This is a genomic window from Shinella yambaruensis (assembly GCF_022899355.1).
Lineage (GTDB): Bacteria > Pseudomonadota > Alphaproteobacteria > Rhizobiales > Rhizobiaceae > Shinella > Shinella yambaruensis.
The window spans coordinates 404,383-515,587 of sequence record NZ_JALJCK010000001.1 but is presented as its reverse complement, the minus strand read 5'-3'; the positions used below and the strand labels follow the sequence as shown (position 1 = coordinate 515,587).

General features: G+C 64.0%; 116 protein-coding genes and 1 tRNA gene (1 of these 117 cut by a window edge). 75 read left to right on the top strand and 42 right to left on the bottom strand.

Annotated features, from left to right (window positions below; translation table 11 throughout):
• A protein-coding gene (locus MUU56_RS02580) for a class II aldolase/adducin family protein (RefSeq protein WP_244765753.1) crosses the window boundary here: on the top strand, positions 1-556 show its 3' portion. Its footprint begins 149 nt before the window's first position; 556 of the gene's 705 nt are visible here — the last part of the coding sequence; its start codon lies off the left edge, out of view; it ends in the stop codon at positions 554-556.
• A 93-nt stretch (positions 557-649) separates the two neighbouring features.
• Entirely contained in the window at positions 650-1,570 is a 921-nt protein-coding gene (locus MUU56_RS02575; protein WP_244765752.1) for a LysR family transcriptional regulator, read from the top strand.
• Positions 1,571-1,708: 138 nt separating this feature from the next.
• Here the strand turns inward: MUU56_RS02575 and MUU56_RS02570 are convergent, their stop codons facing one another.
• On the bottom strand, positions 1,709-3,490 hold the full coding sequence (locus tag MUU56_RS02570) for a PHA/PHB synthase family protein (RefSeq protein ID WP_263193958.1): 1,782 nt from the start codon (positions 3,488-3,490) through the stop codon (positions 1,709-1,711).
• Positions 3,491-3,724: 234 nt separating this feature from the next.
• On the opposite strand from MUU56_RS02570, the gene MUU56_RS02565 reads away from it, so the two are divergent.
• Both MUU56_RS02565 and ftsH read left to right on the top strand, forming a co-directional pair.
• Positions 3,725-3,910, top strand: a complete 186-nt coding sequence (locus tag MUU56_RS02565; RefSeq protein WP_244765751.1) for a hypothetical protein — start codon at positions 3,725-3,727, stop codon at positions 3,908-3,910.
• 67 nt (positions 3,911-3,977) lie between these two features.
• A complete protein-coding gene (gene ftsH / locus MUU56_RS02560; RefSeq protein ID WP_244765750.1) occupies positions 3,978-5,834 on the top strand; it encodes an ATP-dependent zinc metalloprotease FtsH in 1,857 nt (618 codons plus the stop codon).
• Between the two features lie 302 nt (positions 5,835-6,136).
• Here ftsH and MUU56_RS02555 read toward each other — a convergent pair whose 3' ends face one another.
• The 3 genes from MUU56_RS02555 to betI form a co-directional block, all read right to left on the bottom strand.
• Positions 6,137-7,198 carry a TlpA family protein disulfide reductase gene (locus MUU56_RS02555; RefSeq protein ID WP_244765749.1) on the bottom strand — a complete coding sequence of 354 codons (1,062 nt, stop codon included), beginning with the start codon at positions 7,196-7,198 and terminating at the stop codon, positions 6,137-6,139.
• Between the two features lie 176 nt (positions 7,199-7,374).
• Complete coding sequence (locus tag MUU56_RS02550; RefSeq protein WP_244765748.1) at positions 7,375-7,614, bottom strand: BrnA antitoxin family protein; 240 nt, start codon at positions 7,612-7,614, stop codon at positions 7,375-7,377.
• Positions 7,615-7,616: 2 nt separating this feature from the next.
• Positions 7,617-8,279: a transcriptional regulator BetI gene (gene betI, locus MUU56_RS02545; protein WP_244765747.1), complete on the bottom strand. Its 663-nt coding sequence runs from the start codon at positions 8,277-8,279 to the stop codon at positions 7,617-7,619.
• Positions 8,280-8,383: 104 nt separating this feature from the next.
• On the opposite strand from betI, the gene choX reads away from it, so the two are divergent.
• The 3 genes from choX (at position 8,384) to MUU56_RS02530 (ending at position 11,569) form a co-directional block, all read left to right on the top strand.
• Positions 8,384-9,334: a choline ABC transporter substrate-binding protein gene (gene choX, locus MUU56_RS02540; RefSeq protein ID WP_244765746.1), complete on the top strand. Its 951-nt coding sequence runs from the start codon at positions 8,384-8,386 to the stop codon at positions 9,332-9,334.
• Positions 9,335-9,342: 8 nt separating this feature from the next.
• Positions 9,343-10,353, top strand: coding sequence for an alcohol dehydrogenase catalytic domain-containing protein (locus tag MUU56_RS02535; protein WP_244765745.1), 1,011 nt, complete (start codon positions 9,343-9,345; stop codon positions 10,351-10,353).
• A gap of 193 nt (positions 10,354-10,546) precedes the next feature.
• The gene (locus MUU56_RS02530) at positions 10,547-11,569 is read left to right on the top strand and encodes a winged helix-turn-helix transcriptional regulator (protein ID WP_244765744.1); all 1,023 of its coding nucleotides are present in this window, start codon (positions 10,547-10,549) and stop codon (positions 11,567-11,569) included.
• Here MUU56_RS02530 and MUU56_RS02525 read toward each other — a convergent pair.
• The 4 genes from MUU56_RS02525 to MUU56_RS02510 are packed head-to-tail and all read right to left on the bottom strand — an operon-like array spanning position 11,559 to position 16,105.
• Positions 11,559-13,952, bottom strand: coding sequence for a xanthine dehydrogenase family protein molybdopterin-binding subunit (locus tag MUU56_RS02525; RefSeq protein ID WP_244765743.1), 2,394 nt, complete (start codon positions 13,950-13,952; stop codon positions 11,559-11,561). The genes MUU56_RS02530 and MUU56_RS02525 overlap by 11 nt on opposite strands.
• A complete protein-coding gene (locus MUU56_RS02520; protein WP_244765742.1) occupies positions 13,949-14,707 on the bottom strand; it encodes an N-acyl homoserine lactonase family protein in 759 nt (252 codons plus the stop codon). The genes MUU56_RS02525 and MUU56_RS02520 overlap by 4 nt, the downstream gene beginning before the upstream one ends.
• Positions 14,704-15,189: a (2Fe-2S)-binding protein gene (locus tag MUU56_RS02515; protein WP_244765741.1), complete on the bottom strand. Its 486-nt coding sequence runs from the start codon at positions 15,187-15,189 to the stop codon at positions 14,704-14,706. Before MUU56_RS02515 ends, MUU56_RS02520 begins: the two co-directional genes overlap by 4 nt.
• Positions 15,182-16,105 carry an FAD binding domain-containing protein gene (locus MUU56_RS02510; RefSeq protein ID WP_317633296.1) on the bottom strand — a complete coding sequence of 308 codons (924 nt, stop codon included), beginning with the start codon at positions 16,103-16,105 and terminating at the stop codon, positions 15,182-15,184. The genes MUU56_RS02515 and MUU56_RS02510 overlap by 8 nt, the downstream gene beginning before the upstream one ends.
• Positions 16,106-16,282: 177 nt before the next feature.
• Between MUU56_RS02510 and MUU56_RS02505 the strand changes: the two genes are divergently transcribed.
• A complete protein-coding gene (locus MUU56_RS02505) occupies positions 16,283-17,077 on the top strand; it encodes an SRPBCC family protein (protein WP_244765740.1) in 795 nt (264 codons plus the stop codon).
• Between the two features lie 59 nt (positions 17,078-17,136).
• On the opposite strand, the gene MUU56_RS02500 is transcribed toward MUU56_RS02505, so the two are convergent.
• The 4 genes from MUU56_RS02500 to MUU56_RS02485 are packed head-to-tail and all read right to left on the bottom strand — an operon-like array spanning position 17,137 to position 20,573.
• Entirely contained in the window at positions 17,137-18,108 is a 972-nt protein-coding gene (locus tag MUU56_RS02500) for a branched-chain amino acid ABC transporter permease (protein WP_244765739.1), read from the bottom strand.
• Between the two features lie 2 nt (positions 18,109-18,110).
• Entirely contained in the window at positions 18,111-18,998 is an 888-nt protein-coding gene (locus MUU56_RS02495) for a branched-chain amino acid ABC transporter permease (RefSeq protein ID WP_244765738.1), read from the bottom strand.
• Between the two features lie 35 nt (positions 18,999-19,033).
• Complete coding sequence (locus MUU56_RS02490; protein WP_244765737.1) at positions 19,034-19,741, bottom strand: ABC transporter ATP-binding protein; 708 nt, start codon at positions 19,739-19,741, stop codon at positions 19,034-19,036.
• On the bottom strand, positions 19,734-20,573 hold the full coding sequence (locus MUU56_RS02485; RefSeq protein ID WP_244765736.1) for an ABC transporter ATP-binding protein: 840 nt from the start codon (positions 20,571-20,573) through the stop codon (positions 19,734-19,736). Before MUU56_RS02485 ends, MUU56_RS02490 begins: the two co-directional genes overlap by 8 nt.
• Positions 20,574-20,760: 187 nt before the next feature.
• On the opposite strand from MUU56_RS02485, the gene MUU56_RS02480 reads away from it, so the two are divergent.
• The 6 genes from MUU56_RS02480 (at position 20,761) to MUU56_RS02455 (ending at position 26,798) form a co-directional block, all read left to right on the top strand.
• A complete protein-coding gene (locus tag MUU56_RS02480) occupies positions 20,761-21,969 on the top strand; it encodes an ABC transporter substrate-binding protein (RefSeq protein WP_244765735.1) in 1,209 nt (402 codons plus the stop codon).
• A gap of 57 nt (positions 21,970-22,026) precedes the next feature.
• Positions 22,027-22,794 carry an enoyl-CoA hydratase-related protein gene (locus tag MUU56_RS02475; protein WP_244765734.1) on the top strand — a complete coding sequence of 256 codons (768 nt, stop codon included), beginning with the start codon at positions 22,027-22,029 and terminating at the stop codon, positions 22,792-22,794.
• Positions 22,795-22,871: 77 nt separating this feature from the next.
• Positions 22,872-23,627, top strand: a complete 756-nt coding sequence (locus tag MUU56_RS02470) for an SDR family NAD(P)-dependent oxidoreductase (protein ID WP_244765733.1) — start codon at positions 22,872-22,874, stop codon at positions 23,625-23,627.
• 22 nt (positions 23,628-23,649) lie between these two features.
• On the top strand, positions 23,650-25,176 hold the full coding sequence (locus MUU56_RS02465) for a class I adenylate-forming enzyme family protein (protein ID WP_244765732.1): 1,527 nt from the start codon (positions 23,650-23,652) through the stop codon (positions 25,174-25,176).
• Positions 25,177-25,200: 24 nt separating this feature from the next.
• Entirely contained in the window at positions 25,201-26,361 is a 1,161-nt protein-coding gene (locus MUU56_RS02460) for an iron-containing alcohol dehydrogenase (protein WP_244765731.1), read from the top strand.
• The gene (locus MUU56_RS02455) at positions 26,361-26,798 is read left to right on the top strand and encodes an acyl-CoA thioesterase (protein ID WP_244765730.1); all 438 of its coding nucleotides are present in this window, start codon (positions 26,361-26,363) and stop codon (positions 26,796-26,798) included. The genes MUU56_RS02460 and MUU56_RS02455 overlap by 1 nt, the downstream gene beginning before the upstream one ends.
• A gap of 124 nt (positions 26,799-26,922) precedes the next feature.
• On the opposite strand, the gene MUU56_RS02450 is transcribed toward MUU56_RS02455, so the two are convergent.
• From MUU56_RS02450 to MUU56_RS02400, 11 genes are all read right to left on the bottom strand, one after another.
• Positions 26,923-27,648, bottom strand: a complete 726-nt coding sequence (locus MUU56_RS02450) for an SDR family oxidoreductase (protein ID WP_244765997.1) — start codon at positions 27,646-27,648, stop codon at positions 26,923-26,925.
• Positions 27,645-28,715 (bottom strand): carbohydrate kinase family protein, encoded by a 1,071-nt coding sequence (locus tag MUU56_RS02445; RefSeq protein ID WP_244765729.1) that lies wholly within the window; start codon positions 28,713-28,715, stop codon positions 27,645-27,647. Before MUU56_RS02445 ends, MUU56_RS02450 begins: the two co-directional genes overlap by 4 nt.
• Positions 28,716-28,733: 18 nt before the next feature.
• Complete coding sequence (locus MUU56_RS02440) at positions 28,734-29,459, bottom strand: SDR family oxidoreductase (RefSeq protein ID WP_244765728.1); 726 nt, start codon at positions 29,457-29,459, stop codon at positions 28,734-28,736.
• Positions 29,460-29,470: 11 nt separating this feature from the next.
• Positions 29,471-30,241: an SDR family NAD(P)-dependent oxidoreductase gene (locus MUU56_RS02435; protein WP_244765727.1), complete on the bottom strand. Its 771-nt coding sequence runs from the start codon at positions 30,239-30,241 to the stop codon at positions 29,471-29,473.
• A gap of 13 nt (positions 30,242-30,254) precedes the next feature.
• Positions 30,255-31,316 carry an ABC transporter ATP-binding protein gene (locus tag MUU56_RS02430; protein ID WP_244765726.1) on the bottom strand — a complete coding sequence of 354 codons (1,062 nt, stop codon included), beginning with the start codon at positions 31,314-31,316 and terminating at the stop codon, positions 30,255-30,257.
• Positions 31,317-31,325: 9 nt separating this feature from the next.
• On the bottom strand, positions 31,326-32,369 hold the full coding sequence (locus tag MUU56_RS02425; RefSeq protein WP_244765725.1) for an NAD(P)-dependent alcohol dehydrogenase: 1,044 nt from the start codon (positions 32,367-32,369) through the stop codon (positions 31,326-31,328).
• A gap of 32 nt (positions 32,370-32,401) precedes the next feature.
• The gene (locus tag MUU56_RS02420; protein ID WP_244765724.1) at positions 32,402-32,638 is read right to left on the bottom strand and encodes a DUF2160 family membrane protein; all 237 of its coding nucleotides are present in this window, start codon (positions 32,636-32,638) and stop codon (positions 32,402-32,404) included.
• A gap of 3 nt (positions 32,639-32,641) precedes the next feature.
• On the bottom strand, positions 32,642-33,478 hold the full coding sequence (locus MUU56_RS02415) for a carbohydrate ABC transporter permease (RefSeq protein ID WP_244765996.1): 837 nt from the start codon (positions 33,476-33,478) through the stop codon (positions 32,642-32,644).
• Positions 33,478-34,359, bottom strand: coding sequence for a carbohydrate ABC transporter permease (locus tag MUU56_RS02410; RefSeq protein ID WP_244765723.1), 882 nt, complete (start codon positions 34,357-34,359; stop codon positions 33,478-33,480). Before MUU56_RS02410 ends, MUU56_RS02415 begins: the two co-directional genes overlap by 1 nt.
• A 107-nt stretch (positions 34,360-34,466) precedes the next feature.
• The gene (locus MUU56_RS02405; protein ID WP_244765722.1) at positions 34,467-35,900 is read right to left on the bottom strand and encodes an extracellular solute-binding protein; all 1,434 of its coding nucleotides are present in this window, start codon (positions 35,898-35,900) and stop codon (positions 34,467-34,469) included.
• A 231-nt stretch (positions 35,901-36,131) separates the two neighbouring features.
• Positions 36,132-37,088, bottom strand: a complete 957-nt coding sequence (locus MUU56_RS02400; protein ID WP_244765721.1) for a helix-turn-helix domain-containing protein — start codon at positions 37,086-37,088, stop codon at positions 36,132-36,134.
• Positions 37,089-37,584: 496 nt separating this feature from the next.
• Between MUU56_RS02400 and MUU56_RS02395 the strand changes: the two genes are divergently transcribed.
• Both MUU56_RS02395 and MUU56_RS02390 read left to right on the top strand, forming a co-directional pair.
• The gene (locus tag MUU56_RS02395) at positions 37,585-38,469 is read left to right on the top strand and encodes a sugar phosphate isomerase/epimerase family protein (protein ID WP_244765720.1); all 885 of its coding nucleotides are present in this window, start codon (positions 37,585-37,587) and stop codon (positions 38,467-38,469) included.
• Between the two features lie 45 nt (positions 38,470-38,514).
• On the top strand, positions 38,515-39,741 hold the full coding sequence (locus MUU56_RS02390) for an ROK family transcriptional regulator (protein WP_244765719.1): 1,227 nt from the start codon (positions 38,515-38,517) through the stop codon (positions 39,739-39,741).
• A 115-nt stretch (positions 39,742-39,856) separates the two neighbouring features.
• On the opposite strand, the gene MUU56_RS02385 is transcribed toward MUU56_RS02390, so the two are convergent.
• From MUU56_RS02385 to MUU56_RS02375, 3 genes are all read right to left on the bottom strand, one after another.
• The gene (locus MUU56_RS02385; protein WP_244765718.1) at positions 39,857-40,705 is read right to left on the bottom strand and encodes a carbohydrate ABC transporter permease; all 849 of its coding nucleotides are present in this window, start codon (positions 40,703-40,705) and stop codon (positions 39,857-39,859) included.
• A 5-nt stretch (positions 40,706-40,710) separates the two neighbouring features.
• A complete protein-coding gene (locus MUU56_RS02380; RefSeq protein WP_244765717.1) occupies positions 40,711-41,649 on the bottom strand; it encodes a carbohydrate ABC transporter permease in 939 nt (312 codons plus the stop codon).
• Positions 41,650-41,736: 87 nt separating this feature from the next.
• Complete coding sequence (locus tag MUU56_RS02375; RefSeq protein ID WP_244765716.1) at positions 41,737-42,984, bottom strand: ABC transporter substrate-binding protein; 1,248 nt, start codon at positions 42,982-42,984, stop codon at positions 41,737-41,739.
• Between the two features lie 328 nt (positions 42,985-43,312).
• On the opposite strand from MUU56_RS02375, the gene MUU56_RS02370 reads away from it, so the two are divergent.
• Entirely contained in the window at positions 43,313-44,347 is a 1,035-nt protein-coding gene (locus tag MUU56_RS02370) for a LacI family DNA-binding transcriptional regulator (protein WP_244765715.1), read from the top strand.
• On the opposite strand, the gene MUU56_RS02365 is transcribed toward MUU56_RS02370, so the two are convergent.
• Positions 44,328-45,308, bottom strand: a complete 981-nt coding sequence (locus tag MUU56_RS02365; RefSeq protein WP_244765714.1) for an alpha/beta hydrolase — start codon at positions 45,306-45,308, stop codon at positions 44,328-44,330. The genes MUU56_RS02370 and MUU56_RS02365 overlap by 20 nt on opposite strands.
• On the bottom strand, positions 45,305-46,453 hold the full coding sequence (locus MUU56_RS02360) for a Gfo/Idh/MocA family protein (RefSeq protein WP_244765713.1): 1,149 nt from the start codon (positions 46,451-46,453) through the stop codon (positions 45,305-45,307). Before MUU56_RS02360 ends, MUU56_RS02365 begins: the two co-directional genes overlap by 4 nt.
• Positions 46,454-46,722: 269 nt before the next feature.
• Between MUU56_RS02360 and MUU56_RS02355 the strand changes: the two genes are divergently transcribed.
• Positions 46,723-47,535: a sugar phosphate isomerase/epimerase family protein gene (locus MUU56_RS02355; RefSeq protein WP_244765712.1), complete on the top strand. Its 813-nt coding sequence runs from the start codon at positions 46,723-46,725 to the stop codon at positions 47,533-47,535.
• Positions 47,536-47,546: 11 nt separating this feature from the next.
• Here MUU56_RS02355 and MUU56_RS02350 read toward each other — a convergent pair whose 3' ends face one another.
• Complete coding sequence (locus MUU56_RS02350) at positions 47,547-48,308, bottom strand: DeoR/GlpR family DNA-binding transcription regulator (protein ID WP_244765711.1); 762 nt, start codon at positions 48,306-48,308, stop codon at positions 47,547-47,549.
• Between the two features lie 212 nt (positions 48,309-48,520).
• Here MUU56_RS02350 and MUU56_RS02345 point away from each other — a divergent pair, with 212 nt between their 5' ends.
• The 20 genes from MUU56_RS02345 to MUU56_RS02250 all read left to right on the top strand — a co-directional run bounded on the left by MUU56_RS02345 (position 48,521) and on the right by MUU56_RS02250 (position 72,563).
• Positions 48,521-49,321, top strand: a complete 801-nt coding sequence (locus tag MUU56_RS02345) for a class I fructose-bisphosphate aldolase (RefSeq protein WP_244765710.1) — start codon at positions 48,521-48,523, stop codon at positions 49,319-49,321.
• A 3-nt stretch (positions 49,322-49,324) separates the two neighbouring features.
• Positions 49,325-50,254: a PfkB family carbohydrate kinase gene (locus tag MUU56_RS02340; protein ID WP_244765709.1), complete on the top strand. Its 930-nt coding sequence runs from the start codon at positions 49,325-49,327 to the stop codon at positions 50,252-50,254.
• 318 nt (positions 50,255-50,572) lie between these two features.
• The gene (locus tag MUU56_RS02335; protein WP_244765708.1) at positions 50,573-51,718 is read left to right on the top strand and encodes an ABC transporter ATP-binding protein; all 1,146 of its coding nucleotides are present in this window, start codon (positions 50,573-50,575) and stop codon (positions 51,716-51,718) included.
• Between the two features lie 47 nt (positions 51,719-51,765).
• Positions 51,766-52,842, top strand: coding sequence for a Gfo/Idh/MocA family protein (locus MUU56_RS02330; RefSeq protein WP_244765707.1), 1,077 nt, complete (start codon positions 51,766-51,768; stop codon positions 52,840-52,842).
• Positions 52,842-53,681 (top strand): sugar phosphate isomerase/epimerase family protein, encoded by an 840-nt coding sequence (locus MUU56_RS02325; protein ID WP_244765706.1) that lies wholly within the window; start codon positions 52,842-52,844, stop codon positions 53,679-53,681. The genes MUU56_RS02330 and MUU56_RS02325 overlap by 1 nt, the downstream gene beginning before the upstream one ends.
• On the top strand, positions 53,678-54,487 hold the full coding sequence (locus tag MUU56_RS02320) for an alpha/beta fold hydrolase (RefSeq protein WP_244765705.1): 810 nt from the start codon (positions 53,678-53,680) through the stop codon (positions 54,485-54,487). The genes MUU56_RS02325 and MUU56_RS02320 overlap by 4 nt, the downstream gene beginning before the upstream one ends.
• A 3-nt stretch (positions 54,488-54,490) precedes the next feature.
• A complete protein-coding gene (locus MUU56_RS02315; RefSeq protein ID WP_244765704.1) occupies positions 54,491-55,189 on the top strand; it encodes a ribulose-phosphate 3-epimerase in 699 nt (232 codons plus the stop codon).
• Positions 55,190-55,203: 14 nt separating this feature from the next.
• Positions 55,204-56,184 carry an ROK family protein gene (locus MUU56_RS02310; RefSeq protein WP_244765703.1) on the top strand — a complete coding sequence of 327 codons (981 nt, stop codon included), beginning with the start codon at positions 55,204-55,206 and terminating at the stop codon, positions 56,182-56,184.
• Between the two features lie 389 nt (positions 56,185-56,573).
• Positions 56,574-57,749, top strand: a complete 1,176-nt coding sequence (gene tuf / locus MUU56_RS02305) for an elongation factor Tu (protein WP_244765691.1) — start codon at positions 56,574-56,576, stop codon at positions 57,747-57,749.
• Positions 57,750-58,200: 451 nt separating this feature from the next.
• On the top strand, positions 58,201-58,812 hold the full coding sequence (locus tag MUU56_RS02300) for a hypothetical protein (protein WP_244765702.1): 612 nt from the start codon (positions 58,201-58,203) through the stop codon (positions 58,810-58,812).
• A gap of 133 nt (positions 58,813-58,945) precedes the next feature.
• A tRNA-Trp gene (locus tag MUU56_RS02295) sits at positions 58,946-59,021 on the top strand.
• A gap of 194 nt (positions 59,022-59,215) precedes the next feature.
• A complete protein-coding gene (gene secE, locus MUU56_RS02290; RefSeq protein ID WP_244765701.1) occupies positions 59,216-59,416 on the top strand; it encodes a preprotein translocase subunit SecE in 201 nt (66 codons plus the stop codon).
• Between the two features lie 16 nt (positions 59,417-59,432).
• The gene (gene nusG / locus MUU56_RS02285) at positions 59,433-59,963 is read left to right on the top strand and encodes a transcription termination/antitermination protein NusG (RefSeq protein WP_244765700.1); all 531 of its coding nucleotides are present in this window, start codon (positions 59,433-59,435) and stop codon (positions 59,961-59,963) included.
• Between the two features lie 199 nt (positions 59,964-60,162).
• A complete protein-coding gene (gene rplK, locus MUU56_RS02280; protein ID WP_244765699.1) occupies positions 60,163-60,594 on the top strand; it encodes a 50S ribosomal protein L11 in 432 nt (143 codons plus the stop codon).
• 4 nt (positions 60,595-60,598) lie between these two features.
• Entirely contained in the window at positions 60,599-61,291 is a 693-nt protein-coding gene (gene rplA, locus MUU56_RS02275; RefSeq protein ID WP_244765698.1) for a 50S ribosomal protein L1, read from the top strand.
• A 350-nt stretch (positions 61,292-61,641) separates the two neighbouring features.
• A complete protein-coding gene (gene rplJ / locus MUU56_RS02270; RefSeq protein WP_024270435.1) occupies positions 61,642-62,160 on the top strand; it encodes a 50S ribosomal protein L10 in 519 nt (172 codons plus the stop codon).
• Positions 62,161-62,220: 60 nt separating this feature from the next.
• A complete protein-coding gene (gene rplL / locus MUU56_RS02265) occupies positions 62,221-62,598 on the top strand; it encodes a 50S ribosomal protein L7/L12 (RefSeq protein WP_244765697.1) in 378 nt (125 codons plus the stop codon).
• Between the two features lie 253 nt (positions 62,599-62,851).
• Positions 62,852-66,991: a DNA-directed RNA polymerase subunit beta gene (gene rpoB, locus MUU56_RS02260; RefSeq protein ID WP_244765696.1), complete on the top strand. Its 4,140-nt coding sequence runs from the start codon at positions 62,852-62,854 to the stop codon at positions 66,989-66,991.
• 154 nt (positions 66,992-67,145) lie between these two features.
• Entirely contained in the window at positions 67,146-71,357 is a 4,212-nt protein-coding gene (gene rpoC / locus MUU56_RS02255; protein ID WP_244765695.1) for a DNA-directed RNA polymerase subunit beta', read from the top strand.
• 156 nt (positions 71,358-71,513) lie between these two features.
• A complete protein-coding gene (locus MUU56_RS02250; RefSeq protein WP_244765694.1) occupies positions 71,514-72,563 on the top strand; it encodes a cytochrome-c peroxidase in 1,050 nt (349 codons plus the stop codon).
• Between the two features lie 15 nt (positions 72,564-72,578).
• On the opposite strand, the gene MUU56_RS02245 is transcribed toward MUU56_RS02250, so the two are convergent.
• On the bottom strand, positions 72,579-72,875 hold the full coding sequence (locus MUU56_RS02245) for a transcriptional regulator (protein WP_244765693.1): 297 nt from the start codon (positions 72,873-72,875) through the stop codon (positions 72,579-72,581).
• Positions 72,876-73,418: 543 nt separating this feature from the next.
• Here MUU56_RS02245 and rpsL point away from each other — a divergent pair.
• From rpsL to MUU56_RS02085, 32 genes are all read left to right on the top strand, one after another.
• Positions 73,419-73,790 (top strand): 30S ribosomal protein S12, encoded by a 372-nt coding sequence (gene rpsL, locus MUU56_RS02240; protein ID WP_003507760.1) that lies wholly within the window; start codon positions 73,419-73,421, stop codon positions 73,788-73,790.
• A gap of 55 nt (positions 73,791-73,845) precedes the next feature.
• Entirely contained in the window at positions 73,846-74,316 is a 471-nt protein-coding gene (gene rpsG, locus MUU56_RS02235) for a 30S ribosomal protein S7 (RefSeq protein WP_023516514.1), read from the top strand.
• 32 nt (positions 74,317-74,348) lie between these two features.
• Positions 74,349-76,448, top strand: coding sequence for an elongation factor G (fusA, locus tag MUU56_RS02230; RefSeq protein WP_244765692.1), 2,100 nt, complete (start codon positions 74,349-74,351; stop codon positions 76,446-76,448).
• Between the two features lie 64 nt (positions 76,449-76,512).
• A complete protein-coding gene (tuf, locus tag MUU56_RS02225; RefSeq protein WP_244765691.1) occupies positions 76,513-77,688 on the top strand; it encodes an elongation factor Tu in 1,176 nt (391 codons plus the stop codon).
• A gap of 189 nt (positions 77,689-77,877) precedes the next feature.
• A complete protein-coding gene (rpsJ, locus tag MUU56_RS02220; protein ID WP_003507767.1) occupies positions 77,878-78,186 on the top strand; it encodes a 30S ribosomal protein S10 in 309 nt (102 codons plus the stop codon).
• 158 nt (positions 78,187-78,344) lie between these two features.
• Positions 78,345-79,028 carry a 50S ribosomal protein L3 gene (gene rplC, locus MUU56_RS02215; protein ID WP_244765690.1) on the top strand — a complete coding sequence of 228 codons (684 nt, stop codon included), beginning with the start codon at positions 78,345-78,347 and terminating at the stop codon, positions 79,026-79,028.
• A gap of 12 nt (positions 79,029-79,040) precedes the next feature.
• A complete protein-coding gene (gene rplD, locus MUU56_RS02210; RefSeq protein ID WP_064329853.1) occupies positions 79,041-79,661 on the top strand; it encodes a 50S ribosomal protein L4 in 621 nt (206 codons plus the stop codon).
• Positions 79,658-79,951, top strand: a complete 294-nt coding sequence (locus MUU56_RS02205; RefSeq protein WP_064329854.1) for a 50S ribosomal protein L23 — start codon at positions 79,658-79,660, stop codon at positions 79,949-79,951. Before rplD ends, MUU56_RS02205 begins: the two co-directional genes overlap by 4 nt.
• A 30-nt stretch (positions 79,952-79,981) precedes the next feature.
• Positions 79,982-80,818, top strand: a complete 837-nt coding sequence (gene rplB, locus MUU56_RS02200; protein WP_244765689.1) for a 50S ribosomal protein L2 — start codon at positions 79,982-79,984, stop codon at positions 80,816-80,818.
• Positions 80,819-80,833: 15 nt separating this feature from the next.
• The gene (rpsS, locus tag MUU56_RS02195; protein WP_023517272.1) at positions 80,834-81,112 is read left to right on the top strand and encodes a 30S ribosomal protein S19; all 279 of its coding nucleotides are present in this window, start codon (positions 80,834-80,836) and stop codon (positions 81,110-81,112) included.
• Between the two features lie 2 nt (positions 81,113-81,114).
• Positions 81,115-81,504, top strand: a complete 390-nt coding sequence (gene rplV / locus MUU56_RS02190; RefSeq protein ID WP_023514179.1) for a 50S ribosomal protein L22 — start codon at positions 81,115-81,117, stop codon at positions 81,502-81,504.
• The gene (rpsC, locus tag MUU56_RS02185) at positions 81,504-82,232 is read left to right on the top strand and encodes a 30S ribosomal protein S3 (protein ID WP_244765688.1); all 729 of its coding nucleotides are present in this window, start codon (positions 81,504-81,506) and stop codon (positions 82,230-82,232) included. Before rplV ends, rpsC begins: the two co-directional genes overlap by 1 nt.
• Before the next feature lie 38 nt (positions 82,233-82,270).
• Positions 82,271-82,684, top strand: a complete 414-nt coding sequence (gene rplP, locus MUU56_RS02180; RefSeq protein WP_024270440.1) for a 50S ribosomal protein L16 — start codon at positions 82,271-82,273, stop codon at positions 82,682-82,684.
• Between the two features lie 12 nt (positions 82,685-82,696).
• Positions 82,697-82,897 (top strand): 50S ribosomal protein L29, encoded by a 201-nt coding sequence (gene rpmC / locus MUU56_RS02175; protein ID WP_024270441.1) that lies wholly within the window; start codon positions 82,697-82,699, stop codon positions 82,895-82,897.
• A 12-nt stretch (positions 82,898-82,909) separates the two neighbouring features.
• Complete coding sequence (rpsQ, locus tag MUU56_RS02170) at positions 82,910-83,146, top strand: 30S ribosomal protein S17 (RefSeq protein WP_024270442.1); 237 nt, start codon at positions 82,910-82,912, stop codon at positions 83,144-83,146.
• A 336-nt stretch (positions 83,147-83,482) separates the two neighbouring features.
• Positions 83,483-83,851 (top strand): 50S ribosomal protein L14, encoded by a 369-nt coding sequence (gene rplN, locus MUU56_RS02165; protein WP_018328276.1) that lies wholly within the window; start codon positions 83,483-83,485, stop codon positions 83,849-83,851.
• A gap of 12 nt (positions 83,852-83,863) precedes the next feature.
• The gene (gene rplX, locus MUU56_RS02160) at positions 83,864-84,175 is read left to right on the top strand and encodes a 50S ribosomal protein L24 (RefSeq protein WP_064329857.1); all 312 of its coding nucleotides are present in this window, start codon (positions 83,864-83,866) and stop codon (positions 84,173-84,175) included.
• Complete coding sequence (gene rplE, locus MUU56_RS02155) at positions 84,168-84,725, top strand: 50S ribosomal protein L5 (protein WP_244765687.1); 558 nt, start codon at positions 84,168-84,170, stop codon at positions 84,723-84,725. Before rplX ends, rplE begins: the two co-directional genes overlap by 8 nt.
• Before the next feature lie 36 nt (positions 84,726-84,761).
• The gene (gene rpsN, locus MUU56_RS02150; protein ID WP_244765686.1) at positions 84,762-85,067 is read left to right on the top strand and encodes a 30S ribosomal protein S14; all 306 of its coding nucleotides are present in this window, start codon (positions 84,762-84,764) and stop codon (positions 85,065-85,067) included.
• A 12-nt stretch (positions 85,068-85,079) separates the two neighbouring features.
• A complete protein-coding gene (gene rpsH / locus MUU56_RS02145) occupies positions 85,080-85,478 on the top strand; it encodes a 30S ribosomal protein S8 (RefSeq protein ID WP_023517482.1) in 399 nt (132 codons plus the stop codon).
• A gap of 42 nt (positions 85,479-85,520) precedes the next feature.
• Positions 85,521-86,054, top strand: a complete 534-nt coding sequence (gene rplF / locus MUU56_RS02140; RefSeq protein WP_244765685.1) for a 50S ribosomal protein L6 — start codon at positions 85,521-85,523, stop codon at positions 86,052-86,054.
• A 12-nt stretch (positions 86,055-86,066) separates the two neighbouring features.
• Positions 86,067-86,429, top strand: coding sequence for a 50S ribosomal protein L18 (gene rplR / locus MUU56_RS02135; RefSeq protein WP_064329862.1), 363 nt, complete (start codon positions 86,067-86,069; stop codon positions 86,427-86,429).
• A gap of 127 nt (positions 86,430-86,556) precedes the next feature.
• Complete coding sequence (gene rpsE, locus MUU56_RS02130; RefSeq protein WP_023515494.1) at positions 86,557-87,123, top strand: 30S ribosomal protein S5; 567 nt, start codon at positions 86,557-86,559, stop codon at positions 87,121-87,123.
• Between the two features lie 13 nt (positions 87,124-87,136).
• Positions 87,137-87,340 (top strand): 50S ribosomal protein L30, encoded by a 204-nt coding sequence (rpmD, locus tag MUU56_RS02125; protein ID WP_064329863.1) that lies wholly within the window; start codon positions 87,137-87,139, stop codon positions 87,338-87,340.
• An 11-nt stretch (positions 87,341-87,351) separates the two neighbouring features.
• Positions 87,352-87,831 (top strand): 50S ribosomal protein L15, encoded by a 480-nt coding sequence (gene rplO, locus MUU56_RS02120; RefSeq protein WP_244765684.1) that lies wholly within the window; start codon positions 87,352-87,354, stop codon positions 87,829-87,831.
• Between the two features lie 315 nt (positions 87,832-88,146).
• Positions 88,147-89,487, top strand: coding sequence for a preprotein translocase subunit SecY (gene secY / locus MUU56_RS02115; protein ID WP_244765683.1), 1,341 nt, complete (start codon positions 88,147-88,149; stop codon positions 89,485-89,487).
• Entirely contained in the window at positions 89,484-90,068 is a 585-nt protein-coding gene (locus tag MUU56_RS02110) for an adenylate kinase (protein ID WP_244765682.1), read from the top strand. The genes secY and MUU56_RS02110 overlap by 4 nt, the downstream gene beginning before the upstream one ends.
• 279 nt (positions 90,069-90,347) lie before the next feature.
• Positions 90,348-90,716 carry a 30S ribosomal protein S13 gene (gene rpsM, locus MUU56_RS02105; protein WP_064329867.1) on the top strand — a complete coding sequence of 123 codons (369 nt, stop codon included), beginning with the start codon at positions 90,348-90,350 and terminating at the stop codon, positions 90,714-90,716.
• Positions 90,717-90,956: 240 nt separating this feature from the next.
• Complete coding sequence (gene rpsK, locus MUU56_RS02100) at positions 90,957-91,346, top strand: 30S ribosomal protein S11 (protein ID WP_023513823.1); 390 nt, start codon at positions 90,957-90,959, stop codon at positions 91,344-91,346.
• A gap of 103 nt (positions 91,347-91,449) precedes the next feature.
• Positions 91,450-92,460: a DNA-directed RNA polymerase subunit alpha gene (locus MUU56_RS02095; RefSeq protein ID WP_064329868.1), complete on the top strand. Its 1,011-nt coding sequence runs from the start codon at positions 91,450-91,452 to the stop codon at positions 92,458-92,460.
• Between the two features lie 45 nt (positions 92,461-92,505).
• Positions 92,506-92,931 carry a 50S ribosomal protein L17 gene (rplQ, locus tag MUU56_RS02090; RefSeq protein WP_244765681.1) on the top strand — a complete coding sequence of 142 codons (426 nt, stop codon included), beginning with the start codon at positions 92,506-92,508 and terminating at the stop codon, positions 92,929-92,931.
• A 161-nt stretch (positions 92,932-93,092) separates the two neighbouring features.
• Positions 93,093-94,289 (top strand): GGDEF domain-containing protein, encoded by a 1,197-nt coding sequence (locus MUU56_RS02085; protein ID WP_244765680.1) that lies wholly within the window; start codon positions 93,093-93,095, stop codon positions 94,287-94,289.
• Positions 94,290-94,443: 154 nt separating this feature from the next.
• Here MUU56_RS02085 and msrQ read toward each other — a convergent pair whose 3' ends face one another.
• Entirely contained in the window at positions 94,444-95,100 is a 657-nt protein-coding gene (gene msrQ, locus MUU56_RS02080; RefSeq protein WP_244765679.1) for a protein-methionine-sulfoxide reductase heme-binding subunit MsrQ, read from the bottom strand.
• A complete protein-coding gene (gene msrP / locus MUU56_RS02075) occupies positions 95,100-96,041 on the bottom strand; it encodes a protein-methionine-sulfoxide reductase catalytic subunit MsrP (protein WP_244765678.1) in 942 nt (313 codons plus the stop codon). Before msrP ends, msrQ begins: the two co-directional genes overlap by 1 nt.
• Positions 96,042-96,310: 269 nt before the next feature.
• On the opposite strand from msrP, the gene MUU56_RS02070 reads away from it, so the two are divergent.
• Positions 96,311-97,648 (top strand): DegQ family serine endoprotease, encoded by a 1,338-nt coding sequence (locus MUU56_RS02070; RefSeq protein ID WP_398430728.1) that lies wholly within the window; start codon positions 96,311-96,313, stop codon positions 97,646-97,648.
• Positions 97,645-98,952 (top strand): replication-associated recombination protein A, encoded by a 1,308-nt coding sequence (locus MUU56_RS02065; RefSeq protein WP_244765676.1) that lies wholly within the window; start codon positions 97,645-97,647, stop codon positions 98,950-98,952. The genes MUU56_RS02070 and MUU56_RS02065 overlap by 4 nt, the downstream gene beginning before the upstream one ends.
• Positions 98,953-98,967: 15 nt before the next feature.
• On the opposite strand, the gene MUU56_RS02060 is transcribed toward MUU56_RS02065, so the two are convergent.
• A complete protein-coding gene (locus MUU56_RS02060) occupies positions 98,968-99,285 on the bottom strand; it encodes a DUF1883 domain-containing protein (RefSeq protein WP_244765675.1) in 318 nt (105 codons plus the stop codon).
• Between the two features lie 265 nt (positions 99,286-99,550).
• Between MUU56_RS02060 and MUU56_RS02055 the strand changes: the two genes are divergently transcribed.
• Positions 99,551-100,495 (top strand): alpha/beta fold hydrolase, encoded by a 945-nt coding sequence (locus MUU56_RS02055; protein WP_244765674.1) that lies wholly within the window; start codon positions 99,551-99,553, stop codon positions 100,493-100,495.
• A 110-nt stretch (positions 100,496-100,605) separates the two neighbouring features.
• On the opposite strand, the gene MUU56_RS02050 is transcribed toward MUU56_RS02055, so the two are convergent.
• The 4 genes from MUU56_RS02050 to MUU56_RS02035 form a co-directional block, all read right to left on the bottom strand.
• Positions 100,606-100,782, bottom strand: a complete 177-nt coding sequence (locus MUU56_RS02050) for a hypothetical protein (protein WP_244765673.1) — start codon at positions 100,780-100,782, stop codon at positions 100,606-100,608.
• 99 nt (positions 100,783-100,881) lie between these two features.
• A complete protein-coding gene (locus MUU56_RS02045) occupies positions 100,882-101,520 on the bottom strand; it encodes an alpha/beta hydrolase family protein (RefSeq protein WP_244765672.1) in 639 nt (212 codons plus the stop codon).
• A 50-nt stretch (positions 101,521-101,570) separates the two neighbouring features.
• Complete coding sequence (locus tag MUU56_RS02040) at positions 101,571-101,741, bottom strand: hypothetical protein (RefSeq protein WP_244765671.1); 171 nt, start codon at positions 101,739-101,741, stop codon at positions 101,571-101,573.
• Positions 101,742-101,805: 64 nt separating this feature from the next.
• A complete protein-coding gene (locus MUU56_RS02035) occupies positions 101,806-102,798 on the bottom strand; it encodes an endonuclease/exonuclease/phosphatase family protein (protein WP_244765670.1) in 993 nt (330 codons plus the stop codon).
• A 479-nt stretch (positions 102,799-103,277) separates the two neighbouring features.
• On the opposite strand from MUU56_RS02035, the gene MUU56_RS02030 reads away from it, so the two are divergent.
• Positions 103,278-103,508, top strand: a complete 231-nt coding sequence (locus MUU56_RS02030; RefSeq protein ID WP_244765669.1) for a hypothetical protein — start codon at positions 103,278-103,280, stop codon at positions 103,506-103,508.
• A gap of 44 nt (positions 103,509-103,552) precedes the next feature.
• On the opposite strand, the gene MUU56_RS02025 is transcribed toward MUU56_RS02030, so the two are convergent.
• Together MUU56_RS02025 and MUU56_RS02020 are read right to left on the bottom strand one after the other, a co-directional pair.
• Positions 103,553-104,218 carry a hypothetical protein gene (locus MUU56_RS02025; RefSeq protein WP_244765668.1) on the bottom strand — a complete coding sequence of 222 codons (666 nt, stop codon included), beginning with the start codon at positions 104,216-104,218 and terminating at the stop codon, positions 103,553-103,555.
• A gap of 255 nt (positions 104,219-104,473) precedes the next feature.
• Positions 104,474-108,292, bottom strand: a complete 3,819-nt coding sequence (locus MUU56_RS02020) for a vitamin B12-dependent ribonucleotide reductase (protein ID WP_244765667.1) — start codon at positions 108,290-108,292, stop codon at positions 104,474-104,476.
• Between MUU56_RS02020 and MUU56_RS02015 the strand changes: the two genes are divergently transcribed.
• A complete protein-coding gene (locus MUU56_RS02015) occupies positions 108,285-108,695 on the top strand; it encodes a hypothetical protein (RefSeq protein ID WP_244765666.1) in 411 nt (136 codons plus the stop codon). The genes MUU56_RS02020 and MUU56_RS02015 overlap by 8 nt on opposite strands.
• 222 nt (positions 108,696-108,917) lie before the next feature.
• Here MUU56_RS02015 and MUU56_RS02010 read toward each other — a convergent pair whose 3' ends face one another.
• From MUU56_RS02010 to MUU56_RS02000, 3 genes are all read right to left on the bottom strand, one after another.
• On the bottom strand, positions 108,918-109,499 hold the full coding sequence (locus MUU56_RS02010) for a hypothetical protein (RefSeq protein WP_244765665.1): 582 nt from the start codon (positions 109,497-109,499) through the stop codon (positions 108,918-108,920).
• A gap of 179 nt (positions 109,500-109,678) precedes the next feature.
• A complete protein-coding gene (gene gpt / locus MUU56_RS02005; RefSeq protein WP_064329880.1) occupies positions 109,679-110,176 on the bottom strand; it encodes a xanthine phosphoribosyltransferase in 498 nt (165 codons plus the stop codon).
• A gap of 122 nt (positions 110,177-110,298) precedes the next feature.
• On the bottom strand, positions 110,299-111,141 hold the full coding sequence (locus MUU56_RS02000) for a universal stress protein (RefSeq protein WP_244765664.1): 843 nt from the start codon (positions 111,139-111,141) through the stop codon (positions 110,299-110,301).
• Between the last annotated feature and the right edge of the window lie 64 nt (positions 111,142-111,205).

The window sequence follows — 111,205 nt, the reverse complement described above, 5'->3', positions numbered from 1 at the left end:
GCTGGACGATATCCAGCACTATGACGCGGATTCGAAGATTATCGGTTCCGATACACGCGGCGGTTATCTTGAGCGGATCATCCATGGGGCGATCTACAGGGTCCGGCCGGATGTGCGCGCCATCTGTCATTTCCATTCGCCCGCGATCATGCCCTTCTGCGTGACCGGGCGGCCATGGGTCCCGGTCACCCATGTGGGAGCGACGGTCGGCATGAACGTGCCCCTCTGGGACGAGCAGGCTGCGTTTGGCGACACCGACATGCTGGTCTCGACGCGGGAGCAGGGGGCATCGCTGGCCATCGCACTCGGCCAGCATTCGGCCGTGCTGTTGCGCAATCACGGGGCCGTGGTCGTGGGCGGCAGCATCCGCGAGCTTGTCATGCGCAGCATACAACTCTGCCGCAATGCGGATGTCCTGTTGCAGTCGTTGGCGATCGGCGAGCCGCGGGCGCTGACGCCGGGGGAGGTTGCTCTTTCAGGCGCCAAGAACCTCGATCCGCGCGTGCTTGAGCGGGTATGGGACTACCACCTTTCACGAGCGGGCTTGAATGCTTGAGCGCAAACCCGCATCAGGCTTCCAATCCTGACCAGCAGCCTGTTCCATGATAGTGTTGCTGGTTCACCATTGGGAAAAGGGAGGCGGGATTCGGTGCGCATTCGCCAGCTTGAGTCATTCGTCTGCATTTGTGAGCTGGGCAGTATCACGCGGGCGGCTGCGGCCTTAAATATCGTACAACCGGCACTCGGCGCGCAAATCAGCGCTCTCGAGGACGAATTGGGCGTAAGGCTCCTGAAGCGGGGCCGTCGCGGTACGGCGATGACGCCGGCGGGCGAATATTTCCTTGTGGAAGCTCGCAAGCTGCTTGCGCATGTCGCCGACGTGAAGAAGTCCATCAAGTCCTTTGCGGAGAATGAGAAGGAGCATCTTTCAATAGGGCTGACGGGCAGCCTGTCCGCCATGCTCGCTGGCACCTTGGCTCGGAAGCTTAGCCATCTCTCCGAATCGATTTCCGTGCAACTGGTCGAAGATATGAGCCACATTCTCCGAGACAGGGTCGCCCAGGGAGATCTCGATTTCGCTCTTGCTTATAACGTTGCGGATCACAAGGCGATCCGAAAGCAACCTGTGCTGCGGGAAGCGGTCTTCTTCATCACGAGCCCGAACTCCCCCTTCGGGGAAGACAAGCCGATCACCATGCCCGAGCTGACGAACGCCACCTTCGTCATTCCGACGGAAAAGGGCCAGATCATACAATTGCTCAAGGAGGCTATGGTAGAATTCGACCTTCCCCTGAACGTCGCTTTCCAGATCGAGTCCATGGACGCGATCAAGGGGCTCATTACCGACGGCACGGCGTGCGCGGTCCTGCCGTTCGGAACGGTGGCGCGCGAGGTCAAGGCAGGGACCCTCATAGCGCGTCGCATCGTGAACCCGCCGCTTACCCGAACGCTCTTCCTTCTGCGTCCGGTGACGCAATTCCAAACGCGTGCGATGCACTTGGCCCAGACCACGATTGAACGGTCCATCGCGTCGCTTGCCGAAAGCTTTGCCTTTGAACGGATCGATTGACCGCTGGCAATCGTTTCCTGAATTCGCTCCAGCACCGCCTGCGGAAATCTGCCCGCGCCGGCGAGCATGTTCAGCTTTGCTTGTCTTAAGCGAGATCGACCGGCGATTGTCCCTGCGATCTGCTGCGCCATCGGCGGTTCACCTTTGCAAAACATATGCACCCGGGGCATCCGCGAGGGGCGTGTAGCCCTTGCGGCGGGCGCCCATCGCCGGGGCGTCGACCCGTTCGGGCGCCGAATGCGCGGCAAGCCAGCCCGTCCAGGCCTCCCACCACGAGCCCGGCCGCGCCTCCGCCGTCTCGGCCCATTCATCGGCGCCCACGCACAGCCCGTCGGCCGCGCGCACGGCGATGCGGTAGCGCCGGCGCGGGCGGCCGGGTTCGCTGACGATGCCGGCATTGTGGCCGCCGCTGGTCAGGACGAAGGTGAGGTCGGTGTTGCTGAGATAGTGGATCTTGTAGACCGACCGCCACGGCGCGACATGGTCGCGCTCGGTGCCGACCACGAACATCGGCACGCGGATGTTCTGGATCGCGGCGGGGCGCCCCTCGACCATGAAGCGGCCGGCGGCGAGCTCGTTGCCGAGATAGAGCCGCTTCAGGTATTCGGCGTGCATCCGGTAGGGCATGCGGGTGGAATCGGCGTTCCAGGCCATCAGGTCGATCATCGGCGTGCGCTCGCCCATCATGTGCTCGTGCACGATGCGCGACCAGACGAGGTCGTTCGAGCGCAGGAGCTGGAAGGCGCCTGCCATCTGGTCGGCCGAAAGATAGCCGCGGTTCCACATCATGCTTTCGAGCACATGCACCTGGCTGTGGTCGATGAAGAGGGCGAGCTCGCCGGGCTCGGTGAAGTCCGTCTGCGCAGCAAGCAAGGTCAGGCTTGCCAGCCGGTCGTCGCCGCGATGCGCCATGTCGGCCGCCGCGATCGCCAGCAGCGTGCCGCCCAGGCAATAGCCCGCGGCATGGACCTTTCGGCCGGGAACGACGGCATTGACCGCATCGAGCGCCGCCATCACGCCGAGCCGGCGGTAGTCGTCCATCGTCAGGTCGCGGTCGGCCGCCGTGGGATTGCGCCAGGAGATGCAGAAGACGGTGTGGCCCTTTTCCACCAGATGGCGCACGAGCGAATTGTGCGGCGAGAGGTCGAGGATGTAATATTTCATGATCCAGGCCGGCACGAGCAGCACCGGTTCGGCCGCCACGCCCTCCGTCGCCGGCGCATACTGGATCAGCTCGATCAGATGGTTGCGGTAGATCACCGTGCCCGGCGTCGCCGCGACGCCCCGGCCGACGACGAAATCCTCCGTGCCAACAGGCGGCTGGCCGGCGGCGAGGCGGCCTGCGTCCTCCACCCAGTTGCGCCAGCCATCGAGGAAATTCATGCCGCCGGACCGCATCGTCCTTTCCAGCACTTCCGGATTGGTCAAGGGCATGTTGGAGGGCGAGAAGACGTCGAGCACCTGGCGGGCGGCGAAGGATAGGACATCCTCGTGATGCGGGGTGACGCCCGGCACCTCGTTGGTGACATTGTGCCACCATTGCTGCTGGAGCAGGAACGCCTGGGCCCAGATGCTGAACGGCGGCTTTTTCCAGCGCGCATCGGAAAAGCGGTAGTCTCCGGGCAGGGCCTCGATGCACGGGGGTGCGTCCGGATCGACCGCCGCCGCGGCAAGATGGCAAAGCAGGCGGACGGCCTTGCGGTTCGCCTTGTCGATCAGCTCAAGGCGCTTTCCGGGGGCTGAGGCGAGATGGATCGACCAGTCGATGAGGGCGAGCGCGAAGGCGGCCGGCGACAGCCCGGCGCTGAGCTGACCCGCGATTGCCTCCCGCATGCGGTCGATCGCCCGGAAGGCTTCGCTTCCCAGTTCCTCCGTTCTCGGGACGGGCGGCAGGTACGCCGCTTGCCGGAAGGGCGGCATCTCGCTCGCCGGATTGTTCATGGTCGTCTCCTTCGGCAGGTTCGGGCGCAAGACATGCCCTGCTGGAAAGGCAATCGCATTTCGCATCCGGCCGTGGCCCGCTCTGGGGGGCATCCTGCGGACAGGACGCATCCTATAGAGGGCAGTCCCCACCTCCATTGACGCAGATCAAGTTTCATTGCGCGAAACCGCCTGGAATCAGGCCATGCCGAAACGGGAAAACGGGATCTCGTCATGTCCGGTGGCAATGCGACGGATGCGGAGCGGATCGTTGCGGCCTTCGCCTGGCCCATTGTCCCACCGGTGCAGACCCGCTTTTTCGCGCATCGGCGCGACGTCGCGCCTGCTTCTGGATCAGTCCGCCCATGGGTTGCGGCGGGCAAGACAGGCAAGGTCACCGGACGTCATTCGTTTGACTGACATCAAGGATACGGCCTTCGGAACGTGAAAGGAAACAAGCCGGCGATATCGCATGGGGGTAATCGACATGGACCGGAAGCATACGTTCAACATCGGTTATTTCCTCCTGGCGCTCTTCTTGCTCGGCGCATTCCAGGCATGGTTGGCCTGGCGCGAGGTCGTTCCACTCTCTCACACCGAGCTCATGCGGATGGTGGATCAGGGCAAGGTGGCGTCGGTCACGATTACCGAGACGACGATCCAGGGCCAGTTCAAGGAACCACAGGACGGCCGGAGCCTCTTCGTATCGACCCGCGTGGACCCGAACGCGGTCGCCGTGTTCGACAGGGCGGGGGTCGCGGTGACGGGTGGCACCGACAGCAACTGGCTTACCACCATCCTTTCCTGGGTTCTGCCGGTACTCCTCTTCTTCGGCATTTGGATGTTCCTGTTCCGAGGCTTTGCCGAGCGGCAGGGCATGGGCGGCCTCATCAACATCGGAAAGTCCAAGGCGAAGGTCTATGTCGAGCGGGAGACCGGCGTGAGCTTCGAAGACGTCGCCGGCGTCGACGAGGCCAAGCTTGAGCTCATGGAGATCGTGTCCTTCCTGAGGGACAAGGAGAAATACGGGCGTCTTGGCGCGCGCATTCCAAAGGGCATCCTGCTGGTCGGCCCGCCCGGAACCGGCAAGACGCTGATGGCGCGGGCGGTCGCGGGCGAGGCCGGCGTGCCGTTCTTCTCGATCTCCGGGTCCGAATTCGTCGAGATGTTCGTCGGCGTCGGCGCGGCCCGCGTGCGCGATCTGTTCGAGCAGGCGCGCAAGGCGGCTCCCTGTATCATCTTCATTGACGAACTCGATGCGCTCGGCCGGGCGCGCACGCCGTTTGGCGGCTATGGCGGCGGCGACGAGAAGGAGCAGACGCTCAACCAGTTGCTCTCCGAACTCGACGGATTCGATCCGCGCGTCGGCATCGTCCTGCTGGCCGCGACCAACCGGCCGGAAATCCTCGATCCGGCGCTCACGCGCGCCGGGCGCTTCGACCGCCAGGTCGTGCTCGACCGGCCTGACCGCAAGGGCCGCGAAGCGATCCTCAGGGTTCACATGAAGGCGGTGAGGACCGCGCCGGGAGTGAACGTGGGTGATATTGCCGGGATCACACCCGGCTTCACCGGTGCCGACCTTGCCAATCTCGTCAACGAGGCGGCCATCTTCGCCACCCGTCGCGACGCGGACCAGGTGACCATGGCCGATTTCACCGAAGCGGTGGAGCGCATCGTCGCCGGCGCCGAGCGGCGGGGCCGATTGCTCGGCCCGCTGGAGCGGGAGCGCGTCGCCTACCACGAGATGGGCCATGCGCTCGCCGCCGCATCGCTGGCGAAGACCGATCCCGTGCACAAGGTCTCGATCATTCCGCGCTCGATCGGTGCTCTCGGTTATACGCTGCAGCGGCCCACCGACGACCGCTTCCTGATCACCGCCAGCGAACTGAAGGAGCGGATGATCGTGCTGCTTGCCGGTCGCGCGGCCGAGGAGGTCATCTATGGTGAGGTCTCGACCGGCGCGGCCGACGACCTCGCCAAGGTGACCGACGTCGCGCGCCAGAGCGTCACCCGGTTCGGCATGAGCGCCGCCATCGGCCAGGTCGTGCTCGAGGAGGAGAAACAGCAGTGGCTGGGCGATGGCGCCCGCCTTCATCCCAGGGACTATTCCGAGGCGACCGCGCGGGAAGTCGATCTTGCGGTGCGCGAGATGCTTGACGAGGCCGCCACGGCGGCGAAGGAACTGCTGCGCTCCCGCATCGACGACCTCAAGGCCGGTGCCCGCCTGTTGCTCGAGCGCGAGACCATCACGCCGGACGATTTCCCGCCGATCCGGCGCGGGGAGGGGATTTCGGGACGGCGGGTCAATCCGTCGGCCACAGGCCGCGCAACGACTTCTTCATAGAGTTTCTGACCTGCACGATCTCGCCCATGCGAAACAAGCCGGTCGACGTCAGGCGGCCTTGACCGCTTCTCCGCCTGCTTTGCGGTGAAGACCCGTTGGGCGTCAAGCCGGGATCTCGCTGGATTGCTTGATACGCTCATCGGGATTTCTGTCTTGATGTTGCGCACCCCCTTGATACGACAAAGGCTCGGACAACGCTGGCGGTATCTGCGCGCGGTCTAATGCTCCATGCGAACGAGCCCGCTGGTGCCGTTGAGCGGCAGAAGGTCGGCAGGCCGGATCCCATCAAGAGCACCGGTAAATCAACGCTCCTCGTGTAGCCGGTGAATTTCGGCCGCGATCCGCTGCTTGAGGTCGAATGACGTGATTTCATTTGCGGCAAGCGCACGAAGGGCGTCCACGCACCGCTGATATCCGTCCTCGTCACCGAGGCGGCGGCAAAGCCTTGCCGAAGTGAAATGAAAGCGAAGACGGGGAATGAGCTGGTCCGCCATTCCGTCGATCTGGTGTTCCACGCGCTTCAACGCATCATGCGCTGCCTGCGAGAACATCTCCACCGGCACCTTCCTGTGCAAAACGCAATCAGTGAAGGAGAGGGTTTGCAGCGGGTCGTCCGCGAACGTCCGGACGCAGGTGTCGTAGTAACCCCCTGCCGCGGCGGCGGTTTCGGGCACGGCGGCAAGCAGGATCAGCTTCTCCATCGCGAATTCATGGTCGTGAACCAGTTCGGGCCTGTTGCGTTCAGCCTCGTCGATCAAGCTTCGCGCGCGCTCCAGGTCATTTGCCAGCATTGCATCGGCAATGTCCCGACGAATGCCCAAATGAATGACGTCGTTATCGGAGACATCATTCTCCCAATGCCGGCGCGCAGCTTCTATATCCCATGCACCGTCGAAAACAGCGCGCAATGGGTCGAGAATGGCGTCATCGAGAGGCCCCATCCAGGCAATCTTGCCGCCGCTGTCGATCAGGAACGCGGCCGGGATTCCGCGTTGACCGCTCGCCTCCAGCCACGCGCGCGTCACCAGGCCTCGGGACAGGCCGCCCTGCGCTGGATCGACCTGCTCGTGCGCAAGCAAGGCATCCGTCGGTGTCTGGCGAGCGATCTCGATCGTCCTGTCGAGGTCGCGCACCATGATGGCTACGCCGTACATCGGCACGCCGAGGGCCTTTGCTGCCCTGGAATATGTCGCGATCGCCGGCAGGCAGCCGCTGCACCCAGCGTTCCAAAGGACCACGATGCTGGTCTCGTTGAATACGACGCGAGGAGAATGCGCTCCCGTTGCAAGGTTTGTGGACAGTATCAGTGCGGGCGCCGCGTCTCCCGGCAGCAGTCGCTTCACCGAACCAGGATTGCTGGTCATGGAGCTTTCCTCCGCGCTTTGAAAACCAGATGGTCGGCGACCGCTGCTTCACCTGCCGCCTTTGCCGTACGACATGGTACGCCGAAGGCGTTCCGGAAGGAGGGGCGTCATCCTCGACGGCGCGCGGACGTTATTCGCACCAGTCTTTCCTCCTGCATCTTGCGCGATATCGCCCATCACGGACCGGAAGACGTCTTCATCGCTGCGCGCAAGGCGTGGTTGATGCGCTCCTGCCAGCCGGGTCCTTCCGCTTGAAAGTAAGCCAGGACATCGCTGTCGATCTTCAGCGTGACGGGTTCCCGGGCGTTGGGGATCACGGGCCTTTCAACGGCGGGCGCGGCGATCTTCTTTGCCGGCTTGAACAATGCCTCGGCTGCGTCTTTCGGGTTGGCCGGGCGTCGGGGTGTCTTTGCCATCGTCATGTCCTTGTTGTTTCGCTGTGTTGATGCGCGCTTGCGTTCGGCTCGACCAGCGGTCGTACGACCTCCGGTCCGAGTGCCTTCCCGACGTATTCGATGAGGATCGTCTTGGCCTCCTCCAGAGACAGGTCGATGTCGGCATGTCCGCGGCGCAGCCACAGGCCGTCGATCATCGCGGCGAAGCCACGCACGAAATGGTCGATCTCGCCCTGATCGAGATAGGGTTTCAGGATGCTGGAAACATTTGACCGGAGACGGCGATAGTAGGGGCGCAGCAGGCGTGCGTAACGCTCGTTGTGCGAGGCTTCGGCGTAAAGCGAGATCCAGGCGCTCGCCGTCTGCTTGTCGAAGCGCTGGGCGGGGAAGTTTCCGTCGATGAGGGCGACCAGCCGCTCCCAGCCCGAGCGGGCGCGGCGCAGGTTGCCGACCACCTCCTCGGCGAGGATGCGGTTGTTCATCCGCACCATCTCGAAGAGAACCTCTTCCTTGTCCTTGAAATAGTAGGTGAGGATGCCCTGAGAGAGGCCTGCCTCGGCACAGATCTTCGCGCTCGTCAGGCCCCGCAATCCCTCCTTCAGGAAGATGCGATGGGCCGCGTCGATCAGTTCGACGCGGCGGACGTCCTCGATGCGGGTTCGCTGCTTCTTCGGTTTCTGCTGCATGGTTTTCCGTAGCAGATCAAATTTTTGTGCGCTTTAACAAATTTTTGCTTGTCTTAAAAATAACCGTCCTTATCCTTCCGGGAAAACCAAGAAAGGGAACGCCTATGAACAGGACAGCACTCGCCCTGATCGTCGCGGCCGGCGCCGCATGTCTCGCGCCGGCCCATGCCGCGCTCGCCGCCGACGCGCCGGAGTGCAAGGCGGTGCGCCTTGCCGATCTCGGCTGGACGGATATCGCGCTCACCAACACCACCGCCGAGATCATTCTGGGCGCGCTCGGCTACGAACCGAGCCAGACGATGCTTGCCCTCAACATCACCTTCGATTCCCTCAGGAACGGCGATATCGACGTTTTCCTGGGCAATTGGCGCCCGGTGCAGGATGAAGACTACAGGGTCTATTTCGATGACGGTTCCGTCATTCCCGTTGCCACCAACCTGACGGGGGCCAAGTACACGCTGGCCGTCCCGAAATACGTCTTCGACGGCGGGCTGACCTCCTTCGACGACCTCGAGACGTTCGCCGACAAGCTCGACCGCAAGATCTACGGCATCGAGCCGGGCACCAACAAGCCGCTGCTCGACATGGTGGAAAGCAAGGCGCATGGCCTCACCGGCGACTGGGAGGTCGTGGAATCGAGCGAGGCCGCGATGCTGGCGCAGGTCCAGAGGGCCGTGGAAAACCGGGAATGGATCGTCTTCCTCGGCTGGCAGCCGCATCCGATGAACGTCAACATGGACATGGCCTATCTGTCGGACGGAGACGCGGAATTCGGACCGGACTTCGGCGGCGCGACGGTCCGCACGCTCGTTCGCAAGGGCTATCCCGGGCAATGCCCGAACGTGACGGCGTTCTTCGGCAACCTTGTCTTCGACATCGACTACGAGAATGCCGGCATGAACATGATCATGACGGACGGGCTGGAGGCGCGCGACGCCGCCGAGAAGATGCTGAAGGCGCATCCGGAAAAGCTCGAGGCCTGGCTCAAGGACGTCCTGACCTTCGACGGCAGGCCGGGACTTGCGGCGGTCAAGGCGGAGCTCAGCATCCAGTGACATTTCCCATGATGCGGGCTGCCGTGCTGGCCGAATACGGGGAACCGTTGCAGATCAGGCAGGTGCCTCGGCCCGTTGCAGGGCACGGCAAGCTGCTCGTCCGGCTGAAGGCCTGCGGCATCTGCCATTCCGACGTTCACATCTGGAAGGGCGACGTGCGGCCGCCGCAGGCGCCAAACCCCTTCATCCTCGGCCATGAGGGCGTGGGCGTGGTCGAGGCGATCGGTGAAGGCGTGCGCGGCTGGGCCGTGGGCGATACGGTCGGCGTACCCTGGCTGCACGACACCTGCCTGCGCTGCGACGAATGCATCGACGGCTACGAGGCCTTCTGCCAGCACCAGCGGGCACATGGCCTCAACGTTCCGGGCGGCTTTGCGGAATATGTGGCGGTCGACGCCGCATTCGCCGTGCCGCTGCCGGCCGGCGTGGATCCGCTGGCGACGGCACCGGTCATGTGTGCGGGCGTCACCGCCTATGGCGCCATCCGCCGTGCGGGCGTGACGGCCGGCGAGCGGCTCGCGGTGTTCGGCTGCGGCGGCCTCGGCCTTTATGCGGTACAGATCGCCGCGCGCATGGGGGTGCACGTCCTGGCGGTGGATCGCGACCCGGCGAAACTCGAGCATGCCCGCCGATATGGCGCAGCCGCAGTCGAAACGGCGGGCGAGGGACTTGAACGGCTTCTGGCGGACAATCCCGGCTACCATGCGGCGATCAACTTTGCGCCGACGCCTGCCACCTGGGCGGGGATCGTCGCGTCGGTCCGGCCGCGCGGGCGTATCGTTGCTGCGGCGCTGGTATCCGAGCCCGTGCCGCTCATCCAGGAATGGCTGACCGCGACCGGCGTCACCATCACCGGGACCAGCGTCGGCACCCGGCAGGAAATGCGCGAGGTGGTCGCCCTTCACGCCCGCCAGCCCCTGCTCAATCCGATCGAGGAGATCGACCTCGCGCATGCCACTGACGCCCTTCACGCGCTTGAAAGTGGGAAAGCACGGGGACGTTTCGTGATACGCTTCTGAAGCGGGGTGATGAGGATGGCTCGTATCCAGTCAAGCCCCGGACGGCCTTCCTTGCCGTGATACCGCGTCAATCCCGAACCTGGCAGATGCGCCAAGAAGCCGTGTGCCGGAGCGCCCGGTACCCGGTTCGCAGAATGCGGGTTGCTTTTAACTTTCACTGATAGACTTTTCCGCCTATCCTGGACAAAGGAGAATGGTTGAATCCTGTTGCCGCGCCACTGAGATCAAGCTGAATATGTTGAATAAAGGCACTCTGCCCGCCAAGTCCGACAGTGCTTCGTTAAAGCCGGCGCCGCTGCAGAGGCAGTCGTCCGTCCGCCGTACGATGGAGATCGTCCTTGACACCTGGAACTTCCTCATTCTCCGCGAGGCGTATTTCGGGGTTCGCCGGTTCGACAAGTTCCAGCAAAGGCTGGGCATCCCCCGGCAGACGCTGTCGTCGCGCCTGTCCGCCCTTGTCGCGAACGAGATCATGAGCGTGGGACGGCGGCCCAACGAACCGGGGCAGCAATATTTCCTGACGGAAAGAGGAAAGGACCTCTTTCCGACCATGCTGTCCTTGATGGAATTCGGCGACAGATGGCTGACGGGCGGCAAGGAGCCGCCCCTGCAACTGATACACAAGAGCTGCGGCTGCGCATGCCATCCGGTCACGGTCTGCTGTGAGTGCCTGGAGCCGTTCACGGCGCGGGAGGTCGCTCCCCGCGACGGGCCGGGCGCGGGATATGCTCCGGTCGACACGCGCCCGACGTCGCGCCGCAGTTCCGACCCCACGCTTCTGGAGCGGGTGCGGCCTTGCTCCGTCGCGCGGACGCTCGGGATCATCGGCGACAGGTGGAGCTTCCTGATCCTGCGGGAGGGCTGGTTCGGTGTGCGCCGCTTCGAGGAGATGCGGGAAAATCTCGGCATCGCCACGAACATCCTCGCCGACCGCCTTGCGCGCCTCGTGCAGGCCGGAGTGTTTCGCAAGGTCCCCTATGGCTCAAGCGAACGTTTCGAATACCGCTTCACCGAAATGGGGCTTGATCTCTACAAGCCGATGCTGGTGATGATGGCCTGGGGAGACCGCTGGCTTGCGGAAGGCAAGCCGCCGATGCGCCTGCGGCACAAGACCTGCGGGCAGGACTTCTCGGCCATCGTCGTGTGCTCCGAATGCAAGAAGCAGATCGCGGCGAAGGACACGGACTACATCCTGCGTTATCCGTTCAACCTGTGACGGCATCGGCCGGGTCGACGCGCGCTTGCAACATCCGGAATATCCGCTCCGGCGTGATGGGAAGCGTCTCGACCGAGAGGCCGAGATGGGACAGCGCGTCGGACACGGCGTTCGCGATCGCCGCCGGCGCACCGATCGTCCCGCCTTCGCCCATGCCACGGAACCCGCCCACAGTGTCGGGCAGGTCCGCCTCGATATGCACGATGCCGATATCCGGTATGTTGCTCGCGACGGGAACGAGGTAGTCCGCCAGGCTTGCCGCGACGGCCTGGCCCTGGTCGTCGTGCACGACCTCTTCAAGGAGGGCCGCGCCGATGCCCTGCGCCACCGCGCCCTGCACCTGGCCGTCGACGATCATCGGATTGATGATCTTTCCGCAATCCTCGGCGACCACGTAACGCAGGACCTTGACGCCGTAGGTCTCCGGATCGACCTCGACCATGGCAAGATGGGTGGATGAACAGGCGGTGCCGAGATAGGGATCATAGGTCTCCGATGCGGCAAGGTCCTCGCGCCGGTCGCGCGGGATGCGGCCCATCTGCGAATAGACGGCGGATGCGACTTCCCCGAGCGTCATCGTCCGGTTCGAGCTCTTGCTGGTGACGATGCCGTCATGCATGTCGAGGTCGTCGACGTCCTGCTCCATCAGATAGGCGGCCGCGCGCAGGACCTTGGCCTTGACGACGCGCGCGGCGAGGGTCGCCGCGCCGCCGCCGAGGACGGCCGAACGGCTGGCATAGGTGCCGCTGGACATCGGCACCAGCGCGCTGTCGCCGTGCTTGACCTCGATATCCTCCAGCCTGCAGCCGAGTTCGTCGACGATCACCTGCGCGAGCGTGGTCTCGAGACCCTGTCCGTGCGAGGCGATGCCGAAGGCGGCGGTGATCGCGCCGGTCGCGTCGATCTCGATTTTCGAGGTTTCGGTGCCCGTGTTGATGGGCATGCCGGGGGCGACGGAGATGCGCGAGCCGATGCCGGTCAGTTCCGCATAGCTCGCAAGGCCGATGCCGATCCAGCGTCCCTGCCTTCGTGCCTCATCCCTTTCTATGAGGAGGTTCGGATAGTCGGCATGCGCGCAGGCGCCCGCCAGGCATTCCTGAAACGCCGACTTGTCCCAGATGATGCCGGAGGCGGTCCGGTAGGGGAATTCGTCGGCATTGACGAGGTTCTTGCGGCGGAACGCGACCGGGTCCATGCCGAGCTTGCGCGCCGCCATCTCGATCAGGCGTTCCATCGCGAAGGTCGAGGACGGCCTTCCGACGCCGCGGTAGGGCCCGGTCGGGGGCTTGGGCGTGAGGACACCCCTGATGCGGCCCCGGTAGTGCTCCATCCTGTAGGGGCCGGGCAGGAAGCTCACCACCTGCACGGTTTCGAGGGCCGCGGTCCAGGGATAGATCGAATAGGCGCCGACATCGCCGATGACGTCGGCCCTCAGCCCGATCAGCAGGCCGTCCTGCGTGACGGCGAGCTCGGCCTCTATCAGTTCGTCGAATGCCTGGCTGGTCGCGGACAGGTCCTCGAGGCGGTCGCTGATGAACTTCACCGGGCACCTCAGCTTGCGGGCAAGGGCGCAGACAAGGATCTCCTCCCCGTAGAGCGATCCCTTGCCGCCGAAGCTGCCGCCGACATCCGGCGCCACGACCCGCAGGCGCGTGCCCGGCAGGTCGAGGCATCCGGACAGGACGTCGCGGATGACGCCGGGGATGTTCGACGAGGTGTAGAGCGTCAGCGCCTGCTTTCGCGGGTCCCATTCGGCGAGGTAGGAGCGGTTTTCCATCGCGACCGCCGTCTTGCGCGTCATCCGGAACCGGCCCCTGACGGTCACCGCGGCGCTTTCGAAGGCGGCGTCGACGTCGCCGCGCTTGAATTCCCGCCGGATGATCGTGTTCGTGCCGGCTTCCTCGTGCAGCAGCGGCGCGTCGTCCTTCACCGCATCGACCTGCCGGATCGCGAAGGGCAGGGGTTCGTAGTCGATGGTGATATGCTCCAACGCGTCCTCGGCGGCGTAGCGGCTTTCCGCGACGACGGCGACGACGGGTTCGCCGACATAGCGCACCTTGCCGCGCGCCAGCGGCCAGATGGGCGTCGCGTAGTAGTCCGGCATGCGGGAGGTGGGGATCGCCGGCCTGACCTCGCTTTCCAGGTCCGTCGCGTCGTAGATGGCGATGACCCCGGGGACGGAGAACGCCTCGCCGACATCGATGCCGAGGATGCGGGCATGCGGCTGGTCGGAGCGGCGCAGCGCGACATGCACCATCCCGGCCGGCGCCATGTCGTCGACATATTGCCCCACGCCGGCAAGGAGCCGCGGGTCCTCGGTGCGCTTCACCCGCTTGCCGACGAGCTTGGGGCGCAGTTCGACGGAATGGTCGCGCAGGCTCATTCGTAAAACTCCCCGCCCTTCCGCAGGGCCAGCCACTGCGCCTCGTCGTGTCCGGAGACGATCGTCGCACCCTTGTCCCGCAGGGCCTTCAGGCGCACGAGCGCCGCCACGGCGAGCTCCATGTTCCACGTGTTCCGCGGCGCCATGCCCTCGTCGATATTGGCCTGGAGCGGCGCGGCGTCGGAGGCGAGGACGAAGGTGCCGCCGTCCAGCGCCACCTGCGCGACGGTCATGCCGGGCGTATGGCCGGGCATGGGGAGGAGGACGATGCGCCCGTCGCCGAAGACGTCGTGCTCCGCGCCGAAGGTTTGGAAACCCTGCGGCTGGTCCCATTCCGGTTTCAGGTAACCCTGGTTTTCGGCGCCGTCCGCCTTTGCCGCCGCGACCTCGGCCTCGTGGCAGAGGAACGTCGCGCGGCCGAAATACCGGTTGCATCCGCAATGGTCGGGATGCAGGTGCGAGCAGATCACGACGTCGATGTCGCCAGCTTCGAGGCCGAGCGTTGCCAGCTGCCGGACAACCGTCTGCTCGGGATCGAATATCGGCGTCATCACCCTTGCCAGCCCGCCCCAGCAGGCTTGCGGGTCGATGGCGGCCTGCGGATTGCAGCCGCTGTCGAAAAGCACGTTGCCCTTCGGATGGCGGATCAAGGTGGCATGGACGGGCAGCTCGATCGTCTCTTCCTTCGCCGCACCGGGAACGAAGACGGAGCGGCGCATGCGCAGCCGGCCTCCGGCGAGAAAATGCATTCTCATGTCAGGGGCCCTCTTTCCTTCGCCAGTTCCCGGACGGCGTTGACGATGTGTTCGTAGCCCGTGCAGCGACAGATGTTGCCGGAGAGCGCCTCGCGGATCTGGTCGTCGGTTTCGAGCGGATGGTGGCGCAGCATGTCGGTGATCGCCATGATGAAGCCGGGCGTGCAGAAGCCGCATTGCAAGGCGTGATGCTGGCGGAACGCCTCCTGGATCCGCCCGAGCCGGTCCACGCTTCCCTGTCCCTCGACGGTCTCGATCTCCGCGCCCTCGGCCTGCACGGCAAGCATCAGGCAGGACCTCGCGCTGCGGCCGTCCAGAAGGACGGTGCATGCGCCGCAGACGCCGTGTTCGCAGCCGACATGCGTTCCCGTGAGGCCCAGCGCGTGGCGCAGGAAATCGCTCAGCAGCATGCGCGGCTCAACGGTGGCGGTGTGGACCACGCCGTTCACGCTGACGCTGAGGGTGATCTTCTTTTCAGGCATCTGCAGCGTCCTTGCGAAGCGTGGCCCGCCGCCAGGCATCGCGCAGCGCGCGCCGCGCCAGCGTGCCGGCAAGGTGCCGGCGATAGTCGGCGGATGCATGGATGTCGGTGTTGGGGTGCAGGAGCCCCTTCAGCGCCTCCGTCACGTCCTGCAGCAGCGCCTGCGAAATCGCCTGGCCTTCGATGCGTGCCTCGATTTCCGGCAGGCGCAACGGCGTCTCGCCCACGCCCATCATGCCGAAACGGACGTCGCGTGCCACGCCGTCGACGATGCGCAGTGTCGTCGCCACGCAGGCAAGGGCAAAATCGCCGTGGCGCCGCGAGAACTCCTCGAAGCCCCAGCCCGTGTCGAGCGGCAGTGTGTCGATTTCGATCGAGGTGACGAATTCGTCCGGCTCGAGCGATGTCATCAGCGAGCCGACGAAGAAGTCCGAGGCGGCGATCTGCCGCTCGCCCCTGATCGAGAGCGCCGCAATCGTCCCGTTAAGGAGGAGCGTCATCATCGGCATCTCCGCGGCCGGATCGGCATGGCAGACGCTGCCGCAGAACGTGCCGCGATTGCGCACCGTCAAATGCGCAACATGATGCATGGCATCGTGCAGGATCGGGATGTGCCGGTGCACGAGCGCATCCGTCGCCGTCATGCGGTGCCGGACCGTCGCCCCGATGCGCAGACGTTCGCCGTGTTTCTCGATACGGTCGAGGCCGGCGATGCGGTTGATGTCGATCAGGATCGCGGGCTTCACCAGGCGGAAGTTGATCATCGGCATGAGGCTCTGGCCGCCCGCGATGATCTTGCCGTCGCCGTTCGCGGCGGCAAGGGCTTCGGCGGCCTCGGATGCCGATGTCGCGGCGAGATAGTCGAAGGGCGCCGGCTTCATTTCGCCGACGTCTGTCGCAAGGGCGCTTGCCGGCATCGCCCGGCCGCGCGCCGCATAGCGGAAAGCCTTGTCATCGCGGCTCCTCCCAGCCTCGCCGATCCCGTGGCGAACTCCAAAATTAACTTGCATTATTAGACTTAAAATAGGATTGTCAAGCAATACCGGCGCCCCGGGACATGAAGGGTTTTCGCCGGAGGACGAGGAGGAAATTCCATGGACATGACCGGCCAGCAGCATATTCCCGCGCGCAGGGAGGATGTGTGGAGCGCCCTGAACGATGCCGACGTGCTGAAAGCCTGCATCCCCGGATGCCAGGAACTGACGAAGTCTTCCGAGACCGAAATGTCGGCTGTCGCCGTCATCAAGGTGGGTCCGGTAAAGGCCCGGTTCCAGGGCGCCGTCACGCTGTCGGACCTCGATCCCCCGAACGGCTATCGCATCACCGGCGAAGGGCAGGGCGGCGTCGCCGGATTCGCGAAGGGCGTGGCGGTCGTTCGCCTGGAAGCGGTCGAGAACGGGACCGTCCTGCACTATACCGTCGACGCCCAGATCGGCGGCAAGCTGTCGCAACTCGGCGGCCGGCTCATCGATGCAACCGCAAAGCAGATGTCGGGGCAGTTTTTCAAGCGGTTCGCCGAGGAAATCCTCGCCCGCCAGTCCCCGGAGGCGCCTGCCGCGGGCGATGCCGTCGTTAAGGCCGGTGCCGCAAGGCAGGTGGCCGCCGTCGCGTCTTCCGGCGGGGGTGCCTCCGCCGCCCCGCGTGTGCTTCCCGCGCAGGCCGCCGCGTCGCCCGCCGGCGCGTCGCTCAGCCTGACGGTTCTCGCGGCTGTCGTTTTCGCCGCCGTCGTGGTGGCGATGTGGGCGATCCATGGGGGATTGCTGCCGAGCCTTGCGCCGCAGGCGGATGGTCCGGCGCGCATTTCACCGGACATGGGGAGCGTCGTGCAGCTCGTCATGGCCGCGGCCATCGGTTACCTGTTCGGGTCTCGCGCAAGGCGCGCCGGCTGAGGCCGAAAACCGGGGCCGAACGTGGCCCCGGTAAAATCGCTTGCATAAGAAGACTTACATCAAGCCCTGGGGCGATCGAGCAGCGCCTTCAGCTCGCCGAACACGCCCCGCCTGAACATCATCACGCACACGACGAAGAACAGGCCGATGATGAAGGTGATCGGCAGGCCGCTCGTCGACAGAAAATGCTCCAGCCCGACGACGATGCTGGCACCGACGATCGGGCCGATCAGCGTGCCCATGCCGCCGAGAAGGGTCATGAGGATGACTTCGCCGGACATGTGCCAGGTGACGTCCACGAGCGAGGCGAGCTGGAACGCGATCGCCTTCAGCGAGCCGGCGAAACCGGAGAGCGCGGCGGAGAGCGTGAAGGCGATCAGCTTGTAGCGTTCCGGCTTGAGGCCCAGCGAGGTGACGCGCGTTTCGTTCTCGCGAATGGCGGAGAGGATGTGGCCGAAGGGCGAGTTGACGGTCCTCCAGATGATCACGAGGCCAAGGACCGTTCCGCCGAGGACCGTGTAGTACATCGCGGTGATGTTGCGGAGATCGACGATCCCGAGAAGATAGCCCCGCGGCACGGCCTGGATGCCGTCCTCGCCGCCGGTGAAGGGCATCTGCACCGCCATGAAATAGATCATCTGCGCGAGGGCGAGCGTGATCATCGCGAAGTAGATGCCGTGGCGGCGAATGGCGAGCGTACCGAAGGCAAGGCCGAGAAACGCGGCGAAGGCGGTTCCCGCGAGCACGGCGAGCTCGAAGGGCAGCTGCCAGACCTTGGCGGCGTGGGCGGCGACATAGGCCGCCCCACCGAAGAAGGCCGCATGCCCGAACGACAGGAGCCCCGCATATCCGAGGACGAGGTTGAACGCGGCCGCGAAGAGCGCGAAACAGAGGATCTTGATGAGGAAGAGCGGATAGATCGCCAGCGGCGCGCCGATCATCAGCACGGCGACGAGGGCGAGAAGGAGGCCGCCGGTCGTCCGGAGGCGGCGAGGGGCCGTCAGGGAAGAGGTCGCGGTTGTGCTGTTCATGATCAAGCCTCGCGGGAGAACAGGCCGGACGGCCGGATGAGAATGACAAGGACCATCACCACGAAAACCGCTATGGAGGAGGCCGCGGGATAGAATGTCTTGGTCAGCCCCTCGATGACGCCGAGCGCCAGGGCGGTGACGATCGCGCCGCCGATCGATCCCATGCCGCCGATGACGACGACCGCGAAGACCACGATGATGATACTGGAACCCATGCCGGGGCTGACCTGGTAGAGCGGTGCCGCCAGCGCCCCGGCAAAGCCGGCAAGGCCCACGCAGAAGGCATAGGTCAAGGTCAGCATGAGCGGGACGTTGATGCCGAAGGCCTGGACGAGGCTCGGATTTTCCGTCGCCGCCCGCAGGTAGGCGCCGAGCCTCGTCCGCTCGATCGCAAGCCACGTGGCGAGGCAGACCGCAAGGGAGGCGACGATCACCCAGGCGCGGTACATCGGCAGGAACATGAAGCCGAGATTGATGCCGCCCGTCAGCGACGGCGGGATGGGATAGGGCTTGCCGGCGGCGCCGAAGACATGCCGGAAAAGCCCTTCGAGCATGAGGGCGATCCCGAAGGTCAGGAGCAGGCTGTAGAGGTGGTCGATCCTGTAGAGGCGCTTGAGGAACAGCCGCTCCACGACGGCGCCCAGCGCTCCCACCACCAGGGGGGCGATGACGAGCGTTTCCCAGTAGCCGAGGCCGAGGCTCGACAGCAGGAGCCAGGCGGCGAAGCCGCCGAGCATGTAGAAGGCGCCATGGGCGAAGTTGATCACGTTCAGCATGCCGAAGATGATGGCGAGGCCGAGGCTCAGGAGGGCATAGAAGGAGCCGTTGATCAGGCCGAGCAGCAGTTGCCCGAGCAGGACGGCAATGGGAACCCCGAAGATGTCCGTCATCGGTTTCTACCTATCTGAAAGGAGCGCGTCATGGATCAGACTCCGAGATATCTGTTCAGCCGGTCCATGTTGGCGTCGAGTGCGTGGTTCGGGATCTCGTCGACGACCTTTCCCTGGTCGAGGACGTAGTGGCGGTCCGCGATGGATGCCGCGAAGCGAAGGTTCTGCTCGACCAGGATGATCGTCATGCCGCGATCCTTGAGGATGCGCAGGGCCGCGCCGATCTCCTCGATGATCACGGGGGCGATGCCTTCGGTCGGCTCGTCGAGCAGGATGAAGTCGGCGCCCGTCCGGAGGACCCGGCCGATGGCCAGCATCTGCTGTTCGCCGCCGGAAAGGCGCGTGCCCGATGTGCTGTCCCGCCCCTTCAGGTTCGGGAAAAGGCCGTATATTTCGTCGACCGCCATGCCGCCCGCCTGCCAGGCAGGCGGAAACAGGAGGTTTTCCAGCACGCTGAGCGAGGAGAAGATGCCGCGTTCTTCCGGCACGTAGCCGATGCCGAGGCGCGCGACCTTGTGTGGCGCCACCTTCAGGAGGTCCGCGCCCTTGTAGATGCAGGCGCCGCGCCTCTTTCCGACGACGCCGACGAGGCTGCGCAGCGTTGTCGTCTTGCCGGCGCCGTTGCGGCCGATAAGCGTCACGACCTCGCCTTTGCGCACATCGAAGTCGATGCCGTGCAGCACATGGCTTTCGCCATACCAGGCCTCGAGACGCTTGACGTCAAGGAGGGGAGCCTCAGCCATGGCTGCCTCCCATATAGGCCTTGCGGACTTCGCTGTCGGCGGAAACGTCCGCATAACTTCCTTCCGCGATGACCTCTCCCCGGCGCAGCACCGTGATCCGGTCCGACAGGTCGGAGACGACGCCGAGATTGTGCTCGACCATCAGCACCGTGCGTCCCTTGCCGACGCTGCGGATGAGGGCGGCCGTCCGGCCGATATCCTCCGTGCCCATTCCCGCCATCGGCTCGTCGAGAAGCAGGACTTCCGGGTCGAGCGCCAATGTGGTGGCGAGCTCGAGGGCGCGTTTTCGCCCGTAGGACAGCTCGGCGGCCTTTGTCTGCGCCCGGTCGGCAAGGCCGACGCTGTCGAGCAGCCTTGCCGCTTCCTCGTTGAAGCGGCGGAGCGTCGCGTTCGATTTCCAGAATGCGAATGTCTCCCTTGCGCGGGCCTGCAGGGCGACCCGGACATTTTCATGCGCGCTGAGATGCGGGAACACCGATGAAATCTGGAACGACCGCACGAGGCCCATGCGCGCGATGTCGGCGGGCGCCATCCGCGTTATGTCGCGATCCTTGAACAGGATCTGTCCGCCGCTCGGCGACAGGAACTTGGTCAGGAGATTGAACAGCGTGCTCTTGCCGGCGCCGTTCGGCCCGATCAGCGCGTGGATCGTGCCGGCGCGGATCTTCAGGTCGACGTTCTTGACGGCGACGAAGCCGCCGAAGGAGCGCGTCAAAGCGCGCGCCTCGATGATGGGTGCGGTGTCCAGCACGTTTTCTCCTCCGCCGGCTTTCTCATTCTCCGGGCGGGCGCCGGATGGCGCGCCCGCCTTCCCACTGTTCGGTTCCGGCATGATCAGAAAAACACATAAAGTCTAATAATGCAAGCTTGCGCTTTGCGGAAAACTCTGCTTACCTTGCTGCATAAAGCCTGTTGCATCGCACAAGATACAAGCTTCAAGCGTAATCTTAGTATGATAACGCAAGTTGATGATAGGGCCTTGGGAGGAGCTCAGGGCGCCGAACCTGGGAGGAAGAACGATGAAGAACAAGCTTATGCTACTGTCCTGCGCCGCGGCTGTCGGCGCCTTGACCATGTCCGCCGGGGCGCAGGATGCCGCGCCCGTCCGCATCGGCGTGCTCACCGATGTCAGCGGCCAGTTCTCGCATGAGGCGGGCGAGGGGGCGATCACCGCTGTGAGGATGGCGGTGGAGGATTTCGGCGGCAAGGTTCTCGACCGGCCGCTCGAAGTCGTCGTGGCCGACCATCAGAACAAGCCGGAAGTGGCGGTGGCCACGGCGCGCGAATGGTATGAATCGCAGGGCGTGACGATGATCAACAACCTGATCAATTCCGGCATTGCGCTGGCCGTCACGCAGGTCGCGAAGGACGAGGACAGGATCGCCATCGTCAACGGCTCCGGCTCGTCACGCCTGACGAACGACGGCTGCACGCCGAACAGCATCCACTATTCCTACGATACCTATGCCCTTGCCAACGGGACCGCCAACCAGCTGCTCCTGCAGGGCATGAAGAACTGGTTCTTCCTGACGGCCGACTACGCGTTCGGACATGCGCTGGAAGCCGACGCGACGCAGATCGTCGAGGACAATGGCGGCGCGGTCTCCGGCGCCGTGCGCTATCCGATCGAGACGTCCGACCACAGCGCCTTCATGCTGCAGGCGCAGGCATCGCCGGCGCAGGTCGTCGCCATGGCGGGCTCCGGCACCACCTTCATCAATGCGGTGAAGTCCGCGGCGGAGTTCGGCCTTGCCGCCTCCGGCAAGACCATCGCGGGCCTGCTCGTCTGGGATACCGACGTTCATTCGCTCGGCCTCGATACCGCGCAGGGCATGATCCTGACGAATGCCTTCTACTGGGATCGCGACGATGCGACGCGGGCCTTCTCCAAGCGCTTCGAAGAGCGCGTCGGCCGCCCGCCGCACATGGGCGATGCGGGAGACTATTCCTCGACCATGCATTACCTGAAGGCCGTCCAGGCCGCCGGCACGACCGACGCCCAGGAGGTCATGGCGAAGATGCGCGAGACGCCGATCAACGACTTCTTCGCCACGAACGGCAAGATCCGCGAGGATGGCCGGATGGTGCACGACATGTACGTCTACCAGGTCAAGACGCCCGCCGAATCCACCGGCGAATGGGACATCCTGAAGCTCGTCACCACCATTCCGGGCGACGAGGCTTTCCGTCCGCTTGCGGAAAGCCAGTGCCCGCTCGTGAAGAAGTGACGTTGACGGCGCCCGGCAAGCGGCCGGGCGCTTCCCAGGCAGTTCGAGGGCAGGCGAATGAGCGATATTCTCGTTGAAGACAGGGATGGTGTCGCGGTGGTCACATTGAGCCGCCCCGGGCACAGGAATGCCGTAACCTATGCGATGTGGCGGCAGCTCGCCGACCTGTTCCGCGCCTTCGATCGGGACCCGTCGGTCCGTTCGATCATCCTGACGGGCGCCGGCGCCGACTTCTCGGCCGGCGCCGACATCAGCGAGTTCGACGCGGTGCGCGGCGGCCTTGAGGCCAGCAAGGCCTATGAGGTGGCGGTCGATGCCGCGGGGGACGCGATATACGAGGTTTCCAAGCCGACGATCGCCGCCCTGCGGGGATATTGCCTCGGCGGCGCGGCGCACCTGGCCATGTCCTGCGATTTCCGGGTCGCCGAAGGCAATGCGGTCTTCGCAATCCCCGCAGCACGGCTGTCGATCGTCTACGGTATCTCCGCGACCCGCAAGCTGTGCGCGCTCGTGGGGGTGACGCAGGCAAAACGCATCCTCTTCTCGGCCCGCCGCTTCGATGCCGGGCAGGCTCTCGATATCGGCTTCATCGATCAGGTTGCGGAGGATGCGCTTGCCGCTGCGCACGACCGGGCGGCGGAGCTGGCTGAAAACGCCCCCCTTACGATTGCGGGCGCGAAGTTCATTCTCAACGGCTGCGCGCGCGGGACGCTGGATCACGCCACGGCTGGCAGGCTGATCGACGAGGCCAGCGCGAGCCACGACTACATCGAAGGCCGGCAGGCCTTCAAGGACAAGCGTTCGCCCCGGTTTCTGGGGAAATGACCCGGCTTCGTTCCGCGGACCGGGCCGCACTGGATTGCGCTGCGCTGCAGCCGTCAGACTATCGAGGAGTTTCGTGAATGCAGACCAATCTGAATGACAAGGTGGCGCTGGTGACCGGCGGCGGAAGAGATGTCGGCGGAGATATCGCACGGTCTCTCGCGGCGGAAGGCGCCATCGTCGCCGTGAACTACAGCCGTTCGCAGGCCGAGGCGGAGGCGGTGGTCGCCGCGATCGCGGCCGCCGGCGGAAAGGCCAGGGCCTATAGGGCCGACATCAGCGAAAACGATCAGGTCAGGGCGATGGTCGCCGCCATCAAGGCGGATTTCGGGACCGTCGATGTGCTGGTCAACAATGCGGGATACGTCAAATACCAGCGGTTCGTCGATTCGACCCCTGAAGACTGGAGGAAGCAGATCGACATATGCCTCTACGGCGCGATCAATTGCTGCCACGCCGTCGCGCCGCTGATGATCGGGCAGAATTCCGGCCGCATCATCAATCTCGTCGGCGACAGTTCCCGCATCGGCGAAGCCAATCTGGCGCTGGCCGCGGCCGCGCGTGGCGGCACGATCGCGCTCGGCAAGTCGCTGGCCCGTGAATTCGGCCGAAACAACATCACGGTCAACACGGTTTCGCTCGGCCTGATCGAAACGTCCCATTCCGATCCCGATTTTCTCGAGAAGAACCGTGAGAAGATCGTAAAGGCCTATCCTTTGCGCCGCATCGGCAGGCCCGGCGACGTGGCGCCGATGGTGACCTTCCTGGCTTCCGAGGCATCCTCCTGGGTGACCGGCCAGGTGATCAGCGTCAACGGCGGATTCTGCATGGTCTGACCGGGAGGAGCGGGAGGAGAACATGATACACTTCGAGCTTATCGCGCCGGTCGGAGAAATCCTTCGGCGGAATGCGGGCCTGTATCCGGGCAAGATGGCCTTCGAGGACAGGAGACGGTCGGTCTCCCATGACGCCCTGGACCGCGAGACCGCGGAGCTGGCGTCTCGTCTGGTGGCGTTGGGCCTCGCGAAAGACGAGGCCGTCGCGATCTTCCTGCCGAACTCGGTGAACTGGGTCGTCGCCTGCCTTGCCGTCGTGCGGGCGGGAGGGATCGCCGTTCCCGTCAGCATCGAGGCGACCGAGGCCGAACTCGCCTACCGCATCGACGATGCGGAATGCGCCTTCGTGATCATGCCATCGCAGAAGCAGCCGCCGGTGGACGGATTGCCGCCGCGCGCCGGCAAACCGCCCGTCGTGATCGCCGTGGACGAGGAGGCCGGCTTTGGCGCAGCGGCGCCGGCGTCAGCCTTCGAGGATGACCGGGATATCGATCGCCCGGCCTTCATCGTCTATACATCCGGCACGACGGGCCAGCCCAAGGGCGTCCTGCTGTCGACGCGCTCCATGCTTTGGGTGGCGGCGGCATGCTGGGCGCCGATCGCCGGGCTGAACGAGAACGACGTCGTTCTCAACACCCTGCCTCTCTATCATTCCTATGCCCTCAACATCGCGGTTCTCTCCATCATCGCGACGGGCGCGAGCGAATATATCATGGAGAAGTTCTCGACCTCCCAGGCGACGGAACTTCTTCGCACGGGCCGCTTCACCTTCATGCCGGGCGTCCCGACGGTCTTCCACTATTTCCTGTCGGCCTGCCAGGCCAGTGGGGAACGGTTGCTTTCATCCGTCCGGCTTTGCGTCTCCGCCGGAGCGATCATGCCGGGAACGCTGAACAGCGACTTCGAGGCGTTCTTCGGCGTCCCGCTTCTGGATGGCTACGGCATCACCGAGACATCGACGATGGTGACCATGAACTGGCCCGGAAAATGGCGTGTTCCCGGTTCCTGCGGGCTGCCGGTGCCGGGCCTTGCGGTCCGTCTGGTCGATCCGAAAACAGGGCTGGATGTGCCGGCGGGCGTCGAGGGCGAATTGATCTGCAAGGGCCCGAACCTGATGCAGGGCTACCACAACAAGCCGCTGGAGACGGAAAAGGCCATCGTGGACGGATGGTATCATACCGGCGACCTCGCGAAGTCCGACATGAACGGCTTCCTCACCATCACCGGCCGCCTCAAGGAACTGATCATCCGCGGCGGCCAGAACATCGCGCCGGCGGAGGTCGAGGAGGCGATCCTGCTGCTGCACGACACGGTCATGGACTGCGCGGTGATCGGAATGCCCCATGCCATGCTGGGAGAGGTCCCCGTCGCCTGCATCGTCGTCAAGGACGGGCGGCCCTTCGACCAGGAGGATCTGATCCGGCATTGCAAGGCCCGCCTGTCTTCCTACAAGGTGCCCGATCGTGTCTATGTCGTGGCCGAGATCCCGCGCACGGGATCGGGAAAAATCCTGCGGGTCAAACTTCGCGAAAGCCTTCCTGCGGCGTGATGCAGGACGGCACAGGAGAAAATCATGAATCCCTTTGTGTTCAATACGACGAGCCAGATCGTTTTCCGCCCCGGCGCCGCGGCCGAGCTCGGCGGCCTGCTCGGCCCGCGATTTGGCGGGCGCATCCTGTTCGTCACGGACGGCGGCCTCAGGAAGCTTGGCCTGTGCGACGCCGCGCTCGCCGCGCTCTCGGGATCGGGAATGGAGGTTGCCGTTTTCGATGCGGTCGAGGCCGACCCTTCGCTGGCGACGGTTGAGGCCGCGGTGGAGGCGGCAAGGGCCGCGAGCGTGACAGGCGTGATCGGCTTCGGCGGCGGTTCCTCGCTGGATGTGGCAAAGGTCGTGGCGCTCGTCTGCGGCTCGGGCGAGGATCTCGATGGCGCGTGGGGCGTCGGCAATGCCAAGGGCCCCCGGCTGCCCCTGGCGCTCGTGCCCACGACGGCGGGGACGGGATCGGAGGTGACGCCGGTCTCGATCATCACGGTGGGCGGCGACGAGAAGCGCGGTGTCTCGTCGCCGGTCATCCTGCCCGACGTCGCGATCCTCGATGCGGACCTCACCCTCGGGCTGCCGCCGTCGATCACGGCTGCCACCGGCATCGATGCGATGGTGCACGCCATCGAGGCCTATGCCTCCCGAAACGCGAACAACAATCCGCTCTCCAGGATGCTGGCCCGGCAGGCGCTGCAGTTGCTGGGCGCGAACATCGAGACGGCGGTCTTCGACGGCAAGGACCGGGCGGCGCGAGGTGCGATGCTCCTCGGCTCCATGCTGGCAGGCCAGGCCTTCGCCAATTCGCCGGTCGCCGCCGTGCATGCGCTCGCCTATCCGATCGGCGGGACGTTCCATGTTCCGCACGGGCTTTCCAACGCGCTCGTGCTTCCCCATGTCCTGCGCTTCAACGCGCCGGAGGCGGCGTCCGTCTATGCGGAGATCGCCGCCGATGCCTTTCCGGATCTCTCGTGCGAGCAGGATGGCGGGCAGCGCTGCGCGGCCTTCATCGAGCGGCTGGCCGAACTGTCGGCACGGCTCGGGCTGCAAGCCCGGTTGCGGGATGTCGGCATCGGCGAGGAGCATCTGGCGGGTATGGCGCGAGACGCCATGAAGCAGACCAGGCTCCTCGTGAACAATCCCCGGGCGGTAAGTGAAACGGACGCCCTCTCGATCTACAAGGCGGCCTGGTGATGACGGAACGGACGGGACCCGGCGGGCGCTCCGGCTACAAGGTTTTCCGGACGATCGGAACGCGCTGGTCGGACAACGACACATACGGGCACATGAACAATGTCGTCCATTACAGCCTCTTCGACAGCGCGGTGAATGGCTTCCTCATCGAAAACGGGGTTCTGGATATCAGGGGAGGATCGGAGATCTTCCTCGTCGTCGAGACAGGGTGCCGCTATCACGCGGAAATGACCTTCCCGGACGTGGTCACGGCCGGCATCCGTGTCGCCCGGCTCGGAAGCTCGTCCGTCCGCTATGAGATCGGGCTCTTCCGCAACGAGGAAGACATCGCGGCGGCGGAAGGCTTTTTCATCCATGTGAATGTCGACCGCATGGCACGGCGCCCCGTGCCGTTCGGGCATGCCGCAAGACGCGTGCTTGAACCGCTGCTGGTTTAGGCAGGGTTGCCGGTGGACAAAGGGCGGCCACGGCTATTATCCCAGCGGTCCGGGAGGTGTTCCTGAGTGGTCGCCTCCCTCGCGGAGGTTTGGATTGAAACCTGTCGCTGCCATTCCTGGCGGGTCAGATGTCGAAATTCGACGGAAGGACGACGACGTCGCGGATGGTGACGTTCCGGGGGCGGGTCAGCATGAAGATGACCGCATCGGCCACTTCGGCGGGCTCGATCAGGCTTCCCGATTCCTTGGCCTTCCGGAGGTTTTCCTCGGGCCAGTCGGCAAGCAGCGCGCTGATCACGGGGCCTGGAGAAACCGACCCGACCCGGATGCCCTTCTTGTTGACCTGCCGGCGCACCGTCTGGACGAAGCAGGTCATGGCCCATTTCGATGCCGAATAGACCGGCTCCCACGGAACCGGATAGTGGCCCGCCACCGAACTCGTCACGATGATGTCGCCGGCGCCGCGCTCGATCATGTGCGGCAGCACGTCATGGACGTTCTTCATCACGACGTTGACATTGAGGTTGAGCATCCGATCGATATTGGCGGTCTGCGCATCGACCAGGTCTCCGCCTATATAGGTGCCGGCATTGGCGTGAAGGATATCGAGCCGGCCGGTCAGTCGCTCGACGGCGGGCATCAATGTCGCGCAGTCCGCCGGGTCGAGAAGATCGATCACCAGCGGGATCGCGGCACCTCCGAGGTCCGCGCAAACGGCATCGAGGGCATTGCGATCACGGTCGACGAGCACGACATGCGCGCCCTCGGCAATCATCGCCTTCGTGCTCGCAAGCCCTATCCCCGAAGCTGCGCCCGTCACCGCCGCGACCTTGCCTTCCAGTTGCTTCACCATGTCCGTGTCCCTTCCGAGTCGGGTTGAGGTTTCGTCAAATCCGGTTGCCTGCGCCTGTCCCAGGTCCGCGCCGTGTCGAGGCATTGCCGCCAGGAAACGACCCCGTCGGTCGTGCCCGCCGAGCGCAGCGAACAGGCGGCCGCCGCATGGCCGAGCCACAGGCTGTCGGCCAGCGGCCAGTTCTCGTGCAGGCCGTAGAGGAAGCCCGCTGCAAACGCGTCCCCTGCGCCGTTCGGCCCGACGATCGCATCGGGCGGCACGCTGGCCGATGGTACGAAAATCCTCTCGCCCGTGCGCGTGACGGTGATCGCCCCCTCGGGAAAATGCACGGTCACGAGCCGCATCGCGCCCCGTTCGAGGACCGTGGCCGAGGCTGCGGCGCAGGCGTCGGCGTTCGCCCTGCCGCCGTCCATGGTCGCGATCCCCGCCAGCGCGCCGATCTCGCTGTCGTTGACGATCAGCGTGTCGAGATGCGGCAGGCCTGGCAGGATCAGCGCGCGCAGGCGCTCCGGCGTGACCGTGCAGAGTTCGAGATTGGTTTCAAGGCCGGCGGCGCGGGCGGCCCTGAGCACGCTTACCCATCCGTTGGCATCCGTCCCCCAGGGGGCATCCATCCGGGGATGGATGCCCGGCAGGCCGAGATGCAGGACGCGTGCCGTCGTTCCGGAAAAGTCGAAATGGTCCGGCGTCAGCAGCGCCCCGGCGCCGAGATCCGAGATATGCGTGCGCTGGCCGCTCTCCTGTGAGATGAAGGCCTCGGTCGTGTGGGTCGGCGCTTCGCGGCTGACATGCATCTGCCGGCAATCGAGCCCCGCCCGGTCCGCCTCGGCGATCAGCTTGCGCCCCGCATCGTCATCGCCCACGAGCCCGATCGTCTCGACCGGCATCGTCGGGTCGAGGCGCTTGACGTCGATGGCGAGATTGCAGGCCGAGCCGCCGCCGCGCTCTTCCAGCCCCCAGGCGATGCCGACGCTGTCCTCGCGCGGCCAGGCGTCGATCTTGCGGTTGCGGTCGAGGCACCAGGTGCCGCCCGTGATGAAACCACGCCTTTCTACTCCGGCCACGGCATCCTCCAGCGGGGTTCAGGCGATCGTGTAGCCGCCGTCGACCGGCATCGACAGGCCGTTGACCATCGCCGCCTCGTCCGACAGCAGGAACAGGATGACTTCGGCGATGTCGTCGGGATCGGCGAAGCGGCCGACCGGGATGCGGCCGAGCATGCCTGCGGCCTTGTCCGGGTCGCTCCAGGCCTTGACCGCCATGGGGGTGAGGGTGACGGTCGGGTGCACACCGTTGACGCGGATGCCCTTCGGCGCGAGCTCCCTGGCCATCACCCGCGTCAGCCCGTCGAGGCCGGATTTCGAGGCGCAGTAGGCGGCATGGTCGGGAATGCCGACAAAGGCCGCGACGCTCGACACGTTGACGATCGCACCCTTTGCGCCTTTCCCCACCCTGTCGCGCGCATATTCCTGCGCCACGATCATCGGCGCCCGGGTGTTGACGGCATAGAGGAGGTCGAAGTTCTCGACCGAGACGTCGAGGAAGGGTTCGAGCTCGGTTGTGCCCGCGCAGTTGACCAGGTAGTCGGCCGGCAGCGCCTTGAGGGCCGCGGCGCGCGTTGCCGCCGCATCGGCGAGATCGACCGGGATCGGGACGCAGCCGATCTCCTTTTCCAGGCTTTCGAGGTCGGCGGCCGAGCGTGTCAGGGCCACGACCTTCGCGCCCCGCCGGGCGAGCATCACGGCGGTTGCCCTGCCGATGCCCTTGCCGGCGCCGGTGACGATCACATGCTTGCCCGTGAAATCCATGTCTTCCTCCTCTACCAGCAGGTGAAACCGGCATCCGCCTTCACGGTCGCGCCGGTGATCAGGCTCGACGCGTCCGAGGCCAGGAAATGCACGACGGATGCGATTTCATGCGGCTGGCCCATGCGGCCCATCGGCGTGTCGCGGATCCAGATGTCCATCATCGCCTTGTCGACCACGGTCCTGGTCATCTCGGTTTCGATATAGGTCGGCGCGACGGCGTTGACGCGCACGCCGCGATCCGCCCATTCGGCGGCAAGCGAGGCGGTGAGATGATGCACCGCCGCCTTCGAGGCGTTGTAGTAGGACTGCATCTGCGGGCGGTTGACGATATAGCCCGACATCGAGCCGATATTGACGATCGCGCCGCGCCCGGCCCGCAGCATGTGCCGGCCGAAGGCCCGGCAGCACCAGAAGACGCCGTTGTAGTTGACGTCGTTGACGCTGAGCCAGACCTCGTCCGGCGTGTCCTCGGCGGCAAACCCGGTGCGGGCGATGCCGGCATTGGCGACGAGCGTGTCGACGCGGCCATGCGCCTCGACGATGGCATCGGCGATGCGGCCGACGGCGGCGGAATCGGTCACGTCGAGCACATGCGCGTCGGCATCATGGCCGTTTTTCGCCAAGGCCTCCCTGCCGGCCTCGGCGATCGCGTCCTCCCGGTCGATGATGACGATCTTGGCGCCGGCCTCGGCGAGTGCCTCGCAGCAGGCAAGCCCGATGCCGCGCCCGCCGCCGGTCACCACCGCGACCTGGCCGTCCATCCGGAATTTCTCGAAGAACACGGCACTTCTCCTTTCAGATACGCTTGCCGCTCTGGCGGTCGAAGAGGTGGACGCGCTGGCTGTCGATCGAGAGCGGGATCGTCTCGCCAGGCCTTGATGCGACGCGGTCGCGCACGGCGGCGTTCAGCGGGTCCTCGCCGATGCGCGCGAAGATCTGGGTTTCCGAACCGGTGGGCTCCAGCACGGAGATGGTGGCGGCGATCCCGCCGGGGCGCACGTCGATATGCTCGGGGCGGATGCCGTAGACCACGGGTTCCGGGCGCGGCGCGGTCCCGGCCGGCACCGGCAGGACCGTGCCGTGGTCGCTGACGAACACCGTTTCGCCGTCCCGGCCTTCGAGCCTGCCGAGCACGAAGTTCATCGCCGGCGAGCCGATGAAGCCGGCGACGAAGGTGTTGGCGGGCCGGTCGTAGAGATCGAGCGGCGCGCCGATCTGCTCGACATGGCCGTCGCGCATCACCACGATCTTGTCGGCCATGGTCATGGCCTCGATCTGGTCGTGCGTCACATAGACCGTGGTGGTCTTCAGCCGCTGGTGCAGTTCCTTGATCTCGACGCGCATGGTCACGCGCAGCTTGGCGTCGAGGTTGGACAGCGGCTCGTCGAACAGGAACACCTGGGGATCGCGCACGATCGCCCGCCCCATGGCGACGCGCTGGCGCTGGCCGCCGGAAAGCTGCTTGGGATAGCGGTCGAGCAGCTTTTCCAGCGCCAGGATTTCGGCGGCTTTTTTCACCTTGGCGGCGATCTCGTCCTTCGGCCGGCCCTTCAGCTTCAGCGGAAAGCCCATGTTCTCGGCCACCGTCTTGTGCGGATAGAGCGCGTAGTTCTGGAACACCATCGCGATGTCGCGATCCTTGGGCAGGACGTCGTTGACCACGCGCCCGCCGATATCGACCTCGCCGCCGGAAATCCTTTCCAGCCCTGCGATCATCCTGAGCAGGGTCGACTTGCCGCAGCCGGACGGGCCGACGAGCACGACGAACTCGCCATCGGCGATATCGATGTTCACCCCATGGATGACCTGGAGACTACCGTATTTCTTGACGACATTCCTGACGGCGACCTGAGCCATGTGTCTTCCTCATTGGGGCAGAAGGATCTGCATCTTCACCTCGCCCTTCGGCGCGGCGGCGGCGATCTCGAAGGCCTCGACGCTCTCGTCGAAGCTGAAATTGCGGGTTATCAGCGGCTTGACGTCGATCGCGCCGGACGACAGCATGGCGACGCAGCGCGGGAACACATGGGCATAGCGGAACACGTGCTCGACACGCGCCTCGCGCACCATGGCCTTGCCGACATCGTACTGGACCGGATGCACCTGCGAGCCGATGAACACGACGCGCCCGCCGGGGCAGAGCGGATCGAACACGCCTTCCGCGCCCTTGGGATGGCCCGAGCATTCGAAGACGATCTCGACGCCCCATCCGTTGGTGGCCTTCAGGATCTCCGCCGCCAGGTCCTGTCGCTGGACATTGACCGGGACGATCGCGCCGAGCTTTGCGGCGATCTCCAGCTTCGCATCGTCGATATCGCTGACGAAGACGCGGGCGCAACCCGCCGCGAGCGCCGAAAGCGCGGTGACGAGACCGATCGGGCCGGCGCCGATGACGAGCGCGATGTCGCCCGGCTTCACCTGCGCCTTGGTGGCGGCGTGCACGCCGACGGCGAGCGGCTCGACCATCGCCGCTTCGGCGAAGGAGACGTTGTCCGGCAGCTTGAAGGTGAAGTCGGCCGGGTGGACGACGGTGGGGCGCAGCACGCCGTGGATCGGCGGCGTCGCCCAGAAGCGCACGGCGGGATCCACGTTGTAGAGGCCGAGCCGGGTCGCGCGGCTGTTGGGATCGGGAATGCCCGGCTCCATGCAGACCCGGTCGCCGACCGTGAGGCCGGTCACGTCCGGGCCGGTTTCGATCACGGTCCCGGAGGCCTCGTGGCCGAGGATCATCGGCGCCTTCACCTGGAAGACGCCGGTGCCGCCATGGGTATAGTAGTGCACGTCCGAGCCGCATATGCCGACGGTGTGCAGCTTGATGCGCACGTCGCGGGCCCCCAGGACCTCCTCGCGCTCGATCGGGAAATCCCTGAGCGACAGCTTCAATCTTTCTTCGAGAACAAGCGATTTCATCGTTCCATTCCATCCTGGCTTGAGGAAATGCCTCAGCCGCGCCAGACGATCAGCACCCCGAGCGCGATCGCCAGAACGTGGCAGACGGTGAGCGGGATCGACTGTTCCAGGAACCGCATCCAGAACAGCTCCAGCGCGACGAACAGGTAGATCCCGACGAAGAGCCGGTCGAACCAGTTCGTCCTGATCGGCAGGAAGCCGGTGCGCCGCACCGGCCTTTGATCGGTTTGGCGGTCCTCGGCGGTATCGGGGTCGACATGATGCTCCATGGCCTACTCCTTGACCGCGCCGAAGGTGAGGCCCGCCACGATGTGACGCTGCACCATCGAGAAGATGATGAGGGCCGGGATCAGCGTGATCACGGCTATCGAGGCCATCGCGCCCCATTCGGTGCCGGTCGTCGTCACGTATTCCGAAAGGCCCGTGGTGATGGTCCGGGCGTTGAAGCTGGTGAGCGTGGCCGCCAGCAGGAACTCGTTCCAGGCGAACACCCAGGTGAGGATGAAGGTCACCGCGAGGCCGGGCCGGGCGAGGGGGAAGACCACCTCGTGGATGACCTGCCACGTCGTGGCGCCGTCGACCGTCGCTGCTTCGTCGAGTTCCTTCGGTATGCCGTCCATGGTGGGCCTGAGCGTCCAGATCGCGAAGGGCAGGTTGAAGGTGCAGTAGAGCAGCACCATGCCGATCTTGGTGTCGTAGAGCTTCCAGTCGCCGATCGTGAAGACCTGGGTGAACAGCAGGAAGAAGGGCAGCAGGAACACGGCGGCGGGCGCCATGCGGTTGGTGATCGTCCAGAAGAAGATGTTCTCCTTGCCGGCGAGATCGAAGCGCGACAGCGCATAGCAGGCCATGAAGGCAAGCACGGTGACCAGCGCCGCGTTGCTGGTCGAGATGACCAGCGAATTGTACATGTAGCGGCGGATCGTCTCGTTGGAGAGCACCTTGACGTAGTTGTTCCAGTAGACCGTATCGAGGATCAGGCTCGGCGTGGTGAACAGGTCCACCGCGGGCTTCACCGAGATGACGAAGAGCCAGTAGATCGGAAACAGCGTCAGGAAGCTGAGCAGGATCCAGAAGACGAGGTAGAGGATGGGGCTCGACTGGCGCATCATTCCGCCTCCTTCTTCTGGCGCGGCGCGACCAGCGCCACATAGAGCAGCCAGCACATGACCAGCGTCAGATAGAGGACGATGACCGATATGGCGGCGCCGTAGCCGTAATCCGTCTTCGGGAAGACGATCTTCCAGATGTGCAGGCCGACATAGCGGGTCGCCGCGCCCGGCCCGCCGGAGGTGAGCATCCAGACCTCGTCGACGGTGCGCAGCGCGTCCATGAGACGGATGAAGACGGTGGCGAGGATGGCGGGACGGATCATCGGCAAGGTGATGTGCCAGAAGATCTGCCAGCGGTTCGCCCCGTCGATCTGGGCCTGTTCGAACGGCTCCTTGGGCAGGGACAGGAGGGCTGCGAGCAGCGTCAGCGTCACCAGCGGCGTCCAGTGCCAGATATCCATGATGACAGTGAGCAGGAAGGCGGCGCCGGCGTCCCGGCCGATATTGAGGTCGTAGCCGAACCAGGTCTTGAGCAGGTAGGGGATGATGCCGATCGACGGCGTGGTCATCAGGCGCCAGACGGAGCCGACGACGATGGGCGCCACGATCAGCGGCAGCGTGTGGACGGTGCGGAACAGGCCGCGGCCGGGAAACTCGCGCATGAACAGCTGCGCCAGCAGATAGCCGAGGATGATCTCGCTCACGACCGCGAAGAAGGCGAACTTGATCGTGACGGCGATCGATAGCAGGAATTCCCGGTCGAACACCAGGCGGCGGAAATTGTTCGCGCCGTTATAGGTCATGAGAGGGTCCGCGCCGAACGGGTTCCAGTGGTGGAAGGCGACGTAGAGCACGTAGATGAAGGGCGCGATGCCGAAGACGGCGAGGATCGCAATCGTCGGGGCAAGCATCAGCCAGCCCACCGTGTTCGAACGCATGAAGGCGGTCTCCCGAGGCAACAGGAGCAGGCCGCGGCCTGCCGCGAAGACGGCTGCGTCCGGGCGGCGATCCTGGGAGGTGCCGTCCGGACGCAGGCTCTGCCGAGCTACTTGCGATAGCCGAGGTTGGTCAGTTCCTCCTCGGCCTTGGCCGCCATCTGGTCGAGGCCTTCGTCGGGGCCGATCTCGCCGAGCAGGATGCTGTAGAAGATCGGCGCGGTGGCTTCGCGGACCTGCGCATGGAACGGGAAGGGCGGTGCGCCGGCGAACAGCTTGCCCTCGTTCTTGAGCATCGAGTAGTAGCCGTTCAGCTGCTTGTCCATCTCGATGACCTTGGGGTCGTCATAGGTCGCGGTGTTGGTGATGCGCGGCGCCGCGACGGCCCAGTCCGCCTGTACCGAATCCTGCCCGATGAACTGCAGGAAGAGCAGAGCCGCCTCCTTGTTCTTCGAGGTGATCGGAAGGCCGAAGGCGCCGCCGTCATAGTAGCCGAGATAGCCGGTGCCGCCCTTCACTTCCTCCAGGACCGCCGCATCCGTCGGAGGCAGGGCCACGCCCACATTGCCCACGACCCGCGATTTTTCCGCATCGGAAGCGATCCAGGCGGCGTTCTCGCCGTAGACGAGGCCCTGGGCGACGCGGCCGGCGGCAAATGTGGTGCCGACTTCCGTCCAGGTCGAGGCGGCCGATTCCGGCGGTGCGATGTCGCGCAGGTGCAGCCAGTATTTCAGCGCGGCCTTGGCCTTGTCGCTGTTCATCTGGCCGCCGTTCGCGACCGTCGCGGCATAGTTGTTGCCGGCGTCGATGCCCCAGTTGTAGACCCCGAAGGTCGGCGCGACCGACTCGAAGAACTCGTACCAGGACGCCGGATGGCCGGTATGCGCCTGCGCCGTCGTGCCCCACAGCTCGAGGCCGTTGTCCTTGCCGTATTTGGTGAAGAATTCCGCGATCTGCGTGTACTCCTCATGCGTGGCCGCAGGCTTCAGGTCCTTGCCGGTCTCGGCCTTGAAGGCCTCCTGGATCTTCGGGTCGTTGAAGAGGTCGGTCCGGTAGAGATAGACCTTGATGAAGGCCTCCATCGGCACGCCGAAGAGATCGCCGTCCGCGTTCTTGAAGTAGTTGGCGAAGGTCGTGAAATGCGTCTCGTCGAAATCCGGCGACTTCAGCGACGCATCGTCCTTGAGCGACTGGGTGATGTTGACCAGGAAGTTGCGTGCGAGATAGGCGTAGATGATGTCCTGCTCGATATAGACCATGTCATAGATGCCGGTCTTGGCTTCCATGTCCTTGATGGCCTTGTCGTACATCTGGTCCCAGGAGGTCGTCTCGATCTCGACCTTGATGCCGGTCTTCTTCTCGAATTCCGGTGCCAGCACGTCCTTGATGTAGTTCGACGGCGGCGTGCTCTCGGTGACGCCGTGCAGCACGACGCCCTGGTATTTCGCGCCGGCATCCGACCAGAAGTCGGCTTTTGCGGATATCACGCTCGCCAGCAGGCCGAGCGTGAGGGCCGCCAGTCCAATTCCAGATTTCCTGATCATACACTCCTCCTTGAATGATCCCGCCCGCCGACGGTTCCGGCAGGGCTGTTGGCGTCCGGCATTCCGGACGGTGCCCGAAGCATCCGGTCACACGGCTCCTCCCGTGTCCGGCGGCTTCGTCTGCGATCAGGGGATTTCGGCTCAGGCTCCGTCCCGAGAAGCAATTCCCATGAGCGTGCGCCAAGAGTAGTGCTGGCTAAAAAACGCTGCCACGCGCGGTTTGCGGCCGACCTATACTTTTCCGCCGACGGCGGTCATGCCGGCGGAATAGGCGCGGATTTCCCGGAAGGGATCGGGACGCGAGTCGGTGCCGATCTTGTGGGCGTTACGCCGGTAGTCGGATGGCGTCCGCCCGCAGATCTTGAAGAACTGCCTGTTGAAGTTGGCGATGTTGTTGAAGCCCACGTCGAAGCAGATGTCGGTGATCGGCCGGTAGGTCTGGGTCAGCAGCGAGCAGGCGGCATAGATGCGCGCAAGGATGACATAGCGCGCGAAGGTATGGCCCGTCTGGCGCTTGAACAGGCGCGAAAAGGCCTGCGGCTCGAGCCGGCAATGGCGCGCCACCGCGGCGAGGTCGATCTGCTGGCTGTAGTTTTCCAGCACGTAGCGCATCGCCGAATCCAGCTCCGGCGGCGGCTCGACCTGCGTTGCGGCGGGCGCGAGGCGCGAAAGCCGGCGCCGGTCGGCCGGATCGCCGGCGAGCGTAATCATCAGCTGCAGGAAGAGCACAATGCGCTCGGCGCCGCGCGCCGATCCCATCTGGGCAAGCAGGCGCCGGCCGGCCATCGCCGTCGCCCCGCGGAATTCCACGCCGTAGACCGCATCCTCGAACAGGGGGCGGATGCAGCCGAGTTCCGGGCAGAGGGCCGTCACCCGGTTTGCCCATTCCGCGGTGAACTGGATCAGCATGTCGCGGTTGTGCACCAGCTTGCCGGGCTCGATGTCGCTGACCCAGTTGTGCGGCACGTTCGGCCCGGTAAGCACCAGGCAGCCCGGCTCGAACTCGCCGATATAGTCGCCCACCATCATCACGCCGGAGGTGGAGCGCGTCAGATGCAGCTCGTATTCGGGGTGGTAGTGCCATTTGGCCCCGAAATAGGGATAGTCGTGCATGTTCCAGCGGAAGGATTCCGCGGGCGGGCAAATGATCATCTCGAAATCGGGAACGATCCGCAAATCTGCCTTCATCGCACTCCTCCTCCAACACGGCCCAGCCCGTGACCCTGTCGACCGGCCGGCCGCCATATCCCGCAGCCTCCGTGCCCCGGTCGGCACTCCTGCCGGCAAATTCCTTCCGTACCGCCCGCGCCGGATCGCCGCCGAACATGCCGCGATGCCCGGAAGTCCTCCGCGAGAAGGGAACGTCAGCCTCCGAAGGGCCGTTCGCGCATTTCCCGCTCCGGTTCCGGCATTGGAGCAGCCTATATGTTGCTTAATATTACGAATTAATTCACGAATAAAAATGCTGTCAACATCAATCTCAAACGGCACATCCAGGGCGGATTTGAAGTCTTCGCTGGTGCAAAACATGATTTTTGCAGCGCAGAAGAGTTCGTCAACTCAGTCCATTCCGTCGAATACCCTTCGATTCCGCTTTGCAAAAGCCTCTTGACAGTCGAAGGCGAGATATATTTGTTGCATAAAGCAACATAAATGGCAAGACCATCGGGCCGGGGGAGGCGTCATGGGGCGGCTGGGTATTCATTCCTTCGTATGGACAGGCGGTCAGACGCAGGCCATGCTTGAGGACGCGATGGAGAAATCGGCGTCCTGCGGCTACAAGCTGATCGAGTTCGCCTATCTCCGCCCCGAGAAATTCGATCTCGACCGGCTGGCCAGGCGGGCAGGATCGCTCGACCTCGACATCGCGGTCACCATGGGGCTACCCTTCAGCCATGACGTGTCGAGCGAGGATCCGGAAACGGTGAAGGCCGGGGAAAGGATGCTGGCCGATGCGGTCAGGGCCGTGCGGGATATCGGCGGCAGCAAGCTTGGCGGCATCCTCTATTCGGCCCATGCGAAATACGCGCGCATGCCGTCCAGGGCGGGCTGGGACAACAGCGTCGCGGCGATCGCCAGAACGGCGGACATCGCCCGGTCGGCCGGCGTCGACCTTGTGCTCGAAATCGTCAACCGCTTCGAGACCAACCTTCTCAACACCACCGCGCAGGGGCTCGATTTCATCGCGCAGACCGGTTCGGACCATGTCCGCCTCCACCTCGATACCTTCCACATGAACATCGAGGAGGCGAACCCGGCGGCGGCCATCCGGCTTGCCGGCGACAGGATCGGCTACTTCCACATAGGCGAGAGCAATCGCGGCTATCTCGGCGACGGCGTCATCGACTTCGACCGGATATTCGACGCCTTGCTCGATATAGACTACGGGCGCGACATCACCTTCGAATCCTTTTCGAGCGCCGTCGTCGACGAGAGCCTGTCGCTCGCCTGCGCGATCTGGCGCGACACCTGGACCGACAACATGCCGCTGGCGCAGCATGCAAGGCGCTTCATCGACCTCAAGATGGACGAGGCGAGGCGCCGCCGCGCGACCAACGCCCGCGCCTGAGGGACGGGCCATGCGGGACGTTCCGTTGGGCAAGGAGGGGTGCCCGTGAGTGACGTGGGTGCAATCGGCGCTTCGCGCGCCACCCGCCAGCGCAACGAGCTGGCGGCCATGCGGGCCCTGCACCGGTTCAGGCGGCTCAGCCGCGCCGAGCTGGCCCGCTTTCTCGGACTGAACCGCTCGTCGTCCGGCCACATCGTCGCGGGCCTGACGCAGGAGGGGCTCGTGCGCGAAGTCGGCGCCCTCGCGCAGGCGCGCGGCCTGCACGCCCATGCCGGCAGGCCGGGCATCCTGATCGAACTCGTGCCCGAGGCGGCGGTGTTCCTGGGGGTCGAGATCGGCGTGGAGCACATCACCACCGTCGAGATCGATCTCGCATCGCGGATCGTCAGCGCCAACGCCGTTCCCTTCGCGGGCGCCTCCACCGATGTCGGGGCCGCCGTGGCGCAGGCTGTCGGAAGGGCGTTCGAATCCCTGTCGCCCGAGCGGCTGGAGCGGTGCGAGGGCATCGGGGTGGCGGCGCCCGCGCAGATGGACCGCCATGGCCGCGTCCGCGTGGCGCCGCTGCTGGGTTGGGAAAACGTGCAGCTTGCCGATCTCGTGCGCGCCGCCCTGCCGGTGCCGCTTCCGGTTCTGGTGGAGAACGATGCGAACGCCTTTGCCATCGGCGCCTCCTATGGCCGCAGCGAGCCCCATTCCGGGGTTGCGCTCTTCCTCGTCATGGAAAGCGGCGTCGGCGGCGGCATCATCGTCGACGGCAGTCTTTTCCGCGGCGCGCATGGCCTTGCCGGTGAAATCGGCCACCTGCGGGTGCAGGGCGGGGATGCGCCCGAGCGCAGCCTCGAGGAGGTGCTCGGGCTCGAATGCATCCTGACGGACTACCGGTCGACCGCGCCGGCCGGCGAGCCGACATTCGCCGCCTTTCTCGCCGATGTGCGCGACCGCGTGCCGGGTGCCGTGGCGATCGCGGAGCGATGGGCCCGCGCCCTGGCCTTCGGCCTCATCCAGGCCTGCCGCATGATTGATGCCGACCGCATCGTGCTCGGCGGCTCGGTCGCCGCGCTCTACCCGCTGATGGCGGCGCGTGTGCTCCACTACATCCAGGCCATGCAGGAAGCGAGCTTTCCACTGCCGGCGATCGAAACGAACGACGACGAGACGATCGGCCCCGCTTTCGGCGCAGCCTGCATGCTGCACCAGCGCTACCTCTCGAACGAGGAGAGCCCCCGGCTCGCGGAGCCGCCCCCGCTTCAGGAGCCTGCACCGCCGGCATGATCAACCGTGCGGCGAAAAGCGATCCTTGAAACGGCCTTCGTCCGGAGCCGTCGGCAATGGCATGCGGGCGCGCCTACATGCTCCGGGCAGATCGACCGTGGACATCGCCGGCCTTTCAGCTTTTGACCGATCCCGCCGTCATGCCGGCCAGGAAGTAGCGTTGGGCGACCAGATACAACACGAGCAGCGGAAGCGATCCGAGCACGCTCATGGCCATCATCTCGTTCCACTCGAAGGCATGTTGTCCCATGAGAAGCTGGATTCCGATGGGCACGGTTCTCAGATCCATCGACTTGGTCAGCGTGAGGGCGAAGAGGAATTCGTTCCAGGAGAGCAGGAACGTATAGACCGCGGTCGCGACGATGCCCGGCGTCGATACCGGAACGATCACCCGCCACAGCGCCGTCCAGCTCGAACCGCCATCGACCAGTACCGCCTCGTCGAGCTCCTTCGGCAGCGTGTTCAGATAGCCCGTCATCAACAGCACGGCATAGGGCAGGGTGAAGACCAGGTAGGTGAGGATCAGCGCCAGATAGGTGTCGAAGATCCGGAATGCCACCACCATGCCGAAATAGGGGATGAGGAGGGTGATCGGCGGCACCGTCTGCGTGCTGATGATGAAGATGTTCAGCGTGTTCTTGAAGCGGAACGAATAGCGGCTGAAGCCGTAGGCGGTGAGGATCGCGATGAAGAGCGTCAGCACCGTCACGACGCCGGCAACGAAGTAGCTGTTGATGAAGAAGCGCACTTTCGTCGGATCGTTGAAGATCGTCAGATAGGCCGAGATCGTAAAGTCGTCCGGCAGCAATCTTGGCGGCAGGGCAAAGATCTCCGTGTTGGACTTCAGGGAGCTGAAGACCATCCAGACGATCGGGAAGGCCGCGAAGACCAGGCCGACGGCCAGGCCGGCATAGGTGAGAAGCGTCGGCAGGACCGAGTTCTTGAAGGACCGTTTTCTTGCCATGCCGTCTACCTGCGCTGCTGGTGCTTGATGTAGAAATACGTCACGCTCATCGAGATGATGAGGATGACGATGGCGCTCGCCGATGCCAGCGAAAACTCGTACTGGGCGAAAGCGAGCTTGTAGGTGAAGGTGGAGAGCATTTCCGTCGCGTAGATCGGCCCGCCGCCGGTCGTCATCCAGACGAGCGGGAATACCTGCATGGTCCAGATGAAGTCGAGCAGGGAAATGCTGATGATGATCGGCATCAGTTGCGGAATGGTGATGTACCAGAACTTCTGCAATTCGTTGGCGCCGTCGATGCCGGCCGCCTCGTAGAGTTCCTTCGATATGCCCTGGAGGCCGGCGAGCAGGCTGACCATGAAGAGCGGATAGCCCGCCCAGATGTTGGCGAAGGTCAGGGCATGGATCGCGGTGCTGGTGGACGAGAACCATTCCACCTTGAAGTTGATGATATGCAAGGTCATCAGCACGCTGTTGACGACGCCGTTCGGGTCGAGCAGAAGGCGCCAGATGATGGCGATGATGACGGCGGTGAACAGCCAGGGAAGAATGAAGAGGACGCGCAGGATGCTGCGGATCGTCGGATTCACCCGGTTGGTATTGAGCAGCAGCGCGAAGGCAAGCCCGAGGACGAAATGGAAGACCACGCTCATGATGGTGAAGTAGAGCGTCTGGTACAAGGATTGCCAGAAGACCGGGTTCTGGAAGATGGTGATGTAGTTCTGAAGCCCGGCGAACGCGGCGTCCCGCTTCATGATGGCGCCGTCCATCAGCGAGTAGCGCAGCACCATCGCCATCGGGAAGAGCATCAGCAGAACCAGGAGAAGCGTTGCCGGGGTCACGTAGAGATACGGCACCAGCTTGCGGAGCGTTTTGTAGCTAAGCCTGCCCTTCTTGCCTGCCTTGGGCGGCGCTGGGGCCAGGGCCGTAATGGAACGGTTCATGGCGGGATTGTCCGATCTGCCGGGAATTGACGACGGACACCGGCAGGGCGCAATCGGCGCTGCCGGTGTCGTTGAGCATGTGCCGGCTTAGAACTTGGCGAGCCAGGCCTTCTGCGTGTTGGCGGCGGCGTCCTTGGCGCTTTGGCCGCCGTCGAACATCTTCTGCAGCTCGACATTCATGTTGCGCATCAGCTCCTCGGCGACCGGAAGGCCGACGAATTCGTTGGCCGGGTAACCGCTCTGGTAGATCTTGAAGGCTTCCGCGAAGATCGGGTCGGAGGTCACGAAGTCGGGCTTGGCGTGGACGTTGCCCGGGAAGGCGTTGGCGATGGAGACGAGGCGGCCGTTGACCTCCGGGCTCATCAGGAACTCGACCAGCTTCCAGGCCTCTTCCTTGTGGGCGCTACCCTCGCTGATGCCGATGCCCCAGGAGGCATAGGGCATGCCGCGCTTGCCGGTGTATCCGTCGGCGGCGGGCAGGGCGGAAATGCTGAAATTCAGCTTCGGGTTTCGTTCGCGGATCAGGTTCACGTGGGCGAGCGTGTCGACCATCATGCCGACGCGGCCGTTGACGAACTCCTCGACCTTGTCCTGCTCCTTCTTGGCGAAGATGCCGGGGGAAATCACGCCGTCCTTGTTCAGCTTCTCGATATATTCCAGCGTGCCGACGACAGCCTCGTTCTCGAGATCCGGCTTGCCGTCCTTCATCATCGAGGCGCCGGACGACCAGACCCAGGACATGACGTCGTTCTGAATGCCGCTCGGCGACTGCAGCGAGAGCGGCAGGACCCAGCCGTACTGGTTCTTCGAGGCATCCGTCATCTTCTTTGCGGCTTCGGCGAATTCGCTGCGCGTCGACGGCATCGTCTCGACGCCCGCCGCCGCGGCGATGTCCATGTTGACGAAGACCGGATAGACGAAGGAGGCCAGCGGGAACATGACGCTCTTGCCGTCGACCTTGACGATGTCGGCGATCTGGCTCTTGTCGTAGTTGGCCTTCTCCATCAGCTCGTCCATGGACGCGATGGCGCCCTGCTTCGAGAGGCCGTTGACCCAGGCGCCGTCAAGGCCCACCACATCGCTGAGCGTGCCGGAGGCGGCGCCGACGACGATCTGGTCGCGGGTCGTGGCATAGGGACCGCTGACGAGCGTCACCTTGATGCCGGGATTCTTCGCCTCGAAATCGTCCATGATGCCGCGCAGGGCGCCGGCGGGCATTTCGGGTTCCCACCACTGGATGAACTCGATGGTGGTGTCGGCAAAGGCCGAGGCGGCGCAGAGCGCCCAGACCGCCGCGGCGGCCTTCAGAGTCTTGCTGAGCTTTCTGAAATTCATGTCTGCCTCCCGTTAGACTTTCAGGTGATCGATCCTCTCCCAAGATCGTGCCGTGAGTAGGCTGCCGGAACGATCCGACTGTCAACGGGGCTTGCTGTGAAATGCGTAGTGAATGGCATATAAAATAGATCAAGATAATGATTTTAAAAGTAAAAAAAATTTTGCGCGCGTGAACTTCCTGATGCGGTTTCTGTTGCCTGTGATGTGTTTTTTCTTTACTTTCGTAAACAAACGAAAGTTCGCTGCTGCAGCGGCAATTCTGCACCCCTTGCGGCGTTACGGCCTATGATGCGAGATTGTCAGGTGCCGCCCCGCAATGAGGATTGGAATGGCCAAAAAGACTTACAGATCAATGGACGATTTTGCCGCTGCCTGCGGCGTGTCGCGTCCGACATTGTCGAAATATTTCGACGACCCGACGCAGATCAAGGAGGTGACGCGCAAGCGCATCGAGGCCGCGCTGAAGAAGTCGAACTTCGAGCCCAACCTCTTTGCCAGGCATCTGAACCGCAAGCGGACGAAGAATATCGGCATTCTCGTGCCCAGCATGTCCGACCCGTTCTATGTCCAGGTGGTTTCGCTTATCGAGCTGGAACTGCGTGCCAAGGGATTCTGGCCGGTCCAGCTGTCTTCCCACACGCGGCCCGAGCTCGAGGAGGAGGCGGTGCGGACGCTCCTCTCGCTCAAGGTGGCGGGTGCGATCGTCGCGCCGCTCGGGGCCGGCTCCCGCCGCTCGGCCCTCGGGCGCCTGACCGACGCCATCCCGGTCGTCTGCTTCGACAGCCCGTCGGCCTTCGACCTGCCTTTCGTGGGCAATGACAACATGCAGAGCGTGGCGGCGATCGTGCAGTACCTGTGTCGCTCGGGCGAACCTCCCGTATTCCTCGACGTGCCGCACATGATGGTCAATGCCGGCGAACGGACGGAAAGTTATCGCGCGACGATGCTCCGCGAAGGGCATGAGCCGCTCGTGATCGAGTGCGAATCGGCGCCGTCCTGGGAGTTCGAGCGGCTCGGCTACGAGCAGATGCAGCGCATGCTTTCAAGGGGCGGGCTGCCGGGAAAGACGCTGCTGTGCGCCAATGACCGCTTCGCCTTTGGCGCGATGGCGGCCGCCTTCGCCTCGGGGTTGAGGATCGGGCGTGCGGAAGGCTGCGATATCCGCATCGCCGGCCACGACGACCATCCGCTCAGCCGCTACACATGCCCGTCGCTGACCACGATGGCGCAGAACGCCCCCGAAATCGCGGCCAGGGCCGTCGAGCTCCTGTTGAAATGCATCGAGGACGACGGGGCCGACCGCAAGGGGGCAACGCCCCGGGTGATCCTCGAGGCGACCCTCGTCATGCGGGAGTCTGCCTGAGGTCCTCGGGCCGGGGCGGCCGGGCGCCGGCGCCGAGGCGGGGATCCATCCCCCGCCACGCCGCGAGGATCGCGTCCAGCGCCTCGCGGGCTTCCGGGATGGCACGGCCCATCGAGACGAATCCATGGATCTGCCCCGGCCAGACGCGGCAACGTGCGCTCGCTTCCGCCTCCAGGCGCCGGGCATAGGCCAGCCCCTCGTCGAACAGCACGTCATGGCCGGCCAGCACGACGAAGGCCGGCGCAAGGCCGTGCAGCGAGGGAGCATGCAGCGGCGAGGCTTGCCAGGTCATCCGGCTGGCTTCGTCCGGCAGGTAGTGGTCGCGAAACCAGCGCATGGCCTCCGCGGTCAGGCCGAAATCGGCGGCATAGCGGCGGTAGCTGTCCGAGGCCTGGCCCTGATCCGTGACAGGATAGATCAGCACCTGGCCGATCACGGCCGGAACCTGTCCGTCCCGCGCCATGAGCGCCGTCACGGCGGCCAGATTGCCGCCGGCACTGTCGCCGGCGACGAGAATGCGGGCCGGATCGATGCCGAGGCCGGCAGCCTCCGCGTGCATCCAGGTAAGGGTGGCCGCGCAATCCTCGATGGCTGCCGGGAAGGGGTGCTCGGGGGCCAGGCGGTAGTCCGGGGAGATGACCGCGGCATCAGCCGCATTGGCAAGCACGCGGCAGATATCCTCGTGCGTCTCTGGCGCGCCGATCACCCAGCCGCCGCCGTGCAGGTAGAGAAGGGCGGGCGCGGCGTCCGGCGGTGCGCCGCGACCGCGCCAGATCTTCACCCGGATGCCGCGCACATGCCGCTCGATCGTCTCGCCGACGGTTTCCGGCGGCCATTGCTTGCTGGCGAAACCATCGAGATATTGCCTGCGTGCCTCCTCGGGGGTGCAGTCCTCGACGGGTTTTTCCGGTTCGCCCGGCCAGGCGAGGGCGCGCGCGGCGGACGGGTCGAGGCCGGTCATGCCAAGAGGCTCCGCGCTTCGTCCTCGCGCAGTTCGCGCGGCTGTTCCGTCTTGCCGGCAATCGTCTGCCCGACGCCGGTCTCCCCGGCGCGCAGGATTGCCTCCATGACTTCGAGCACGTGCAGCGCCAGCGTGCCGGAGGCGCGGGGCGCCCGTCCCTCGACGATGGATCGGGCGAGGTCCGCCAGGCCCAGCATGCGGTAGTTGGCACGATCCGGCAGCGCGACTGGCCAGTTGACGGCACCGAACAGCGCGTCCGCCGTATCCGTTTCCTCCCACGGCGCGCCGTGGCGCGACAGGGCGACCACCCCGCCAAAATTGTCCGGATCGGGCAGGCGCAGCGACCCTTCCGTGCCGTGCAGCTCGATCGGATGATTGGAGTGGCGGAACACGTCCCAGGAGGCGCCGAAGGTGACGGTCGCGCCGCATTCGAATTCCAGGAGCGAGAGCAGGCTGGTCGGCGTGCCGACCTTGAAGGATGTACCCTTCTTGGGGCCGTCGGCGGTGATGAGGCGCTCCTCCTGGCCGCTGGTGGCGACCGCCTGCACCCGGCGCACCGGCCCCATGAGGTTGACCATCATGGTGAGGTAGTAGGGTCCCATGTCCATCACCGGGCCGGCGCCGGGCTGGTAGTAGAAGCTCGGGTCGGGATGCCAGTGCTCCATTCCGCGGCCCATCATGAAGGCGGTGCCGGTGACGGGTTTGCCGATGGCGCCCGCTTCCATCAGGCGGCGGGCATGCCGTCCGGCGGCGCCGAGGAAGGTGTCCGGCGCCGAACCGATGGCAAGCCCCCTGGAAGCCGCCGCATTGACCAGCTTGCGGCCCTCGTCGGCCGTCACGCCGAGCGGCTTTTCCGTGAAGACATGCTTGCCGGCCGAAAGCGCGCGCATCGAAACGTCGAAATGCGCTGCGGGAATGGTCAGGTTGAGGACAAGGTCGATATCTTCGTCGTCGATGAGGGAATCGACATCCGTGGCGCGCAGCCCGAACGCCTCGGCACGGCGCCCAGCAGCCTCGGTATCGAGGTCCGCGCAGGCCGTGATCTCGACGCCGCGGAAAAGCGGAGCGTTGCGCATGTATGCAAGGGAGATATTGCCGCACCCCACCACGCCGATCTTGAGCTTCGGTTCGTCCTTCTGTGCCATGTGAAGAATTTATCCTGCTGTTATCATTGAGGGAAAATCGAGATCCGGCGCCGTGTTTATGGACGCAAAGCACAAAGTATGTTGACGCACGATAACATTTTAACTTACGTAATGACAAGACGTCGGGAGGCGTCGTCATCCCTCTGTTCGGGCTGTTTTCGCCGTCGTCTCCGGGCCGGTCCCGCGGTCGGTGACGGGGTGGCCCGTGACTGCGAGGAGCGCCTCCCGTGTCTCGACGCGACGATCAACGGACAGGTCAGGACCCCGTCATGAGCGAACTTCACATAGGCTGCCAGACATTCACCTGGGAAATGCTCGGCAAGGCCTGGACCGGCGGTCCGGACGACCTGGTGCGGGCAATTGCCGCCGGCGGCTATTCCGGCATCGAGATCACCGACACCATGATCGGCGATTATGCCGGCAAGCCCGGAGCTTTCGCTCGCACGCTCACGGATGCGGGTCTCAGCCTCGTGTCTTTCGCCTTCGGCTCGTCCAGCGGCTTCACCCTGCCGGACCGGCTCGCCCCGGATCTCGACACGGCAAGGCGCTGGGTGGATTTCGCCGCGCATTTCCCCGGCGCGCTCGTTTCGATGGGATCGGCGACGGTGGTTTCTTCCGGCGCGCGCGCAGACAAGTTCGAGGTCGCGGCCGAGTGCTACAACCGCGCGGCAGAGATCGGCCGGGCGGCCGGGGTTGCCGTGGCGGTGCATCCCTCCTCCCATCACAATACGCTGCTTTTCACGCGCGAGGATTATGATGCGCTCTTTGTCCGTCTCGATCCTGAGGTCGGCTGGGTGCCGGATACGGGCCATATCCTGCGTGGCGGCCAGCGCATGGACGATACGCTTGCGGCGTTCCGCGACCGCATCCGGTACGTGCACCTGAAGGATGTCGATGCCAAGGGCATCTGGGCCATGCTGGGGGCGGGTGCCTGTGACGTGCGCGGGGTGATCGAGACGGTGCGCGACGCGCCGCGTTTCAACGGCTGGATCGTCGTCGAGGAGGAATCCGACGCGGCCGGGCAGGACCCTGCCGCCGCCGTCCGCGCCAACCGCGAGACGCTGCGCGCGCTCGGGTACTGAGCGGCGCCACGTCAGGCGTAGCGGACCTCGACGCCGAGCTTCTCGAGACGATGGCGGATGCCGTGCGGCATGTTGCTGTCGGTGATGATGAGGTCGACGCGGGAAAGGGAGAACGCCTTCGACGAGGCGCCGATGTCCCATTTGCTCGAATCGGCGACCAGCACGACGCGGCGCGCCATGCGCACCAGATTGCGCTTGGTGCGGGCGATGTCCTCCGAGACGTCCACCACATCGAAGGACGGATCGATCGCGTGCGCGCTGACGAAGGCCTGGTGCGCGACGAGGCCGCCGAGCGCCTTGTCGGAGTCCGAAACGATCGTGCTGACCGTGCTCGGGAACACGCGGCCGCCGATCATGTGCACATCGAGGCCCGGGCGGTACATGAGGTGCTGGGCGATGTTCATGGCCGTGGTGGCCACCACGACATTCTTGACCGGCGGCATCTGCATGGCGACCTGGAGCAGGGTGGAGCCGCTGTCGAAGACGATCGACTGGTTGTCGATGATCTGGCGGGCGGCCATCTGGGCGATGCGCCGCTTGGCATCGAAGTTGCGCTGCATGCGCTCCTCGAAGGCGGCTGCGGGCGAATCCGCCGGCAGGGCGATGGCGCCGCCATGGGTTTTTATCAGCAGCTTCCTGGCGTCCATGATGTCGAGGTCGGAGCGGATCGTGACTTCCGACACGCCGAACAGGTCAGCGAGCTGGCGCGTGCGGGCCTGTCCAATGCGTTGAAGCTCGATCAGGATCTGCTGGCGTCGCTGTTCTGCAAGCATAACTCGTTCCGTCTGGCGTTCCGCACTTGGTTTCGAAATTCAAAAGATGATTTGCCAGCATTTTTCCCTGCAGCCGCATTCTCATCCAGGAAGCATCATTATAGCGCATAAAAAATCGCCTGCTAATATCGAAATGAAAGAATTCGAAATATTGAAGGTTGTTTTGCTTTCGAGTTAGGGTCCGCGTCAGCAGATACGGAGGAGCCTTTGCCATGGGTCTCGGAACCAAAATTCGCCTTTCTCGCCTGTTCTCAAACCCCTCGGGCAACCTGTTCGGCGGCGCGGTCGATCATTTCGTCGGTTATGGAAATGTGCGGGAGGGAGGCCTGGCGGACTTGCCGGGCGCGCTGCGCCGCGTGATGGCAGGCGGGCCCGACTATGTCAGCATCCAGCCGGGCGCCGCCCGCCACCTGTGGTCCGATTATGCCGGCAAGGCCGCGCTGGTCATCCAGGCTGGCTGCTTCACGGCCGACGACCGGATTCGCCAGCTCATCGCCACCCCGGAGGATGCGGTGCGCTACGGGGCGGATGCGCTGGCCGTCGCCATTCCGGTGCGCGGCAACACGGAGGGCGAGTATATCCGCTGGCTGACCGACACGGTAAACGCCGCTGCGCGCTTCGAAATGCCCGTCATCGCCCATATCTATCCGCGTGATTTCGCCGACGGCGGCAAGATTGTCTTCACGCCGGATGAAATCGCCTATGCGGTCCGCATCGGCTACGAGACGGGTGTCGACTTGGTCAAGGTCGGCTATACCGGCGACTTCGAGTCCTTCCGCGAAACGGTCGCCACATGCCCCATCCCGGTTGTCATTGCCGGCGGGCCGAAGACCGACACGCTGCTCGGCGCGCTGCAACAGGCCTCGGATGCGCTGCGGGCCGGCGCGCGGGGCGCCGTGGTGGGCCGCAACCTCTGGGGCCACGGCGACGCGACGAAAGCCGCGCAGGCCTTCAAGCTCGTCATTCATGCCGGCATGAGGCCGGAGGAGGCGCTGGCCGCCGCCGGGGCATGACCCGTGGCGCGCGCCTTTGACGTCCTGGGCTTCGGCGCTCTTGCGGTCGACGACATCCTCTATGTCGATCGCCCGCTTTGCGCCGGGAAGGGAAAGGTGACGAAACGCGTTTGCGACCACGGGGGCAACGTCGCCACCGCGCTTGTCGCGGTTGCCCGCCTCGGCGGGCGTGCGGCCTTCATCGGCTGGCTCGGCGACCCGCCCGAGGATGTCGGCGGACGCGAACTGGAGCGCCAAGGCGTCGGCACGGGATTTGCGCCTCGCCACGCCGATGCCGCGCCCATCCGGTCGGTCATCACGGTCGGGCCGGACGGCGAGCGTTTCATAGCCTATGACGACGACGTGCTGCACGGCACGTCGCCCGATCTGCCGGACGCGGTGCTTGCCCAGGCGCCGGTTCTGCTCATCGACGGTTATGCCGTCCATTCGGAAGCGGTGGTCGAGCGGGCGCGCCGTAGTGGTCTTTCGATCGTGGCCGATATCGAATGGACGATCGGCTCGGCAAGCGACCGGATCCTGTCGCTCGCCGATCATCTCGTGCTGCCGATCGCGTTCGCGAGGTCCTACCTGGAAGAGGACGACCCGCGGGTTCTCCTCGAAGCGCTCTGGTCGCCTGATCGGTCGGCCGTGGTGCTCACCGACGGTGAGCGCGGCAGTTACCTGCGGCAAAGGGGCGATCCGGTCTTCTGGCATGTGCCGGCCTATTTGGTGCAGGCCGTGGACACGACCGGTGCCGGGGATTGCTTCCATGGTGTCTACGCTCTGGCGCTGGCGGAGGGCGGCAGTCCGCTTGATTGCGTGATCTTTGCCGCAACGGCGGCGGCCATCTCGGTGACCTCGCATGGCGGCCGCAGGGGGCTGCCGGACAGGGCCATGTGCCTTTCCTGGATGGCGGGCGAGCACGCGCCTGTACCTGTGCCCCTCCGGGCCTGAGCCTTCCTGCAAAAGTGCGGAGCGGTTTGCGTCCGCAACCGCGTTGAAGTGCTTCAGACGTTTCATCGGGGGAAGACGATTTTCCAGCGCTATAAAATTACGCGCGTCAAAAAATAATATGTCACGCAAATAATCTTTTATCATGTAAATAATTATTTATTATCAATGTGTTGTGTTGATATATTGATTTCTGAACGGTCTTGTTTCCCGTTTTTTGCCTTGACTTTGGCAATCAGTCCTGAACCTTCTGTCGAAAACCGGATGGCGGCGGTGGAGGCGGCCGGCCGGTGTTTGGGGACGGTGCGGGGAGGATGCGACGTGGCTGTGGTTGTGCTGGACAGGATCTGCAAGACCTACGGAAACAATTACCATGCGATCAAGGACCTGAGCCTGACGATTCACGACGGGGAGTTCCTGATCCTGGTGGGGCCGTCCGGCTGCGGAAAATCGACGGCGTTGCGCATGATCGCGGGCCTCGAGGATATCACCAGCGGCACGCTGAGCATCGGCGATCAGGACGTCGTGGATCTGCCGCCGAAGGATCGCGACATCGCCATGGTGTTCCAGAGCTACGCCCTCTATCCGCACATGACCGTCTTCGACAACATCGCCTTCTCGATGAAGCTGGCAGGAAAGGACAAGGCGGAACGCTCCCGGCGGGTGACCGAAATCGCGAAGATCCTGCAGCTCGAGACATTGCTGCAGAACAAGCCGGCGCAGCTTTCCGGCGGCCAGCGGCAACGTGTGGCGATGGGCCGCGCGATGGTGCGCGAGCCCGCCGCCTTCCTGATGGACGAGCCGCTGTCGAACCTCGATGCCAAGCTTCGTGTGCAGATGCGCGCCGAGATCGCCAGCCTGCAGCGCCAGCTGGGCGTGACGACCATCTACGTCACCCACGACCAGACCGAGGCGATGACCATGGGTGACCGCGTGGCGGTGCTGAAGGGCGGCGTGCTGCAGCAGGTGGACACGCCGAAGGCGCTCTACCACAAGCCGGTCAACGCGTTCGTCGCAGGCTTCATCGGTTCTCCCTCGATGAACCTTTTCGAAGGCCGTCTGGAAGGCGGGTCGATCCGCCTTCCGGACTTTTCCATTCCGTTGCCGGCAAGTGTCCGGGAGCGGGTTCCCGGCCTTTCGGCCTTCGACGGCAAGCCCGTCGTTTTCGGCATCCGTCCCGAAGACCTCTATGACAGCCGCCTTCCGTCGGGCGCGGCCTATCCGACCATTCCCGCTGTGGTGAGAACGATCGAGGAGCTCGGCTCGGAGTTGATCGTGCATCTGAAGATCGAGGCGACCCGCGTCGATTCCGGGGATCCGGACGCGGTGGAGGACCTGAGCGGCGCCGCCAATGCGGTCGCGAGGTTCGAGGCCACCAGCGCCATCAAGGCCGGAGAGCGTATCGATCTCGCCATCGACCCGGCCAAGCTGCACTTCTTCAACCCGCAAACCCATGCGGCCCTGTGAGCGAGTGTCCGCAGCGTTGTCCGTGAACGATGATCAAGGGGGCAGAAATGCCATCAGACAGTGACCGCCGTCTTCGAGTTGGTGTCTTGGGCGCGGGCCAGATTGCGCAGGCGGCGCATTTCGAGAGCTGCACCAAGGCGGCGAACGCGGATCTCCATGCGATCTGCGACGTCGCCGACGACCTGCGCGAGCGCATGGTGATCATGCATGGGGCCGAGAAGTCCTACGACGACTACGACAGGATGCTTGCTGATCCGGACCTCGACGCCGTGATCATCGCGACGGCCGATGCCTTCCATGTGCCGGCCTCGCTCAGGGCGCTTGCGGCCGGCAAGCATGTGTTGTGCGAAAAACCCATGGGGTTGACGGTGGAGGAATGCCTCGACCTGAAGGCCGCCGTCGAAAAATCCGGCAAGGTCTTCCAGGTCGGCCACATGAAACGCTTCGATGCCGGGCTGCAGGCGGCCAGGGCCTTCATTGGCGACGAGATGGGCGAGATGGTGGCGCTTAAGGCCTGGTATTGCGACAGCACGCACCGCTACCCGATGACCGATGCGGTGCAGCCGCTCATCGTCACCAGCGCCAATGCGAGGAAACCCTCGGCCAATCCGAAGGCGGACCTGCGCCGCTATTACATGCTGGCGCATGGCTGCCACCTGATCGACACCGCCCGCTACCTTGCCGGCGATATCGTCTCCGTGCAGGCGCGGCTTTCCGAACGGGCCGGCATCTGGTGCTGGTTCGTGGACGTGGAATTCGCCTCCGGCGCGCTCGGCCATCTCGACCTGACGGTGCAGGTGCGCATGGACTGGCATGAAGGTTTCCAGATCTACGGCAGGAACGGCAGCGTCCTCGGCAAGACCTATAACCCCTGGTACTACAAGACGAGCGAGGTGGAGATCTTCCGCGAGGCCGATGGCGCGACGCACCGGGTGCTGGGGGCCGACGGCCATTTCTACCGCCGCCAGGTCGAGGGTTTCGCCCGCACCATTCTGGACGGCACGCCGATGGAGGGTGCCGGCATCGACGACGGCCTTGCCTCGGTGCAAGCCATGGTCGCGATCGCCCGCTCGGTCGAGACCGGCAGGCCCGCCGCGCTCGCCGACATGACGGGCGGCGTGTGATGAAGCTCGGCATCTTCGCCAAGACCTTCGCGGGACGCGCGCCGGAAACGGTTCTCAAGGCGGTCGCCGGTGCGGGCTTTGCCTCGGCACAATACAACATGGCCTGCTCGGGACTTTCCTCCATGCCGGATGCGATCAGCGGGGCCGAGGCGCGTGCGGTCGCGGCTGCCGCCGGCACGACCGGCGTCGAGATCGCCGCGGTGTCGGGCACCTACAACATGATCCACCCCGACCCGGCGGTGCGCGAGGCCGGCCATCGCAGGCTGGCGGTGCTGGCGGAGCGCTGCGCGGCGATGTCGGCCGGTCTCATCACGCTCTGCACCGGCACGCGCGATCCCCTGGACCAGTGGAAGGCGCATCCCGGCAATGACACGCCCGAGGCCTGGCGCGACCTGCTCGAGGCCATGGAGACGGCGGTCAGGATCGCCGAGCGATACGGCGTGGATCTCGGCATCGAGCCGGAGCTTGCCAATGTGGTCAATTCCGCCGAGAAGGCCCGCCGGCTGATCGACGAGATGAAAAGCCCGCGCGTCAAGATCGTGCTCGACCCTGCCAATCTCTTCGAGGTCGAGACGCCCGAGGCGCGGCGGACCATCGTCGCATCCGCGATCGACCGCCTTGCCGACCGCATCGTCATGGCGCATGCGAAGGACCGCAACCCGGATGGCAGCTTCGCGACTGCCGGCAAGGGCGTGCTCGACTACGGCCACTATCTGGGCCGGCTGAAGGCGATCGGCTTTGCCGGCAGCTTGGTCACGCACGGACTTGCCGCCGACGAGGCCGCCGGCGTCGCCGCGTTTCTCACGCGGACGCTTTCCGACACCGGGGCAGGGCGATGAGGGAGATCCGATCCTTCGAGACGGACGACGGCACGTGCCTCAATGTCGACAGCGCGGGCGAGGGCGCGCCGGCCGTCTTCCTGCATGGCCTTTGCGGCGATGCCGGCCAGACGGCCGAGGCCTTTCCCGCGCAATCCGGGTTTCGCCGCGTCACGATCGAGGCGCGGGGCCATGGCCGGTCGCAGGCCGGTCCGTTGGAACGGCTGTCGATGGCCACTTTCGCCGACGATGTCGCCCGTTGCATCGAGCGCACCCTCGACGCCCCCGTCATCCTCGGCGGCATTTCCATGGGCGCGGCGATTGCCGTGCGCCTGGCGGTGCGACGGCCGGATCTCGTTCGGGCGCTCGTCCTTGCGAGACCGGCCTGGCTGACCGCGTCGGCGCCGCCGACCATGGCCGCCAATGCCGAGGTCGGCCGCCTGCTGGCGCGGATGCCGCCGGAGGCCGCAAGGGCGGCCTTCCTTGCCGGCGCCACAGGCCGCCATCTGGCGGCGGAGGCGCCGGACAACCTGGCCTCGCTCGAAGGTTTTTTCGCGCGGGAACCTGTTGCGGTCACCGCTGCCCTCCTGACCGCGATCTCCGGCGACGGGCCGGGTGTCGCCGATGCCGACCTCGCCCGGATCGCCGTCCCCACGCTGTTGATCGGCCACGGGCGGGACGTCATCCATCCCATTGCCTATGCGCGTGCGCTTGCCGACCGGATCCCCGCCGCCCGCTTCGTGGAGATCACCGCCAAGGCGCAGAGCAGGGCGCAGTATATCGCCGATTTCCACCATGCCATGCGCACGTTCCTGAAGGATCTCTGAGAGATGACCCCCGCCAAATCCTGGATCGACGACCTGCCGAAGGACCGCCTGATCGCCGAGTTCTCCGTCTGGTCCGCCGATCTCGTGCGGCTTGCCGATGACCTTGCCCGTGTCGATCCGCATGTCGACGTCCTGCATGTCGACGTCGCCGACGGCCATTTCGCGCCGGCCCTGCTGTTCTTCCCGGATCTGGTGGCGAGCCTGCGCAAGGTCTCCGCCCGGCCCATCCACGTCCATCTCATGGTGGCGGATGCGGTCGTGCTGTCGCAGATCGAGCAGTTTGCCGATGCGGGCAGCGATCTCATCAGCATCCATATCGAGAACGAAGGCGTGGCGGACGCGGCGCTCGACCTGCTCGACCGCCGCGGCGTCGCCGCCGGCATGGTGCTGCGGGTGGAGACGCCCGTCGAACGGCTTCGCCGCCATGCGGCGCGGCTGCGTTTCGTCACGCTGCTCGGCACGGCGATCGGCGTGAAGGGCCAGGGCCTCGACGAGACGGCGGGCACGCGCCTGCAGGAGGCCCGGCAGATCATCGCCGAAAGCGGTGCGGACCATCGCATCGTGCTGGCGGCCGATGGCGGTATTCGCGAGCATACCGTGCCGCTGCTGCGCCGGTCCGGCGCCGAGACGGTCGTTCTTGGATCGCTCGCGTTCAACGCGCCGTCGCTTTCCGAGCGCATGGCGTGGCTCCACGCCCTCTGACGCCGGATTGCGCCATGCAGCAGATTGCCATCGGCATCGATCTCGGCGGGACGCAGGTTCGCGCGGCGCTCGTCGGCACGCGGGGCGAGATCGTCGCCCGCGCCGAGGAGCGGACCGACGCCATGGCAGGTCCCGAGCGCGTGCTGGCGCAGATCAAGGCGCTTGCCGACGGCCTCGTCGCTGCCGCAGGCACCGCCACACCGGTGGGAATCGGTGTGTCCACGCCGGGGCCGATCGACACGATCGCGGGTGTCGCGCGCGATATTCCGACGCTGGCGGGCTTTGCCGACTTCCCCTTGAAGGCGGAACTGCAGAAGCGCTTCGCCTTTCCCGTCAGCCTGGAGAACGACGGCATCGCCGCGGCCATCGGCGAATGGCAGTTCGGCGCGGGCAAGGGGCTCGAGAACCTCGTCTACGTGACCGTCAGCACCGGCATCGGCGGCGGCGTCATCGCCGACGGGCGCGTGCTGCGGGGCCGGAAGGGCATGGCGGGCCATGTCGGCCACATGTCCGTCATGCCGGACGGCGCGCTTTGCCCCTGCGGCAACCGCGGCTGCTTCGAAGCCTATGGATCGGGCACGGCCTTCACCCGCCGGGCTCGGGAGCAGGCCTTTGCCTGCACGGGAACGCGGCTTGGCGCGGATGGCGGGTCCATAGACAGCCGCGCCGTCTTTGCCGCTGCACGGGCCGGCGACGAACTCGCCAATCGGCTTGTCGACGAGGAGGCCGGCATCCTCGGCCGGGGTTTCGTCAGCCTCATCCACATCTTCAGTCCCGAGGTCGTCATCATGGGGGGCGGGCTTTCGCACGAGTTCGAGCGCCTGCGTCCCGGCATCGAGCGCTGCATATCCGACCGGGCCATGCCCGCGTTCAAGGATGTGCGCGTCACGCGCGCCGCACTCGGCCAGAATTCCGGCCTGATCGGCGCGGCCGCTCTGGCGTTCCTCACCCGGAACGTCCACCACAGCCCGGGCGCGCTCGCGGCAGCGCTGTGAACGGGAAGGCCGCTGTTCCAGTCGGGACCTCGCATGGCGACGGAAGCCGCCTTGAAACGTCGCGGATCATGGTCGATGGATGCCATCCGGCACATCCGGAAAATCGCGAATTGCAAGAACGCTATCAGGTAAAAATGCCGGCGCCTGGATGCGAGGCTCGCTGCCTGCGTCAATTTTCCTTCATGAAAAGAATCAGCACTTCGCCCTAAGATCCTGCCTTGAAAAAGCGAATCCGCATCACGATCTATCCGCTATCTGGCTTGCCTCCGCTCGTTTCCGGCATGTTTCTCCCATACATTTAAGGCTTGCGCATTCGTTGCGAAAGCCTTAAACGCCTGCCAAACCGGACGGGCCGGTTAGCCCAACTTTCGTTCAGTAGGAATAAAAACATGGCAAAAGGTAAGTTTGAGCGCAACAAGCCTCACGTAAACATCGGCACGATCGGCCACGTTGACCATGGCAAGACGTCGCTGACGGCGGCGATCACGAAGTATTTCGGCGAGTTCAAGGCGTACGACCAGATCGACGCGGCTCCGGAAGAAAAGGCCCGCGGCATCACGATCTCGACGGCTCACGTCGAATACGAGACGCCGAACCGTCACTACGCGCACGTCGACTGCCCCGGCCACGCCGACTACGTGAAGAACATGATCACCGGTGCTGCCCAGATGGACGGCGCGATCCTGGTCTGCTCGGCTGCCGACGGCCCGATGCCGCAGACCCGCGAGCACATCCTGCTGGCCCGCCAGGTCGGCGTTCCGGCGATCGTGGTGTTCCTCAACAAGGTCGACCAGGTCGACGACGCCGAGCTTCTCGAGCTCGTCGAGCTGGAAGTGCGCGAGCTTCTGTCGTCCTACGACTTCCCGGGCGACGACATTCCGATCGTCAAGGGCTCGGCTCTGGCCGCTCTGGAAGATTCGGACAAGAAGATCGGCGAAGACGCGATCCGCGAGCTGATGGCCCAGGTCGACGCCTACATCCCGACGCCGGAGCGTCCGATCGACCAGCCGTTCCTGATGCCGATCGAAGACGTGTTCTCGATCTCGGGCCGCGGCACGGTCGTGACCGGTCGCGTCGAGCGCGGCATCGTCAAGGTCGGTGAGGAAATCGAGATCGTCGGCATCCGCCCGACGACGAAGACGACCTGCACGGGCGTTGAAATGTTCCGCAAGCTGCTCGACCAGGGCCAGGCCGGCGACAACATCGGTGCGCTGCTGCGCGGTGTGAACCGTGACGGCGTCGAGCGCGGCCAGATCCTGTGCAAGCCGGGTTCGGTCAAGCCGCACAAGAAGTTCAAGGCCGAAGCCTACATCCTGACGAAGGAAGAAGGCGGCCGTCATACGCCGTTCTTCACGAACTACCGTCCGCAGTTCTACTTCCGCACGACGGACGTGACGGGCATCGTGACGCTGCCGGAAGGCACGGAAATGGTGATGCCGGGCGACAACGTGACGGTCGACGTCGAGCTGATCGTTCCGATCGCGATGGAAGAGAAGCTGCGCTTCGCTATTCGTGAGGGTGGTCGCACCGTCGGCGCCGGCATCGTCGCCTCGATCGTCGAATAACGATCGCTGACGATGGCGTGAGCCTGCCGACGGCAAAAAAGTGTGCAAATGGCGCGCAAGCGCGATTTGCACGCGGCGCCGGCATCGTCGCCTCGATCGTCGAGTAAGTTTCGGATCCTGGATCTGATGAGGGCCCTGCGGGAAACCGCGGGGCTTTTGCATTCAGGCGCTTTGAAATGGCATGCTTTTTTAGCCTTTGGCGATAACTCGCCAGGTCTGGGGATAGAGGCGATCGGCACGAGCGGGTAGATTTGCCGCGTCGCCTGGAGCGACATGGCCTGACGGGTGGTGAGCCGCAGGCCCGGCGCCGAGGGATCGTTTCGATCCCGTGTATTGCGGCGGCGCCCCTGCGGGTGGCGGGTCGCGCCGCGCGCATCACGGCAACCAGACACGGGCCTGAACCTTCATGAACGCTTTTGCAGGCGCGGCGCGCGCAGCGCTCGCTCTCTCGATGATTCTTGTGATTCTGCCGGCAGGCGCGGCGCGGGCGGAGGATTCGCTGCTCATCTGGTCTCCGGCAAAACTATCCGGCTATGCCTATCGCCTGCGCCTGGGGGCCAAGGCCGCGACCGCGGCCGAGATGAGCGCCGGGGTGGATCTTGCGGTCACCGCGTCCTCCACCGGCCGTATCCGCGATACGCGCGACAATGCGCGGCTGTGGGCGGAAATGCGCGGGGAGGGGCTGTCCGGTGCACAGCGCAACGTCACGGCGGGCTACAATCCGCTGACCGGGCGGGTTTCGGCGAGCGCCGGCCTGTCGCGCCGCTGGATGGCGACGCCCTCCTTCGACATCGTCCTGGCGCCCTCGGTTTCCGCCGACGCCAATATGCGCACCGGCGACCGCGGCGCCGTGCGCATGACGCAGCAGGCACGGATCCAGGCCCTGCCGACGGGAACCGACCTCGTCGCCACCGGCTCGACTGCCCGCGGCCAGAAGCGGATCGGCGCGGAATTTGGCGTCGAGCAGCGCGTCTTCGATTGCCTGGACCTCGGCGCTTCCGTACGCCGGCAGGACATGAAGCTGATCAGCACGGTCAAGGCCCGGCTTCGTTTCGCCTGGTGAGGCGGCGCCGGGGCGAGGGCGTGCTAACCTGTGAAAAAATCTCGTCTTCGGGCTTGCCAAGTCGATCCGTGCGCCGTAAAGACGCCATGCCTTGCCGGTGACGGGCGGTTCGCCCGGGACGCGGCAGGCAAATAGGGGTATAGCTCAGTTGGTAGAGCGGCGGTCTCCAAAACCGCAGGTCGGGGGTTCGAGCCCCTCTGCCCCTGCCATTCCCAGCCGGACAGCGCGGACGACTTGCAGCGACGGGGGCGGATGGTGTGGCGGCGTCGTGCCGTCTAAATTCGCGAAAAGCCCGGGCTGCCTCTTGTTAAAAAGAGAATCGGGCTTTATGTAGGGCAAAACAGACACGCGGTGCGTGGGGCTGAGAGTTCAGCTTTACGTGCCGTAATGGCGTGGACATTCAATGGCATCGAAAACGAATCCGATTGCGTTTCTGCAGCAGGTACGCTCCGAGACGGCGAAAGTGACTTGGCCCTCGCGGCGCGAGACGATGATCTCGACCGTCATGGTGTTCATCATGGTTTTCCTGGCCGCAGTGTTCTTCTTCGCTGCGGACCAGTTGATGGGGTGGCTGATCGGCCTCATCCTCAACGCCAGCGCCTGATTGGTTGGAGATGAACATGGCTTCCCGTTGGTACATCGTCCACGCCTATTCGAATTTCGAGAAGAAGGTCGCCGAGGACATCGAGAACAAGGCCCGCCAGAAGGGCCTTGAGCATCTTTTCGAGAAGATCCTGGTGCCGACCGAGAAGGTTGTCGAGGTGCGTCGCGGCCGCAAGGTCGATTCGGAGCGCAAGTTCTTCCCCGGCTATGTGCTGGTGCGGGCGAACCTGACGGATGAGGCCTACCACCTCATCAAGAACACGCCGAAGGTCACGGGCTTTCTCGGTTCCGACAACAAGCCGGTCCCGATCCCGGACAGTGAGGCCGAGCGCATCCTGTCGCAGGTCCAGGACGGCGTCGACCGTCCGAAGCCCTCGGTCTCGTTCGAGATCGGCGAGCAGGTTCGTGTTTCCGACGGTCCGTTCGCGTCGTTCAACGGCACCGTGCAGGACGTCGACGAGGAGCGCTCGCGCCTCAAGGTGGAAGTGTCGATCTTCGGCCGCGCCACCCCGGTCGAACTGGAATATGCCCAGGTCGAGAAAATCTGATTTCGGCGGCGCCTCCGGCGCGGCTCATCTGAAATCCAGCCTTCCTTCGAGGGCTGGCGGCGGAAGTTTCCGCCAATCGCGTGGAAGGGAAGGCGGCCTTTAGCCGGGCGTTCTGACCGTACCACGCAACCGCAGCCGCCGGTCGTCCGACTGGCATCACGGGCCGGGAAACCGGCCGCATTCTGAAAGGCAGAGAGAAATGGCTAAGAAAGTTGCAGGCCAGCTCAAGCTTCAGGTCAAGGCAGGCTCGGCGAACCCGTCCCCGCCGATCGGCCCGGCGCTTGGTCAGCGTGGCATTAACATCATGGAATTCTGCAAGTCGTTCAACGCGGCGACGCAGGAAATGGAAAAGGGTATGCCGATCCCGGTCGTCATCACCTATTACCAGGACAAGTCCTTCACCTTCGTGATGAAGCAGCCGCCGGTGACCTACTTCCTCAAGAAGGAAGCCAAGATCCAGTCCGGCTCGAAGACCCCCGGCAAGGGCGGTTCCATCGGCAAGCTCACCAAGGCTCAGATCAAGTCGATCGCCGAAGCCAAGATGAAGGATCTCAACGCCGCCGATATCGAAGGCGCGATGGCAATGGTCGAGGGCTCCGCCCGCGCCATGGGCCTGGAAGTGGTAGGTTAAGATCATGGCCAAGATTGCAAAGCGTCTCCAGAAGATCCGTGAAGGCATCGACCCGACCAAGCTCGTTGCCCTGTCGGACGCCATCGCCCTCGTCAAGGAGCGTGCGACCGCCAAGTTCGACGAAACCGTCGAAGTCGCCATGAACCTCGGCGTCGACCCGCGCCACGCCGACCAGATGGTCCGCGGCGTCGTCAACCTGCCGAACGGCACCGGCCGCGACGTTCGCGTCGCCGTCTTCGCCCGTGGCGCCAAGGCCGATGAAGCCAAGGCTGCCGGCGCTGACATCGTCGGCGCCGAAGACCTCGTCGAGATCGTCCAGGGCGGCAAGATCGACTTCGATCGCTGCATCGCGACCCCGGACATGATGCCGCTCGTCGGCCGTCTCGGCAAGGTACTCGGCCCGCGCGGCATGATGCCGAACCCGAAGGTCGGCACGGTCACCATGGACGTCGCGGGCGCCGTCAAGGCATCCAAGGGCGGCGCTGTCGAGTTCCGCGTCGAGAAGGCCGGCATCATCCATGCCGGCGTGGGCAAGGCCTCCTTCGACGCCAAGGCTCTGGAAGAGAACATCAAGGCTTTCGCCGACGCCGTCATCAAGGCGAAGCCGACGGGCGCCAAGGGCAACTACGTCAAGCGCGTTGCCATCTCTTCGACGATGGGTCCGGGCGTCAAGATCGATCCGTCGACGGTCGCCTGATCAGGCACATGAATTTCGGCACCGCTTCGGCGGGGCCCTGAAAGAATTCCCGGCCGGTCTGGCCGGGGATTTCCGGGGAAACCCGGAACTCCTGTCCGAGATTGCAGGTGGTTAGGCCTTAATCACGTTGCCTGCATGAGACGGGTGAGACCTGGATTTCACTCAGCGTCGGATGACGCGGAATTCGGTTCGAACCTACCTTGCCTGTGCCGCGGTCCTCGACCGAGCGCGGGGGGACAGGATCCTCGAGCGTCGCTCGGGATCTTCTTTTGTAAAGCGGATCCCTGGCGGCAAAGGCAAACCCGGCAGGTCCCGTGAGAAGTCACGGTCCTGTCAACTGGAGATAGGCAGTGGAAAGAGCGGAAAAACGCGAATTCGTCACGGAGCTGAATGAAGTCTTCAAGGCTTCCGGTTCGGTTGTCGTGGCCCGCTATGCCGGCATCACCGTTGCACAGATGAACGATCTTCGTACGAAGATGCGTGCAGCGGGCGGTACCGTCAAAGTCGCGAAGAACCGCCTGGCCAAAATTGCCCTTCAGGGTACGGAGTCGGAAGGGATGTCTGATCTCTTCCAGGGTCAGACGCTCATTGCATATGCAAATGATCCGATGATCGCTCCGAAGGTAGCCATGGACTTCGCCAAGACCAACGACAAGCTCGTTGTCCTCGGCGGCGCCATGGGTGCGACCACGCTCGACGCAGAAGCAGTCAAGTCGCTTGCGACCCTGCCTTCGCTCGACGAGCTGCGTGCAAAGCTCCTGGGCCTCATTGCAGCCCCGGCAACGCGCGTCGCCACGGTCGTTGCAGCACCGGCAAGCCAGCTTGCCCGCGTGTTCGCAGCCTACGCCAAGAAGGACGAAGCCGCGTAAGGCGGTTTTTCGCTGTAAATCAAACACACCAGTTCGAACCGAACAAAAGGAAATATGAAAATGGCTGATCTCGCAAAGATCGTAGAAGACCTCTCCTCGCTGACCGTTCTGGAAGCCGCCGAGCTTTCCAAGCTGCTCGAAGAGAAGTGGGGCGTTTCGGCTGCTGCTCCCGTAGCTGTCGCTGCCGTTGGCGGCGGTGCTGCTCCGGCTGCTGCTGAAGAAGAAAAGACTGAATTCGACGTGATCCTCGCCGACGCCGGCGCCAACAAGATCAACGTCATCAAGGAAGTCCGCGCCATCACCGGTCTCGGCCTCAAGGAAGCCAAGGACCTCGTCGAAGGCGCTCCGAAGGCTGTCAAGGAAGGCGTTTCCAAGGCTGAAGCCGCTGACCTCAAGAAGAAGCTTGAGGACGCCGGCGCCAAGGTCGACGTCAAGTAATATCGGAATGCTGCGGGGGAGGGCGAAAGCCCTCTCCCGTCGATCCTTTCCGCTGAACTGATTACCCAAAAGCCGCTGAAAACGGCTTTTGGGTAATGGGTTCTTCAAGAGGATGGTCTTCACCGCAAGATTGGGCAATCCGGCCCGTCGACCGGCAGCAAGACGAGATTGAACCAACCCATTGGTCGACGGGATCGACTGGCCAGCGAACCCCGTCCGTTGCAGGCCCGGATGCAAATTTGAAGGAGCGACGATGGCTCAGACCCTTTCGTTTAACGGTCGTAGGCGCGTACGCAAGTTTTTTGGAAAAATCCCCGAAGTCGCAGTCATGCCGAACCTCATCGAGGTTCAGAAGGCATCCTACGACCAGTTCCTGATGGTTGAAGAGCCCGCCGGCGGTCGCCCGGACGAGGGGCTTCAGACCGTTTTCAAGTCGGTCTTCCCGATCACCGACTTCTCCGGCGCTTCCATGCTCGAATTCGTCTCCTACGAATTCGAACAGCCGAAGTTCGACGTCGAGGAATGCCGCCAGCGTGACCTGACCTATGCAGCGCCGCTCAAGGTGACGCTGCGCCTCATCGTGTTCGATATCGACGAGGATACGGGTGCCAAGTCCATCAAGGACATCAAGGAACAGAACGTCTACATGGGCGACATGCCGCTCATGACCGACAACGGCACGTTCATCGTCAACGGCACCGAGCGCGTCATCGTCTCCCAGATGCACCGTTCCCCGGGCGTTTTCTTCGACCACGACAAGGGCAAGAGCCACTCGTCGGGCAAGCTGCTCTTTGCCGCGCGCGTCATCCCCTATCGCGGTTCCTGGCTCGACATCGAGTTCGACGCCAAGGACATCGTGCATGCGCGCATCGACCGCCGCCGCAAGATCCCCGTCACCTCGCTGCTCATGGCGCTCGGCATGGATGGCGAAGACATCCTGTCGACCTTCTACACGAAGTCGCTCTACCAGCGCGACGGCGAAGGCTGGCGCGTGCCGTTCAATCCCGACGCGCTGAAGGGCCAGAAGGCCGTCGCGGATATGGTCGACGCCGACACCGGTGAAGTGGTCGTCGAGATCGGCAAGAAGCTGACGCCGCGTCTGCTTCGCCAGCTCTCGGAAAAGGGCCTGAAGGCCCTCAAGGCGACCGACGAGGAGCTCTATGGCAACTATCTTGCCGAGGACATCGTCAACTACTCGACGGGTGAGATTTATCTCGAAGCCGGCGACGAAATCGACGAGAAGACCCTGCCGGTCATCCTGGCCGCCGGTTTTGACGAGATCCCGGTCCTCGACATCGACCACATCAATGTCGGTGCCTATATCCGCAACACGCTCGCCGCCGACAAGAACGAGAACCGCCAGGACGCGCTGTTCGACATCTACCGCGTCATGCGTCCGGGTGAACCGCCGACCATGGATTCGGCCGAAGCCATGTTCAACACGCTGTTCTTCGATGCCGAGCGGTACGACCTCTCCGCCGTCGGCCGCGTGAAGATGAACATGCGCCTCGACCTCGACGTCGCCGACACGGTCCGCACGCTGCGCAAGGAGGACATCCTCGCCGTCGTGAAGATGCTGGTCGAGCTGCGCGACGGCAAGGGCGAGATCGACGACATCGACAACCTCGGCAACCGCCGCGTCCGTTCGGTCGGCGAATTGATGGAGAACCAGTACCGTCTCGGCCTGCTGCGCATGGAGCGCGCGATCAAGGAACGCATGTCCTCGATCGAGATCGACACGGTCATGCCGCAGGACCTGATCAACGCGAAGCCGGCAGCCGCCGCCGTTCGCGAGTTCTTCGGTTCCTCGCAGCTCTCGCAGTTCATGGACCAGGTGAACCCGCTCTCGGAAATCACCCACAAGCGCCGTCTTTCGGCCCTTGGCCCGGGTGGTCTGACCCGCGAGCGCGCCGGTTTCGAAGTCCGCGACGTTCACCCGACCCATTACGGCCGTATTTGCCCGATCGAGACGCCGGAAGGCCCGAACATCGGTCTGATCAACTCGCTCGCCACCTTCGCCCGCGTCAACAAGTACGGCTTCATCGAGAGCCCGTACCGCAAGATCGTCGACGGCAAGGTGACGACGGATGTGGTCTACCTCTCCGCCATGGAAGAGGCCAAGTACCACGTCGCACAGGCCAACTCGGTGCTCGAGGCCGACGGTTCCTTCGCTGAAGAGTTCGTCGTCTGCCGTCACGCCGGCGAAGTCATGCTCGCCCCGCGCGACCAGATCAACCTCATGGACGTTTCGCCGAAGCAGCTCGTTTCGGTCGCGGCCGCGCTCATCCCGTTCCTCGAGAACGACGACGCGAACCGCGCGCTCATGGGCTCGAACATGCAGCGTCAGGCCGTGCCGCTGCTGCGTGCCGAAGCCCCGTTCGTCGGCACCGGCATGGAGCCGGTCGTCGCCCGTGACTCGGGCGCCGCCATCGCGGCCCGCCGCGGCGGCGTCGTCGACCAGGTGGATGCGACCCGTATCGTTATCCGCGCCACCGAAGACCTCGATCCGTCGAAGTCGGGCGTCGATATCTACCGCCTCCAGAAGTTCCAGCGTTCCAACCAGAACACCTGCGTCAACCAGCGCCCGCTGGTCACCGTCGGCGACGTTCTGAACAAGGGCGACATCATCGCGGACGGTCCGTCGACCGACCTCGGCGACCTCGCGCTCGGCCGCAACGCGCTCGTCGCGTTCATGCCGTGGAACGGCTACAACTACGAAGACTCGATCCTGATGTCCGAACGCATCGTCTCCGACGACGTGTTCACCTCGATCCACATCGAGGAATTCGAAGTCATGGCCCGCGACACCAAGCTGGGCCCGGAAGAAATCACGCGCGACATTCCGAACGTTTCGGAAGAAGCGCTGAAGAACCTCGACGAAGCCGGTATCGTCTATATCGGTGCAGAGGTTCAGCCGGGCGACATCCTGGTCGGCAAGATCACCCCGAAGGGCGAAAGCCCGATGACGCCGGAAGAAAAGCTCCTGCGCGCCATCTTCGGTGAGAAGGCCTCCGACGTTCGCGACACCTCCATGCGCATGCCGCCCGGCACCTTCGGCACGGTCGTCGAAGTTCGCGTCTTCAACCGCCACGGCGTGGAGAAGGACGAACGCGCGATGGCGATCGAGCGGGAAGAGATCGAGCGTCTCGCCAAGGACCGTGACGACGAGCAGGCGATCCTCGACCGCAACGTCTACGGTCGTCTGACCGACATGCTGCGCGGCCACGTCGCCGTCGCCGGCCCGAAGTCCTTCAAGAAGGGCACCGAGCTGTCGAACGCCGTCATCTCCGAATATCCCCGCTCGCAGTGGTGGATGTTCGCCGTCGAGGACGAGAAGGTCCAGGGCGAGATCGAAGCGCTCCGCGGCCAGTACGACGAATCCAAGTCGCGCCTTGAACAGCGCTTCATGGACAAGGTCGAGAAGGTCCAGCGCGGCGACGAGATGCCTCCGGGCGTCATGAAGATGGTCAAGGTCTTCGTCGCCGTGAAGCGCAAGATCCAGCCCGGCGACAAGATGGCCGGCCGTCACGGCAACAAGGGCGTCGTCTCGCGCATCCTGCCGATCGAGGACATGCCGTTCCTCGAAGACGGCACGCATGTCGACATCTGCTTGAACCCGCTGGGCGTGCCCTCGCGCATGAATGTCGGCCAGATCCTCGAAACCCACCTTGCCTGGGCTTGCGCCGGCATGGGCAAGAAGATCGGCGACCTGCTCGACGAGTACCGCAAGACCATGGACATCTCGGACCTGAAGCGCGAGCTGACGGAAGTCTACGAGAGCGAGGCCAAGGACGAGGTCGCCCATTTCGACGACGCCGCCCTGGTCAAGCTCGCCGAGCAGTCCCGCAAGGGCGTCTCCATCGCGACGCCGGTCTTCGACGGTGCGCATGAGCCGGACGTCGCCAGCATGCTGGAGCGCGCGGGCCTCAACCCCTCGGGCCAGTCGGTTCTGTACGATGGTCGTACGGGTGAGCCTTTCGACCGCAAGGTCACGGTCGGCTACATGTACATGATCAAACTGAACCACCTTGTCGACGACAAGATCCACGCGCGCTCGATCGGTCCGTACTCGCTCGTCACCCAGCAGCCGCTGGGCGGCAAGGCGCAGTTCGGCGGCCAGCGCTTCGGGGAAATGGAAGTCTGGGCGCTCGAAGCCTACGGCGCCGCCTACACGCTGCAGGAAATGCTGACCGTGAAGTCGGACGACGTGGCGGGCCGCACCAAGGTCTACGAGGCGATCGTTCGTGGCGACGACACGTTCGAGGCGGGCATTCCGGAGAGCTTCAACGTTCTCGTCAAGGAAATGCGCTCGCTCGGCCTCTCCGTCGAGCTGGAAAACTCGAAGGTCGATCCCGCAGCCGAAGCCGGCCAGCTTCCCGACGCGGCGGAATAAGCCTGACAAGGTGCGCGCCGGAAAGGCGCGCACCGTTACCGCTCCCGCTGCAAGGCGAGGGGCGGCTCATCCGTTTCAGGCAGTCGTGCGGCACCCGGGTATCGCCGCATTTGACTGCTAAGCAGAGGGCCACTGGCCCACGAAGGAGATAGGCATGAACCAAGAGGTCATGAACCTTTTCAACCCGCAGGTGCCTGCGCAGACGTTCGACTCCATCCGCATTTCGATCGCGTCTCCGGAAAAGATCCTGTCCTGGTCGTACGGCGAGATCAAGAAGCCGGAAACCATCAACTACCGCACGTTCAAGCCGGAGCGTGACGGTCTGTTCTGCGCGCGCATCTTCGGGCCGATCAAGGACTATGAGTGCCTGTGCGGCAAGTACAAGCGCATGAAGTACAAGGGCATCATCTGCGAAAAGTGCGGCGTCGAAGTCACGCTGTCGCGCGTTCGCCGCGAGCGCATGGGCCATATCGAGCTCGCCGCGCCCGTCGCTCATATCTGGTTCCTGAAGTCGCTGCCCTCCCGCATCGCGACGCTCCTCGACATGACGCTGAAGGATGTCGAGCGCGTTCTCTATTTCGAGAACTACATCGTGACGGAGCCGGGCCTCACCGCGCTCAAGGAAAACCAGCTTCTTTCCGAAGAAGAATACATGATCGCCGTCGATGAATATGGTGAAGACCAGTTCACGGCGATGATCGGCGCCGAGGCCATCTACGAGATGCTCGCCTCGATGAACCTCGAGAAGATCGCCGGCGATCTGCGTTCGGATCTGGCCGACACCACGTCGGACCTGAAGCAGAAGAAGCTGATGAAGCGCCTGAAGATCGTCGAGAACTTCATGGAGAGCGGCAATCGCCCGGAATGGATGATCATGAAGGTCGTTCCGGTGATCCCGCCGGACCTGCGCCCGCTCGTCCCGCTGGACGGCGGTCGTTTCGCGACGTCGGACCTCAACGATCTCTACCGCCGCGTCATCAACCGCAACAACCGTCTGAAGCGCCTCATCGAGCTGCGCGCGCCGGGCATCATCATCCGCAACGAGAAGCGCATGCTTCAGGAATCGGTTGACGCCCTGTTCGACAACGGCCGCCGCGGCCGCGTCATCACCGGCGCCAACAAGCGTCCGCTGAAGTCGCTGTCCGACATGCTGAAGGGCAAGCAGGGCCGCTTCCGCCAGAACCTGCTCGGCAAGCGCGTCGACTATTCCGGCCGTTCGGTCATCGTGACCGGCCCGGAACTGAAGCTGCACCAGTGCGGCCTGCCGAAGAAGATGGCGCTCGAACTGTTCAAGCCGTTCATCTATGCCCGCCTCGACGCCAAGGGCTTCTCCTCGACCGTCAAGCAGGCCAAGAAGCTGGTCGAAAAGGAAAAGCCGGAAGTCTGGGATATCCTCGACGAGGTCATCCGCGAGCATCCGGTTCTCCTCAACCGCGCGCCGACGCTGCACCGCCTGGGCATCCAGGCCTTCGAACCGATCCTGGTCGAAGGCAAGGCGATCCAGCTGCACCCGCTCGTCTGCACGGCCTTCAACGCCGACTTCGACGGCGACCAGATGGCCGTCCACGTCCCGCTCTCGCTGGAAGCCCAGCTGGAAGCGCGCGTGCTCATGATGTCGACGAACAACATCCTGCATCCGGCGAACGGCGCACCGATCATCGTTCCCTCGCAGGACATGGTTCTCGGCCTCTACTATTTGTCGATCATGAACCAGAACGAGCCGGGCGAAGGCATGGCCTTCTCCGACATGGGCGAACTGCACCATGCGCTCGAAAACAAGGTCGTGACGCTGCACGCGAAGATCCGCGGCCGCTACAAGTCGGTCGACGGCGAGGGCAAGCCCTACACCAAGATCTTCGAGACGACGCCCGGCCGCATGATCATCGGCGAATTGCTGCCGAAGAACGGCAACATCCCGTTCGACATCTGCAACCAGGAAATGACCAAGAAGAACATCTCCAAGATGATCGACACGGTCTACCGCCACTGCGGCCAGAAGGACACGGTCATCTTCTGCGACCGCATCATGCAGCTCGGCTTCTCCCACGCCTGCCGCGCCGGCATCTCGTTCGGCAAGGACGACATGGTCATTCCGGACACCAAGGCGAAGATCGTCGGCGACACCGAAAATCTCGTCAAGGAATACGAGCAGCAGTACAATGACGGCCTGATCACCCAGGGCGAGAAGTACAACAAGGTCGTCGACGCCTGGGGCAAGGCCACCGAAAAGGTCGCGGAAGAGATGATGGCGCGCATCAAGGCCGTCGAATTCGATCCCGAGACCGGCCGCCAGAAGCCGATGAACTCGATCTACATGATGTCGCACTCCGGCGCCCGCGGTTCTCCGAACCAGATGCGCCAGCTGGGCGGCATGCGCGGCCTCATGGCCAAGCCCTCGGGCGAGATCATCGAGACGCCGATCATCTCGAACTTCAAGGAAGGCCTGACCGTGAACGAGTACTTCAACTCGACGCACGGCGCCCGCAAGGGCCTGGCGGACACCGCCCTGAAGACCGCGAACTCCGGCTACCTGACCCGCCGTCTCGTCGACGTCGCGCAGGACTGCATCGTCACGCACACGGATTGCGGCACCGACAAGGGCCTCACCATGACGGCGATCGTCGATGCCGGCCAGGTCGTGGCCTCCATCGGCACCCGCGTCCTCGGCCGTACGGCTCTCGACGACATCGATCATCCGGTCACCGGCGAGCGCATCGTCGATGCCGGCAAGATGATCCTCGAGGCCGACGTCGCCGCGATCGAGAAGGCCGGCATCCAGTCGATCCGCATCCGCTCGGCGCTGACCTGCGAGATCCAGACCGGCGTCTGCGGCGTCTGCTACGGTCGCGACCTTGCACGCGGCACGCCCGTCAACATGGGCGAGGCCGTCGGCGTCATCGCGGCGCAGTCGATCGGCGAGCCGGGCACCCAGCTCACCATGCGTACCTTCCACTTGGGCGGCACGGCGACCGTGGTCGACCAGTCGTTCCTGGAAGCCTCGTATGAAGGCACGGTGCAGATCAAGAACCGCAACATGCTGCGCAATTCCGATGGCGCACTCGTCGCGATGGGCCGCAACATGGCGATCACCATCCTCGACGAGCGCGGCGTGGAACGTTCCTCGCAGCGTGTCGCCTACGGTTCGAAGATCTTCGTCGACGACGGCGACAAGGTGAAGCGCGGCCAGCGTCTCGCCGAGTGGGACCCCTACACCCGTCCGATGATGACGGAAGTGGAAGGTACGGTTCACTTCGAGGACGTGGTCGACGGCATCTCGGTCCTGGAATCGACGGACGAATCCACCGGCATCACCAAGCGTTCGGTCATCGACTGGCGCTCGACGCCGCGCGGCTCCGACCTGAAGCCGGCCATCGTCATCAAGGACAAGAACGGCGCCGTCGCCAAGCTGTCGCGCGGTGGCGAAGCCCGCTTCATGCTCTCGGTCGACGCGATCCTCTCGGTCGAGCCGGGCCAGAAGGTCTCCCAGGGTGACGTTCTTGCCCGTTCGCCGCTGGAAAGCGCCAAGACCAAGGACATCACCGGTGGTCTGCCGCGCGTTGCCGAACTGTTCGAGGCCCGTCGTCCGAAGGACCACGCCATCATCGCCGAGATCGATGGTACCGTCCGCTTCGGCCGCGACTACAAGAACAAGCGTCGCGTGACGATCGAGCCGGCGGAAGACGGTGTCGAGCCGGTCGAGTACCTGATCCCGAAGGGCAAGCCCTTCCACCTTCAGGATGGCGACTACATCGAAAAGGGCGACTACATCCTCGACGGCAATCCGGCGCCGCACGACATCCTGGCGATCAAGGGCGTGGAGGCGCTTGCTTCCTACCTCGTGAACGAAATCCAGGAAGTCTACCGGTTGCAGGGCGTTGTGATCAACGACAAGCACATCGAGGTGATCGTTCGCCAGATGCTGCAGAAGGTCGAGATCACGGATGCAGGTGACAGCACCTACATCGTCGGCGACAATGTCGACCGGATCGAGCTGGAGGACGTCAACGACGCCCTGATCGAGGAAGGCAAGAAGCCGGCCTCGGGCGAGCCGGTGCTGCTCGGCATCACCAAGGCCTCGCTGCAGACCCCGTCGTTCATCTCGGCCGCCTCGTTCCAGGAGACCACCAAGGTCCTCACGGAAGCGGCGATCGCCGGCAAGACCGACGGCCTGCAGGGCCTCAAGGAAAACGTCATCGTCGGCCGACTCATCCCGGCCGGCACGGGTGGCACCATGACCCAGATCCGCCGCATCGCGACGGCCCGCGACGAGATGATTCTCGACGAGCGCCGCAAGTCGACGGGCGCCGGCGTCGCCACCCCGATGCTGGCGGACCTCGCCGGCGGCGAGGGCGCCGCGGCCGAGTAATCGCTGCCGCTTTTGACGATTGAGAAAGCCGCCCGAAATAATTCGGGCGGCTTTTTGTTTATGCGCAAGGACAGGGCAGTGCGGCTTGATCTGGCGCAAGTGGCCAGATTGGAGCGGTTCTAAAGTCCATTCGTATCCCAACGAATGGAGGTAGCCATGAAATTCCTGCTGGCGACGGTCGCCGCATCGGTCATCGCGACCGTGGCCCTTGCCGCCGATCCGGTTCCTGCCGATCTGCGCGCAACGGCCCTCGACATCTTCAAACCCCTGCCGTCGACCTATCCGGCGGTCAGCGACAATCCGATCACGCCGGAGAAGATCGACCTCGGCAAGGCGCTGTTCTTCGATCCGCGCCTTTCGGCCTCGGGCGTCTTCTCGTGCAATTCCTGTCACAACCTGGCGACGGGCGGCGACGACAATCTGGAAACCTCGATCGGCCACGGCTGGCAGAAGGGACCGCGCAATTCGCCGACGGCGCTGAATGCCGTCTTCAATGAGGCCCAGTTCTGGGACGGGCGCGCGGAAGACCTGAAGGCGCAGGCGAAGGGGCCGATCCAGGCGGGCGTCGAGATGGCGAACACGCCCAACCAGGTCGTTGCGACGCTGAAGTCGATGCCGAAATATGTCGAGTGGTTCACGGCGGCCTTCCCGGGCGAGGCCGACCCGGTGACCTTCGACAACATGGCCAAGGCGATCGAGGCCTTCGAGGCGACCCTGATCACGCCGGCCGCCTTCGACGCCTATCTCAACGGCGACGATGGCGCGATGACGGTGGAGCAGAAGGAGGGCCTTGCGCTCTTCATCGACAAGGGCTGCGCGTCGTGTCACAGCGGCATCAATCTCGGCGGCAATGGCTATTACCCGTTCGGCCTCATCGAGAAGCCGGGCGCCGAGGTCCTGCCGGAGAACGACAAGGGGCGCTTCGCCGTGACGGCCACGGCGGACGATTCCTACGTCTTCCGCGCCGCGCCGCTGCGCAACGTCACGCTGACGGCGCCGTATTTCCACTCGGGCAAGGTCTGGAACCTGAAGCAGGCCGTCGCGATCATGGGCACCTCGCAGCTCGGCGAGGACCTGGCGGAGGCCGACGTGGACCGGATCGTCGCCTTCCTCGGCACGCTGGAAGGCCGGATGCCGGAGGTGGTCTATCCGGTGCTGCCGGCAGAGACGGATGACACGCCTCTGCCGAGCGGCGAAATCAAGTAAGGAAGGGGGCGGTCATCAGGCAAACCGGATGATCGCCACTTCTCCTTCGAGTGCGCCCTGATAGGCGGAGGCGTGAGGCTCGTCCTCCGGCGCGCCGGTCAGCGTCCCGATCTGGTCGAGGTCGGCTTCGAGGAAGCCTTCCTCCGAAAGCGCGTTCAGCGCCTCGCGCACGGCGCTGTCATCGTCCGGCGCACGCAGCATGACGTGGATGTCGATGCCCTCGTCGCCCTCGCGCTCATAGGCCTTGCCGATGATGATGAAGATCATCGGCTCGTCGAGCGTGTTGTTGTCGTTGTCGGCATTGGACGCCATGGCGGGTTCCTTTCGGGTCGGTGATGCCGGTTCTATAAAGGGTAGGGCGGCAAGGCCCAAATGCAAAATCGGCGGGCGCACCAAAAGGTGATTCCCGGATGCGCTCGCCGCACGCCGTTCCTGCCGTTGATTCCGTCTTCACGCTTCCTTAATGTTCTCCGGCGATGGCTGGGGAGCCGGGATGCACCCTGAAAGGGGCAGGGGAGAGCGCCGAAAGCCCTGCTTTTCAGGCAGGACAGCCATTCCGCTCCGGGATTCTTTCGCCCCGCCCCTTGACCTTTTGCCCTTAAGTCAGTAGACCGCACGCCATCAGAGCCTATGTGAGGCTGGCTGGTTCGGAACGACTCGTTCTGAAGTTCGCCTCAAACAGGGCTCGACGCACGTTGAGAACATGAATGCTGCACGCATGACGCTGAACTGGCGTCCTCTGCCTATGGAGGTCATCCGCAAAAGCGGATTGGCCTTTTATTGCGCATGAACACGCGTGTGGCCATGTATCCGCCCGCAAGGGTAAACGAGACTAGATTTGCAAGGGATGGTTCTATGCCTACCGTAAACCAGTTGATCCGCAAGCCGCGCCAGGCGCAGGTAAAGCGCAACAAGGTTCCTGCCCTGCAGGAAAACCCCCAGAAGCGCGGCGTTTGCACCCGCGTCTACACGACGACCCCGAAGAAGCCGAACTCGGCTCTGCGTAAGGTCGCCAAGATCCGCCTGACCAATGGCTTCGAAGTCATCGGCTACATCCCGGGCGAAGGCCACAACCTGCAGGAACACTCCGTCGTCATGATCCGTGGCGGCCGCGTGAAGGACCTTCCGGGCGTGCGTTACCACATCATCCGCGGCGTTCTCGACACCCAGGGCGTCAAGAACCGCAAGCAGCGCCGCTCCAAGTACGGCGCGAAGCGTCCGAAATAAGACAGTAACCGGCGCCATTTCGCTGGTCGGAACCATTTGAAGAAAGACGAAAAGTATGTCCCGTCGCCATAGAGCAGAAAAGCGCGAGATCAACCCGGACCCGAAGTTCGGCGATCTCGTCGTCACCAAGTTCATGAACGCCATCATGCTGGACGGCAAGAAGTCCGTCGCCGAAACGATCGTTTACGGCGCCTTCGATGTCGTTCAGGGCAAGGCAAAGGCCGATCCGCTCGGCGTGTTCCATTCGGCTCTCGACAACGTTGCGCCGCACGTCGAAGTGCGCTCGCGCCGCGTTGGTGGTGCGACGTACCAGGTTCCGGTCGACGTTCGTCCGGAGCGCCGTCAGGCTCTGGCCATCCGCTGGCTGATCGCCGCTGCCCGCAAGCGTAACGAAACGACCATGGTCGAGCGCCTTTCCGGCGAACTCATGGACGCAGCGAACAACCGCGGCAGCGCCGTCAAGAAGCGCGAAGACACGCACAAGATGGCCGACGCCAACCGTGCATTCTCGCACTACCGCTGGTAACCGAAACTAGACGTCTCGAAAGGAGTCCGTTAATGGCTCGCGAATACAAAATCGAAGACTACCGAAATTTCGGTATCATGGCGCATATCGACGCCGGCAAGACGACGACGACCGAGCGCATCCTCTACTACACCGGCAAGTCCCACAAGATCGGCGAAGTCCATGACGGCGCCGCCACGATGGACTGGATGGAGCAGGAGCAGGAACGCGGCATCACGATCACGTCGGCTGCCACCACGACCTTCTGGAAGGGCCGTGACGGCAAGACCCGCCGCTTCAACATCATCGACACCCCCGGCCACGTCGACTTCACCATTGAAGTCGAGCGTTCGCTGCGCGTTCTCGACGGTGCGATTGCCCTTCTCGACGCCAATGCCGGCGTGGAGCCGCAGACGGAAACCGTCTGGCGTCAGGCCGAGAAGTACAACGTTCCGCGCATGATCTTCTGCAACAAGATGGACAAGACCGGCGCGGACTTCTACCGCTCCGTCTCCATGATCAAGTCGCGTCTCGGTGCGACCGCCGTCGTCATGCAGCTGCCGATCGGCGCTGAAAGCGAATTCAAGGGCGTCGTCGACCTCATCGAGATGAACGCTCTCGTCTGGCGCGATGAATCGCTCGGCGCCCAGTGGGACGTCGTCGAGATCCCGGAAGACATGAAGGAAAAGGCCGAGGAGTATCGCGAGAAGCTCATCGAGACCGTCGTCGAGATCGACGAGGCCGCGATGGAAGCCTATCTCGAAGGCAACTACCCGGACAACGACAAGATCCGCGAACTCGTTCGCCGCGGCACCATCGACGTGAAGTTCCACCCGATGTTCTGCGGTACCGCGTTCAAGAACAAGGGCGTCCAGCCGCTCCTCGACGCCGTCGTCGACTACCTGCCGTCCCCGGCCGACATCCCGGCGATCAAGGGCATCGACGTCAAGACGGAAGCCGAGATCGAGCGTCACGCAGACGACAACGAGCCGCTCTCCATGCTCGCGTTCAAGATCATGAACGACCCCTTCGTCGGTTCGCTCACCTTCGCCCGCATCTATTCCGGCAAGCTCGAAAAGGGCACGTCGGTCATGAACACGGTCAAGGAAAAGCGCGAGCGCGTCGGCCGCATGCTGCAGATGCACTCCAACTCGCGTGAAGACATCGAGGAAGCCTTCGCGGGCGACATCGTTGCTCTCGCCGGCCTCAAGGACACGACGACGGGCGACACGCTCTGCGATCCGCTGAAGCCGGTCATCCTCGAGCGCATGGAATTCCCCGAGCCGGTCATCCAGATCGCGATCGAGCCGAAGACCAAGAACGACCAGGAAAAGATGGGCCTTGCGCTCAACCGCCTGGCCGCCGAAGACCCGTCCTTCCGCGTCAAGACCGACGAAGAGTCCGGCCAGACGATCATCGCGGGCATGGGTGAACTTCACCTCGACATCATCGTCGACCGCATGCGTCGTGAGTTCAAGGTCGAAGCCAATGTCGGCGCGCCGCAGGTCGCCTACCGTGAGACGATCACGCGCAAGACCGAGAAGGACTACACGCACAAGAAGCAGACCGGTGGTACCGGCCAGTTCGCCCGCGTGAAGCTCGTGTTCGAACCGAACCCGGAAGGCGAAGATTTCGCATTCGAATCCAAGATCGTCGGCGGTGCTGTTCCGAAGGAATACATCCCGGGCGTCCAGAAGGGTATCGAAAGCGTCCTGTCCTCGGGTCCGCTCGCAGGCTTCCCGATGCTCGGCGTCAAGGCGACGCTCATCGACGGCGCCTTCCACGACGTCGACTCGTCTGTCCTCGCCTTCGAAATCGCATCGCGCGCCTGCTTCCGTGAAGCATCCCGCGAAGCCGGCGCCCAGCTGCTGGAACCGATGATGAAGGTCGAAGTCGTGACGCCGGAAGATTATGTCGGCGACGTCATCGGCGACCTGAACTCCCGTCGCGGCCAGATCCAGGGCCAGGAATCGCGCGGCGTCGCCGTCGTGATCTCCGCCAACGTGCCGCTGGCCAACATGTTCAAGTACGTGGACAACCTGCGCTCCATGTCGCAGGGCCGCGCCCAGTACTCGATGGTCTTCGACCACTATGCGCCGGTTCCCTCGAACGTCGCGCAGGAAATCCAGGCAAAGTACTCCGGTCAGAAGTGACCGGGGTACGCCCCAACTCATTGTATGAATTTCCCCTATCGGGATCAGGAACGGAGAGCCGGAAATGGCAAAAGGTAAGTTTGAGCGCAACAAGCCTCACGTAAACATCGGCACGATCGGCCACGTTGACCATGGCAAGACGTCGCTGACGGCAGCGATCACGAAGTATTTCGGCGAGTTCAAGGCGTACGACCAGATCGACGCGGCTCCGGAAGAGAAGGCCCGCGGCATCACCATCTCGACGGCACACGTCGAATACGAGACGCCGAACCGTCACTACGCGCACGTCGACTGCCCCGGCCACGCCGACTACGTGAAGAACATGATCACCGGTGCTGCCCAGATGGACGGCGCGATCCTGGTCTGCTCGGCTGCCGACGGCCCGATGCCGCAGACCCGCGAGCACATCCTGCTGGCCCGCCAGGTCGGCGTTCCGGCGATCGTGGTGTTCCTCAACAAGGTCGACCAGGTCGACGACGCCGAGCTTCTCGAGCTCGTCGAGTTGGAAGTGCGCGAGCTTCTGTCGTCCTACGACTTCCCGGGCGACGACATTCCGATCGTCAAGGGTTCGGCTCTGGCCGCTCTGGAAGATTCGGACAAGAAGATCGGCGAAGACGCGATCCGCGAGCTGATGGCTCAGGTCGACGCCTACATCCCGACGCCGGAGCGTCCGATCGACCAGCCGTTCCTGATGCCGATCGAAGACGTGTTCTCGATCTCGGGCCGCGGCACGGTCGTGACCGGTCGCGTCGAGCGCGGCATCGTCAAGGTCGGTGAGGAAATCGAGATCGTCGGCATCCGCCCGACGACGAAGACGACCTGCACGGGCGTCGAGATGTTCCGCAAGCTGCTCGACCAGGGCCAGGCCGGCGACAACATCGGTGCGCTGCTGCGCGGTGTGAACCGTGACGGCGTCGAGCGCGGCCAGATCCTGTGCAAGCCGGGTTCGGTCAAGCCGCACAAGAAGTTCAAGGCCGAAGCCTACATCCTGACGAAGGAAGAAGGCGGCCGTCATACGCCGTTCTTCACGAACTACCGTCCGCAGTTCTACTTCCGCACGACGGACGTGACGGGCATCGTGACGCTGCCGGAAGGCACGGAAATGGTGATGCCGGGCGACAACGTGACGGTCGACGTCGAGCTGATCGTTCCGATCGCGATGGAAGAGAAGCTGCGCTTCGCTATTCGTGAGGGTGGTCGCACCGTCGGCGCCGGCATCGTCGCTTCGATCGTCGAGTAAGTCTGAAGGCGTCAAGCCGCTGAAATAGGAAGGGCAGGGGACAACCCTGCCCCTCCGGTCTTTGAAAATTTAGCGGACTGGCCTTTCGGCAATTGTGTTTTCGTGTGCGTTCCTTTATGGGAACCGCCAGAATCAAAAACGCGCATTTCCCAAGAGAATCGCGCGAGTAACGAACTAAGGAATAGTCGTATGAACGGCCAGAACATCCGCATCCGCCTCAAGGCGTTTGACCACCGGATCCTTGATGCCTCCACGCGCGAGATCGTGTCGACGGCAAAGCGCACCGGCGCAAGCGTCCGCGGCCCCGTTCCGCTCCCGACCCGTATTGAAAAGTTCACCGTCAACCGTTCGCCCCACGTGGACAAGAAGAGCCGTGAACAGTTCGAGATGCGCACCCACAAGCGCCTGCTCGACATCGTAGATCCGACGCCCCAGACGGTCGATGCTCTCATGAAGCTCGATCTTGCGGCCGGTGTAGACGTAGAGATCAAACTCTAAGTCCGGCGTAAGCCGAAATAACAAGGAAGGTACGTGGCGCAAGCCGACGTCTTCTGAAAACGGGAAACCCGACGGCCGAAAGGCTGACGTGGAATCCTTAAACCAAGAGGCATGACGGGACGTCACGATCCCGCCAGGACTTCTAAGAGGATTGAACCATGCGTTCAGGTGTGATTGCACAGAAAGTAGGGATGACTCGCGTCTATAACGACGCAGGTGAGCACATCCCGGTAACAGTATTGCGACTGGATAACGTCCAGGTCGTTGCCCAGCGTACGCAGGACAAGAACGGCTACACGGCCGTCCAGCTCGGCGCCGGCTCTTCCAAGGTGAAGAACACGGCAAAGGCACTGCGCGGCCAGTTCGCCGCCGCAAGCGTCGAGCCGAAGGCCAAGCTCGTCGAGTTCCGCGTTTCGGAAGACAACCTCATCGAGATCGGTGCGGAACTGACCGCAGGCCATTTCGTCGCGGGCCAGCTCGTCGACGTCACCGGCACCACGATCGGTAAGGGTTTCGCCGGTGCCATGAAGCGCCACAACTTCGGCGGCCTTCGTGCAACGCACGGCGTGTCCGTCTCGCACCGTTCGCACGGTTCGACGGGTAACAACCAGGACCCGGGCAAGGTCTGGAAGGGCAAGCGCATGGCCGGCCACATGGGCCAGACGCGCGTCACCACCCAGAACCTCGAAGTCGTCTCCACCGACGAAGAACGCGGTCTCATCCTCGTCAAGGGCGCAGTCCCGGGCTCCAAGGGCGCCTGGATCGTTGTCCGTGACGCCGTCAAGTCCGGCACCCCGGCAGACGCTCCGCGTCCGGCCGCCGTGCGCGCCGCAGCCAAGTAAGGGAGCCTGATCATGGATCTCAAAGTCACGACCCTCGACGGGAAGGACGCCGGCAAGGTCTCCCTCTCCGACGCGATCTTCGGCCTGGAGCCGCGCGAAGACATCATCGCCCGCGTCATCCGCTGGCAGCTCGCCAAGAAGCAGCAGGGCACGCACCAGTCGCTGACCCGCGGTGAAGTTTCCCGCACCGGCGCCAAGATGTACAAGCAGAAGGGTACGGGCCGCGCTCGTCACCATTCCGCGCGCGCTCCGCAGTTCCGCGGCGGTGCCAAGGCTCACGGCCCGGTATCCCGCAGCCACGCCCACGACCTGCCCAAGCAGGTTCGCGCGCTCGGCCTGCGTCACGCCCTCTCGGCCAAGATCAAGGCTGACGACGTCATCATCGTCGACGACCTCGTCGCCGCGGAAGCAAAGACGAAGGCCCTGGCCGGCGCATTCGCTTCGCTCGGCCTCACCAATGCCCTCTTCATCGGCGGCGCTGAACTTGACGGCAACTTCAAGCTCGCAGCACGCAACATCCCGAACGTGGATGTTCTTCCGATCCAGGGTATCAATGTTTACGACATCCTGCGCCGCGGCAAGCTCGTGCTCTCCAAGGCTGCTGTAGAAGCCCTCGAGGAGCGGTTCAAATGACGGATCTTCGCCACTACGATGTGATCGTATCCCCCTCGATCACCGAAAAGTCGACGCTGGTCTCCGAAAACAACCAGATCGTCTTCAACGTTGCCAAGCGCGCTTCCAAGCCTGAGATCAAGGCTGCGGTCGAAGCACTCTTCGGCGTCAAGGTCACGGCTGTGAACACGCTCGTCCGCAAGGGCAAGATCAAGCGTTTCCGCGGCTTCTCCGGCCGGCAGGGAGATGTCAAGAAGGCTATCGTCACGCTTGCTGACGGTCAGTCCATCGACGTCTCCACCGGGCTCTAATCGGGCAGTCGGATAAAAGGAAACAGAAAAATGGCATTGAAAAGCTACAACCCGACCACTCCGAGCCAGCGCCAGCTGGTCATCGTCGATCGGTCGGGCCTTTACAAGGGCAAGCCCGTAAAGGCTCTGACCGAAGGTCTCTCCAAGAGCGGTGGCCGTAACAACCTCGGTCGCATCACGGCCCGCTTCATCGGCGGCGGTCACAAGCGCACCTACCGTCTCGTCGACTTCAAGCGTCGCAAGTTCGACGTCGAGGGCACGGTCGAGCGTCTGGAATACGACCCGAACCGCACGGCGTTCATCGCTCTGGTGAGCTATGCCGACGGCGAGCAGGCCTATATCCTGGCCCCGCAGCGCCTGGCGGCCGGCGACAAGGTCATCGCCTCCAACAAGGCGGTCGACGTCAAGCCCGGCAACACCATGCCGCTGCAGTACATCCCGGTCGGCTCGATCGTTCACAACGTCGAGATGAAGCCGGGCAAGGGCGGCCAGATCGCCCGCTCCGCCGGCACCTTCGTCCAGCTCGTCGGTCGCGACCAGGGCATGGCGATCCTTCGCCTGAACTCGGGCGAGCAGCGCCTGGTTCACTCGTCCTGCCTTGCAACGGTCGGTGCCGTATCCAACCCGGATCACGGCAACATCAACGACGGCAAGGCCGGTCGCACGCGCTGGCGCGGCAAGACCCCGCATAACCGCGGTGTCGTCATGAACCCGGTCGACCACCCGCACGGTGGTGGTGAAGGCCGCACCTCGGGCGGCCGCCATCCGGTATCCCCGTGGGGCAAGCCGACCAAGGGCAAGCGCACCCGCTCGAACAAGTCCACGGACAAGTTCATCATGCGCTCGCGCCACTTGAAGAAGAAGTAAGAGAGGTAGTCAGGAATGGCTCGTTCAGTATGGAAAGGCCCGTTTGTTGACGGCTATCTTCTCAAGAAGGCTGAGAAGGTTCGTGAAGGCGGTCGCAGCGAAGTTATCAAGATCTGGAGCCGTCGCTCCACGATCCTGCCGCAGTTCGTAGGTCTCACCTTCGGCGTCTACAACGGCAGCAAGCACATCCCGGTGGCCGTCAACGAAGACATGGTCGGCCACAAGTTTGGTGAATTCGCTCCCACCCGGACCTATTACGGTCACGGTGCGGACAAGAAGGCGAAGAGGAAGTAACGATGGGTAAGGCTAAAGCCGAACGTCGGCTGAAGGATAACGAGGCGCAGGCTATCGCGCGCACGATCCGCGTCAGCCCCCAGAAGCTCAACCTGCTTGCTGCGCTCATCCGCGGCAAGAAGGTCGACCGGGCTCTCGCCGAGCTTGAGTTCTCGCGCAAGCGTAGCGCCGAGACCGTCAAGAAGACGCTTGAGTCTGCGATCGCCAACGCAGAAAACAACCACGACCTCGACGTTGACTCGCTCATCGTCGCCGAGGCGTATGTCGGCAAGTCGATCGTCATGAAGCGCTTTGCCGCTCGTGGCCGCGGCCGTGCATCGCGGATCGAGAAGCCTTTCTCGCATCTGACGATCGTCGTCCGTGAAGTCGAAGCCAAAGGGGAGGCCGCATAATGGGCCAGAAGATTAATCCGATCGGTTTCCGCCTCGGCATCAACCGTACCTGGGACAGCCGTTGGTTCGCCGACAACGCCGAATACGGCCAGCTGCTCCACGAAGACCTGAAGATCCGCAAGTTCGTCATGGACGAGCTGAAGCAGGCCGGTATCGCCAAGGTCGTCATCGAGCGCCCGCACAAGAAGTGCCGCGTCACGATCCACTCGGCTCGCCCGGGTCTGATCATCGGCAAGAAGGGTGCGGACATCGAGAAGCTCCGCAAGAAGCTTTCCGAGATGACGAACTCCGAAACGCACCTCAACATCGTTGAAGTGCGCAAGCCGGAAGTCGACGCGACCCTCGTCGCCCAGTCGATCGCCCAGCAGCTCGAGCGCCGCGTGGCTTTCCGCCGTGCGATGAAGCGCGCTGTTCAGTCGGCGATGCGTCTTGGCGCCGAAGGCATCAAGATCACCTGCGCCGGCCGTCTCGGCGGCGCGGAAATCGCCCGTACGGAATGGTACCGCGAAGGTCGCGTTCCGCTTCACACGCTGCGTGCAGACATCGACTACGGTACGGCGGAAGCCGAAACCGCATTCGGCATCTGCGGCATCAAGGTCTGGATCTTCAAGGGCGAAATCCTTGAGCACGATCCGATGGCCTCTGAGCGTCGTGCAAGCGAAAGCGACAGCCAGGGCCCCGCAAGCCGCGATCGCGATCGTGGCGACCGCCGTCGTGAAAACGCGTAACAGTCGCGTTTGGCAGCCAATATCGGAGAAGTAAAAAAATGTTGCAGCCAAAGCGTACCAAGTACCGCAAGCAGTTCAAGGGCCGCATCAAGGGTGTCGCCAAGGGCGGCTCCGAGCTCGCCTTCGGCGAGTTCGGCTTGAAGGCTCAGGAACCCAACCGCGTGAACGCACGCGAGATCGAAGCGGCCCGCCGTGCGATCACCCGTTACATGAAGCGTGCCGGCCGTGTGTGGATCCGCGTGTTCCCCGACGTCCCGGTCACCGCCAAGCCGACGGAAGTCCGCATGGGTAAGGGTAAGGGTTCGGTCGAATACTGGGCAGCCAAGGTCAAGCCCGGCCGTATGATGTTCGAGATCGACGGTGTTTCCGAGGAAATCGCGCGTGAAGCGCTTCGCCTCGGCTCGGCCAAGCTCTCGGTCAAGACGCGCTTCGTACAGCGCATTGCAGAGTAAGGAGCGAGCGCCATGAAAGCCGCAGACGTCAAGGCGCTGAGCGCCGACCAGCTCAACGAAGAGCTTGCCAAGCTGAAGAAGGAGCAGTTCAACCTGCGCTTCCAGAAGGCCACCGGCCAGCTCGAGAAGACCTCGCGCATCAACGAAGTCCGCAAGGACATCGCGCGCGTCAAGACCATTGCCCGCCAGAAGGCGGCAGAAGCCAAGGCCTAAGGACCAAATAATATGCCGAAACGCATTCTGCAGGGCACTGTTGTCAGCGACAAGAACGACAAGACCGTTGTCGTTCGCGTCGAACGCCGTTTTGCCCATCCCCTGCTTCAGAAGACCGTTCGCCGGTCCAAGAAGTACAAGGCGCATGACGAAACCAACCAGTACAAGGTCGGCGACGTCGTTTCCATCCAGGAATGCGCCCCGATCTCGAAGGACAAGCGCTGGACCGTCGTATCGGCCCACGCCTAAAATCGAACAATTCCAGCAAAAGTGCGAAGCGGTTTTGCGTCCGGAATTGTGGCCCGAAAGGGAATGGAGCCTTTTCGTTTTCCTGAGAAAAGCGGAAAGGCTCTTCGATTTTGCGCCGGGCCCTTGTGTTCGGCGCAGAAATCTGTATGAAGCAGCGCAAGGACGCTCGGAATCACGAGCGTCTTTTGCTTTGAGCGCACGGAAGGTCCCATCGGCTCGCCGATCTGAGGAAACCACCCTGGCAAGAGACCATCCCGCGCGAAAACATGAATTTCCATAAGCTGGACCAGGGGGCTTTTGCCCAACCAGTCCGGTAAAACAAGAAGGCGACCTGACATGATTCAGATGCAGACTAACCTCGACGTCGCGGATAATTCCGGCGCACGTCGTGTCATGTGCATCAAGGTGCTGGGCGGCTCCAAGCGCAAGTACGCTTCGGTCGGCGACATTATCGTCGTCTCGATCAAGGAAGCGATTCCGCGCGGCCGCGTGAAGAAGGGTGACGTGATGAAGGCGGTCGTCGTGCGCACCGCCAAGGACATCCGCCGTCCCGATGGCAGCGTGATCCGTTTCGACAACAACGCAGCCGTCCTGATCGACAACAAGAAAGAGCCGATCGGCACCCGTATCTTCGGACCGGTTCCGCGCGAACTCCGCGCCAAGAACCACATGAAGATCATCTCGCTGGCTCCGGAAGTACTGTAAGGAGCGATGGCCATGCAAAAGATTCGTAAGGGCGACAAGGTCGTCGTGCTCACCGGCAAGGACAAGGGCCGTACCGGTGAAGTTGTTCAGGTCATGCCGAAGGAAGACCGTGCGGTCGTCAAGGGTATCAACCTGGTGAAGCGTCACCAGCGCCAGACCCAGACCCAGGAAGCCGGCATCATCACCAAGGAAGCTTCGATCCACCTGTCGAACATCGCGATCGCCGACCCCAAGGACGGCAAGCCGACCCGCGTCGGTTTCAAGATCGAGGGCGACAAGAAGGTTCGTGTAGCAAAGCGTTCGGGAGTGTCGATCGATGGCTGACACCAAGTATGAGCCGCGCCTCAAGAAGGAATACGTCGAGCGTATCCGCAAGGCGCTTCAGGAGCAGTTCTCCTTCGCCAACGGGATGCAGATCCCGCGTCTCGAGAAGATCGTCATCAACATGGGCGTAGGCGAAGCCACGGGCGACTCCAAGAAGCCGACCGTTGCTGCCGCCGACCTCGCGGCGATCGCCGGCCAGAAGCCGGTCATCACGCGCGCCCGCAACTCCATCGCGGGCTTCAAGGTCCGTGAAGGCATGCCGATCGGCGCGAAGGTCACCCTTCGCGGCGCCCGCATGTATGAATTTCTGGATCGCCTCGTGAACATCGCGCTGCCCCGCGTACGCGACTTCCGTGGTCTGAACCCGAAGTCCTTCGATGGCCGTGGCAACTTCGCCATGGGCATCAAGGAGCACATTGTGTTCCCGGAGATCAACTACGACAAGGTTGATCAGATGTGGGGCATGGACATCATCGTTTGCACGACGGCAAAGACGGACGACGAAGCACGGGCTCTTCTGAAAGAGTTCAACTTCCCGTTCCGCGCCTGACCGTAACGACAAGCGTAAAGAAGGATAACAACTGTTATGGCTAAAACCAGCGCAGTCGAGAAAAACAACCGCCGCCGCAAGCTGGTCGCCGCTCAGGCGTCCAAGCGTGCCGCCCTCAAGGCGATCATCCAGAACCAGTCTCTTCCCATCGAAGAGCGCTTCAAGGCGACCCTGAAGCTTGCCGAAATGCCGCGCAATGGCTCCAAGACCCGCATCCGCAACCGGTGCGAAGTCACGGGCCGTCCGCGCGCTTTCTATCGCAAACTCAAGATGTCGCGTATTGCGCTTCGCGAACTGGGCAATCTCGGCAAGGTGCCGGGCATCGTCAAGTCGAGCTGGTAAGGAGACGGGCACATGGCAATGACTGATCCCTTGGGCGATATGCTCACCCGTATCCGCAACGGCGCCGCACGCCGCAAGTCGAGCGTTTCGACGCCCGCTTCCAAGCTGCGCGCCCGCGTTCTGGACGTCCTTCAGTCCGAAGGCTACATCCGCGGATATTCGGAAGTCGAATTCGGCAACGGCAAGTCCGAGCTGAACATCGAACTCAAGTACTATGAAGGCGCGTCCGTGATCCGCAAGATCGACCGCGTCTCCAAGCCGGGCCGCCGGGTCTATGTCTCGGTAAAGTCCATTCCGCAGGTCGCGAACGGCCTCGGCATCACCATCCTTTCGACCCCGAAGGGCGTGATGGCCGATCACCAGGCACGCGAACAGAACGTTGGTGGCGAGATTCTTTGCTCGGTCTTCTAAGGCTGAGCAGGAATTTCCATAACGAACAGACAGGATAAAACAATGTCTCGTATCGGTAAGAAGCCCGTTCCGGTTCCCGCTGGTGTCACCGCGACCGTCGATGGTCAGAAGGTCACCGCGAAGGGCCCGAAGGGCGAACTGTTCTTCGTCGCGAACGACGAAGTTTCGGTGAAGCTCGAAGACAACTCCGTTGTCGTCCAGCCGGTCAACGATAGCAAGGATGCTCGTTCCAAGTGGGGCATGTCCCGCACGATGGTCGAGAACATCTTCAAGGGCGTCAAGGACGGCTACGAGCGCAAGCTCGAAATCAACGGCGTCGGTTACCGTGCGTCGCTCCAGGGCAAGAACCTGCAGCTGGCCCTCGGCTTCAGCCATGACGTCGTCTACCAGACGCCGGAAGGCATCTCGATCGCTGTTCCGAAGCCGACGGAAATCGTCGTCTCCGGCATCAACAAGCAGCAGGTCGGCCAGGTCGCCGCGGAAATCCGCGAATACCGTGGCCCCGAGCCCTACAAGGGCAAGGGCGTCAAGTATGCCGAAGAGCGGATCGTCCGCAAAGAAGGCAAGAAGAAGTAAGGATCACGCGAAATGGCTAGCAGGAAAGAAGCTCTCCAGCGCCGCGCCAACCGCGTGCGCCGTTCCATCAAGGCGGTCGCCAATGGCCGTCCGCGCCTGTCGGTTCATCGCTCGTCGAAGAACATCTACGTACAGGTCATCGACGACGTGGCCGGCAAGACGCTTGCGTCCGCCTCCACGCTCGACACCGATCTGCGCTCGTCCTTGAAGACGGGCGCCGACACGGCAGCGGCCGCTGCCGTCGGCAAGCTCATCGCCGAGCGTGCCGTCAAGGCAGGCGTCAAGGAAGTCGTTTTCGACCGTGGCGCCTTCATCTATCACGGCCGCATCAAGGCTCTCGCCGAAGCTGCCCGTGAAGGTGGTCTGAACTTCTGATCATTCGGCCGGGCGCGAAAAGCGCCCCGCCGATCCTCAGCAGGGTATCGGTCGCTTCCATTGCTGAAATGGAGGCGACTTTCGTCAATCTGCCGATTGCACCCGGAAAAGAAAAAGGAAAAGGACAATGGCACAGGAAAAGCGCGGTCGCGATGACCGCCAGAACCGCGAAGAGCGCGACAGCGAGTTTGTCGACAAGCTCGTCGCGATCAACCGCGTCGCGAAGGTCGTCAAGGGCGGCCGTCGTTTCGGTTTTGCAGCGCTCGTCGTCGTCGGCGACCAGAAGGGCCGCGTCGGCTTCGGCCATGGCAAGGCACGTGAAGTTCCGGAAGCGATCCGGAAGGCCACCGAAGCCGCCAAGCGCGACCTGATCTTCGTTCCGCTGCGCTCCGGCCGCACGCTGCACCACGACGTGCACGGCCGCCACGGCGCCGGCAAGGTGCTTCTGCGTTCGGCCAAGGCCGGTACCGGTATCATCGCGGGTGGCCCGATGCGCGCCGTCTTCGAAACGCTCGGCGTTCATGACGTCGTCGCTAAGTCGACCGGCTCCTCGAACCCGTACAACATGATCCGTGCGACGTTCGACGCTCTCAAGAGCCAGATGCACCCGAAGGACATCGCGGCACAGCGCGGCATGAAGTACGCCACGCTGCAGGCCCGTCGTGCGTCCGCCGGCGTCGCTTCCGAAGAATAAGGAGCTGTGAGCCATGGCTAAGAAAGAAACCGCAAAGAAGACGGTGACTGTCGAGCAGATCGGCAGCCCCATCCGCCGTCCGGCCATCCAGCGCGCAACGCTGGTCGGCCTGGGCCTCAACAAGATGCATCGGGTTCGCACGCTGGAAGACACCCCGTCTGTCCGTGGCATGATCCGTGCCGTCCAGCACCTCGTTCGCGTCGTCGAAGAGAAGTGAGGGGATAGATCATGAAACTCAACGAAATCAAGGACAACGAAGGCTCCTCGAAGAACCGCAAGCGCGTCGGTCGCGGTATCGGTTCCGGCAAGGGCAAGACCGGTGGTCGCGGTGTCAAGGGTCAGAAGGCCCGTTCCGGCGTCGCCATCAACGGCTTCGAAGGCGGTCAGATGCCCATCTACCGTCGCCTGCCGAAGCGCGGCTTCAACAACATCTTCGCATCCGACTTCGTCATCGTGTCCCTGGACCGCGTCCAGAAGGCGATCGATGCCGGCAAGCTCGATGCCAAGGCGACCGTTGACGCAGCCGCCCTCAAGGCTGCCGGCGTCATCCGCCGCGAGAAGGACGGTGTCCGCATCCTCGCCGACGGCGAACTGAAGGCCAAGGTGACCTTCGAAGTCGCCGGTGCCTCCAAGCCGGCGATCGAGAAGATCGAAAAGGCCGGCGGCTCGGTCAAGCTGCTCTCGGCCGCTGCGGAAGCCGCCGAATAATTCGACGAAATTATCGCCCGGTGTGCTTCACACCGGGCGATTTTGCTCCCATATGTGAGCCTCACAACGATGGCCGGGATTCTTCTCCCCGCTGTTGTCCGGAATTAAAAGCCAGGGTGAGGCCGGGATTGCTTGACAATCCGCGTTTCAACCGGTTTAGGCTCCATCCGCCCGCTTTGCTGCACCGGCAGAGGGGCAAGACGAATTTCAGCATGGTCCGTCGGTCCGAGGAGGGGCGAGGGGGCGTGCCAACGGATCAGCCAATCCGGACCTGGCCGGGCTCCCCGCCGCCGGATCGGCTTCGCGGAGAAATGCATGGCTTCGGCAGCGGAACAACTTGCCTCTAATCTCAACTTCTCGACTTTCGCCAAGGCGGAAGACCTGAAGAAGCGTCTCTGGTTCACGCTGGGCGCGCTGCTCGTCTATCGTCTCGGCACCTATATCCCGTTGCCGGGCCTCAACCCCGAAGCCTTCGCGCAGGCCTTCCGCGGCCAGTCGGGCGGCATTCTCGGCCTCTTCAACATGTTCTCCGGCGGCGCCGTCGAGCGCATGGCGATCTTCGCGCTCGGCATCATGCCGTATATTTCCGCGTCGATCATCGTGCAACTGATGACCTCGGTCGTTCCCTCGCTGGAACAGCTGAAGAAGGAAGGCGAGCAGGGCCGAAAGATCATCAACCAGTACACGCGCTACGGCACGGTGCTGCTCGGCACGCTGCAGGCCTACGGCATCGCGGTGGGCCTTGAGAGCGGGGCAGGGCTGGTCAACGATCCGGGCTGGTTCTTCCGCATTTCCACCGTCATCTCGCTGCTCGGCGGCACCATGTTCCTGATGTGGCTGGGTGAGCAGATCACCTCGCGCGGGATCGGCAACGGCATCTCGCTGATCATCTTCGCCGGCATCGTCGCGGCCCTGCCCAGCGCGCTCGCCGGCACGCTGGAACTCAGCCGCACGGGCGCCCTGTCGATCGGCGTGGTCATCGCCGTCGTGGTCATGGCCGTCGGCGTCATCGCGCTCATCGTCTTCGTCGAACGTGCCCAGCGCCGGCTTCTGATCCAGTATCCGAAGCGACAGGTCGGCAACCGCATGTTCCAGGGCGACACGTCGCACCTGCCGCTGAAGCTCAACACCGCGGGCGTCATCCCGGCGATCTTCGCCTCCTCGCTGCTGCTGCTGCCGGCAACGCTGGCGGGCTTCTCGAACACGGCCGAGCTGCCGGCCTGGGCAACGGCCGTCATCGCCGCCCTCGGCCACGGCCAGCCGCTCTACATGCTGCTCTATGCCGGCATGATCGCCTTCTTCGCCTTCTTCTACACGGCCATCGTCTTCAATCCGAAGGACACGGCCGACAATCTGAAGAAGCACGGCGGCTTCATTCCGGGCATCCGCCCGGGCGAGCGCACCGCCGAATATATCGACTACGTGCTGACCCGTGTCACGGTCATCGGCGCGCTCTATCTCGTCTTCGTCTGTATCCTTCCCGAAATTCTCATCGCGCAGACCGGGGTGCCGTTCTACCTTGGTGGTACGTCGCTTTTGATTGTTGTCAGCGTGACCTTGGATACTGTAGCACAGATACAGGGCCACCTGATTGCTCAGCAATATGAGGGGCTGATCAAGAAGTCGAAGCTGCGTGGCGGAAAGAGGGGACGATGAGACTGATTTTTCTGGGGCCGCCGGGGGCTGGCAAGGGGACGCAAGCCAAGCTCCTGACGGAGAGGCACGGCATTCCGCAGCTCTCCACGGGTGACATGCTGCGCGCGGCCGTTGCCGCCGGCACGGATGTGGGCAAGCGTGCGAAGGCCGTCATGGATGCCGGCCAGCTCGTCTCCGACGCGATCGTCAACGAGATCGTGTCCGACCGAATCGATTCGCCCGACTGTGCCAGGGGCTTCATCCTCGACGGTTACCCGCGCACGGTACCGCAGGCCGAAGCCCTCGACCAGATCCTCGCCGGCAAGGGCCTCTCGCTCGATGCCGTCATCGAGCTGAAGGTCGACGAGGATGCGCTGGTCAAGCGCATGGAGACCCGCGTGGCCGAGACGATCGCCGCCGGCGGCACCGTCCGCTCGGACGACAACCCGGAAGCCTTCAAGCGCCGCCTCACGGAATACCGCGAGAAAACGGCGCCGCTGTCGAAGTACTATGCCTCGACCGGCAGGCTCCAGACGGTCGATGGCATGGCCAATGTCGACAAGGTGACCGCGGAGATCGCCGGAATCCTGGAGAACGCCTGAGATCGGGCGAAAAAGGATCCGGCCGGGAGTTGACTTTTTCGGCCGATTCCCCTTATGACAGCGCCAACTCGCGACATACCATTGCGATCGGCGCGGATTTCAGAAGAACGAAGTCCGGGTGCGGTCGTTTTCGACATGTCCCGAACCTCACCGCATGATCCCCCGGGGCGGAACGAACCAGGGCAAGGTCATGCGGCATCATAGATGAGCAGCGGCTTTTGCCGTATCGAATGAAGAAGACCACTTGCCGGATGGCAACTGGAAGCAAGGAGAACAGGCGTGGCACGTATCGCTGGCGTCAACATCCCGACTGCAAAACGCGTCGTCATCGCGCTGCGTTACATTCACGGGATCGGCCCGAAGTTTGCACAGGAAATCATCGAGAAGGTCGGCATCCCGGCCGATCGTCGCGTGCATCAGCTCACGGACGCAGAAATCCTGCAGATCCGTGAAGCCATCGACCGCGACTACCAGGTCGAAGGCGACCTGCGTCGCGAGACCTCGATGAACATCAAGCGTCTCATGGACCTCGGCTGCTACCGCGGCCTGCGTCACCGTCGCGGCCTTCCGGTCCGCGGCCAGCGCACGCACACCAATGCCCGCACCCGCAAGGGTCCGGCCAAGGCCATCGCAGGCAAGAAGAAGTAATTTCCCGGAAACGGGGAACAGGAGGCTGGCGCGCTGCGCCGGCCTCTTTTGAGTTTCGAGCGGGGTGTTGCGCCAGGCAAATGCCCCGGTCGGTGGAGCTGCTGGCATTACGGCAGTGACGATATCGCCGCAGACGCGGCCTTCGGGCGCATCTGCAAATACTGTTCAGGGCAGGGTTTCACCCGGCCCGGTGGAGCCGCTGGAATTACGGCGGTGTCGAGATCAACGAAAGGACTATCCATGGCCAAGGAAGCCGCACGCGTCCGCCGTCGCGAACGCAAGAACATCACCTCGGGTGTTGCTCACGTCAATTCTTCGTTCAACAACACGATGATCACCATCACCGACGCACAGGGCAACGCGATTGCCTGGTCGTCGGCCGGTGCGAAGGGCTTCAAGGGTTCGCGCAAGTCGACCCCGTTCGCCGCCCAGATCGCTGCCGAAGACTGCGCCAAGAAGGCCCAGGAACACGGCATGAAGTCGCTGGAAGTCGAAGTCTGCGGTCCGGGTTCCGGCCGTGAATCGGCTCTGCGCGCCCTCCAGGCTGCCGGCTTCATGATCACGTCGATCCGCGACGTGACCCCGATCCCGCACAACGGTTGCCGCCCGCGCAAGAAGCGCCGCGTCTGATCATCGCATTCGAACTCTCGCGGAAGCCGGTTTCCGGCTTTCGCGGAACTTCAGGGCTCGGCCGTCACGATTGGATGGTGGCGGCGAACGGAAGGCAAAACATATGATCCAGAAAAACTGGCAGGAACTGATCAAGCCGAACAAGGTCGAGTTCACCTCCTCCGGCCGCACCAAGGCAAGCCTTGTTGCCGAGCCGCTGGAGCGTGGCTTCGGCCTGACCCTCGGCAACGCGCTGCGTCGCGTTCTCCTGTCGTCGCTGCGCGGTGCGGCTGTCACCGCCGTGCAGATCGACGGCGTGCTGCACGAGTTCTCGTCCATCCCGGGTGTCCGGGAAGATGTGACCGACATCGTGCTCAACATCAAGGAAATCGCCATCAAGATGGATGGCGATGATTCCAAGCGCATGGTCGTGCGCAAGCAGGGCCCGGGCGTCGTGACGGCTGGCGACATCCAGACGGTCGGCGACATCGAGATCCTGAACCCCAACCATGTCATCTGCACCCTCGACGAGGGCGCGGAGATCCGCATGGAGTTCACGGTCAACAACGGCAAGGGCTATGTCCCGGCCGACCGCAACCGCTCCGAAGACGCGCCGATCGGCCTCATCCCGGTCGACAGCCTGTATTCGCCGGTCAAGAAAGTGTCCTACAAGGTGGAAAACACCCGTGAAGGCCAGGTTCTCGACTACGACAAGCTGACGATGACCATCGAGACCGACGGTTCCGTCACGGGCGAAGATGCGATCGCGTTCGCGGCCCGCATCCTCCAGGACCAGCTCTCGGTCTTCGTCAACTTCGACGAGCCGCAGAAGGAAGCCGAAGAGGAATCGGTCACGGAACTGGCGTTCAACCCGGCGCTCCTCAAGAAGGTCGACGAACTGGAACTTTCGGTCCGTTCGGCGAACTGCCTGAAGAACGACAACATCGTCTATATCGGCGATCTCATTCAGAAGACCGAAGCCGAAATGCTTCGCACTCCGAATTTTGGTCGCAAGTCGCTGAACGAAATCAAGGAAGTTCTCGCTTCCATGGGCCTGCACCTCGGCATGGAAGTGCCGGCCTGGCCGCCCGAGAACATCGAAGATCTCGCCAAGCGCTACGAAGACCAGTATTAACCCATCAAACGGCAGGCGACTGCCTGCATGTGAAGGAGAACCGAGATGCGCCACCAGAATTCGGGTCGCAAACTCAACCGTACCGCCAGCCACCGCAAGGCGATGTTCGCCAACATGGCTGCCTCGCTCATTCAGCATGAGCAGATCGTAACCACGCTGCCGAAGGCGAAGGAAATTCGCCCGATCGTCGAAAAGCTCGTCACCCTCGGCAAGCGCGGCGACCTGCACGCTCGCCGCCAGGCGATCTCGCAGATCCGCGACGTTGCCGTTGTCGGCAAGCTGTTCGACGCGATCGCGACGCGCTATGCCAGCCGTAATGGTGGCTACCTGCGCATCATGAAGGCTGGCTACCGTCATGGCGACAACGCCCCGCTCGCCGTCATCGAGTTCGTCGACCGCGACGTCGACGCCAAGGGCGCAGCCGACAAGGCCCGCGTTGCCGCCGAGGCGGACGCTGCCGAAGCCGCCTGATCGAACGAGCGTCCCGACCGGACGTCTTGAAGCCGGACGCGAAAGCGTCCGGCTTTTTCTTTGCGGAAATGGCGCCCGCAAGGATTTGGAAACCATGTCGCTAGGGATTGTCTTTAGCCCCGGGGCTTAAAGTCCCGGCCGAGTTTAATCGAGTTTGGGCGATGGCCGAGAATTTCGCATTCCTGCTGCCGGTGGTTCTCACCCTGTTCGGCGTGGCGTTTCTCATCGTCGCGCGCTTCGGCAACCGTGCCGCCCTGTTCTGGGGCAGCGGTTATCTCTGTGCGGCCCTCGGTTTCCTCGCGCCGCTTCTGCAGGCCGTTGCGCCGGTGCCTCTTGTCGCGATGACGGCGGATGCCGCGTTCCTCAGCGCCTTCCTCCTCTACAGCCAGGGCCTTTCCACCCATTTCGACGCGTCGCGGCATCTCGCCCTTCGTCTCGGCATCGCCGCCGTCGCCTATGGCATCATCGCCTACGCGGTCTTCGTCGCGCAAAGCCTGCGCTTCGAGCTCTTCGTCAGCGATATCGCCTGCAGCCTGCTGCTGCTGGTTGCCCTGCTGTCCTCCTGGCGCCGGTCGGGCACCTGGGTCGATCGCGCGCTGCTCGGCGCCGTCGTCTTCGTGATGCTGGAGACGACCCTGCGCACGATCGTCTTCTTCGTCATGGCGGGCAGCCTCGCCATGGACGCCTTCATCGGCTCGTCCTACGCCTTCGTCATGCAGATCACGGCGACGATCGGCGCTTTGCTCCTGGCCCTGACGGCGCTTGCCTCCGTGGCGCTGCGGATCGTCGAAGGGCACCGCAAGGCGGCGGCGGAGGATCCGCTGACGGGCCTTCTCAACCGTCGCGGTTTCGAGCAGCGCCTCGGCGAGCATGCGGCGAAAACCGAAGCGGCCATCATCGTTGCCGATATCGACTGGTTCAAGGCGATCAACGACCGCTTCGGGCACGCCGCCGGAGACGAGGCCATTCGCGAGGTGGCCACCCTCCTGCGCACGCTCGCCTGGCCCGGCGTCGCGGTCGCGCGCTTCGGCGGGGAGGAGTTCATCGCCTATCTGCCGAACTGCCGGCTGCAGGACGCCCATATGCTCGCGAACACCTTGCGTCTCGCCCTGTCGGAACGCGATCTCGGCCGCATCGGCATCGATCGCCCGATCACCGCAAGTTTCGGGGTGGCGGTCACGGCCGCCGGAGATCACACCATCCATGACGCGATCAGCCGCGCGGACCGGCTGCTCTACCTTGCCAAGAGCAATGGCCGGAACCGCGTCGTCAGCAACGCGGCCGATGTCCCGCTGCCGGCAGGGGCGAAGCTCTTCGTGGTGAAGGACGAGACGAGCGGTCCCGGCCGCGCCTCCTAGAGCATTTCCAGCAAAAGTGCAAAGCGGTTTTGCGTCCGGAAATGCGGTAAAACAAAGGGTTAGAGCGTTTTCAGCCGAAGCGAAGTCGCTTCGGCGTCGGATAATGCGGTAAAAGCAGGAATCCAGAGCATTTCCTGCAAGAGTGCGAAACGCCTCAGGCCGAGCGTTCCTGTCCGCGAAACGCGGAGGCCCGCGGCTTTCCTCTTCCGCCGCCCCGGATCAGCGGCCGCGCCAGCCGATAGAGGAGAAGCAGCGCCACAAGCCCGATATAGGTCCACGGCTCCAGCCCCACGACCTTCACCGACATGGCGAAATGCAGCGCGCCGGCGGCGGCGATGACGTAGACCAGCCGATGTAGCTTCACCCAGCGCATGCCGAGCCTGCGGATCGACCAGGCATTGGAGGTCAGCGCCAGCGGAATGAGCAGCACGAAGGCGGCCATGCCGATGGTGATGAAGGGCCGCTTGGCGATGTCGACCAGGATCGCCGAAAAATTCAGGTACTGATCGAGCAGCATGTAGGTGAGGAAGTGCATCAGCACGTACCAGAACGCCAGCAGCCCGAGCGCGCGGCGATAGCGCACCCAGTTGATGGCGAAGAGGTCGCGGATCGGCGTGACGGCGAGCGTGGCGATGAGGAACCGCAGCGCCCAGAGGCCGAGCAGGTGCTCGAATTCCTTGACCGGGTTGCCGGGCAGGCGGCCCGTGGCGCCGAGCCAGAAACCCCAGGCCGCCGGCACGAGGCCGAGGGCGTAGAGCAGCCAGATCGAGGCCGCGTGGTATTTGCGCGGAAGGGTCGGCAGGCACGCCATCAGTAGTTCGCCCTGAGGTCCATGCCGCTGTAGAGACCGGCGACCTCCTCGGCATAGCCGTTGAAGGGCAGGGTCGGCCGACGGTTGGCGCCGAAGAAGCCGCCTTCGCCGATACGGTTCTCGCTCGCCTGGCTCCAGCGCGGATGATCGACCTCCGGGTTCACATTGGCGTAGAAGCCGTACTCGTTCGGCGCGGCGAGATTCCAGGTGGAGGGCGGCTGCTTGTCGGTGAGCGTGATCTTCACGATCGACTTGATGCCCTTGAAGCCGTATTTCCACGGCACGACGAGGCGGATCGGCGCGCCGTTCTGGTTCGGCAGCGTCTTGCCGTAGACGCCGACGGAGAGGATCGTCAGCGGATGGCGCGCCTCGTCGAGCCTGAGGCCCTCGACATAGGGCCAGGGCAGGGACTGGAAATAGCCGGACTGGCCGGGCATCTCCTCCGGCCTGACGACGGTTTCGAAGGCGACATATCGTGCGTCGCCCAGCGGTTCCACCTTGTCGAGCAGCGCGGAAAGCGGAAAGCCGATCCAGGGGATGACCATCGACCAGGCCTCCACGCAGCGCATGCGGTAGACCCGCTCTTCCAGCGGCAGGGCCATCAGCTCTTCCAGCCCGAATTCCTTCGGCTTGCCGACAAGCCCGTCGACCTTCACCGTCCAGGGCGTCGGCTTGAATTTTTCCGAATTGGCGATCGGATCGCCCTTGCCCATGCCGAACTCGTAGAAATTGTTGTAGCTGGTCACGTCCTTTTCGGGCGTCAGCGCCTCGTCCACCGCGTAGGGCGATTTCGATGCCTTCAGGGCTTCGGCGGAAGCGGGCATGCCCGACGCCAGAAGCGCTCCACCGGCCGCGGCCGCCAGAAACGAACGGCGCGCGAGGAAACAGTGTTCCGGCGTGATCTGCGAAGCGGGAATGCGGGGCGGGCGGTAGAGAGACATGGCGGGGCTCGATCTTTTCGGTTGTTTCCCTGGTACCTACGTAAACGCGGCGGATGTTGTTTCAACGGCGGCGAAAGATTTGTGGCGACCACATTTTCGTGCGCGCCGCGTGAGATCGCCGCAATCGGCGCCTCCTCCACAATTTGCCTTTTTTCCCGCGAGATCCTATCTGATCGTGACGCAGAAACGAAGGAGACTCGTCCATGCCGAACGTCCGCATCCTGCTTGCCGCCCCGCTTGCCGTTGCTCTCGCCTTTGCGGCGCCCGCAATGGCCGAGGAGCGCACCGTGCCGCAATCGCGCACGGAAATGCAGCTCTCCTTCGCGCCGCTGGTCAAGCAGGTCGAGAACGCCGTGGTCAATGTCTATGCCGAGCGCGTCGTCGAGCGCCGCTCGATCTTCGACGGCGACCCCTTCTTCGAGGAGTTTTTCGGCCAGCGCATGCCGAACCGCAGCGAAAAGCAGTCCTCGCTCGGCTCGGGCGTCATCGTCGGCGCCAAGGGCATCGTGGTGACGAACAACCATGTCATCGAGGGCGCGAGCGACATCAAGGTCGCGCTGGCGGATGGCCGCGAATATGAAAGCACCGTGGTGCTGAAGGACGAGCGCGTCGACCTTGCCGTGCTGAAGATCAAGGCGGATGCGGATTTCACGGCCCTGCCGCTCGGCGACAGCGACGCGGTCGAGGTCGGCGACCTCGTGCTCGCCATCGGCAATCCGTTCGGCGTCGGCCAGACGGTGACGAGCGGCATCGTCTCGGCGCTTGCCCGCAACCAGGTCCGTTCCGGGGATTTCGGCTTCTTCATCCAGACGGACGCCTCGATCAATCCCGGCAATTCCGGCGGCGGCCTCATCAACATGAACGGCGAGCTGATCGGCATCAACACCGCGATCTTCTCGCGCGGCGGCGGCTCGAACGGCGTCGGCTTCGCCATCCCGGCCAACCTGGTGAAGACCTTCGTCGCCAGCGCCGAAAACGGCAGCGCCACCTTCGACCGCCCGTTCATCGGCGCCACCTTCGATGCGGTGACCTCGGAGGTCGCCGAAGCGCTCGGCCTGGATCGCGCCCGCGGCGCGCTCATCTCGCAGGTGCAGGCCGGCAGTCCGGCGGAAAAGGCCGGCATGAAGCCCGGGCAGGTCGTCACCGCCGTCAACGGCGTTCCCGTCGAGCATCCCGACGCCCTCGGCTATCGCCTCACCACCGTGGGCATCGGCGGCACGGCGCGCATCACCGTCATTGCCAATGGCAAGGAAGAGGACCTGACGCTCTCGCTCGACCGCGCGCCCGAGACCACGCCGCGCGACGAGCGGCTGATCGAAGGCCGCAATCCCTTCTCCGGCGCGGTCGTCGCCAACCTCTCGCCGCGCGTGGCGGAGGAACTGCGCATGCCGACCAACCGCACCACGGCCGGCGTCGTCGTCACCGAGGTCAATCGCGGCTCGCCGGCGGCGCGCATCGGCCTCCAGCCGCGCGATATCATCATCGCGCTCAACGGCACCGAGGTCGCCTCGACCGAAAGCCTCGCCTCGCTCGTCAACGAGGACCCGTCCATCTGGCGCGTCGAGATCGAGCGTGACGGCCAGCGCATCCGCCAGTTCTTCCGATGAGCGACCTCTTCGCCCCGCGTGAACCGGAGGAGATGGCGGCAAAGCGGCCGCTGGCCGATCGCCTGCGCCCCCGCACGCTGGGCGAAGTGTCCGGCCAGGAGCACCTGACGGGTCCCGACGGCGTGCTCTCGCGCATGATCGAGGCCGGCTCGCTCGGCTCGATGATCTTCTGGGGCCCGCCCGGCACGGGCAAGACGACGGTGGCGCGCCTCCTGTCCGGCGAAACGGGGCTCGCCTTCGAACAGATCTCGGCGATCTTCTCCGGCGTCGCCGATCTCAAGAAGGTGTTCGAGGCCGCGCGCCAGCGCCGCATGGGTGGCCGGCAGACGCTGCTCTTCGTCGACGAGATCCATCGTTTCAACCGCGCCCAGCAGGACAGTTTCCTGCCGGTCATGGAGGACGGCACGATCGTGCTCGTCGGCGCGACGACGGAGAACCCGTCCTTCGAGCTCAATGCCGCGCTTCTCTCCCGCGCCCGCGTGCTCACCTTCAAGCCGCATGACGAACAGAGCCTCGAGGAGCTTCTGAAGCGTGCCGAGGCGATCGAGGAAAAACCGCTGCCGCTCGACGAAGAGGCGCGCGCCTCGCTGCTGCGCATGGCCGATGGCGACGGGCGGGCGGTGCTGACGCTTGCCGAGGAGGTGTGGCGTGCTGCGCGCGCCGGCGAGACCTTCGGTCAGGACGATCTCTTCCGCATCGTGCAGCGCCGGGCCCCCGTCTACGACAAGTCGCAGGACGGCCACTACAATCTCATCTCCGCGCTGCACAAGTCCGTGCGCGGCTCCGATCCCGATGCGGCGCTCTATTATCTCACCCGCATGCTGGATGCCGGCGAAGACCCGCTGTTCCTCTGCCGGCGCATGGTGCGCATGGCGGTGGAGGACATCGGCCTTGCAGATCCGCAGGCGCTCGTCGTCTGCAATGCCGCCAAGGATGCCTACGATTTCCTCGGCTCGCCGGAGGGGGAACTGGCGCTGGCGCAGGCCTGCGTCTATCTCGCCACCGCGCCGAAATCGAACGCCGTCTATACCGCCTACAAATCCGCGATGCGCGCGGCAAAGGAAAACGGCTCGCTGCTGCCGCCGAAGCACATCCTCAATGCGCCGACGAAGCTGATGAAGGGCGAAGGCTACGGCGACGGCTATCGCTACGACCACGACATGCCGGACGCCTTTTCCGGGCAGGATTATTTCCCGGAGAAGATGGGGCGGAAAACCTTCTACGATCCGCCCGAGCGCGGCTTCGAGCGGGAGCTGAAGAAGCGGCTGGAATGGTGGGCGAAGCTGCGCCGGGAGCGGGGCTGAGGCCCGCCGCGCCCGTCAGGAGGCGGCGCTGAAGCGCTGCACGGGCTTCTGCGGGGCGGCTGGCACGATCCTGATCGACGATTCGGCCTTGCCGGGATGCCCCTCCATGTCGACCACCACATGCCAGTGGCCGTTTTCCGGGATTTTCAGCCGGATCGGCGACTGCTTGGCGACGCCGCCGAGGAACTTGTGCTGGCGGGCATTCTTGAAGAGATCGAAATTGCCGTGGCTCATCAGCCGCACATTGGCGATGGCCGAGAGCGTGATCTCGATGACCGTACCGGCGCGCTGCATGTCGAGGTCGTAGTGCGTGTAGGAGAAGCTGTGTGCCATCGTCTTCCCGGATATATCTGGTTCGGCGCTAATATTCGCATGGCCGGGTTAATGTTCCCTTCCGCGCCGACCGAACGGCCCGATCGGAAATAGAACAGGTTTTTCAAACCGTTGCCGCCGAAAGCGGATTCAATCCGGCAGGAACCTGAATCCAGCTGGCAGGCGTCTGCCGAAAATTTCACGAACCCTGTCGGAGCGGCGCGCTCCGCCGCGTCCTTGGTGCATGAAGCCGGCGGGCCGCCGGCCGGAACCGAGGAGACGGACCATGCCGAAGCTGACCATCATCACCCTCCTGACCGCCGCCCTTGCCGCCTTCGCCCCCCTTTCGGCGCAGGCGGAGGATGTGGCCGAGAACCCGTTGCAGGGCGAGGCCGGCAAGCCGGACAAGGCGGGACACCTGACGGTGAACGGCATCGACTACTATTACGAGATCCGCGGCAAGGGCGAGCCGCTGCTCCTGCTGCATGGCGGCCTCGGCCAGATCGAGATGTTCGGCGCCAACCTCAAGACGCTGCAGGACAACCGCCAGGTGATCGGCGTCGACTTGCAGGGGCATGGCCGCACGCTGCTCGGCACGCGGCCGATCGACATTGCCGCCATCGGCGCCGACATGGCCGAGCTCGTGGAGGAACTGGGCTACGACCAGGTCGACGTGCTCGGCTATTCCTTCGGCGGCGGCGTGGCGCTGCACATGGCCGCCGGCGCGCCGGACAAGGTGCGCCGCCTCGTCATCGCCTCGGCGCCCTTCGCCAGGAACGGCTTCTTCCCGGAAATGCTGCCGCAGCAGGAAGCGGTCTCCGGAGCCATGGCGGAGATGATGAAGGAGACGCCGATGTACAAGTCCTATGCCGCCGTCGCGCCGGATGTTTCCGAATTCCCGAAGCTGCTCGACGCGATGGGCGCGGCGATGCGCGTCGATTACGACGCCTCCGATGCGGTGGCAAAGCTCTCCATGCCCGTCATGCTGATCTTCGGCGACAGCGACATGATCCGCCCGGAACATATCGTCGAATTCTACCAGAAGCTCGGCGGCGGGCTGAGGGATGCCGGCTGGATGCGGGAGAACATGGCGAAGAACCGTCTCGCCATCCTGCCGGGCCTCACCCACTACGAGACCTTTGCAGCCCCCGCACTCGTCAGCACGGCCCTGCCGTTCCTCGATGGCGAATCCGGTGCGCAAAGCTGGGCCGGGCAGGTGAGCGGCGAATAATCGAAAAGGAGAAGCCCGGATGCATGGGAGAGCATCCGGGCTTCGTCGCGTCCGTGAGGCCGTCTGCCAGCGGCGGCCACGCTTCGATCGACCCCTGATCGGGGCGCCGGCTAGTGGCAGACGCGGACGCGTTTGATGATCAGGTTGCCGTAGTAGTCGTAGCTCTTGATCTTCTTGACGAAGCAGGCGGGCTGGTAGCCGTAGCTGTAATAGCCGGCCTGCGACGGCGCGGCGAAGGAGGCGGCGGCGGTGAAGGCGATGGCGGCGGCAAGGATGAGATTGCGCATGTCGAAGTCCCCTCTGGTTCGGTCGGGATGGTTCGTTCCATCCAGTGACCGAACCTTCGCATGGGACGGTTTCAGGCGCTGTTCCGCATGGAACAGGGGTCAGCCGAGGCCTGCCGCCCAGGCCTTCACGGTGTGGGCCATGGTGGCGAGGTGGTCGGCGGCGGTAAAGCCGGAAACGCTCTTGCGCGGCTTGAGGTCATGGTCGCCGTCTTCCAGCCACAGGAAGCGGATGCGCTCCGGCAGTCCGTAGCCGGGCACCTCGTCCTTCGTGCCGAAGGGATCGCGCGTACCCTGGCAGATGAGGCTTGGCGTTGCGAGCGCCATGAGGTGGGCCGTGCGCAGCTGCGCCGGCTTTTCCGGCGGGTGGAACGGATAGCCGAGGCAAAGCAGGCCGGCGATGCGGCCTTCTGCAAGAAGCCCGTCGGCCACCATGCTGGCGACACGGCCGCCCATCGACTTGCCGCCGATGACGAGCCGCCCCGTGGCGGCGAGATCCGCGACGGCCGCGCGAAATTCGGGATTCAGCGTCTCGGCCCTGGGCGGCGGGCGGCGGCTGCCTTCGGTGCGCCGGGCGGCCATGTAGGAGAATTCGAAGCGCGCGACGCGCAGGCCCTCCGCCGCCAGGGCATCCGCTGCCGCGTTCATGGCTGGCGAATCCATCGGCGCGCCGCTGCCATGGGCAAGAAGCAGGGTGACGGCGGCATCGTCCGGGCCGGTGAAAAGGAATGCGGTGCTCATCGCCGGTCAGGCCGTTCGCGGCAAGGGCCGGGCATGCGCCGCATCGCTGCTCACTTGGCGTGATCCTTCACCTCGCCGGGAGCGATCGGGTCGCTCGCCGGAAAGGTCTCTTCCAGCGCCTCCTCCAGATAGTCGTCCTGCTCGGCTTCGGCCGACTTCCGCTTCTGCCGGGCGCGTTCCTCCTCGAGCGACGCTTTGGGGCTGTCCTTTTCCGTCGGCATGATCGTCTCCCTCGAAATGGCTTCGCCCCCTAAGATAGGGTGTTTTTCCTCAGGGGCGAGGGGGTCAGGTTTCCGGCAGCGCCAGTTCGGCGATGACGGGCAGATGGTTCGAGCCGAAATTCGGACCGACGCGGCGTGCCCGCACGGAAATATCCGGCGAGACGACGATATGGTCGATCGAGGCGCCGATATAGGCGACCGTGTCGAGTTTCTGGCTGAACCGCGTGACCGGCTGCAGCCAGCCGCCCGCGGTGGAGGCAAGGCCCGCCTGCTTGAGGAAGGCACGGAAGAAGGGCGACCAGGTCGGCGTGTTCCAGTCGCCCGCGACGATGACCGGCGCCGTCTCGAGGTCGCCGCGCACCGCGTCGGCGGCCGCCGAGAGATAGGCATTGCGATCGTGCCACTGCCAGAGCCGGCGCGGCGTTTCGGGATGGAAGGCGTAGAGGAAGAGCGGCTTGCCGCGCATGTCCAGTTCCAGGCGGAGCGGCTGCTTGTAGGCGCGCTCCTCGGTGAAGGCGCGCTTCAATTCGGTCTGCGAGCGGATCGGCAGGACGGAGAAGACCTTGATGGCATCGCGCTCGCGCACATCCGAATTGCTTTCATAGGCATAGAGGCCGGCGGCGGAAAGCGCCTCCTCCCAGCGCTTCGTCGTCTCCTGCAGGATGACGATATCGGGTTTTTCCTGGCGCAGCATCGCGATGAAGACGGCAGGATCCTGCGCATTCCGGACGAAGAGATTGGCGGTCAGCACCTTCAGGCCGCCTGCGGCGGCGGAGGCGCGGGCGGTCGGCACATCGGCCGCCGGGATCAGGGCGACCGCAAGGCCGGCCCCCGCAATCACGATCGCCTTCAGGCGCCGCGTCACCAGGGCGGCCACGACGAGCAGGGCGCCGGTGGCGATGATGTAGGGCCAGGCGAAGGTGAGAAGATCGACGAGCCAGAACCGGTCGGCGGCGAGCACGACGATGCTGACGGCGAAGAGATAGGCAATGACGCCCGGCAGGACGAGGACGCGGTAGGCAAGGGCGATCGGCCCCTTGAGCGGCGCTATCGGCATCGACTGTTCCTTCTGCATCACGGGACGGGCAGGTCGATTCCCGCAATGGGAGGCTTGCATGTAACCCGCCCTTTCCCGCATCGCAATGACATCGTGCCTGGCCCGCGGGTTCGCGGGAGGGATTGGCCGTCTTGAAATGATTTTCCGCCCTTTGCGCCTTTCGGCCTCACGTTTGGCATGGCTTTCCAGGGAGCTGCTTGCTCGAAAACAATCGCGGGCATAGGTCTGCGTCGAAACGGGAGGGGCCATGAACATCGTCGAGACACCGGACATGTGGGTGCTGTGCATGCGGCGCCGCCTTCGCATTCCCGAGATCAGGCAGGCGGCGGCGCAGCTTGCGCCGATCATCGAGGGGGCGGTCGGCGACTATGGGCTGACCGTCGCCGGCCCCTGGATCTTCATTGCTCATGGCCTGCCGAAGGACGGCAGGACGCCGTTCGACTGGCAGATCTGCCGGCCCGTGGAGGGTCCGGAGGAATATGGAGGCACGTGTGGAACTGCGCCATCTCGAACCCACCATCGTTGCCTCGCGGGTCCATCAAGGTTCGCTGCGCACGCTCTTCACCCAGGGCTATGCGCCGCTGGTCGCGGAGATCAAACTGTCGCGGCACGTCTTCTCCGGCGAAAGCCGCGAGGTCTATCATGGCTGGAACGGACCGGGCGCGGCCTGTCATCACCAATCGAAAAGCAAGGCCAGGCAGGATAGGTGATGAGCCAGTCCGCCTTACAATTTAACCGTCCATAGCGAATCGGTTCACGGGGTCGGGGTGTCCGGCGCGTCCCCTTCGACCGCCCCCGGTAAGCCAAACTCAAGCCGTGCATTTGCAAACTCTAGATCAAGCACCTCAAGCAATTTCTCGCCGAACGCTGCCGTTTCCTTGTTCGCGTCAGACCATCTGAACAGACGCCCGTCCTGCAACGACAGCACAGCAAAGTCATCGGGACGGCCTTCCAGCGGATGACGATTCGCTACCATGCAAAGAGACGCATTCACCAGGCGGGCGCTCAACGCTTGACGTGTGTTCCAAAGGTGGACCGCCGTGCGACGGCCGTTCAGCTCGATGAGGAAGTTCGGCGTAAACTCACCCTTGAAAAGCCCCTTGGGACTACTGAATAGAAAACTCTCGCAGGCGGAGAGGTCGCCGAGGTTCCTCTGTCTCCATTCAAAGAATTGGCGAAGGCCGCGAATGGCCGACTCACGCTCGGCCTTTTTTCCGATCTCAGTCGTCGACGCTAACGCTTCCTGAAGACCGAGGTTTTCGAACGCGATTCGCTGAACGCGTTGGCGGAGGCTTTTGTGAAAATCATATCCGCCAGTGCTCGGACGAAAACGATCACGGACAAGGCGTTTCTGTGGTTTGGGATTGGAATTGATCAATTTCAAAAAAGCGGAAAATCCGAACTTAGGTATCTGGCGCATGTTGCTGAATTCCTATGGTCTAATGATCTGAAGTGACTCCCTCATCCCTGCCTGCCTTTTTTGTTTTGTGGTCCCGGACAGCGCTAAGTTGCCCGGGACATTTGCGTTATCTGATCCGGTGAATCAGTCGGCTTCTCGACCGTCGCGCCGCATCAAAACCCTGTTGGCCGTTTTTTCCTTCGAAACTGGCCAATTTCGTCACGGATTGGCCAGAATTGCCTTCGGTTTCTCATGTCCTGTGGCGAAGGGCGGCGGTCAGCTGCAGCCGCTCGTCGAGCCGCAGGTGTCGCACTTCTCGCAGGTGCCGTTGCGCACCATGGTAAAGTTCTGGCACTCGGAGCACATGTTGCCCGTGTAGCCCTGCGCGATGGAGCGCATGCGGCGCTCGTTCTCCAGCTTCTTGGCGTCGGCCTTGGCGCTGGCGGCTTCGGCGGCGGCCTTGTCGGAGAAGAGGGCGGTCACGCCTTCGGGCGTCTCCTCGGCTGCCTCGTCCGCCACTTCTTCCGCGAATTCGGCGGCGCGTTCCTCGTAGTCGCGCTTGAAGGCGACGATTTCGGAGGGGGAGATCGCCGTCACCGGCTCGATCTTGCGGGCCGCGCTGCCGGCGAACGAGGTGATGTTGCTGACGGACGAAGCCTTGGCCGGGGCGGCGGTGGCGGCGCCCTTGGGCTCTGCGAGCGGGCGATCGCCAGCCTGGCCGCCCTGGATGAGCGTCGGCTTGTGGCCGCGCGTCCAGCCGGTCGAGATCAGGTTCGTCTTGCCTTCCTGGATGCCCTTGCCGAGCGCCGTGTTGGAGAAATCGGACGTATCGACATGGGCAAGGTCGTGGCGGCCGAGATAGGAGACGGCAAGCTCGCGGAAGACATAGTCGAGGATCGACGTCGCGTTCTTGATGGCGTCGTTGCCCTGCACCATGCCGGCCGGCTCGAACTTGGTGAAGGTGAAGGCCTCCACATATTCCTCCAGCGGCACGCCGTACTGCAGGCCGAGCGAGATGGCGATGGCGAAGTTGTTCATCATCGCGCGGAAGGCGGCGCCTTCCTTGTGCATGTCGATGAAGATCTCGCCGAGGCGGCCGTCGCCGAATTCGCCGGTGCGCAGATAGACCTTGTGCCCGCCGATGACGGCCTTCTGGGTGTAGCCCTGGCGGCGGTTCGGCAGTTTCTCACGGTCGCGGACGACACGCTCGATGATCTTCTCGACGATCTTCTCCGTCACCGTGACGGCCTGGGCGGCGGCAGGCGCGGCGGCCAGCGCCTCGACCGCATCGTCCTCGTCTTCCGCGTCCTCGATCAGCGAGGCGTTGAGCGGCTGGGAGAGCTTCGAGCCGTCGCGGTAGAGGGCGTTGGCCTTCAGCGCGAGCTTCCAGGAGAGCATGTAGGCGTTCTTGCAGTCCTCGACGGTCGCCTCGTTCGGCATGTTGATCGTCTTGGAGATGGCGCCCGAGATGAACGGCTGGGCGGCGGCCATCATGCGGATGTGGCTTTCGACCGAAAGGTAGCGCTTGCCGATCTTGCCGCAGGGATTGGCGCAATCGAAGACCGCCAGATGCTCGGCCTTGAGGAAGGGGGCGCCTTCCAGCGTCATCGCACCGCAGACATGGATGTTGGCGGCCTCGATCTCCTTCTTCGTGAAGCCGATATGCTCCAAGAGGTTGAAGGACATGTCGGCGAGCTGTTCGTCCGAGACCTTCAGTACGTCCTTCAGGAAGTCGGCGCCGAGCGTCCACTGGTTGAAGGCGAACTTGATGTCGAAGGCGGATTTGAGGCCCGCATTGACGGCCTCGATCTTGTCGTCCGGGAAGCCCTTGGCCTTCAGCGCGCCGGGGTTGACGGCGGGCGCCTGGTTGAAGTTGCCGTGGCCGACGGCATAGGCCTCGATTTCGGCGATCTGGCTTTCCGAATAGCCGAGCGTGCGCAAAGCTTCGGGAACGGCACGGTTGATGATCTTGAAGTAGCCGCCGCCGGCGAGCTTCTTGAACTTCACCAGCGCGAAGTCGGGCTCGATGCCGGTCGTGTCGCAGTCCATGACGAGGCCGATCGTGCCGGTCGGCGCGATCACGGTCGTCTGGGCGTTGCGGTAGCCGTGCTTCTCGCCGAGCGCGACGGCCTTGTCCCAGGCGGCGACGGCATGGGAGACGAGCGCCTCATCCGAGCAATCGGCATGGATGAGGGCGACCGGATTGACCGAAAGGGCCTCGTAGCCGACGGTCTCGCCGTAGGCGGCGCGGCGATGGTTGCGCATGACGCGCAGCATGTTCTCGCGGTTCGGCGCGAAGTTCGGGAACGGGCCGAGCTCGCCGGCCATCTCGGCCGAGGTCGCATAGGCGACACCGGTCATGATGGCGGTCAGGGCGCCGGCGATGGCGCGGCCTTCAGCCGAATCGTACGGAATGCCGGAGGACATCAGCAGGCCGCCGATATTGGCATAGCCGAGGCCGAGCGTGCGGTACTCGTAGGAGAGTTCGGCGATCTGGCGCGAGGGGAACTGCGCCATCATCACGGAGACTTCGAGCACGATGGTCCACAGGCGGACGGCGTGTTCGTAGTCGGCGATGTTGATCTTCTTCGTCGCCGCGTCCTTGAACTGGAGAAGGTTCAGCGAGGCGAGGTTGCAGGCCGTGTCGTCGAGGAACATGTATTCCGAGCACGGGTTCGACGCACGGATCGGGCCGGCAGCCGGGCAGGTGTGCCAGTCGTTCATCGTCGTGTTGAAGTGCAGGCCCGGATCGGCCGAGGCCCAGGCGGCGTAGGAGATCGATTCCCACAGGTCCCGCGCCTTCAGCGTCTTCATCACCTTGCCGTCCTTGCGGGCGGTGAGGTTCCAGTCCCCGTCAGTCTCGACGGCGCGCAGGAAGTCGTCCTTCAGCGAGACGGAGTTGTTGGAGTTCTGGCCGGAGACGGTGAGATAGGCCTCCGAATCCCAGTCCGTGTCGTAGGTCTTGAACTCGATGTCCTTGTAGCCCTGCCTGGCGAACTGGATGACGCGCTTGATGTAGCTTTCCGGAACCTGGTCCTTCTTGGCGGCGCGGATCTCGCGCTTGAGGGCCGGGTTTTCCGCCGGGTCGTAGCACTGGTCGCCATCGGCCGAGCAATTGATGCAGGCCTTCATGATGGCCTTGAGGTGCTTGGCGACGATCTTCGAGCCGGTGACGAGGGCCGCCACCTTCTGCTCTTCCTTGACCTTCCAGTTGATGTAGTCCTCGATATCCGGATGGTCGATGTCGACCACGACCATCTTGGCCGCGCGGCGCGTCGTGCCGCCGGACTTGATGGCGCCGGCCGCGCGGTCGCCGATCTTCAGGAAGCTCATCAGGCCCGAGGAACGGCCGCCGCCCGAAAGCCTTTCGCCTTCGCCGCGCAGGTGCGAGAAGTTGGAACCGGTGCCGGAGCCGTACTTGAAGAGGCGCGCCTCACGCACCCACAGGTCCATGATGCCGTTCTCGTTGACGAGGTCGTCCTCGACGGACTGGATGAAGCAGGCGTGCGGCTGGGGATGCTCGTAGGCGGACTTGGACTTCGTCAGCTTGCCGGTGAAGGGGTCGACATAGAAATGGCCCTGGCCGGGGCCGTCGATGCCATAGGCCCAGTGCAGGCCCGTGTTGAACCACTGCGGCGAGTTCGGGGCGACGCGCTGGGTGGCGAGCATATAGGCGAGTTCGTCCTTGAAGGCGGCAGCGTCTTCCTCGGAAGCGAAATACTTGCCCTTCCAGCCCCAGTAGGTCCAGGTGCCGGCGAGGCGGTCGAAGACCTGGCGGGCGTCGGTTTCCGAACCGTAGCGCTCACCCTCGGGGAGCGCCTTCAGGGCTTCGGTGTCGGGAACGGAGCGCCACAGGAAGGAGGGGACGTCGTTCTCCTCGACCTTCTTCAGGCGCGCGGGCACGCCGGCCTTGCGGAAATACTTCTGGGCGAGGATGTCCGCCGCGACCTGGGAGAACTGGGCCGGCACGTCGATATCGGCGAGGCGGAAGACGATGGAGCCGTCCGGGTTCTTGATCTCGCTCACGGCCTTGCGGAATTCGATCTCCGCATAGGCCGACTGGCCGGGTTTGGTGAAACGACGTTCTATGCGCATTGTCCGTTGTCCTTCGCTGCCGCATCCTGCCTTAAAAAACAGGGCGCAAATTATCCCCGTCCGGCCGCAACTGCTTGCAGCCAGCCCAAATCGTCCAGTCCGTGCGGGAAAGCCGATCAATCTCGACTTCCTGTATCTTGTGCTGAGTTTGGCTGCAAATACTAAATATAGTATCAACAGCTTCTTTTTTCCAGCCCAATCGGATGCGGTGGCGTTTCAGGAAAACGAGCGCGAAAAAACCCCTGCGGCGAGCGGATCATCCACCCGGCCACATGCGCATCAAACGCGATTTCGTGATGAGAACCGACCTCGTAACATTACGGTCCAGTCGCCGCCGCAACTTGAATTCATTAACCTCATCTGGCCGATTCCCGTCAAGGGTTGGTTTGTGATGGAAGTTTGAACGCTACATCTTGTGCCTGCCGGCTGTGGAAAATGGGGACATCGCCGGACGCCTGAAAAATCAGCGGGTTCGGGGCAAAAGAAAAGACGGCGAAGCATGCGGCTGTGGAAAAGCGAAAAAAATAACAGGTGAATTCCCGGGGTCTTTTCCACCCCCGACATCCGGGAATAGCCATCCGGACGAAGTTGTGAACCGTGGATAAAGTGATTCTCTGCCGTAGCGTCAAAGCGCGTCGAGATTGACGCCGATGGTGATGGCGCCGATGACGGCGCCGGTCGCCGGGTCGCGGATCGGCAGGCTTGCCTGCGACTGCATGAGCTGGGTGGACTCGTCGCGCTCCGCCTCCTCGATATGGAGCGCACCCGCGCCGAAACTCTTCTGCCATTTCGTCTCGTCGCCCTGCCAGTAATCGGAGGTGACGTCGCTCTGGCCGACATTGAGGCCGCGATTGTCCATGACGAAGATTTCGGTGATCAGGCCGTCCGCCGCGCGTTGCCGGCCCTTGAGGTAGAGGGAGAGCGGATTGGAGAGCTGCGCCTCGATCATCGGCCGGTCGGCGCTGGAAAGCTCGCTGCGCCAGCGGGCGTCGAGATCGTCGATCTCCGCCTGGCTGAGCCCGGCATGGGCGGCGTTCTGGGCGATGACGGCGTTGAGGATCGCGGGTTCGTCCAGCCAGGGGCGCACGGCGGCGTCGATGAATTCGGTGACTGCGGTGATGCGCACGTCCGGCTGTCCGCCGGCCGTTCCGCAGAAGAACAGCGCGCCGACGAGGGTCGCCGCGAATGCCGGCCTTGCATAACGCATCTGTGCCCATGCCTCCCGTCACCGTTGGTACACGGTGAACACAAGCACTATCCTTTGCGCGAATTGCGGAAAGATTAAGCCGGCGGGCGCGGTCCCGCATCCACCGGCTATCGGAAAAAGAAAAATCGGATCAGTATGTTGCGATGCAACATTGAAGACATTTCTCGCCGCCGGCAGGCTCAGCCGCGCGTGCCCTTGGCGATCGGCTCCTGGTAGGTGAAGCCCATGTCCCAGGGGAAATAGATCCAGGTGTCCTGGCTGACCTCGGTGACGAAGGTATCGACCAGCGGGCGGCCCTTCGGCTTGGCATAGACGGCGGCGAAATGCGCCTTCGGCAGCATGGCGCGCACCTCGGCGGCGGTCTTGCCGGTATCCGTCAGGTCGTCGACGATGAGGATGCCTTCGCCGCCTTCCTTGCTGAGCTCTTCCGAGATGCCCTTCAGGACATGCATTTCGCCCTGCGAGACATAGTCGTGGTAGGAGGCCACACAGACGGTCTCGATGACGCGGATGTTCAGCTCGCGCGAGACGATCGCCGCCGGCACGAGGCCGCCGCGGGTGATGCAGACGATCGCCCGCCATTCGCGCCCGCCATCCGCCAGCCGCCAGGCAAGCGCGCGCGCGTCGCGATGAAACTGGTCCCAGGATACGGGGAAGGCTTTGTCGGGCAGCGACATGACGGGCTCCTGATAGGCGGAAAAAAGAAGATTCCTTCTCCCTAACGCAGTTCGGCCCCCATGAAAATCATCGCCCGGCCGCAGAAGCCGGGCGATCCACAGCGAAGTCGCCGGGGCAGGGCCTACCGCGACATCAGCGTCGGCACGCGGGCATGGCGCATCATGGCGCTGGTGACGCCGCCGAAGAGGCGCTGGCGCAGCCGCGAATGGCTGTAGGCGCCCATGACGATGAGGCCGGCATCGATGTCCGTCGCGCGCCGGTTCAGCACCTCGGCCACCGAATGGCCGTCGGAGGCGCCGGAGGCGACCGTGGTTTTGACGCCGTGGCGGGCGAGCGTTGCCGCAAGCTCCGCGCCGCAGAAATCGCGCGACTGCATGGCGTTTTCCGGCGGGTCGACGGTGAAGATCTCGACCTCCTTCGCGCCCGTCAGGAAGGGCAGGGCGTCGAAGGCGGCGCGGGCCGCTTCGCGTGAGCCGTTCCAGGCGAGCAGCACGCGTTCGATCGGCGCGGGACCGGCCGGGGCGTTGGAGACGAGGTAGACCGGGCGGCCGCTTTCGTAGAGCAGGTCTTCGATGTCCTCGCGCGCCGGGCCGTCGAGATCGGGGTCGAACTGGCCGGCAATGACGATGTCGGCGCCGCGGGCACTGTCGATGACGCCGGCCGAGGCATAACCGGCGGTGCCGGTGAAGAGGCGCCATTCATAGGAGATGTCGTCGCGTTCGCAGCGCGACTTGAAGGCCTGCTCGACCTCGCGCGACTGGCGCTGGGCGCGCTCCTGCAGGTCGAGCACGGCGTTCGGGTCGGGATATTCCATCGGCGCGATCAGCGTGACCACGACCGGCGCTTCCGCATGGATGCCGATGACATGGCCGCCGGTGCTGCGCGCAAGCGCGAGCGCATGGTCCGTCACCTTGCCGGCGTCCTCGGCGGCGCTCAGCACCGCCACGATGGTCTTGTAGGTCATTTCGGCCTCCTGTTCTGGGTCCCTGGAAGCATGCGCCTGCCGGTGTCGCCAAACCTTGATCGGG

Bases quoted from the DNA above. Each gene is read 5' to 3' on its own strand.
- MUU56_RS02550 (WP_244765748.1), bottom strand. From the start codon at position 7,614: ATGGCAAAGACACCCCGACGCCCGGCCAACCCGAAAGACGCAGCCGAG.
- MUU56_RS02310 (WP_244765703.1), top strand. From the start codon at position 55,204: ATGCAGCAGATTGCCATCGGCATCGATCTCGGCGGGACGCAGGTTCGC.
- MUU56_RS02055 (WP_244765674.1), top strand. From the start codon at position 99,551: ATGCCGAAGCTGACCATCATCACCCTCCTGACCGCCGCCCTTGCCGCC.
- MUU56_RS02300 (WP_244765702.1), top strand. From the start codon at position 58,201: ATGATTCTTGTGATTCTGCCGGCAGGCGCGGCGCGGGCGGAGGATTCG.
- MUU56_RS02410 (WP_244765723.1), bottom strand. From the start codon at position 34,359: ATGCGTTCGAACACGGTGGGCTGGCTGATGCTTGCCCCGACGATTGCG.
- rplN (WP_018328276.1), top strand. From the start codon at position 83,483: ATGATTCAGATGCAGACTAACCTCGACGTCGCGGATAATTCCGGCGCA.
- MUU56_RS02060 (WP_244765675.1), bottom strand. From the start codon at position 99,285: ATGGCACACAGCTTCTCCTACACGCACTACGACCTCGACATGCAGCGC.
- rpsK (WP_023513823.1), top strand. From the start codon at position 90,957: ATGGCCAAGGAAGCCGCACGCGTCCGCCGTCGCGAACGCAAGAACATC.
- MUU56_RS02095 (WP_064329868.1), top strand. From the start codon at position 91,450: ATGATCCAGAAAAACTGGCAGGAACTGATCAAGCCGAACAAGGTCGAG.
- MUU56_RS02515 (WP_244765741.1), bottom strand. From the start codon at position 15,189: ATGCCTGAAAAGAAGATCACCCTCAGCGTCAGCGTGAACGGCGTGGTC.
- MUU56_RS02485 (WP_244765736.1), bottom strand. From the start codon at position 20,573: ATGCCGGAACCGAACAGTGGGAAGGCGGGCGCGCCATCCGGCGCCCGC.
- MUU56_RS02565 (WP_244765751.1), top strand. From the start codon at position 3,725: ATGTCCGGTGGCAATGCGACGGATGCGGAGCGGATCGTTGCGGCCTTC.
- MUU56_RS02365 (WP_244765714.1), bottom strand. From the start codon at position 45,308: ATGACCGGCCTCGACCCGTCCGCCGCGCGCGCCCTCGCCTGGCCGGGC.
- MUU56_RS02205 (WP_064329854.1), top strand. From the start codon at position 79,658: ATGACGGATCTTCGCCACTACGATGTGATCGTATCCCCCTCGATCACC.
- rplD (WP_064329853.1), top strand. From the start codon at position 79,041: ATGGATCTCAAAGTCACGACCCTCGACGGGAAGGACGCCGGCAAGGTC.
- MUU56_RS02070 (WP_398430728.1), top strand. From the start codon at position 96,311: ATGGCCGAGGAGCGCACCGTGCCGCAATCGCGCACGGAAATGCAGCTC.
- MUU56_RS02460 (WP_244765731.1), top strand. From the start codon at position 25,201: ATGAATCCCTTTGTGTTCAATACGACGAGCCAGATCGTTTTCCGCCCC.
- MUU56_RS02370 (WP_244765715.1), top strand. From the start codon at position 43,313: ATGGCCAAAAAGACTTACAGATCAATGGACGATTTTGCCGCTGCCTGC.
- MUU56_RS02525 (WP_244765743.1), bottom strand. From the start codon at position 13,952: ATGAGCCTGCGCGACCATTCCGTCGAACTGCGCCCCAAGCTCGTCGGC.
- MUU56_RS02400 (WP_244765721.1), bottom strand. From the start codon at position 37,088: ATGAAGGCAGATTTGCGGATCGTTCCCGATTTCGAGATGATCATTTGC.
- MUU56_RS02440 (WP_244765728.1), bottom strand. From the start codon at position 29,459: ATGGATTTCACGGGCAAGCATGTGATCGTCACCGGCGCCGGCAAGGGC.
- rplB (WP_244765689.1), top strand. From the start codon at position 79,982: ATGGCATTGAAAAGCTACAACCCGACCACTCCGAGCCAGCGCCAGCTG.
- rpsH (WP_023517482.1), top strand. From the start codon at position 85,080: ATGGCAATGACTGATCCCTTGGGCGATATGCTCACCCGTATCCGCAAC.
- MUU56_RS02480 (WP_244765735.1), top strand. From the start codon at position 20,761: ATGAAGAACAAGCTTATGCTACTGTCCTGCGCCGCGGCTGTCGGCGCC.
- MUU56_RS02455 (WP_244765730.1), top strand. From the start codon at position 26,361: ATGACGGAACGGACGGGACCCGGCGGGCGCTCCGGCTACAAGGTTTTC.
- rplA (WP_244765698.1), top strand. From the start codon at position 60,599: ATGGCCAAGATTGCAAAGCGTCTCCAGAAGATCCGTGAAGGCATCGAC.
- betI (WP_244765747.1), bottom strand. From the start codon at position 8,279: ATGCAGCAGAAACCGAAGAAGCAGCGAACCCGCATCGAGGACGTCCGC.
- MUU56_RS02045 (WP_244765672.1), bottom strand. From the start codon at position 101,520: ATGAGCACCGCATTCCTTTTCACCGGCCCGGACGATGCCGCCGTCACC.
- MUU56_RS02475 (WP_244765734.1), top strand. From the start codon at position 22,027: ATGAGCGATATTCTCGTTGAAGACAGGGATGGTGTCGCGGTGGTCACA.
- tuf (WP_244765691.1), top strand. From the start codon at position 76,513: ATGGCAAAAGGTAAGTTTGAGCGCAACAAGCCTCACGTAAACATCGGC.
- rpoC (WP_244765695.1), top strand. From the start codon at position 67,146: ATGAACCAAGAGGTCATGAACCTTTTCAACCCGCAGGTGCCTGCGCAG.
- rplX (WP_064329857.1), top strand. From the start codon at position 83,864: ATGCAAAAGATTCGTAAGGGCGACAAGGTCGTCGTGCTCACCGGCAAG.
- tuf (WP_244765691.1), top strand. From the start codon at position 56,574: ATGGCAAAAGGTAAGTTTGAGCGCAACAAGCCTCACGTAAACATCGGC.
- nusG (WP_244765700.1), top strand. From the start codon at position 59,433: ATGGCTTCCCGTTGGTACATCGTCCACGCCTATTCGAATTTCGAGAAG.
- fusA (WP_244765692.1), top strand. From the start codon at position 74,349: ATGGCTCGCGAATACAAAATCGAAGACTACCGAAATTTCGGTATCATG.
- MUU56_RS02000 (WP_244765664.1), bottom strand. From the start codon at position 111,141: ATGACCTACAAGACCATCGTGGCGGTGCTGAGCGCCGCCGAGGACGCC.
- rplQ (WP_244765681.1), top strand. From the start codon at position 92,506: ATGCGCCACCAGAATTCGGGTCGCAAACTCAACCGTACCGCCAGCCAC.
- MUU56_RS02495 (WP_244765738.1), bottom strand. From the start codon at position 18,998: ATGACGGACATCTTCGGGGTTCCCATTGCCGTCCTGCTCGGGCAACTG.
- MUU56_RS02245 (WP_244765693.1), bottom strand. From the start codon at position 72,875: ATGGCGTCCAATGCCGACAACGACAACAACACGCTCGACGAGCCGATG.
- MUU56_RS02345 (WP_244765710.1), top strand. From the start codon at position 48,521: ATGGGTCTCGGAACCAAAATTCGCCTTTCTCGCCTGTTCTCAAACCCC.
- MUU56_RS02355 (WP_244765712.1), top strand. From the start codon at position 46,723: ATGAGCGAACTTCACATAGGCTGCCAGACATTCACCTGGGAAATGCTC.
- MUU56_RS02490 (WP_244765737.1), bottom strand. From the start codon at position 19,741: ATGGCTGAGGCTCCCCTCCTTGACGTCAAGCGTCTCGAGGCCTGGTAT.
- MUU56_RS02465 (WP_244765732.1), top strand. From the start codon at position 23,650: ATGATACACTTCGAGCTTATCGCGCCGGTCGGAGAAATCCTTCGGCGG.
- rpsE (WP_023515494.1), top strand. From the start codon at position 86,557: ATGGCACAGGAAAAGCGCGGTCGCGATGACCGCCAGAACCGCGAAGAG.
- MUU56_RS02470 (WP_244765733.1), top strand. From the start codon at position 22,872: ATGCAGACCAATCTGAATGACAAGGTGGCGCTGGTGACCGGCGGCGGA.
- MUU56_RS02015 (WP_244765666.1), top strand. From the start codon at position 108,285: ATGCGCATTGTCCGTTGTCCTTCGCTGCCGCATCCTGCCTTAAAAAAC.
- rpsN (WP_244765686.1), top strand. From the start codon at position 84,762: ATGGCTAAAACCAGCGCAGTCGAGAAAAACAACCGCCGCCGCAAGCTG.
- MUU56_RS02315 (WP_244765704.1), top strand. From the start codon at position 54,491: ATGACCCCCGCCAAATCCTGGATCGACGACCTGCCGAAGGACCGCCTG.
- MUU56_RS02350 (WP_244765711.1), bottom strand. From the start codon at position 48,308: ATGCTTGCAGAACAGCGACGCCAGCAGATCCTGATCGAGCTTCAACGC.
- MUU56_RS02065 (WP_244765676.1), top strand. From the start codon at position 97,645: ATGAGCGACCTCTTCGCCCCGCGTGAACCGGAGGAGATGGCGGCAAAG.
- MUU56_RS02530 (WP_244765744.1), top strand. From the start codon at position 10,547: ATGGTTGAATCCTGTTGCCGCGCCACTGAGATCAAGCTGAATATGTTG.
- rpsG (WP_023516514.1), top strand. From the start codon at position 73,846: ATGTCCCGTCGCCATAGAGCAGAAAAGCGCGAGATCAACCCGGACCCG.
- MUU56_RS02040 (WP_244765671.1), bottom strand. From the start codon at position 101,741: ATGCCGACGGAAAAGGACAGCCCCAAAGCGTCGCTCGAGGAGGAACGC.
- rplP (WP_024270440.1), top strand. From the start codon at position 82,271: ATGTTGCAGCCAAAGCGTACCAAGTACCGCAAGCAGTTCAAGGGCCGC.
- rplC (WP_244765690.1), top strand. From the start codon at position 78,345: ATGCGTTCAGGTGTGATTGCACAGAAAGTAGGGATGACTCGCGTCTAT.
- MUU56_RS02360 (WP_244765713.1), bottom strand. From the start codon at position 46,453: ATGGCACAGAAGGACGAACCGAAGCTCAAGATCGGCGTGGTGGGGTGC.
- MUU56_RS02030 (WP_244765669.1), top strand. From the start codon at position 103,278: ATGGAGGCACGTGTGGAACTGCGCCATCTCGAACCCACCATCGTTGCC.
- rpmC (WP_024270441.1), top strand. From the start codon at position 82,697: ATGAAAGCCGCAGACGTCAAGGCGCTGAGCGCCGACCAGCTCAACGAA.
- MUU56_RS02395 (WP_244765720.1), top strand. From the start codon at position 37,585: ATGGGGCGGCTGGGTATTCATTCCTTCGTATGGACAGGCGGTCAGACG.
- MUU56_RS02010 (WP_244765665.1), bottom strand. From the start codon at position 109,499: ATGCGTTATGCAAGGCCGGCATTCGCGGCGACCCTCGTCGGCGCGCTG.
- MUU56_RS02570 (WP_263193958.1), bottom strand. From the start codon at position 3,490: ATGCCGCCCTTCCGGCAAGCGGCGTACCTGCCGCCCGTCCCGAGAACG.
- rpsJ (WP_003507767.1), top strand. From the start codon at position 77,878: ATGAACGGCCAGAACATCCGCATCCGCCTCAAGGCGTTTGACCACCGG.
- MUU56_RS02025 (WP_244765668.1), bottom strand. From the start codon at position 104,218: ATGCGCCAGATACCTAAGTTCGGATTTTCCGCTTTTTTGAAATTGATC.
- rpoB (WP_244765696.1), top strand. From the start codon at position 62,852: ATGGCTCAGACCCTTTCGTTTAACGGTCGTAGGCGCGTACGCAAGTTT.
- MUU56_RS02380 (WP_244765717.1), bottom strand. From the start codon at position 41,649: ATGAACCGTTCCATTACGGCCCTGGCCCCAGCGCCGCCCAAGGCAGGC.
- rplO (WP_244765684.1), top strand. From the start codon at position 87,352: ATGAAACTCAACGAAATCAAGGACAACGAAGGCTCCTCGAAGAACCGC.
- rpmD (WP_064329863.1), top strand. From the start codon at position 87,137: ATGGCTAAGAAAGAAACCGCAAAGAAGACGGTGACTGTCGAGCAGATC.
- secY (WP_244765683.1), top strand. From the start codon at position 88,147: ATGGCTTCGGCAGCGGAACAACTTGCCTCTAATCTCAACTTCTCGACT.
- MUU56_RS02385 (WP_244765718.1), bottom strand. From the start codon at position 40,705: ATGGCAAGAAAACGGTCCTTCAAGAACTCGGTCCTGCCGACGCTTCTC.
- MUU56_RS02405 (WP_244765722.1), bottom strand. From the start codon at position 35,900: ATGATCAGGAAATCTGGAATTGGACTGGCGGCCCTCACGCTCGGCCTG.
- rplR (WP_064329862.1), top strand. From the start codon at position 86,067: ATGGCTAGCAGGAAAGAAGCTCTCCAGCGCCGCGCCAACCGCGTGCGC.
- MUU56_RS02035 (WP_244765670.1), bottom strand. From the start codon at position 102,798: ATGCCGATAGCGCCGCTCAAGGGGCCGATCGCCCTTGCCTACCGCGTC.
- MUU56_RS02520 (WP_244765742.1), bottom strand. From the start codon at position 14,707: ATGAGAATGCATTTTCTCGCCGGAGGCCGGCTGCGCATGCGCCGCTCC.
- msrQ (WP_244765679.1), bottom strand. From the start codon at position 95,100: ATGGCGTGCCTGCCGACCCTTCCGCGCAAATACCACGCGGCCTCGATC.
- MUU56_RS02430 (WP_244765726.1), bottom strand. From the start codon at position 31,316: ATGGCTCAGGTCGCCGTCAGGAATGTCGTCAAGAAATACGGTAGTCTC.
- MUU56_RS02085 (WP_244765680.1), top strand. From the start codon at position 93,093: ATGGCCGAGAATTTCGCATTCCTGCTGCCGGTGGTTCTCACCCTGTTC.
- MUU56_RS02505 (WP_244765740.1), top strand. From the start codon at position 16,283: ATGGACATGACCGGCCAGCAGCATATTCCCGCGCGCAGGGAGGATGTG.
- MUU56_RS02325 (WP_244765706.1), top strand. From the start codon at position 52,842: ATGAAGCTCGGCATCTTCGCCAAGACCTTCGCGGGACGCGCGCCGGAA.
- MUU56_RS02375 (WP_244765716.1), bottom strand. From the start codon at position 42,984: ATGAATTTCAGAAAGCTCAGCAAGACTCTGAAGGCCGCCGCGGCGGTC.
- choX (WP_244765746.1), top strand. From the start codon at position 8,384: ATGAACAGGACAGCACTCGCCCTGATCGTCGCGGCCGGCGCCGCATGT.
- rpsS (WP_023517272.1), top strand. From the start codon at position 80,834: ATGGCTCGTTCAGTATGGAAAGGCCCGTTTGTTGACGGCTATCTTCTC.
- rplL (WP_244765697.1), top strand. From the start codon at position 62,221: ATGGCTGATCTCGCAAAGATCGTAGAAGACCTCTCCTCGCTGACCGTT.
- rpsL (WP_003507760.1), top strand. From the start codon at position 73,419: ATGCCTACCGTAAACCAGTTGATCCGCAAGCCGCGCCAGGCGCAGGTA.
- rpsC (WP_244765688.1), top strand. From the start codon at position 81,504: ATGGGCCAGAAGATTAATCCGATCGGTTTCCGCCTCGGCATCAACCGT.
- msrP (WP_244765678.1), bottom strand. From the start codon at position 96,041: ATGTCTCTCTACCGCCCGCCCCGCATTCCCGCTTCGCAGATCACGCCG.
- MUU56_RS02415 (WP_244765996.1), bottom strand. From the start codon at position 33,478: ATGCGCCAGTCGAGCCCCATCCTCTACCTCGTCTTCTGGATCCTGCTC.
- ftsH (WP_244765750.1), top strand. From the start codon at position 3,978: ATGGACCGGAAGCATACGTTCAACATCGGTTATTTCCTCCTGGCGCTC.
- rplE (WP_244765687.1), top strand. From the start codon at position 84,168: ATGGCTGACACCAAGTATGAGCCGCGCCTCAAGAAGGAATACGTCGAG.
- MUU56_RS02110 (WP_244765682.1), top strand. From the start codon at position 89,484: ATGAGACTGATTTTTCTGGGGCCGCCGGGGGCTGGCAAGGGGACGCAA.
- rpsQ (WP_024270442.1), top strand. From the start codon at position 82,910: ATGCCGAAACGCATTCTGCAGGGCACTGTTGTCAGCGACAAGAACGAC.
- rplK (WP_244765699.1), top strand. From the start codon at position 60,163: ATGGCTAAGAAAGTTGCAGGCCAGCTCAAGCTTCAGGTCAAGGCAGGC.
- MUU56_RS02250 (WP_244765694.1), top strand. From the start codon at position 71,514: ATGAAATTCCTGCTGGCGACGGTCGCCGCATCGGTCATCGCGACCGTG.
- MUU56_RS02425 (WP_244765725.1), bottom strand. From the start codon at position 32,369: ATGAAATCGCTTGTTCTCGAAGAAAGATTGAAGCTGTCGCTCAGGGAT.
- MUU56_RS02330 (WP_244765707.1), top strand. From the start codon at position 51,766: ATGCCATCAGACAGTGACCGCCGTCTTCGAGTTGGTGTCTTGGGCGCG.
- MUU56_RS02555 (WP_244765749.1), bottom strand. From the start codon at position 7,198: ATGACCAGCAATCCTGGTTCGGTGAAGCGACTGCTGCCGGGAGACGCG.
- MUU56_RS02320 (WP_244765705.1), top strand. From the start codon at position 53,678: ATGAGGGAGATCCGATCCTTCGAGACGGACGACGGCACGTGCCTCAAT.
- rplF (WP_244765685.1), top strand. From the start codon at position 85,521: ATGTCTCGTATCGGTAAGAAGCCCGTTCCGGTTCCCGCTGGTGTCACC.
- MUU56_RS02510 (WP_317633296.1), bottom strand. From the start codon at position 16,105: ATGCCGGCAAGCGCCCTTGCGACAGACGTCGGCGAAATGAAGCCGGCG.
- MUU56_RS02535 (WP_244765745.1), top strand. From the start codon at position 9,343: ATGATGCGGGCTGCCGTGCTGGCCGAATACGGGGAACCGTTGCAGATC.
- gpt (WP_064329880.1), bottom strand. From the start codon at position 110,176: ATGTCGCTGCCCGACAAAGCCTTCCCCGTATCCTGGGACCAGTTTCAT.
- MUU56_RS02050 (WP_244765673.1), bottom strand. From the start codon at position 100,782: ATGCGCAATCTCATCCTTGCCGCCGCCATCGCCTTCACCGCCGCCGCC.
- MUU56_RS02020 (WP_244765667.1), bottom strand. From the start codon at position 108,292: ATGCGCATAGAACGTCGTTTCACCAAACCCGGCCAGTCGGCCTATGCG.
- MUU56_RS02500 (WP_244765739.1), bottom strand. From the start codon at position 18,108: ATGAACAGCACAACCGCGACCTCTTCCCTGACGGCCCCTCGCCGCCTC.
- secE (WP_244765701.1), top strand. From the start codon at position 59,216: ATGGCATCGAAAACGAATCCGATTGCGTTTCTGCAGCAGGTACGCTCC.
- MUU56_RS02420 (WP_244765724.1), bottom strand. From the start codon at position 32,638: ATGGAGCATCATGTCGACCCCGATACCGCCGAGGACCGCCAAACCGAT.
- rplV (WP_023514179.1), top strand. From the start codon at position 81,115: ATGGGTAAGGCTAAAGCCGAACGTCGGCTGAAGGATAACGAGGCGCAG.